General features: G+C 57.4%; 110 protein-coding genes, 1 tRNA gene and 1 other RNA gene (1 of these 112 only partly in view). 41 read left to right on the top strand and 71 right to left on the bottom strand.

The annotated features are described in order from the left end of the window. The 4 genes from EDC26_RS05175 to EDC26_RS05160 all read left to right on the top strand — a co-directional run. Positions 1-68, top strand: the 3' end of a protein-coding gene (locus EDC26_RS05175; RefSeq protein WP_132580222.1) for a DUF2569 family protein. It extends 505 nt beyond the left edge of the window; the window shows 68 of its 573 coding nt (coding positions 506-573); the start codon falls outside the window, past its left edge; its stop codon occupies positions 66-68. Positions 69-482: 414 nt separating this feature from the next. Further along, positions 483-1,619: a Fic family protein gene (locus EDC26_RS05170; RefSeq protein ID WP_132580221.1), complete on the top strand. Its 1,137-nt coding sequence runs from the start codon at positions 483-485 to the stop codon at positions 1,617-1,619. A 927-nt stretch (positions 1,620-2,546) separates the two neighbouring features. After that, entirely contained in the window at positions 2,547-3,089 is a 543-nt protein-coding gene (locus EDC26_RS05165) for a toxin-antitoxin system HicB family antitoxin (protein ID WP_132580220.1), read from the top strand. A 13-nt stretch (positions 3,090-3,102) separates the two neighbouring features. Continuing rightward, positions 3,103-3,366: a hypothetical protein gene (locus EDC26_RS05160; RefSeq protein WP_132580219.1), complete on the top strand. Its 264-nt coding sequence runs from the start codon at positions 3,103-3,105 to the stop codon at positions 3,364-3,366. A 133-nt stretch (positions 3,367-3,499) separates the two neighbouring features. Here EDC26_RS05160 and EDC26_RS05155 read toward each other — a convergent pair whose 3' ends face one another. Both EDC26_RS05155 and EDC26_RS05150 read right to left on the bottom strand, forming a co-directional pair. Further along, a complete protein-coding gene (locus EDC26_RS05155; RefSeq protein WP_132580218.1) occupies positions 3,500-3,772 on the bottom strand; it encodes a BrnA antitoxin family protein in 273 nt (90 codons plus the stop codon). Continuing rightward, positions 3,756-4,025 (bottom strand): BrnT family toxin, encoded by a 270-nt coding sequence (locus EDC26_RS05150; protein WP_132580217.1) that lies wholly within the window; start codon positions 4,023-4,025, stop codon positions 3,756-3,758. Before EDC26_RS05150 ends, EDC26_RS05155 begins: the two co-directional genes overlap by 17 nt. A gap of 1,004 nt (positions 4,026-5,029) precedes the next feature. On the opposite strand from EDC26_RS05150, the gene EDC26_RS05145 reads away from it, so the two are divergent. Together EDC26_RS05145 and EDC26_RS05140 are read left to right on the top strand one after the other, a co-directional pair. Continuing rightward, positions 5,030-5,422: a hypothetical protein gene (locus EDC26_RS05145; RefSeq protein WP_132580216.1), complete on the top strand. Its 393-nt coding sequence runs from the start codon at positions 5,030-5,032 to the stop codon at positions 5,420-5,422. A 99-nt stretch (positions 5,423-5,521) separates the two neighbouring features. After that, positions 5,522-5,737: a hypothetical protein gene (locus tag EDC26_RS05140; RefSeq protein WP_132580215.1), complete on the top strand. Its 216-nt coding sequence runs from the start codon at positions 5,522-5,524 to the stop codon at positions 5,735-5,737. Here the strand turns inward: EDC26_RS05140 and EDC26_RS05135 are convergent. Genes EDC26_RS05135 through EDC26_RS05110 form a run of 5 tightly spaced genes read right to left on the bottom strand, consistent with a single transcriptional unit; the run spans position 5,734 to position 11,181 of the window. Continuing rightward, positions 5,734-8,235 (bottom strand): glycoside hydrolase family 73 protein, encoded by a 2,502-nt coding sequence (locus EDC26_RS05135; protein WP_132580214.1) that lies wholly within the window; start codon positions 8,233-8,235, stop codon positions 5,734-5,736. The two genes, EDC26_RS05140 and EDC26_RS05135, sit on opposite strands and share 4 nt — an antisense overlap. Then, positions 8,236-9,639 carry a hypothetical protein gene (locus EDC26_RS05130; RefSeq protein ID WP_132580213.1) on the bottom strand — a complete coding sequence of 468 codons (1,404 nt, stop codon included), beginning with the start codon at positions 9,637-9,639 and terminating at the stop codon, positions 8,236-8,238. It abuts the gene before it with no gap. A gap of 39 nt (positions 9,640-9,678) precedes the next feature. Then, complete coding sequence (locus EDC26_RS05125) at positions 9,679-9,975, bottom strand: hypothetical protein (protein ID WP_132580212.1); 297 nt, start codon at positions 9,973-9,975, stop codon at positions 9,679-9,681. Positions 9,976-9,984: 9 nt separating this feature from the next. Beyond that, entirely contained in the window at positions 9,985-10,962 is a 978-nt protein-coding gene (locus EDC26_RS20080) for a hypothetical protein (protein ID WP_165930915.1), read from the bottom strand. 30 nt (positions 10,963-10,992) lie between these two features. After that, entirely contained in the window at positions 10,993-11,181 is a 189-nt protein-coding gene (locus EDC26_RS05110; protein ID WP_132580210.1) for an Arc family DNA-binding protein, read from the bottom strand. Between the two features lie 112 nt (positions 11,182-11,293). Between EDC26_RS05110 and EDC26_RS05105 the strand changes: the two genes are divergently transcribed. Next, positions 11,294-11,557: an Arc family DNA-binding protein gene (locus EDC26_RS05105; RefSeq protein ID WP_132580209.1), complete on the top strand. Its 264-nt coding sequence runs from the start codon at positions 11,294-11,296 to the stop codon at positions 11,555-11,557. A gap of 436 nt (positions 11,558-11,993) precedes the next feature. Here EDC26_RS05105 and EDC26_RS20075 read toward each other — a convergent pair whose 3' ends face one another. The 13 genes from EDC26_RS20075 to EDC26_RS05035 form a co-directional block, all read right to left on the bottom strand. Further along, positions 11,994-12,776: a hypothetical protein gene (locus EDC26_RS20075; RefSeq protein ID WP_165930914.1), complete on the bottom strand. Its 783-nt coding sequence runs from the start codon at positions 12,774-12,776 to the stop codon at positions 11,994-11,996. 51 nt (positions 12,777-12,827) lie between these two features. Next, the gene (locus tag EDC26_RS05095) at positions 12,828-13,157 is read right to left on the bottom strand and encodes a hypothetical protein (RefSeq protein WP_132580207.1); all 330 of its coding nucleotides are present in this window, start codon (positions 13,155-13,157) and stop codon (positions 12,828-12,830) included. After that, on the bottom strand, positions 13,154-13,591 hold the full coding sequence (locus EDC26_RS05090; RefSeq protein WP_132580206.1) for a hypothetical protein: 438 nt from the start codon (positions 13,589-13,591) through the stop codon (positions 13,154-13,156). Before EDC26_RS05090 ends, EDC26_RS05095 begins: the two co-directional genes overlap by 4 nt. Positions 13,592-14,175: 584 nt before the next feature. Beyond that, positions 14,176-14,433, bottom strand: a complete 258-nt coding sequence (locus EDC26_RS05080) for a helix-turn-helix domain-containing protein (RefSeq protein WP_132580204.1) — start codon at positions 14,431-14,433, stop codon at positions 14,176-14,178. Continuing rightward, on the bottom strand, positions 14,430-15,113 hold the full coding sequence (locus EDC26_RS05075) for a Rha family transcriptional regulator (RefSeq protein WP_132580203.1): 684 nt from the start codon (positions 15,111-15,113) through the stop codon (positions 14,430-14,432). The genes EDC26_RS05080 and EDC26_RS05075 overlap by 4 nt, the downstream gene beginning before the upstream one ends. A 2-nt stretch (positions 15,114-15,115) precedes the next feature. Next, complete coding sequence (locus EDC26_RS20545; protein WP_132580202.1) at positions 15,116-15,337, bottom strand: helix-turn-helix transcriptional regulator; 222 nt, start codon at positions 15,335-15,337, stop codon at positions 15,116-15,118. A 95-nt stretch (positions 15,338-15,432) separates the two neighbouring features. Continuing rightward, positions 15,433-16,005: a hypothetical protein gene (locus EDC26_RS05065; RefSeq protein WP_132580201.1), complete on the bottom strand. Its 573-nt coding sequence runs from the start codon at positions 16,003-16,005 to the stop codon at positions 15,433-15,435. A 99-nt stretch (positions 16,006-16,104) separates the two neighbouring features. Beyond that, positions 16,105-16,401, bottom strand: coding sequence for a hypothetical protein (locus EDC26_RS05060; protein ID WP_132580200.1), 297 nt, complete (start codon positions 16,399-16,401; stop codon positions 16,105-16,107). Between the two features lie 2 nt (positions 16,402-16,403). Then, positions 16,404-16,871 (bottom strand): hypothetical protein, encoded by a 468-nt coding sequence (locus EDC26_RS05055; protein ID WP_132580199.1) that lies wholly within the window; start codon positions 16,869-16,871, stop codon positions 16,404-16,406. Then, positions 16,868-17,578 carry a hypothetical protein gene (locus tag EDC26_RS05050; RefSeq protein ID WP_132580198.1) on the bottom strand — a complete coding sequence of 237 codons (711 nt, stop codon included), beginning with the start codon at positions 17,576-17,578 and terminating at the stop codon, positions 16,868-16,870. The genes EDC26_RS05055 and EDC26_RS05050 overlap by 4 nt, the downstream gene beginning before the upstream one ends. Positions 17,579-17,659: 81 nt before the next feature. Then, positions 17,660-17,884, bottom strand: coding sequence for a hypothetical protein (locus EDC26_RS05045; RefSeq protein ID WP_132580197.1), 225 nt, complete (start codon positions 17,882-17,884; stop codon positions 17,660-17,662). 268 nt (positions 17,885-18,152) lie between these two features. Then, complete coding sequence (locus EDC26_RS05040; RefSeq protein ID WP_132580196.1) at positions 18,153-19,382, bottom strand: tyrosine-type recombinase/integrase; 1,230 nt, start codon at positions 19,380-19,382, stop codon at positions 18,153-18,155. Between the two features lie 562 nt (positions 19,383-19,944). Next, complete coding sequence (locus EDC26_RS05035; protein WP_132580195.1) at positions 19,945-20,928, bottom strand: tripartite tricarboxylate transporter substrate binding protein BugE; 984 nt, start codon at positions 20,926-20,928, stop codon at positions 19,945-19,947. 150 nt (positions 20,929-21,078) lie between these two features. On the opposite strand from EDC26_RS05035, the gene EDC26_RS05030 reads away from it, so the two are divergent. The 4 genes from EDC26_RS05030 to EDC26_RS05015 all read left to right on the top strand — a co-directional run bounded on the left by EDC26_RS05030 (position 21,079) and on the right by EDC26_RS05015 (position 25,089). After that, positions 21,079-21,975 carry an AEC family transporter gene (locus tag EDC26_RS05030; RefSeq protein ID WP_132580194.1) on the top strand — a complete coding sequence of 299 codons (897 nt, stop codon included), beginning with the start codon at positions 21,079-21,081 and terminating at the stop codon, positions 21,973-21,975. Positions 21,976-21,991: 16 nt separating this feature from the next. Beyond that, the gene (gene tsaE, locus EDC26_RS05025; protein WP_132580193.1) at positions 21,992-22,546 is read left to right on the top strand and encodes a tRNA (adenosine(37)-N6)-threonylcarbamoyltransferase complex ATPase subunit type 1 TsaE; all 555 of its coding nucleotides are present in this window, start codon (positions 21,992-21,994) and stop codon (positions 22,544-22,546) included. Next, a complete protein-coding gene (locus tag EDC26_RS05020; protein WP_243700790.1) occupies positions 22,510-23,841 on the top strand; it encodes an N-acetylmuramoyl-L-alanine amidase in 1,332 nt (443 codons plus the stop codon). The genes tsaE and EDC26_RS05020 overlap by 37 nt, the downstream gene beginning before the upstream one ends. A 186-nt stretch (positions 23,842-24,027) precedes the next feature. After that, on the top strand, positions 24,028-25,089 hold the full coding sequence (locus tag EDC26_RS05015) for an AI-2E family transporter (protein ID WP_132580191.1): 1,062 nt from the start codon (positions 24,028-24,030) through the stop codon (positions 25,087-25,089). A 58-nt stretch (positions 25,090-25,147) separates the two neighbouring features. On the opposite strand, the gene EDC26_RS05010 is transcribed toward EDC26_RS05015, so the two are convergent. Beyond that, positions 25,148-25,780, bottom strand: coding sequence for a VTT domain-containing protein (locus EDC26_RS05010; protein WP_132580190.1), 633 nt, complete (start codon positions 25,778-25,780; stop codon positions 25,148-25,150). A 152-nt stretch (positions 25,781-25,932) separates the two neighbouring features. Here EDC26_RS05010 and mutL point away from each other — a divergent pair, with 152 nt between their 5' ends. After that, on the top strand, positions 25,933-27,789 hold the full coding sequence (gene mutL, locus EDC26_RS05005; protein ID WP_132580189.1) for a DNA mismatch repair endonuclease MutL: 1,857 nt from the start codon (positions 25,933-25,935) through the stop codon (positions 27,787-27,789). Continuing rightward, the gene (miaA, locus tag EDC26_RS05000; protein ID WP_132580188.1) at positions 27,786-28,721 is read left to right on the top strand and encodes a tRNA (adenosine(37)-N6)-dimethylallyltransferase MiaA; all 936 of its coding nucleotides are present in this window, start codon (positions 27,786-27,788) and stop codon (positions 28,719-28,721) included. The genes mutL and miaA overlap by 4 nt, the downstream gene beginning before the upstream one ends. 478 nt (positions 28,722-29,199) lie before the next feature. Here miaA and purM read toward each other — a convergent pair whose 3' ends face one another. Next, positions 29,200-30,249, bottom strand: coding sequence for a phosphoribosylformylglycinamidine cyclo-ligase (gene purM, locus EDC26_RS04995; protein ID WP_132580187.1), 1,050 nt, complete (start codon positions 30,247-30,249; stop codon positions 29,200-29,202). 64 nt (positions 30,250-30,313) lie between these two features. Between purM and hda the strand changes: the two genes are divergently transcribed. From hda to folK, 4 genes are read left to right on the top strand one after another with little or no spacing between them, the layout of a single operon-like run. Next, positions 30,314-31,018, top strand: a complete 705-nt coding sequence (gene hda, locus EDC26_RS04990) for a DnaA regulatory inactivator Hda (protein ID WP_132580186.1) — start codon at positions 30,314-30,316, stop codon at positions 31,016-31,018. Next, positions 31,015-31,716 (top strand): HAD family hydrolase, encoded by a 702-nt coding sequence (locus tag EDC26_RS04985; RefSeq protein WP_132580185.1) that lies wholly within the window; start codon positions 31,015-31,017, stop codon positions 31,714-31,716. The genes hda and EDC26_RS04985 overlap by 4 nt, the downstream gene beginning before the upstream one ends. A 9-nt stretch (positions 31,717-31,725) precedes the next feature. After that, positions 31,726-33,090, top strand: coding sequence for a polynucleotide adenylyltransferase PcnB (pcnB, locus tag EDC26_RS04980; RefSeq protein WP_132580184.1), 1,365 nt, complete (start codon positions 31,726-31,728; stop codon positions 33,088-33,090). Next, positions 33,087-33,563 carry a 2-amino-4-hydroxy-6-hydroxymethyldihydropteridine diphosphokinase gene (folK, locus tag EDC26_RS04975; protein WP_132580183.1) on the top strand — a complete coding sequence of 159 codons (477 nt, stop codon included), beginning with the start codon at positions 33,087-33,089 and terminating at the stop codon, positions 33,561-33,563. Before pcnB ends, folK begins: the two co-directional genes overlap by 4 nt. A 50-nt stretch (positions 33,564-33,613) precedes the next feature. Here folK and EDC26_RS04970 read toward each other — a convergent pair whose 3' ends face one another. The 4 genes from EDC26_RS04970 to EDC26_RS04955 form a co-directional block, all read right to left on the bottom strand. Beyond that, positions 33,614-34,837 (bottom strand): CaiB/BaiF CoA transferase family protein, encoded by a 1,224-nt coding sequence (locus EDC26_RS04970; RefSeq protein WP_132580182.1) that lies wholly within the window; start codon positions 34,835-34,837, stop codon positions 33,614-33,616. Continuing rightward, a complete protein-coding gene (locus EDC26_RS04965) occupies positions 34,834-35,664 on the bottom strand; it encodes an HTD2 family dehydratase (protein WP_132580181.1) in 831 nt (276 codons plus the stop codon). Before EDC26_RS04965 ends, EDC26_RS04970 begins: the two co-directional genes overlap by 4 nt. A 136-nt stretch (positions 35,665-35,800) precedes the next feature. Next, positions 35,801-37,324 carry a fumarate hydratase gene (locus EDC26_RS04960; RefSeq protein ID WP_132580180.1) on the bottom strand — a complete coding sequence of 508 codons (1,524 nt, stop codon included), beginning with the start codon at positions 37,322-37,324 and terminating at the stop codon, positions 35,801-35,803. 25 nt (positions 37,325-37,349) lie between these two features. Further along, positions 37,350-38,117, bottom strand: a complete 768-nt coding sequence (locus EDC26_RS04955; protein WP_132580179.1) for a crotonase/enoyl-CoA hydratase family protein — start codon at positions 38,115-38,117, stop codon at positions 37,350-37,352. A 295-nt stretch (positions 38,118-38,412) separates the two neighbouring features. On the opposite strand from EDC26_RS04955, the gene glyQ reads away from it, so the two are divergent. The 7 genes from glyQ to EDC26_RS04920 are packed head-to-tail and all read left to right on the top strand — an operon-like array spanning position 38,413 to position 45,276. Then, on the top strand, positions 38,413-39,324 hold the full coding sequence (glyQ, locus tag EDC26_RS04950; protein ID WP_132580178.1) for a glycine--tRNA ligase subunit alpha: 912 nt from the start codon (positions 38,413-38,415) through the stop codon (positions 39,322-39,324). Then, positions 39,321-41,468 (top strand): glycine--tRNA ligase subunit beta, encoded by a 2,148-nt coding sequence (gene glyS, locus EDC26_RS04945; RefSeq protein ID WP_132580177.1) that lies wholly within the window; start codon positions 39,321-39,323, stop codon positions 41,466-41,468. Before glyQ ends, glyS begins: the two co-directional genes overlap by 4 nt. Then, positions 41,465-42,004: a D-glycero-beta-D-manno-heptose 1,7-bisphosphate 7-phosphatase gene (gene gmhB / locus EDC26_RS04940; protein ID WP_132580176.1), complete on the top strand. Its 540-nt coding sequence runs from the start codon at positions 41,465-41,467 to the stop codon at positions 42,002-42,004. Before glyS ends, gmhB begins: the two co-directional genes overlap by 4 nt. A 3-nt stretch (positions 42,005-42,007) precedes the next feature. Beyond that, positions 42,008-42,736, top strand: coding sequence for a lysophospholipid acyltransferase family protein (locus EDC26_RS04935; protein WP_132580175.1), 729 nt, complete (start codon positions 42,008-42,010; stop codon positions 42,734-42,736). Beyond that, positions 42,723-43,604 (top strand): M48 family metallopeptidase, encoded by an 882-nt coding sequence (locus EDC26_RS04930; protein WP_132580174.1) that lies wholly within the window; start codon positions 42,723-42,725, stop codon positions 43,602-43,604. Before EDC26_RS04935 ends, EDC26_RS04930 begins: the two co-directional genes overlap by 14 nt. A gap of 23 nt (positions 43,605-43,627) precedes the next feature. Further along, on the top strand, positions 43,628-44,023 hold the full coding sequence (gloA, locus tag EDC26_RS04925) for a lactoylglutathione lyase (RefSeq protein WP_132580173.1): 396 nt from the start codon (positions 43,628-43,630) through the stop codon (positions 44,021-44,023). A gap of 23 nt (positions 44,024-44,046) precedes the next feature. Next, positions 44,047-45,276, top strand: coding sequence for a nucleoside recognition domain-containing protein (locus EDC26_RS04920; RefSeq protein WP_132580172.1), 1,230 nt, complete (start codon positions 44,047-44,049; stop codon positions 45,274-45,276). A 474-nt stretch (positions 45,277-45,750) separates the two neighbouring features. On the opposite strand, the gene rsmA is transcribed toward EDC26_RS04920, so the two are convergent. Genes rsmA through EDC26_RS04905 form a run of 3 tightly spaced genes read right to left on the bottom strand, consistent with a single transcriptional unit; the run spans position 45,751 to position 50,460 of the window. Then, positions 45,751-46,539, bottom strand: coding sequence for a 16S rRNA (adenine(1518)-N(6)/adenine(1519)-N(6))-dimethyltransferase RsmA (gene rsmA / locus EDC26_RS04915; protein WP_132580171.1), 789 nt, complete (start codon positions 46,537-46,539; stop codon positions 45,751-45,753). A 7-nt stretch (positions 46,540-46,546) separates the two neighbouring features. Next, entirely contained in the window at positions 46,547-48,085 is a 1,539-nt protein-coding gene (locus tag EDC26_RS04910) for a peptidylprolyl isomerase (RefSeq protein WP_132580170.1), read from the bottom strand. Next, positions 48,085-50,460, bottom strand: coding sequence for an LPS-assembly protein LptD (locus EDC26_RS04905; RefSeq protein ID WP_425012298.1), 2,376 nt, complete (start codon positions 50,458-50,460; stop codon positions 48,085-48,087). Before EDC26_RS04905 ends, EDC26_RS04910 begins: the two co-directional genes overlap by 1 nt. Before the next feature lie 139 nt (positions 50,461-50,599). Between EDC26_RS04905 and EDC26_RS04900 the strand changes: the two genes are divergently transcribed. From EDC26_RS04900 to EDC26_RS04890, 3 genes are all read left to right on the top strand, one after another. After that, positions 50,600-51,652, top strand: a complete 1,053-nt coding sequence (locus tag EDC26_RS04900) for an aminoglycoside phosphotransferase family protein (protein ID WP_132580169.1) — start codon at positions 50,600-50,602, stop codon at positions 51,650-51,652. Beyond that, the gene (gene murU, locus EDC26_RS04895; RefSeq protein WP_132580168.1) at positions 51,652-52,365 is read left to right on the top strand and encodes an N-acetylmuramate alpha-1-phosphate uridylyltransferase MurU; all 714 of its coding nucleotides are present in this window, start codon (positions 51,652-51,654) and stop codon (positions 52,363-52,365) included. Before EDC26_RS04900 ends, murU begins: the two co-directional genes overlap by 1 nt. Before the next feature lie 360 nt (positions 52,366-52,725). After that, the gene (locus EDC26_RS04890) at positions 52,726-53,436 is read left to right on the top strand and encodes a DUF6776 family protein (protein WP_132580167.1); all 711 of its coding nucleotides are present in this window, start codon (positions 52,726-52,728) and stop codon (positions 53,434-53,436) included. Between the two features lie 22 nt (positions 53,437-53,458). On the opposite strand, the gene EDC26_RS04885 is transcribed toward EDC26_RS04890, so the two are convergent. Genes EDC26_RS04885 through EDC26_RS04870 form a run of 4 tightly spaced genes read right to left on the bottom strand, consistent with a single transcriptional unit; the run spans position 53,459 to position 56,893 of the window. After that, entirely contained in the window at positions 53,459-53,896 is a 438-nt protein-coding gene (locus EDC26_RS04885) for a nuclear transport factor 2 family protein (protein ID WP_132580166.1), read from the bottom strand. A gap of 2 nt (positions 53,897-53,898) precedes the next feature. Continuing rightward, positions 53,899-55,182 (bottom strand): aromatic ring-hydroxylating dioxygenase subunit alpha, encoded by a 1,284-nt coding sequence (locus tag EDC26_RS04880; RefSeq protein ID WP_132580165.1) that lies wholly within the window; start codon positions 55,180-55,182, stop codon positions 53,899-53,901. A 53-nt stretch (positions 55,183-55,235) separates the two neighbouring features. After that, the gene (locus tag EDC26_RS04875; RefSeq protein ID WP_132580164.1) at positions 55,236-55,727 is read right to left on the bottom strand and encodes an aromatic-ring-hydroxylating dioxygenase subunit beta; all 492 of its coding nucleotides are present in this window, start codon (positions 55,725-55,727) and stop codon (positions 55,236-55,238) included. A 47-nt stretch (positions 55,728-55,774) separates the two neighbouring features. After that, complete coding sequence (locus EDC26_RS04870) at positions 55,775-56,893, bottom strand: cupin domain-containing protein (RefSeq protein ID WP_132580163.1); 1,119 nt, start codon at positions 56,891-56,893, stop codon at positions 55,775-55,777. A 196-nt stretch (positions 56,894-57,089) separates the two neighbouring features. Here EDC26_RS04870 and EDC26_RS04865 point away from each other — a divergent pair, with 196 nt between their 5' ends. The 6 genes from EDC26_RS04865 to EDC26_RS04840 all read left to right on the top strand — a co-directional run bounded on the left by EDC26_RS04865 (position 57,090) and on the right by EDC26_RS04840 (position 62,582). Then, positions 57,090-57,851 carry a GntR family transcriptional regulator gene (locus EDC26_RS04865; RefSeq protein WP_132580162.1) on the top strand — a complete coding sequence of 254 codons (762 nt, stop codon included), beginning with the start codon at positions 57,090-57,092 and terminating at the stop codon, positions 57,849-57,851. A 188-nt stretch (positions 57,852-58,039) separates the two neighbouring features. After that, complete coding sequence (locus EDC26_RS04860) at positions 58,040-59,242, top strand: ABC transporter substrate-binding protein (RefSeq protein WP_132580161.1); 1,203 nt, start codon at positions 58,040-58,042, stop codon at positions 59,240-59,242. A 95-nt stretch (positions 59,243-59,337) separates the two neighbouring features. Continuing rightward, on the top strand, positions 59,338-60,201 hold the full coding sequence (locus EDC26_RS04855; protein WP_132580160.1) for a branched-chain amino acid ABC transporter permease: 864 nt from the start codon (positions 59,338-59,340) through the stop codon (positions 60,199-60,201). 1 nt (position 60,202) lies between these two features. Further along, a complete protein-coding gene (locus EDC26_RS04850) occupies positions 60,203-61,147 on the top strand; it encodes a branched-chain amino acid ABC transporter permease (RefSeq protein ID WP_132580159.1) in 945 nt (314 codons plus the stop codon). Next, positions 61,144-61,887 (top strand): ABC transporter ATP-binding protein, encoded by a 744-nt coding sequence (locus EDC26_RS04845; protein WP_132580158.1) that lies wholly within the window; start codon positions 61,144-61,146, stop codon positions 61,885-61,887. Before EDC26_RS04850 ends, EDC26_RS04845 begins: the two co-directional genes overlap by 4 nt. Next, on the top strand, positions 61,887-62,582 hold the full coding sequence (locus EDC26_RS04840) for an ABC transporter ATP-binding protein (protein ID WP_132580157.1): 696 nt from the start codon (positions 61,887-61,889) through the stop codon (positions 62,580-62,582). Before EDC26_RS04845 ends, EDC26_RS04840 begins: the two co-directional genes overlap by 1 nt. Positions 62,583-62,695: 113 nt before the next feature. Here the strand turns inward: EDC26_RS04840 and dapA are convergent, their stop codons facing one another. The 7 genes from dapA to EDC26_RS04805 form a co-directional block, all read right to left on the bottom strand. Further along, positions 62,696-63,595, bottom strand: coding sequence for a 4-hydroxy-tetrahydrodipicolinate synthase (dapA, locus tag EDC26_RS04835; RefSeq protein ID WP_132580156.1), 900 nt, complete (start codon positions 63,593-63,595; stop codon positions 62,696-62,698). 57 nt (positions 63,596-63,652) lie between these two features. Continuing rightward, positions 63,653-64,867 (bottom strand): aromatic ring-hydroxylating dioxygenase subunit alpha, encoded by a 1,215-nt coding sequence (locus EDC26_RS04830; protein WP_243700789.1) that lies wholly within the window; start codon positions 64,865-64,867, stop codon positions 63,653-63,655. A gap of 41 nt (positions 64,868-64,908) precedes the next feature. Next, positions 64,909-65,430 carry an aromatic-ring-hydroxylating dioxygenase subunit beta gene (locus tag EDC26_RS04825; RefSeq protein ID WP_425012293.1) on the bottom strand — a complete coding sequence of 174 codons (522 nt, stop codon included), beginning with the start codon at positions 65,428-65,430 and terminating at the stop codon, positions 64,909-64,911. A gap of 1 nt (position 65,431) precedes the next feature. Continuing rightward, complete coding sequence (locus EDC26_RS04820) at positions 65,432-66,541, bottom strand: cupin domain-containing protein (RefSeq protein ID WP_132580154.1); 1,110 nt, start codon at positions 66,539-66,541, stop codon at positions 65,432-65,434. 53 nt (positions 66,542-66,594) lie between these two features. Continuing rightward, the gene (locus tag EDC26_RS04815; protein WP_132580153.1) at positions 66,595-67,596 is read right to left on the bottom strand and encodes an ornithine cyclodeaminase family protein; all 1,002 of its coding nucleotides are present in this window, start codon (positions 67,594-67,596) and stop codon (positions 66,595-66,597) included. 15 nt (positions 67,597-67,611) lie between these two features. After that, positions 67,612-68,472 (bottom strand): fumarylacetoacetate hydrolase family protein, encoded by an 861-nt coding sequence (locus tag EDC26_RS04810; RefSeq protein WP_132580152.1) that lies wholly within the window; start codon positions 68,470-68,472, stop codon positions 67,612-67,614. Positions 68,473-68,597: 125 nt separating this feature from the next. Beyond that, complete coding sequence (locus EDC26_RS04805) at positions 68,598-68,918, bottom strand: non-heme iron oxygenase ferredoxin subunit (protein ID WP_132580151.1); 321 nt, start codon at positions 68,916-68,918, stop codon at positions 68,598-68,600. Positions 68,919-69,117: 199 nt separating this feature from the next. Between EDC26_RS04805 and EDC26_RS04800 the strand changes: the two genes are divergently transcribed. Next, a complete protein-coding gene (locus tag EDC26_RS04800) occupies positions 69,118-70,443 on the top strand; it encodes an NAD(P)/FAD-dependent oxidoreductase (protein WP_132580150.1) in 1,326 nt (441 codons plus the stop codon). A gap of 43 nt (positions 70,444-70,486) precedes the next feature. On the opposite strand, the gene EDC26_RS04795 is transcribed toward EDC26_RS04800, so the two are convergent. From EDC26_RS04795 to EDC26_RS04775, 5 genes are all read right to left on the bottom strand, one after another. Next, on the bottom strand, positions 70,487-71,428 hold the full coding sequence (locus EDC26_RS04795; RefSeq protein ID WP_132580149.1) for a LysR family transcriptional regulator: 942 nt from the start codon (positions 71,426-71,428) through the stop codon (positions 70,487-70,489). A gap of 300 nt (positions 71,429-71,728) precedes the next feature. Further along, positions 71,729-72,457: a glutamine ABC transporter ATP-binding protein GlnQ gene (gene glnQ, locus EDC26_RS04790; protein ID WP_132580148.1), complete on the bottom strand. Its 729-nt coding sequence runs from the start codon at positions 72,455-72,457 to the stop codon at positions 71,729-71,731. Next, the gene (locus EDC26_RS04785; RefSeq protein ID WP_341802605.1) at positions 72,454-73,233 is read right to left on the bottom strand and encodes an ABC transporter permease subunit; all 780 of its coding nucleotides are present in this window, start codon (positions 73,231-73,233) and stop codon (positions 72,454-72,456) included. The genes glnQ and EDC26_RS04785 overlap by 4 nt, the downstream gene beginning before the upstream one ends. Positions 73,234-73,402: 169 nt before the next feature. Beyond that, on the bottom strand, positions 73,403-74,164 hold the full coding sequence (glnH, locus tag EDC26_RS04780; protein ID WP_132580147.1) for a glutamine ABC transporter substrate-binding protein GlnH: 762 nt from the start codon (positions 74,162-74,164) through the stop codon (positions 73,403-73,405). Positions 74,165-74,446: 282 nt separating this feature from the next. Beyond that, a tRNA-Lys gene (locus EDC26_RS04775) sits at positions 74,447-74,522 on the bottom strand. A 58-nt stretch (positions 74,523-74,580) separates the two neighbouring features. Between EDC26_RS04775 and EDC26_RS04770 the strand changes: the two genes are divergently transcribed. Further along, complete coding sequence (locus EDC26_RS04770; RefSeq protein ID WP_243700788.1) at positions 74,581-75,375, top strand: metallophosphoesterase; 795 nt, start codon at positions 74,581-74,583, stop codon at positions 75,373-75,375. 161 nt (positions 75,376-75,536) lie between these two features. Here EDC26_RS04770 and EDC26_RS04765 read toward each other — a convergent pair whose 3' ends face one another. From EDC26_RS04765 to mnmC, 5 genes are all read right to left on the bottom strand, one after another. Continuing rightward, positions 75,537-75,944: a c-type cytochrome gene (locus EDC26_RS04765; RefSeq protein ID WP_132580146.1), complete on the bottom strand. Its 408-nt coding sequence runs from the start codon at positions 75,942-75,944 to the stop codon at positions 75,537-75,539. Then, positions 75,941-76,522 carry a ferritin-like domain-containing protein gene (locus EDC26_RS04760; RefSeq protein ID WP_132580145.1) on the bottom strand — a complete coding sequence of 194 codons (582 nt, stop codon included), beginning with the start codon at positions 76,520-76,522 and terminating at the stop codon, positions 75,941-75,943. The genes EDC26_RS04765 and EDC26_RS04760 overlap by 4 nt, the downstream gene beginning before the upstream one ends. 48 nt (positions 76,523-76,570) lie before the next feature. Beyond that, the gene (locus tag EDC26_RS04755) at positions 76,571-77,263 is read right to left on the bottom strand and encodes an RNA polymerase sigma factor (RefSeq protein ID WP_132580144.1); all 693 of its coding nucleotides are present in this window, start codon (positions 77,261-77,263) and stop codon (positions 76,571-76,573) included. A gap of 244 nt (positions 77,264-77,507) precedes the next feature. Continuing rightward, positions 77,508-79,721, bottom strand: a complete 2,214-nt coding sequence (locus tag EDC26_RS04750) for a glycoside hydrolase family 31 protein (protein WP_132580143.1) — start codon at positions 79,719-79,721, stop codon at positions 77,508-77,510. A gap of 140 nt (positions 79,722-79,861) precedes the next feature. After that, positions 79,862-81,727 (bottom strand): bifunctional tRNA (5-methylaminomethyl-2-thiouridine)(34)-methyltransferase MnmC2/FAD-dependent 5-carboxymethylaminomethyl-2-thiouridine(34) oxidoreductase MnmC1, encoded by a 1,866-nt coding sequence (mnmC, locus tag EDC26_RS04745; RefSeq protein ID WP_132580142.1) that lies wholly within the window; start codon positions 81,725-81,727, stop codon positions 79,862-79,864. 147 nt (positions 81,728-81,874) lie between these two features. Here mnmC and EDC26_RS04740 point away from each other — a divergent pair, with 147 nt between their 5' ends. The 3 genes from EDC26_RS04740 (at position 81,875) to EDC26_RS04730 (ending at position 84,485) form a co-directional block, all read left to right on the top strand. Further along, on the top strand, positions 81,875-82,720 hold the full coding sequence (locus EDC26_RS04740) for an inositol monophosphatase family protein (protein ID WP_132580141.1): 846 nt from the start codon (positions 81,875-81,877) through the stop codon (positions 82,718-82,720). 114 nt (positions 82,721-82,834) lie between these two features. After that, positions 82,835-84,034, top strand: a complete 1,200-nt coding sequence (locus tag EDC26_RS04735; RefSeq protein WP_132580140.1) for a M20 aminoacylase family protein — start codon at positions 82,835-82,837, stop codon at positions 84,032-84,034. Between the two features lie 46 nt (positions 84,035-84,080). Then, a complete protein-coding gene (locus tag EDC26_RS04730) occupies positions 84,081-84,485 on the top strand; it encodes an acyl-CoA thioesterase (RefSeq protein WP_165930913.1) in 405 nt (134 codons plus the stop codon). On the opposite strand, the gene secA is transcribed toward EDC26_RS04730, so the two are convergent. Together secA and EDC26_RS04720 are read right to left on the bottom strand one after the other, a co-directional pair. After that, positions 84,482-87,226: a preprotein translocase subunit SecA gene (gene secA, locus EDC26_RS04725; RefSeq protein WP_132580139.1), complete on the bottom strand. Its 2,745-nt coding sequence runs from the start codon at positions 87,224-87,226 to the stop codon at positions 84,482-84,484. The genes EDC26_RS04730 and secA overlap by 4 nt on opposite strands. A gap of 104 nt (positions 87,227-87,330) precedes the next feature. After that, entirely contained in the window at positions 87,331-88,290 is a 960-nt protein-coding gene (locus EDC26_RS04720) for a M23 family metallopeptidase (protein ID WP_132580709.1), read from the bottom strand. A gap of 157 nt (positions 88,291-88,447) precedes the next feature. Here EDC26_RS04720 and EDC26_RS04715 point away from each other — a divergent pair, with 157 nt between their 5' ends. Continuing rightward, on the top strand, positions 88,448-88,816 hold the full coding sequence (locus EDC26_RS04715) for a DciA family protein (RefSeq protein WP_243700786.1): 369 nt from the start codon (positions 88,448-88,450) through the stop codon (positions 88,814-88,816). A gap of 27 nt (positions 88,817-88,843) precedes the next feature. On the opposite strand, the gene lpxC is transcribed toward EDC26_RS04715, so the two are convergent. The 16 genes from lpxC to rnpB form a co-directional block, all read right to left on the bottom strand. Further along, the gene (lpxC, locus tag EDC26_RS04710; protein WP_132580703.1) at positions 88,844-89,767 is read right to left on the bottom strand and encodes a UDP-3-O-acyl-N-acetylglucosamine deacetylase; all 924 of its coding nucleotides are present in this window, start codon (positions 89,765-89,767) and stop codon (positions 88,844-88,846) included. 337 nt (positions 89,768-90,104) lie between these two features. After that, entirely contained in the window at positions 90,105-91,271 is a 1,167-nt protein-coding gene (gene ftsZ / locus EDC26_RS04705) for a cell division protein FtsZ (protein WP_132580138.1), read from the bottom strand. Positions 91,272-91,445: 174 nt separating this feature from the next. After that, on the bottom strand, positions 91,446-92,672 hold the full coding sequence (gene ftsA / locus EDC26_RS04700; RefSeq protein WP_132580137.1) for a cell division protein FtsA: 1,227 nt from the start codon (positions 92,670-92,672) through the stop codon (positions 91,446-91,448). Between the two features lie 8 nt (positions 92,673-92,680). Then, a complete protein-coding gene (locus EDC26_RS04695) occupies positions 92,681-93,472 on the bottom strand; it encodes a cell division protein FtsQ/DivIB (protein WP_132580136.1) in 792 nt (263 codons plus the stop codon). Between the two features lie 2 nt (positions 93,473-93,474). Then, the gene (locus tag EDC26_RS04690; RefSeq protein WP_132580135.1) at positions 93,475-94,443 is read right to left on the bottom strand and encodes a D-alanine--D-alanine ligase; all 969 of its coding nucleotides are present in this window, start codon (positions 94,441-94,443) and stop codon (positions 93,475-93,477) included. Continuing rightward, positions 94,440-95,846 (bottom strand): UDP-N-acetylmuramate--L-alanine ligase, encoded by a 1,407-nt coding sequence (murC, locus tag EDC26_RS04685; RefSeq protein WP_132580134.1) that lies wholly within the window; start codon positions 95,844-95,846, stop codon positions 94,440-94,442. The genes EDC26_RS04690 and murC overlap by 4 nt, the downstream gene beginning before the upstream one ends. Further along, a complete protein-coding gene (murG, locus tag EDC26_RS04680) occupies positions 95,843-96,916 on the bottom strand; it encodes an undecaprenyldiphospho-muramoylpentapeptide beta-N-acetylglucosaminyltransferase (protein WP_132580133.1) in 1,074 nt (357 codons plus the stop codon). The genes murC and murG overlap by 4 nt, the downstream gene beginning before the upstream one ends. Further along, entirely contained in the window at positions 96,913-98,106 is a 1,194-nt protein-coding gene (ftsW, locus tag EDC26_RS04675) for a putative lipid II flippase FtsW (protein WP_132580132.1), read from the bottom strand. The genes murG and ftsW overlap by 4 nt, the downstream gene beginning before the upstream one ends. Next, positions 98,103-99,632, bottom strand: coding sequence for a UDP-N-acetylmuramoyl-L-alanine--D-glutamate ligase (gene murD / locus EDC26_RS04670; protein WP_132580131.1), 1,530 nt, complete (start codon positions 99,630-99,632; stop codon positions 98,103-98,105). The genes ftsW and murD overlap by 4 nt, the downstream gene beginning before the upstream one ends. Beyond that, entirely contained in the window at positions 99,629-100,801 is a 1,173-nt protein-coding gene (gene mraY, locus EDC26_RS04665; protein WP_132580130.1) for a phospho-N-acetylmuramoyl-pentapeptide-transferase, read from the bottom strand. The genes murD and mraY overlap by 4 nt, the downstream gene beginning before the upstream one ends. Beyond that, a complete protein-coding gene (gene murF, locus EDC26_RS04660) occupies positions 100,791-103,583 on the bottom strand; it encodes a bifunctional UDP-N-acetylmuramoyl-L-alanyl-D-glutamate--2,6-diaminopimelate ligase MurE/UDP-N-acetylmuramoyl-tripeptide--D-alanyl-D-alanine ligase MurF (protein ID WP_132580129.1) in 2,793 nt (930 codons plus the stop codon). Before murF ends, mraY begins: the two co-directional genes overlap by 11 nt. After that, on the bottom strand, positions 103,580-105,313 hold the full coding sequence (locus EDC26_RS04655; RefSeq protein ID WP_132580128.1) for a peptidoglycan D,D-transpeptidase FtsI family protein: 1,734 nt from the start codon (positions 105,311-105,313) through the stop codon (positions 103,580-103,582). Before EDC26_RS04655 ends, murF begins: the two co-directional genes overlap by 4 nt. Continuing rightward, on the bottom strand, positions 105,310-105,627 hold the full coding sequence (gene ftsL, locus EDC26_RS04650; protein WP_132580127.1) for a cell division protein FtsL: 318 nt from the start codon (positions 105,625-105,627) through the stop codon (positions 105,310-105,312). The genes EDC26_RS04655 and ftsL overlap by 4 nt, the downstream gene beginning before the upstream one ends. Further along, positions 105,627-106,697 carry a 16S rRNA (cytosine(1402)-N(4))-methyltransferase RsmH gene (rsmH, locus tag EDC26_RS04645; protein WP_132580126.1) on the bottom strand — a complete coding sequence of 357 codons (1,071 nt, stop codon included), beginning with the start codon at positions 106,695-106,697 and terminating at the stop codon, positions 105,627-105,629. Before rsmH ends, ftsL begins: the two co-directional genes overlap by 1 nt. A 7-nt stretch (positions 106,698-106,704) precedes the next feature. Continuing rightward, positions 106,705-107,133 carry a division/cell wall cluster transcriptional repressor MraZ gene (mraZ, locus tag EDC26_RS04640; RefSeq protein ID WP_132580701.1) on the bottom strand — a complete coding sequence of 143 codons (429 nt, stop codon included), beginning with the start codon at positions 107,131-107,133 and terminating at the stop codon, positions 106,705-106,707. A gap of 410 nt (positions 107,134-107,543) precedes the next feature. Further along, positions 107,544-107,954: RNase P RNA component class A (rnpB, locus tag EDC26_RS04635), an RNA gene on the bottom strand. A 104-nt stretch (positions 107,955-108,058) separates the two neighbouring features. Here rnpB and EDC26_RS04630 point away from each other — a divergent pair. Further along, positions 108,059-109,858 carry an ATP-binding cassette domain-containing protein gene (locus EDC26_RS04630; RefSeq protein WP_132580125.1) on the top strand — a complete coding sequence of 600 codons (1,800 nt, stop codon included), beginning with the start codon at positions 108,059-108,061 and terminating at the stop codon, positions 109,856-109,858. Positions 109,859-109,873: 15 nt separating this feature from the next. On the opposite strand, the gene pyrC is transcribed toward EDC26_RS04630, so the two are convergent. Both pyrC and EDC26_RS04620 read right to left on the bottom strand, forming a co-directional pair. Then, on the bottom strand, positions 109,874-110,941 hold the full coding sequence (pyrC, locus tag EDC26_RS04625) for a dihydroorotase (protein WP_132580124.1): 1,068 nt from the start codon (positions 110,939-110,941) through the stop codon (positions 109,874-109,876). Between the two features lie 30 nt (positions 110,942-110,971). Then, a complete protein-coding gene (locus tag EDC26_RS04620) occupies positions 110,972-112,171 on the bottom strand; it encodes a M20 aminoacylase family protein (RefSeq protein ID WP_132580123.1) in 1,200 nt (399 codons plus the stop codon). Positions 112,172-112,329: 158 nt separating this feature from the next. Here EDC26_RS04620 and EDC26_RS04615 point away from each other — a divergent pair, with 158 nt between their 5' ends. Continuing rightward, complete coding sequence (locus EDC26_RS04615) at positions 112,330-112,605, top strand: SWIB/MDM2 domain-containing protein (protein ID WP_132580122.1); 276 nt, start codon at positions 112,330-112,332, stop codon at positions 112,603-112,605. A 185-nt stretch (positions 112,606-112,790) separates the two neighbouring features. Here EDC26_RS04615 and EDC26_RS04610 read toward each other — a convergent pair whose 3' ends face one another. Beyond that, positions 112,791-113,156: a DUF4870 family protein gene (locus EDC26_RS04610; protein WP_132580121.1), complete on the bottom strand. Its 366-nt coding sequence runs from the start codon at positions 113,154-113,156 to the stop codon at positions 112,791-112,793. Between the last annotated feature and the right edge of the window lie 337 nt (positions 113,157-113,493).

The following is a 113,493-nucleotide window of genomic DNA, read 5'->3' as shown; positions in this document are numbered from 1 at the left end:
TGACGTCAAGGCGTGTCAGGAACACCTATGGCGCAAGCGCCTCCGGGAGAGAAGGGGTGTTTGGATAAACGGAATCGGCATGTGACGGGCGCCCTCAGCAGAGGGCGAACTATGGCTTGAATACTGCATGGCTAAACGGTATAGAAAAATTAATATCTAAAAATACCCCCAAAGCAGCGTCGCTAGATGGGTTTTGGCGTAAGTATCAATCCAGTTTGCACCTTTAATGGAAATCCCTGCCAGAGAACCGTTGTATATCAAATCTCTTCTTATTTGATGTACAACGGTTCTTGCCATCATTCGATTGAAGACAACGCCAGTTGTTCCTCAAGTTTGGTCGGATTTGAGAGACAACCAGATTTGTGTTGAACAGATGAGATGCAAGCTATTTTGTTAATCAAAATTAAGCGTTTCTTGATAACAACGTGGTTTGACGTTAAAATTTCCTGTAATTTTCAATACAAACAACGGCGGTGATAACTATGCGGGCTACAGTCTCTGGACTCGACATCGACGATGCTGTGAGCTACCACTACGGCAAATTCCCCCCAGAATCTATTGACTACGCGGTGCTAGTGCCACAACTAGTGAGTGCCACTGAAGCTTTGGCTCGGTACGACCAAATGCTGAAGAATATGCACAACAGCGAGATCCTGCTGGCTCCACTGCGAAATCAGGAAGCGGTGATCTCGTCGAGAATGGAAGGCACGGTCAGTACGATGGATGAGATATTGAAGTACGAGGCTGACTTCGAATCCGAAGTAGTTGATGCACCCAATGCAAGATCAGAAGTTATTGAGACCTTTCTGTATCAACGGGCGCTGAAGGGTTCTCAACAGGCAATTGAATCTGGACAGCCTCTAAGCCAGCAACTGATCAGGATGGCCCACCAGACATTGCTGTCATTCGGCCGAGGCGCCGCCAAGTCTCCAGGACAGTTTAAGACTGAGCAAAACTACCTTGCCGACCGCGTGAAAAAAAACATTCTTTTTATTCCAATTAACCCAGAACAACTACAAGACGGCATGGATTTGTTGTTCAACTATATTGAGAATAGCTCAGATGTGCCGTTGATCAAGGCGGCGCTGTCCCATGTCGAGTTTGAGGCGCTCCACCCGTTCAAAGACGGAAACGGTCGTATAGGACGTATGATCATCACCCTTCTTCTGTGGAGATCGAAAGTAATATCCGCACCGCATTTCTATATCAGTGGCTTTATGGAAGAGCATAAAGACGAGTACATCGATAAGATGAGAGGCGTGTCAAAAAATGGCGACTGGACGGGTTGGTGCGCTTTTTTTCTTGAAGCGGTCGAGAAGCAAGCCTATCGAAACCTCGAAATTTCTGAGAACATCCGATCCTTGTACGAAACGATGAAACAAAAGTTCAGTGAGGCCCTTGCCTCAAAATGGAGCGTAACCGCGCTTGACTTCGTTTTTACGAATCCAGTTTTCCGAAATAGCCGATTTACTCGTGCCAGTGGAATACCTCAGGCTACCGCGGCTCGGTTTACCCGAGTGCTAGTTGAAAGAGGGCTTCTGAATGTTATTGAGGAGCCTGCCGGACGACGGCCAGCATTGTATGGTTTCGAGCCATTAATAAAACTGGTTCGCGTATGAGGTGGCACCCCTGAGCGATTACCACCGCCTTTCTTGCGCTACCTTGTCGGCCCGCGCCCCGCCGGCCAATTTATAGGGCTTATCGCGGGAGGCCGCCTGCCTGCATTGAATGTCTTTGAGCGCCATGTGGAGGTACTTCCTACAAGCACGCCATTAGATACCCCTCAATATACCCCCACAAATATAATGTCATTGACTATCCATTCATGCAGACCGTTTCAGACGATAAAAACCCGCTATGCCAATAAACATGCGGGTTTCGTATAAGGTTGCAGATGTCCGTATATTGATATCTGGCGTCTCCAGCAGACGGCGAACCATGGCTTGAATACGGTATGGATAAACGGTATAGAAAAATCGTATTTTATAAATACCGTCAAAAGTACCGTCATAAAACCGCCGCTGGAGTACTTTCCCATATTCGCCGAAAGGTTGCTACTTTTGCCCTATGGCGTTACAAACGCATACAGCCATCCCCTTGGCTACCCAAGGGACTGCTAATTAAGCGACAGGCTGCGTTTTGACGTGGGTTTGGATGGAAACAAATAAGAAAGTCAGTGTTGTTAGTTAATTCCAAGAAGAAACTTGAAGATTCTGGAGCAATTATGTTAATCTGCGGAACCATGACACTATATATGGTGTCATAGATGAATGCCATTGAGACTATCATGAGAGACTGGCGTATGCGTATTTCGTCTCTGCGATGCGAGGAGGTTTGTGCGGGGCTTGCTCATCTAGGCTTTGAAATAAAAAATGGCAAATGTCCTGGCCATAAGGTTGTGAGCCATAGCGCCCTTCGAGGATTTATAGGCACCAATTTTAATTGCGGACATGGCCGCAATGACGTGGTAAAGATCGCATATATTAAGAAACTGTTAAGAGTTTTGAGCGAGAACCAGCCAGAACTGGAACAACGGGAGAATAGTCATGAGTAACTTTGACTCAGGCGCATACACAATATCAGTTAAGCGAGTCAGCCAAGATGGCGAGCTATGCTTTCATGCCGCCGTCGCTGAAATTCCTGATATTTCGTCTTATGCAGAGACGTCGACTGAAGCATACGAAGAAGTGATTGAAGCATTAGAAATTTTGCACGAAACCGCAGAATCTCAAGGTAAGGAGTTTCCCGCCCCTTTTGCCTCCATCGGACCGGCACCGTATAGCGGGCGGGTCACGTTGCGCATGAGCAAAAGTATACATGCCGAGGTCGCGAGATGCGCTGAAGAAGACGCAGTAAGCTTGAACCAGTGGATCATTGAGGCAATCTCGTTGCGAAGAGGATTCTATATCGGTGTCGCGGCGGCTGCACCAAAATACATGAACCTCATTACATCGTTGTTTCCCATGATTCAACAAGTGGCGACTACCGTGAATGAAATGCATTTGATTAAGAATGAGCTCTTTTTAACATCATCAATTCAAAAAGAACCGATATATCGTCAATTGCCTTTCGTACCGCTTGTTAATTAGCTAAGGACAAATTATGGCAGAAGCTAGTCAATATACATTCTCTCTCAAAGAAGTGGGCAACACAATGCTTAAAAAAGAGGGAATCAAAACCGGGAAATGGACAATCGGGGTTGGGTTGGGCATCCAAGTCGGAAACATAAATACTCCGCAAAAAAAGGAGGCAAGACCATCGGCCACTGTTATTGTTGAAAATATAGTTCTTTCGCGTATTGAAGATGAAACGTCACTTCCACCTGAGATGAGCGCTCTCATAATAGACGCCACAAAATTGGAATAAACGCTTAATTTCCCTACCCGCTTCGGCAGGTTTTCTTTGCCATCCAGCCCCTTCCGCGAGGGGATTTTATGTGTAAATCAACCCATAGCCCGTCCTGCGACTGGCTGTAATAGGGTCAGAATTAGCGACCCTCTCACGCTCGATGAGTCCGCAACCAATCCCGCAGCGCATGATTCATTCGCGTCTGCCACCCTTCGCCCCCTGACTTGAACGCTTCGATGATATCCGCGTCATACCGCACCGTCAGCGCCACCTTGGGCGATTCGCTGCGGGGGCGCCCGACTCGCTTTAATTGCTTGAACTCGGCTTGGCTCAATTCGTAAGTATCTGGGTCAGCGGCAATGCCGGCGTTGATCGCCGCGTCTTCTGCCTGAGTAGGCATTATCAATTTACGTTTGCTCGACATAATCTCGAACCTCTCTACTGTTCGCCTTGCGTAGGCTGATGACATGCATATGGTTATTTCGCTGCGTGAACACCACACAATACAACCGGCCATCAATCACGCCGTATCCAATTTCCCGCAGCTCACCGTAGTCTCGACGTGTGTCCGGCTTGGCCAACACCTCTGTCCAGTCCAGCTCATTGGCTAGTCCAAGCGAGACACCGTGCTTTGTTTGATTGGCTTTGTCTTTGGCCGGGTCAAAGGTTATTTCCATATAGTTATTGTAGTTACATTAATAATATAAGCAAGGCATTTCCGTGATTACATAATTAAGCTAACCAAATCATCGACACAGGCGTCCCGAATCGGGACAGGTGTACCAAAACAGGACTAGTCCGAAACTCGGACAGGTGAACGAATCTCGGACTAGCCTACCTGGCTATTTTCAGATTTGAACCAACTTGCGACAGTGACAGTTGCGACACTTGCGACACTTGCGACAGTCGGGGGACGGAAAATACGCTAAAAACGTTCAGGGCAATGTAAACAAAAAACGAATGGGCCAGGTAATGGCACGAGGCGTTAGGGCACGCAGTGAACTGCCAAATAGCACCCAATAACGACCATTACAAATTGCTTTTCCGCAGTCAAGTGCTTTCGTTTAATTCTATCGATTATCCGATAATTCTACCCAAGCATTTTGTGTTTAACCTTCGCCGGGGAAACAAACATTAAAGCTACCCCAGAAGGGTGCGGGTTCAGAAAATCGCTCTGTGCAGCACCGGCATGCATCGCTTGTATCAAAAAAGCCTCCAGAGCGGCTTTTAAACCAGAAAATTAACTATTCGGCGCCGGCGACTCCCACCGCCCCAACGTTACCCATTTACCCCCTACAAAGATAGCGGTCTTCCTCAAAACATCGTTTTTATCAACAGTCCCAAATCAGGTACTGCTAGGGTGATCCAACTTTGGGACTGCTTGAGCATGTCTTTCGGCGTAGGAGGGACGGCGGCAGCTGCCGGGGTGGGCGGCGGTATTTGCCGGGGCGGCACCTGCTGCCGGGGTTTGATCGGGTGCCCCTCTCCGCATGTGCTCGGAACGCATAAAAAATCCGCCACAAAAATCCGGAGAGCTATAATTTGAAACCAACCAAGGCATGGGAGTCAGAAGGTGGAAAATGCTAACTGATCAGAGGTTGGGGAACAACCCCGAAAGGCTTGCGAGAATATAAAAGGGGCGTACGAAAAGAGATAAGCCGTTCTGGTAAGGATTTGGGCAATGAAAACACTTGCATTCCTCTTGCTGTTGCTCCTGTCTTTCTCGGCAGCAGCCTTTGAAAAAAGTTGCTGGGTGTTGACGAAATTAAAGGGCGTAGGAACCTACCAGTCCCACGACTACAAGCTTGAAACGGACGGATTCAGCCATTCCATCACTCTCATATTTGGAGGGAGCGGGGCCATCGCCAGTGGAGATAGCATAGGACTATCTCAAAGCGATGACTATGCGGCCGCAGGAGCAGCAAGCAATGCAAATTTTTCTGTGGCCGAGACTTATCTCGTTAACCCCATGTCCAGTACTGTGCTGTATACCAAGTCAACCTTTGGTTATGGAGCTTTTATAGGCATGACTGGCACCAAAATGTTCACCGGAAAAGCGACCAAGTGTAGATAGAGAAGTGTGGGCGACACAAATTACCTCGCTTCCAACTGGAAACCGAACAGAAGCAGGTACCCCGAAATTGCCTGAAGCTGGTAATCACAAGGAGAAGCCATGTCCAAGATCATGGACGTATTCGACGATGCAGTAATAAGAGCAAGTGGTATGAATCGCAAAGAAGAAGCCCTGAGGCGTGGCGACCTAAGCGAACAGTACGATGATGATGGCAGTGTATTGCTCAAAATCATCGCCTGGGTCATATTCGCGGCCTTTGGCTTGTATATGTTGGTGGAAGGTATTCAGACTGCTTTTCTCTCAATTTTTCATTAGTTCCCAGCAGGTGTTCCCATCGGAACCGAGCCCAACAGACCACCAGAATAACCTTGCGATAACCGGGTTGGGTTCGCCAACATGTTCAGCAGCCTTGGCTCCGTAGCCGCCCGAGCCGCACCGTAACTAGCGCCTGGGACGGCTAGTACACCCGCGAGTAGTGGCCAATTTCCTGACATCGTCGCGTAGATTCCGCTCGATAGCAAGCCACTTCCAAGAAGCGTCGAACCCGTGCCCGATGGATTGGTAAACACCCGCGAACCTGTCTTAATATTCGCAGCGACATTAGCCAAGTTATTTAGCGTGCCCATTGTTTCCGCGTCCCCGATGCGCCCGAATAAAGTTTGTTTGGCTTCGGGAGAGAGCTTGTTCCAGTTGGTTAAAAATGTCTGCGTAGAAAAAACATCACCCAAGTCGTTTTGATTTCCAGGGGTAGCCCGTCCCATTCGACTGATGACGGTCGCAGCCAAGTCTTTGCGGTTCTCCTTCGGGATAGCCGAAACAACACGCTTCAGGATCGTATCGCCCTCATTGGTGCCGGCCATGGCCGCCTGGAAGATCTTTTCAGGCGAATCCTTGCCCATGACGCTTGAGAGCCCTTCCAGGCGCCCCATCTGGCCATGCGTAAACTGATTGGCCCATTGCCAAGCTGCCGCCGCGTCTGGCCCCGCTTTGGTCGCCGCATCGCCTAAATCATTGGATAGCGCCGAGTAAAGAGCAGACCATTTGTCGCGTGGTACATCCGATGCGAAATTCGTATTGTCGATTTCGTTGCCTACTAGCGTGCGTAATTTCTTGATCGATTCGTATGGCAAGGTTGAACCAGGACTTAACGCAAGATCAGAGCCTAGCGCGCCCTCGATGCCCTGAATGCGGCCGTTTTTAAACATCTGCGATAAGGCCGGTGCGCCGTTAATGTCGGCATTTAATGCGGTCAGAGCATCTTTGGTTCTGTCTACAGTAATCGGCGTGGCTTTGGGCATAAAGCTATCCAGACTATCATAGAGATTACGCTGTAAATCCTTTACACCAGATTTAAATCCGAGCAACCCGCTAGATACCGATTCGCCTGCATTGACCGCCCCCGCGTTGCCGGACAGTCTCGCAGCAAGATCATTTACCGAATTAGAAATTTCATCGGCCTGGTCGATCGCCTTTCGTTGCATGACGCCGGCACCACCCGGAACGCGAGACAGCAAACCCTCTAACGCCTGAGCGCGTGGCATCTGTGCAGCCTGTCCAATGGTAGGCGTCGTACCTGCCTGGTTGAACGCCTGAATATTCGCCTGCATAGTTTCGGGGCTGGTCCCACGCAACAGACCCCTTACCACTGCGCCACCCGATGCACGAAGCGCGGCCGGTGAGAAACCCCCGGCAAGCCTTGCTGTCTCCTGCAATAGCGGATCAGCGCCCTTCTGCTCGGCAATATCGCCCGCGCCCGCGCCAATCCCTGCTGAAATCGTCTGCATCGTCGGTGCCGCACTCAAGATATCTGCAACGCCTTTACCAACAGCGCCCGTTAAGCCAGAACCAATCATTTCAGCCGCTTTCGCAATACCAGCCGTTGGAACCATGGCGCCAACAACCTTTTGGGCAAATTGTTCCGTAGGGCGGTTCGGCTTAGGCAAGCCGATGGCGTCCAGGGCAGGCGTAATATTCGCTTTGGGTATGTTCGTGCCCGCGTACTGATTGGGCACTCCAGTTAGGCCATTCCAGACCATCTCTGGTATTGCAGTAATACCTTGGATGGCGCCGCGTGCGGTTAGGCCAACCTGTCGAGCGACGGAATCGGTAAGGCTGTTGTCTTGCTTCGGTTGTGTTGGGTATTGATTTAAAAACTGGTTATGAGCGTCATTGATTAATTCTTTTGGTACCTGGGGAGAAACAACGTCATTGAAGTATTGTTCCTGCGCCGCAGCCTTATCCTCGGGCGACAAAGCCTTATATTCAGGTTTAGCAATAACATCCTTCCACGCGGTGGCGTTCACAGACGCGGGCCGATTTGCGCTTGACGGGAAGATCGAGCCCAGCGTGTCGGCTTGTGCAGCGGGAACCAACAGATTCGAAATCCTATCCATGATCCTTGGTTGTTTTGCAACGGTTATAGCGGCACCCGTCAGCTTGTTTACATAGTCGGGATCTTCGGCATACCCACCTTGTTTGAGCGCCGTTGCAAAGGCCGAGGCATTTCGACCCGCCATGAGAGCCGCGGGGTATTTCCTTGCAATCAGATCAGCATAATGATTACCAAAGTCCTGCGGAGAATCGAACCGGCGATAACTGTCGTTGGAGCCCGTCATATTGTCTACCGCACTTACACCGCCGCCCGACACATCCTTGATATTGCCGAGGTTGTTTGTTCCGGGGATAACAGAGTTTCCCCAGCCGGTTTCAAGACCCCATTGCCCTAACACGATACGAGGGTCTACCCCAAGACGTTGACCAACCTGCGCCGCCACGGGGCCGTACTGCGTAACGAAATCTAATGGATTAGCCATTTATCCACCCCAAAGAGTCGAAAAATTGCTTTTACCGGAACTAAACAAAGGGTTTTTATCCGCCCAAGATTGAAGACTCGTCTGAAAATCATTCCCCTGCGCGTCTCGAGCATCAAGCCGTCCATATTGGGCCTGCCATTTACGCGCCATCGTGCCGACATCCTGCTGGCGTTTAAGTACTTTGGTCTGGTAATCAATGAGCTTCTTGCGACCCTCATCGGTTTGCGCAAGGTTCGGAGTGGATGCAACTAAGAAATTTCTGTCCGCATCGGACATCGATCCCGGCATACCACTGCCTGTTCCCGTGCTTCGCAACTGCAAAGCAAGCTGATTGCCAATCGCCATAGCCGCTTCTTTGTCCGGCAACTTTGGATCGAAATCATGCCACCCAAGAGAGTTAGCCAGCTTTCCAGCCTGAACCCCAACATTTGATAAGCTGCCGCCCTGATAGCCATCCAAAAGCGAACCCAGGCGCTGGTAACTGGCAATCTGACCGGAGGCGTTTTGCGCCGCGGTTTGGACTGAGTTGTACTGTGCGGCAGCGCCTTTTGCAATAGACTGCGCATACGCGGCATCGGCGGGGCTTTGCTGCACTCCAAAACCACCGGAAGCACCATTGCCACCCAAAGAGACAGGTGGGATAGGAGAGCGGAGCCTATCGACAGCTTGGTCTTGGGGCAGCATGACCGAGCCGCCGCCCGCTGTGGGCACCGACACGACGGTGTGCCGAGCTTTTGCCGCCTCTTGTGCGTCTGTCTGACTACCTTGAATAGCGGCATTGGCCGTCGCGTAGCCCGGTACGGCTTGCGCGTTGCCATCGACCATTGTGATCCCTTTGTCAACCGCCGGGTAATACTTAACCTGGCCGGTCATTGGGTCTTTGTAGTAGCTGCCGCTCTTTTGCTCCACGCCGTCTGTAGCGTATTTATACTGGTTGAACAGGTCTGGGCCACCCAAAGCTTTGATCATCGTTACGTCATTAAGATCCAGAGGAAACGAATTTGCATGCGACGTGATGCCTGTCAATGGCAATGTGCTATTCATCGCAGGCGATGCGCCACTGGACAATAACCCCCCACCCACAGCCACGGGAGAAGCTACAGCGCTAGCGGCCGGAGTTGCACCGCCAAATCGTGACGTAAGAAAGTTCTGCAGGGCCCTGGATTTAGAAACGTTTTGCATAGCCTGTGCTGCCATTGCCTCACGGTATCTTTGCATCATGCCAAGTTGTTGCGTTTTCATCTGCGCGTCCTGAAACCCAGCAATGCCGTTACCCAAGGCAGGCGCAAAGGCGCCATAACTTCCCCTGCTGCCAGAAAGCAGCCCCGCGCCCATACCCAAAAGCCCTTGACGCAAGGCGTCGCCTTGAGGCGTTTGTGCAGACAGTGTGTCAAGTAGTCCCATTTTGTGCTCCAAATAATTGCGAGAAGTCCATGATCGTCCCTAGTTTGTTTGCCGCTCAGGCGGGTTTTGCAGCTGCATTTGTTGCTGCATCTGCAAGATTTGCTGTTGAAGCTGCTGCATCGGATCGGGCTGCGCTTGTTGTGGCTGCCCGTACTGTTGTTGGTATGGCGCAAGCTTTGAATTGACCCAGTTCTGATAGAGCTGCGCATAATTGCTCAGAGGAGCCTGGGCGGCAGGCTGCCTTGCACCAAATGAGCTGAATCCTAGATTGGAACTTATGGGGGCCTGACCGAAAGATTGGGCTTGGTAAGGGGAGTAATTTAAAAGCCCGTTCATGATGATTCCTTACAAGATGCCAGCCATTAAGGATGCTGGCACTATGCCAATGCCACTTAACCCAAGACCATCGCCTGCTAATCCCCCAAGGCTCCCAAGATTTCCAAGCAACCCTGCCGCACTCGATGCCATACCCAGGCCCGTTGCCAGCGGATTCGATTGATTCGGATTAGGCGCAGTAGCGGTGTTCGTCCCGCCCGCGCCCATAATCGAGCCAATCGCGTTTTGCATGGTCGAGAGGCTCTGATAGGGGGCTTGTTTCTGCGCCAGCCAATTCTGATAGGCCTGCGTCAATTCGTTTTGCTGTTGCTGCTGTTGCGTGGCGCCGATACCCAAGAGCGCGCTGGCGTTCGCATAGCCCGCCTGATTAAGCCCTGGAATCATCCCCGCCGCCGCCAGTCGTTGTTGAACGCCCGTTTGCGCGGCTTGGGTTTGTCGATTCAGATTGGCTTCCTGCAACTGCTGCTGATTGGTGTAATCGGCCATGCGCGCATTGTTGGAGATATTGCCCAGATCAGTCGTGAGTTGATGTTGGTTGTTCGACTGCGCGTTTTGCCACGCCGAGCCGCCAAAAGCTCCGGCCCGTGCAAAAGTGGCGTCGGTCGTCGGAGCCACCGTGTTGTTGTAGTTGCGCGTCACATCACCCGAGGCCGCATCAATCGACTGTTGAAGGTACGGGTTATTCATGCCCATCATCGGATTAGTGCCTGGCGTGTAGCCATTGCCGCTCAGTATCCTCGAAAGTGCCGATTGCGCTCCATTGACGGCCGTCTGTCCCTGATTGGCATTTTGCGTCGTCATATCAAAGCCAGCCTGCTGCGTCGGGTTAAACCCGGCTATTTGCTGGCCTGAGTAGGCTTGGTAGGGCGTCATCGCCACCGACAAGGCTTGACCCATGTACGGATCGAGAAACCCTTGTACAGCCGGGTTGGGCTCGCTCTTTGTCGTTTGCGTTATTGTGCTGGGGCTATCGTTTCCGCCGGCCATAGTTCTTTCCTTAAAACTCGATACACTTCGTTAACGTTGGGCCTGGCGATCACCAAAAACTCGCGCAGCTTGTGAGCAAGGTTGCTGTGCCGCCATAACATCCTGAAGGATCGTAATTAGCTGCCGATTCATCGAGCGGTTATTCATTTTGGCGTAATGCCGAAACCATTCATGAATATCCCGCGGCATACGAGCCATCGTTTTGACTTCCTTATCCACGCTTAACACCTCTACAAATTGCCTTTAAATTGAAGGCATATGTTTATTATATATTGCTTTCAATTTGAAGGCATTATGAAAGTGTGGCTAATTCGCCCATACAATCCGATTCATGGCTATTCAAGACGATTACATCAAAACCGCCCTGCGACTTCCGCGCGATCTGCACGCCCGTTTGCTCAAATCATCGGAGCAAACGGGCAAGTCTATGAACGCCGAGATAATCGCTCGCCTTGATGTCAGCTTGGATGGGGAAAGGGAATCACAAAAAAAGGTGATAGATAGCCTGTTAGCCAAACATAATCACCTGCAAAAAACAGTGGAAAACATACAGGCGTCCATAGAGCTTTTAACCAAACAGAGCAAACAAAAATAAATTGCATCGATTAAAACAACCAAGGTCGTTCTGACTTCTAGTACCGAATCGGTACAGGTGTACCAAAACAGCCCTAGTACCATATTGGTACGCCCTGTACCGAAATCGCCATCTACTAGTGCCGAATAGGTACATTAAACCGTGGACAATGATGCAACATTGCACTTTTGCTCGGCGGCCTACGTGAAAGTTGGATTTCCTGCCGTCTGCGCATTGTCTCAACCTTGCATGCCGGCGACATCTGTAGCGGAAATCTCAGGTTTTGTCAGGTTTTCTGTGTCACGCAACGTCACGCGGAGTCACAGAAACGCCGCCACCACATCAAAGCCTATCGAGTAGCGCGGCCTGTTCTCTCATGGCGGCGTTCAAGTCCTTGACAGCCTGGCGCAGCTCTCGCCACGCGCCCCCTTTGTACGCGTTGCGAGATGACGCAGCCTTACCTTCCGGCGTCTTGGCTCCCGTGGAGCGTGTCCAGGGTTGCCATTGCCGGATCTTCTCGGCTTGCCGCTTGCGGCGCTCGGGTGTCCAGCCGTTGCGGTATGGTGTTTGCATGGCCGTGCTCCAAAAGTTCGTTTTGCTCTATAACGTTTTCTGCTGCGGGCGTGGGGGCGGAAGCGGCATTTTGCCCAACGCCATTATTGACCTGCTGATGCCCGTTCGAAATATTGGCCTGCTTGGTAATCACCACCTGGTGCGGGTACTTCAACTCGGTCAAGGCCTGAATGGTGGCACGGCATTGCGCTTGGGCTTTGAGCCCCATCGTCATGTACGTCTGGAGTTGTTTCAACTGTTCCTGTTTGCCTGAACGTTGCATGAGATTCATAAATACCTGTTGTAAAGCATGCGCCTGCCCTACAAGCATGGCCTCCATGCTGGACATGTCACCAGCCTGTACTTTATTGATGCTGTCTCTAACCTGAAACGCCATTTCGTTAATTGGAACATCCGGAAGAATCCCCCGCGTGAAAGGTTCGGCGGCTATGGCGCTGGCATATTCAGCGATGTATAGAATATTTGCCGTTTGCCGAGCACGGGGCGTACCATCATCTTTAATGGTTATGTTTGCTTTGGGCTTTTTAGTTGCCATCATTACCTCCCGCGGTTTGGCATTCGTGTTTGATGTGAGTTTCACTGCGGCCATGGTGCAGGCATTCTCCGTCTTGCCAATACCCTGCTTAGGCGCTCTGTAATACTTGCCCGCTATCAATGCATCCATCATGCAATATCCTCTTGTTTAACTATATATGCCTGCGAAGTCACGACACGTACGTCAATGAATTGGTACGCTCGGGCCTGGAAGCTCATACGCAACAATCAAATTAAAACCGAGCTCGAACAACTCACGTGCTCGAGCTTCGTCGTAGATATCGCCAAAATGGAGTAATAACGAGTTAAAGCTCTCTACGATTAATTCCTCCCGATCATCCAATTTGCCATCCATTAACCAAACGCTAGCCACGCTGGCCCCAGCCGTCACAAACCCGGTGCGGATCGGGATGTCTTTGCCAAATGCATCCTCGCCACAAAGAATCCACAGATAAGCATTTTTCACAAGACCCTCGTAAGGACTGTTCGGCACTTCGTAGGGGCTATTCGTCATTTCGCATCCGCATTAATCGCCAATTGCCTCTGACCAGCAATAGCGGCAGGAGAAGGCTTGCCCGATGCCTCAGTCCCCTGTTCCGGGAAATCCTCGCAAAATTCGTCGGCCATTTCCGCCGTCGCCCAGGCGTAGGTCTGTTCATAGGTCAGGTCGGCGTGCCTGGAGTCTGAATATGTCGCCAGCCAGTCGGCCAGATGGTCGATACGGTCGCGCAGCAGGCACAGGCGCCGCGTCAAGGTGGCGATGGTCTTTTGGGCCTGCGGATCGCTCGTTTGAACCAGTCCGAACTTTTCCGCCATATAGCGAAGGTGGACGGGGTGGATAGTTATGCTGCCAATGTTGTCGCTGCTGTCTTGTTCTAACACGATGAGGCCGTCGCCGATGCCATCCTCTATCAGCTCGATTTTCAGGTCTGAGAAGCTGTCTTTCATATTCGGTTGTCCTTTAATGTGTGGTTTGAATTGCGTGTATAGATGGCTTATCTAGATGGTGTCCGTGTGGCGGTACAGAGGAAGCGCCTAAAACGGGCCGGATAGTACCGCCACACGGTACAGTGGGCCGACTCTCTATACCGTGTGGCGGTACTATAGGAGCCCTCTCTGTACCGTGTGGCGGGATAAGGGATGCGTTTTTAAGGGGAATGCCTTTTCGGTATGCGCCACGTTCAAACGCACCAGACGCCCCCGGGTCATAACCCTGGATCCTGTCGAGGGCTTGCCACGTCACGGCGTACCAACTGGCTTTGTTGGGCCGATGGCCTTTCACCGTCTCGAAAATGAATCCCGCCTCGATCAGTTCACGCTTTGCCTTGGTAATCATGTCGGCGCTTTTCCAGCCCCGTGTAGCCAAATACACGCGGGAGGCGAGTAGCCGCCCGTTGTTATCTCGGACGAACTGCCGGGCAAATTCCATCAGCAACGCCTTGGCTGGATGGCTTAAACGGGTGTAAGCGGGACTATCGAGCACAGCCCAGGGGATGGCCGAAAAGCCGCCCGCATCGCGCCCTGAGTCGCGCTTACTGCGTCCGTTGGCCATGCGCTTCTGCCAACGAGTACAACGCGATGCCGTGATGGCGATATCCTTCCGTATCCCAAATGCTTACCCGTTGGGTTTGGATGTCGTACCCCATCCGCCGCAGCTCCAAAACGCGGGTCGGACATTGATAGCAGCCCAAGCGGCGAAGTTCATACGAGGTATGGGGGCGCAGCGCCAGCGCTTCCAGTATCCGGGCACGCTGGCTGCCGGCGCTAGTGGAACGAGAATTGATCGTCATAGTGCACTCCCCAGGGCAGGCACTTGAAGCGTGGCTAAAGCCTGCTTAGCGCGGGCGTAACCGTCTCGATGGTCGGATGCGCCATTTATCGCCCTGGCCGCCATGAACTGCGCCGCCACCAGAAGGGATTTATGCGGTACCGGCAAATGCTGCCGTTCGCCCGGGCCGATGCCGACTGTCTTATTGATCAGCTTATTGACGTTGATATGCACCAGGCGCTCATTGCTGGAATGGGCGGCCAACTCATGAAAGCCATCATGCAGCGCCTTGTAGGTGGGCAGGTACTCGGTTTGGGTAATATCGATGCCTTGGCGGGCTTCACGGAAGGCTTTGACGAGATTCACCTTCAACTCGCGCACTCGCTTGGTATTGCGGCTGTAGCTCAAGAGCAGGTAGGCTTGATCTTCCGTCAGTAAGGCGTAGCGTTCTGGATTGCCGCCCCCTTGCTGGCGTTTACCAAGTGAGTTTTCAAATCTCAGTTGGTCGAACTCCCGAAAATCCGCAGCATAATCGCGTACCAGGTTGAATACGCTTTTATGCTGTAAGCCGAGATGCTGAGCTATTAGCCGGCTATCAACGCGAGGCTCGCTATTTCCGGCCAAGGTGATAGACTGTGAACCATTCGCGCTCAAACGAATACCGGCCCTGCTGACGATGTTGGTGGGGTTTTTCTTTTGCATGGTTATTCCCCTCCATGAGCGCGTTGCCAAGCTTGAGGGTCAGCCATCCAAATGCGAACGTCTGATAGACGCCAGCGGGTGCACCGTGACGACAAACGTATGGGCTGGGGAAATTTGCCTTCGCTGCTGAGCTTCCAAGGCCAGCTACGCGATGCGCTAAGAAGTTGCGCTACTTCTCGGTCGGTAACCAACCGATCATCGTTTTGTGTGGTTTGGTGAGGCATGTTGTACCTTCATGTGAGTGAACATGAACGTACCTTGGGCGTGAGAAAATCTTTCACAAAATAATTCACGCTGCTACCTACAAATTACCCGTGATTTATTTCGGATGCGGTTTTCTCACGAAGTCGCAAACCCATTTGTCCCATACGGGCATCGCGTCCGTATGCTCACACTGTTTAAAGGCACTGCGAGAAACAGTCGCCCACCTGTCGCGGCGAAACTTGAAGTAGACTTGCCGCAGAGCTTCCGCCGGGTCAGTCGCGAAGCCGTCGCTCTCCTTCGCTTCAAGAAACGACGCCCAAGGATCGCGCTTAGCAAGCACACCGCAAGCCCATTCCACCCCATGTAACGAGTCATCGGGTTTTACAAGGCGTTCAACCTCAACTACCAGAGCCCCCTTATTTAAGTACGTCCATTTCGATTTGCGCCCGCGCTTCTTGGGTTCCGGGTAAATCTCACGCGCTAACGCGAGCGATAATTCGTAGAACATGGCAGTGCCAGCTTTGATACCGTAGTGCTGACAAAGCAACAGCAGCTTGACTTGATCTTCCTCTGCGTATTCTTCCAGGAGGTCGCCCAGGCTTCCATCATTTCGAAGCGCCGCAGCGAGAGATAGCGGTTTGCGCTTCTCTTCGCTCTGGAAATGCAGGTTATGAATTTTTTTTGTCATAGTCGCGCTACCTTCGTCACGCCCTTCAAAATCAGGTGCCGCGCCAGCCGGGGAAGGTGCCCGGTTTTCGTTCCGTCGAGCTAGGCGCGGCGTAAGGGGTTAAGTTGTAGCTACGCCAGCAGACCAAGCGTTCGCAGCCCGGTAACCGTCTTTTATGCCCACAGGTTGGTTTTGAGGACACCGCAAAGTAGACTCGACTTCATCCATGATGTCGCGGCGATATTCAATAATGTCCTCGGCGCGTTTGAGCAACGCGAAGTGATCGAATTTCAGTTCGACGCAATCGTTTATTGCGAGCATGGCGGCTCTAACACACGCGAGCGCTTGATTCAGGGCGTCGCTGGTACCGAATACCGCAGCAAGGGAAGGGTCGATAGCCAGTTTTTCGGAAGTCATGATTATGCCTCCTCAGGAACATAGTGCCCGGTTTCGGCCATGTACTGCCTTTGCGCCGAAAGCCGATTTCTCAACTCAGAAAAAACCCTATCCCATACGTTCCGTAGGTATGCCATTGAGACACCGTGCGGATCAATCTCGACGCATAGTTCGCAATCGTCTGTAAGGTCGCTCGACATCGCAATACCCGGGTTTGTAAACTCGCCATTAAGTCGGCTTCGCTCCGTGCTTCTCCGCTTGCGCTCATCCACGCGCGCCCGCTGCAATGCGGCTGACGTGTGCCAAAACATATCCTCTTTGTTTGCGCAGAGGTCGTAATCAATCAGCAAGGCCGGTTTGATCCTGATTACTACAGCGATGGGCTCTTGCATGCCGCATTCGATGCCTATTGAGATCGCGTCGTCGACGCATGCCCCACCAATTTGCGGATATGCATTTACTGCCGCCTGTGTTTGGAGTTCGATATTCATGCCGCCATCCCATCTAGGTGATAGGTAGAAACTGCATGCTCAATAAGTCTCTTAATCTGCAAAAGAGCTCGATCCTTATGTTCAACAAAATTCTTAGCATTAAAAATGCGGATATCCAGCATGGGCTTAGAGCCGCAGCTCATGCTGACAGCAAGCCCCCTTCCCACCCCATCGGGTTTCGTAAACTGTCTCTCGTATTTTTCAGCATCATTTATAAGATCAAAGGCGACAGCGTTGTAGATATACTCGAGATCATGGTACAGGGCGTTCTCAATCTGGTAGCAAATATGACCATGATCGTAATCAATATCAATCGATAGTTTCGGCAATGCCAAAAACCGCAGGTGATCAGCAAACGCCTGTTGCAACTCAGGGACAGCAGCAGGATCAAACCGCTTGCAGACTCTAATGGCGAACTTATGGCCGAGCCAATAATTTTTCTCTTCGTGGTACGTTCCGAGTACGGGGTTTAGCCTTATCGAACCGTTGGCGTGCTGACAGTTCTCCAGCAACCATTTGCGCTCCGAATACCATGTCATGCAATGAATCTCGGACTCCATGACGGACCGCGAAACACCCAGCCAGTCAGCTAGGCGCATACTGTGTATGTTGAGCTTTTTACGCCTCGATCCCGAATTGAAAACCTCTGGGAGCGGGCGCCCCGCTATATCGCTACGCGCGACTACGGTAAGATCGGTGACAGCCATAATTGAACCTCTCGAATAGGTTGGTTGTGGTCAGGGGTGCTTGGTGCTCTAACACCTTGCGCCCCGCTTTGCCTGAAACCGTCAGGCGTCGGATTTCTTGCCAGCCTTGGGCGGCAATACATACGTGTCATGCAGGCGCTTGACCTCCAGCCCCATGCCTAGAAACTTCGGCACCCAGTCCGGTATGGGTGAATCCAGTGTCATCCAGCGGCTGGGCGTCGATTTGTTGACCCCGGCCATGCGGCAGAAGTCGGACTGCTTCCAGTCCAGTGCCTTGAGCGCAATTGAAAATTCTTCAGGGCTCATGCGTTCCCTCGGTTGGTGTTCGTGGTCTCGCGCACGGGCGAGAATGAGATTAAATAATAAACCTTATAATCCCCATATGCAAACATATCTATTAATTTAATACGCATTAATTGACATAAAACCCGTTATGAGAATTAGCCCAGTGCATAAGTTTTTTACGCATATCGGGAAACGCAGGCGCCGCAAGGCTTTGCGAAGAAGTGGGTACTTGGTCAAAAACTAGCCACTTTTATTTTTGGTCTGCATAAAGAGTTATCCACAGGCACGGCTAAGCCGTCTTGGCCGGCGCAAGCGGCACCACATTCGAGCCTGCCTTGCTATAGAGGTAATCGGCCCACCATTGCAGCATCGTGGCGCGTTCGTCCAGGCGCTTGGAATGGTCATAGGCGCGCCTGACCTGATTCTTGTCGATGTGACTGAGCTGGCGCTCGATCGCATCCGGGTTAAAGCCGTGTTCATTCAGGATGGTGCTGGCCAGGCTTCTAAAACCGTGCGTGCTTTGCTCATCCCCATAGCCAATGGCGGCCAGCGCCTTATTGATCGTGTTCTCGCTGATCGGCGTATGGCGCTTCTGCCCTTCAAACATCAATTCACGTTCGCCCGTGTGTTGCTCCAGCTCTCGCAGCAGCTCCACGGCTTGGCGGCTCAGTGGGATGATGTGCGGAATGCCCGAGGCTTTCAGGGTCTTGCTCCCCTTGCGATGGGCAGACGGAATGCGCCATAGACCCGCCTCCCAATCGATTTCTGCCCAGGTGGCTTGGCGCAGCTCATTACTTCGCATGAAGCACAGCATCACCAGTTTGGTGGCAATCCGGGTCTGAGGCAGGCCGCCGTAGGTATCGATCAGCCTCATGAACTTGCCCAGCTCCTTTTCATCCATGTGTCGATGGTGGGCTACCGGAGGCGCTGGCTTCAGAAAGTCCCGTAGGCCCGCCGCGGCGTTCGTCTGGGCTCGGCCGGAAACCACGGCATACATGAACACCTTGCCGATTTGCGCCAAGGCCTTGTAGCAGGATTCCCCCAGACCCTTGGCCTCCATCTTACGGATAACGTCCAGTACCTCCAGGGGCGGGATAGCCGCAATGGGCTTGCTGCCTATTTCGGGATAGATGTGATTGTCAAAGAAACCCATCACCCGCTGGGCATGGTCTGCGGACCAGCCCGACACCTGCGACTGATACCACTCTTGCGCAATCACCTTGAAACTGGTCTCTTGCGACTGTTGATCAGCATGTTTCTTGGCTTTCTTCAAAGCCATAGGATCCGCGCCACCTTCCAGCAAACCCTGAGCAGTCTGATGACGAGCACGCGCTTGCGTCAGACTCACCGCCGGGTACACACCATAAGCGACGGTTTTGCGCTTGCCCTGGTAGCGATAGTCCCAACGCCAATACTTGCCGGCGGCCTTCACCTCAAGATACAGGCCCGTGCCATCGCGCAGCGCGTAGGGCTTTTCTCTGGGCTTGGCCTGTTTGACTTGGATATCGGTAAGGGCCATGACGGTATTTTTCCTGACGGTACGTGAAGATACCGCCAAAAGTACCGCCTAAATACCGTCGCTGTCAATCCATTCATGCAGACACTCACAGACAACAAAAAACCCGCCATGCCAATAAGCATGCGGGTTTCGTATAGGGCTGCAGATGTCTGTATATTGATAGTTGGCGTCTCCAGCAGGAATCGAACCTGCAATCTTCCCTTCGTACCACTACGATTTTCATCGCCCTTTCGGTTTGTGGTCTGGACTCTATCTTAACCATGGCCGTAGCCGCAGGTTGCGCCTGTCGAGTCTCTACACGTTCCTGCACAGTGCAGGCTTCGCTCGGTATTGCCTCGTTTGCACAGGGGGTTCACCGATGTTAAGCGCATTCACGCTGGACCTTTCGGCGCCAGGTGCCCAAATGTTCAGGAGGGGAAAGTTATATCCATTTAACTATGGAGACAATCAGCGTTTAGGGAGTATAGCAAGGCCCGCATGCGTGCTAGCCAAAACCGCAGTTAGTGCCAAACCGCAGCGGGCGCCAGAACACTGACGCCCGCTGCAATGACCGCGCCACTATTTACTTCAGGCTGATATGCCCTTTGGCGACGACATCTTTGGCCCAATCGTATTGCTCTTTGATTTCCTTGGCGAACTCGGCCGGGGTATTGCCCGACGGTTTCGCGCCTTGCTTCTCAAGCGCATCGATTACTTTGGGGTCTTTCAGGGCCATCACGGCGGCATCGTGCAGTTTGTTGATGATTTCGACCGGGGTGCCTTTAGGTGCAAGCAAACCATACCAGGCGGGCTGGTTCAACTGAGGGTAGCCCACTTCGGCCAAAGTCGGCACGTCTTTAAGAGCGCTCAGGCGTTCAGGCCATGCGATAGCCATGGCACGCAGATGGCCTGCCAGGATTTGCGGCATCGACGAGGGCATGTTGTCGAACAGGATTTCAATCTGGCCGCCCACCGCGTCGGTAACCGCCGGGCCTGAACCTTTATAGGGCACATGCACGATATCGGTGCCGGTGGCCATCTTGAAGGCCTCGCCGAACAAGTGCAGGACGCCGCAGGTGCCCGAGCTGCCAAACGAATATTTGCCTGGGTTTTTCTTCAGGACAGCGACAAACTCCTTGAAATCCTTCGCCGGGAATTTGGGATTGACTTCGATCACGTTAGGTACGTTGGCGAAATTGGTGATAGGCAGGAAGTCGGTAAGGGGGTTGTAGGTCAGGTCATGCGGACGGCAGGCCGCGTTGACCGCCATGGTGGAAACCGTGGCGATGGATAATGTATATCCATCGGGCTTGGCTCTTGCGGCTTCGGCCGCGCCAATGGCCCCACCCGCACCGCCCCGGTTTTCCACTACCAGGGTCTGTCCCATCAGTTGGCTCATGCGCTGCGTGACGATACGCGCAACGATGTCGGTGGAGCCGCCCGGCGCAAAGGGCACGATGACCCGTATGGCATGCTCTGGGTAGGCGGCGGCCTGCGCCGCAGGCGCTGCTAAGACCGAGCCGGCGGCAAGCGCCAGCACCAAAAGCTTATTGGAAAATAAAGCCATGAAATTCCCTCCTGAAGGCCCATATAATCATTAATAATCTTTTAGGGCGCGCGGTAACGCCACGCGCCCTAAAAATCAAGTCAGGCAGGATAACATGATTGACTCCCGCCGAAACGCCGCATTTACCCCTAGAAGCTACCTTCCGGCACTATGTCCGTCATCCCACTTGTACTGCCCGATTTCCTGCTTATAGCCCTGGGCTGGGTTTTGCTTCACAAGCTGAATTTCTCACGAGAATTCTTCAATGGAGCGGAGCAACTCGTTTATTTTGTGCTGTTTCCAGCACTGCTGTTCCATTCGCTTACCCAAACACCTCTCAGTTTAGGCAACGCTTCTTTATTGTTCCAGGCAACCATGGCGGTTATGGGTTTTGGGATCGCCATGGCCTGGCTGGCTGTGCCCTTGTTCAGGCCCGACCCGCTGGCCCATGCCTCGGCCACGCAATGCGCATTTCGCTTCAACACCTTCATCGGCCTGTCGCTCGCCGGCGGCTTTGGGGGCGCGGCCGGCCAGACCATCATGGCGGTCATGGTGGGCTTTGCCGTGCCGCTCAGCAATATGGCCGCCGTGCATGCGCTGGCTCGGCAAAATGGCGGCAAGATATTCAAAGAGATCATGCGCAATCCGTTTATCATTGCCACGGTACTGGGCCTGCTGGCCAACTTTTTAAGTGTGCCCATACCCAAGCCCATTGACGCGACCCTGGGCAGGCTGGGTGCCTGCGCAATTGCCATCGGGCTGATGTGCGTGGGGGCGACGCTTTCACTTTCAGGCGGCCGCGGCGCCGAAAAATTGATGGGCTGGATGATTGCGGTACGGCTTCTTTTTACCCCGCTTGCGGCAATTTTTATCGGCTGGGCACTCCATATGCCCCCTTTGGAGCGGCAGATAGTGTTGTTATTTGGTGCTCTGCCCACGGCGTCTTCCGCCCATGTCCTGGCGGCCAGAATGGGCGGCAATGGCCGTCTGGTTGCGGTGATCATGTCTTTGGGCACGCTGTTATCGGCCATGACCATCCCGTTCTGGCTCATGATAGGCTCTTATTGAAGCTCATCCTGGCATTATGCAAAAAAAACACATCTTAAAAACAATTAATCGCTATTTGGCCGATGAAGACGCCACAATCGCGTTGGCCAAAGAACTTGCCCCCATGCTGTGCGGCACTCATCCCAAGCTCGGGGCCGGGCATACGGGAGGAAGAATTCATCTAAAAGGAGACCTTGGCGCGGGTAAAACCAGCTTTGCCCGAGCGCTGTTGCGAGCCGCCGGCATCACCGGCCGAATAAAAAGTCCTAGCTATGCGCTACTTGAAAGCTATAATCTTTCTAACTTATACTTCTATCACCTTGATTTCTATAGATTTAGAGATTCACGCGAATGGGTAGACGCCGGGTTTCGAGAGATTTTGCAAAAAGAAGCGGTTGTTTTAATTGAATGGCCTGAGCAAGCCGGGGCATTGTTGCCGCCTCCGGATCTCGAAATAAGCCTCAGTTACATGGAAAACGGACGATTAGCCTGCCTGACCGCATATAGCACCAGAGGACAATTATGGCTGACAACACTCCCCTCTCCTGCGGAGGAATGTCCCCAAAAGGACAATCCCGCCGCCGCCTTATAGCGACCGCCACAACCCTGCTTGTCTTGCCCGTTATCCCGCGCCTGGCGATGGCAGGAACCATACTGGCCGTACGCACCTGGCCCGCCGACGAATACACGCGGGTGACGCTCGAAATGGATACCGAGCTGAAAGCCGAGCATTTCACGCTTGAAAACCCGAACCGGCTGGTGGTTGACATCCAGGGCCTGTCGATGAATCACGCGATCAGCGATCTGGTTTCCAAGGTACGGCCCAACGACCCCTACATTTCATCAGTGCGAGTCGCGCAAAATCGGCCCGACGTGATCCGACTGGTATTTGATCTGAAGCAGGCCATTGCGCCGCAAGTCTTCACGCTCAAGCCCATAGGCGAGTATAAATACCGCCTGGTTCTGGATCTGTATCCCAAAGTCGCGCAAGACCCGCTGATGGCCATTATTGACAACGGCAACAATAAAGACCCGCTGGCCGACGTATTGGAGAGCCTGGCGCAGAATTCACCCGACCAGGCCCCCATCCCGTCTGTTCAGGGCCAGCAACTGCCGCCCGAGCGTGCCAAAAAGGGGACCAATACGCCCCCTCCTCCACCGCTGGCGAGCGGCCCGGAGTCGAACCGCCCAATTCTGATCGCTTTGGACCCCGGCCACGGCGGTGAGGACCCGGGAGCCACCGGGCGCGCAGGCACTCACGAAAAAAATATTGTGCTGCTCATCGCGAAACGCCTGAAAAAACTCATTGATGCGCAACCCAATATGCGCGCCTATCTGACGCGTGACAACGACTACTTTGTGCCGCTGCACGTGCGTGTGCAGAAGTCGCGCCGCGTCAAGGCGGACCTGTTCGTCTCCATACATGCCGATGCCTGGATCAAGCCCAGCGCACGCGGCTCGTCGGTGTTTGCCTTGTCGCAGCACGGCGCATCGAGCAGCGCGGCGCGCTGGATGGCGCAACGCGAAAACGATGCCGATCTGATCGGCGGGGTCAACCTGGGTTCTCACAACAAGCAGGTTGCGCAAGTGCTGCTCGACTTATCGACGGGTGCGCAAATCAACGATGCCATACGAGCGGGCGATCATGTGTTGAATCAATTGAAGCAAATCAACACCTTGCATAGCAAACAGGTCGAACGCGCCGGGTTTGCCGTACTTAAAGCCCCAGATATTCCATCCATACTGGTCGAGACGGCGTTCATCAGCAACCCCGAAGAAGAGCGCATGCTGCGCAGCCCTGCCCACCAGGATCGCATCGCCCAAGCCATCCTCGGCGGCATTAACAACTACTTTGCGTCCAACCCGCCATTGGCCCGGCGCGCCTGATTTCCAACGCCGCCGGTTCTGGAGGGCACCGCGGCCCAAACGAGTCTTCTGCTTTGCAGGAGGCTCGTTTCAATTTTCGCCGCACAGGCGGCGGATCGCATAGAATTGTGCCTCTGCGGCATCATTTATAGGCATTGCGGATCCTATCGCACCTGCGCTCCGAGTGCCTTGTTACCTGGATACCGGATGGACAATTCCAATCTTTATTTTCGTACCTTCCTGCTGTTGCTGGCGACGGTTACCGCTGCATTCATCTGGGTCTTGCTGCCTTATTACGCCGCCATCTTCTGGGGCGTGATCCTGGCCATCGTCTTTACGCCAATGCACAAACGGCTGCTGGCCAGGCTGCCCAAGCGCCCCAACCTCGCGGCCCTCTTTACGGTAACGATCATCGTGCTGATCGTGATCATTCCGCTGATCCTGGTCAGCGGCCTGCTTGTGCAGGAGGGCGCGGCCATCTACAAACAAGTCAGCTCCGGGCAACTGAATCTGGGCGCCAATTTCGAACAGATCATCAACGCGCTGCCGACATCGGTGCACGATACGCTCGATCGCCTGGGGGTAGGCGACATTCTCAGCCTGCGCGACAAACTGTCCGCCGGCGCGATGGCGGGCAGCAAGTTCCTGGCGTCACAGGCCGTCAGCTTTGGCCAACACACTTTCGAGTTCATGCTGGGCTTAGGGATTATGCTTTACCTGCTGTTTTTCCTGCTGCGCGACGGCTCCGACTTGGCCCGCAAAAGCAAGCAATTAATACCGCTTAGCGAAGACCATCAGCAACATTTATTTCGCAAATTCGCCACGGTCGTACGAGCGACTGTCAAAGGCAATATTGTGGTGGCCGCCACGCAAGGCGCACTGGGCGGCCTGATCTTTTGGTTTCTGGGCATACAGGGCGCTCTATTCTGGGGTGTGCTGATGGCCTTCCTGTCCCTGCTACCCGCTATCGGCGCGGCCCTGATCTGGGTGCCGGTCGCCATTTATTTCCTGGTGACAGGCGCCATCTGGCAGGGAGTCGTCCTGACCCTTTTCTGCGTCGTGGTCATCGGCTTGGTCGATAACGCGCTACGGCCGATGCTGGTGGGCAAGGACACCAAAATGCCCGATTACGTCATACTGATCTCAACGCTGGGCGGCATGGCGACATTCGGACTAAATGGTTTTGTCATCGGCCCGCTCTTTGCTGCGCTGTTCATTTCCTGCTGGGACCTGTTTCCCGCTGCGATCCGATTGAACCAGGAGGAATAGGCCCCAAAACGCCGGCGGCTGATGCGCTGTTTCGCTAATTCGATTAGCCAAACACACACTAGGCCTTTCTTTTAAACAGCTTCCATAATGCGCCCAAGACCACCGGCACGATTGCGGCACCCACGCCTATCAGTACGATGGTGTTCAGGTGCTCTTTGATGATGGGGACGTTGCCAAAAAAATAGCCTAGCGTCACCAGGCCGGCCACCCAAAGCACCGCACCCGAAACGTTGAACAACTGAAAACGCAGGAAATTCATGCTGCCCACGCCGGCTACAAAGGGGGCAAACGTCCGGAAAACCGGCAGGAAACGCGACAGAACGATGGTTTTTCCTCCGTGCCGCTCATAAAAAGCGTGCGTCTTGATGAGTGCATTGTGATCCAGAAACTTGAAATCACTGGAAAAGACGCGCGGGCCGATATAACGCCCTATTGCGTAGTTCACGGTATTGCCCAACACGGCGGCTGCGATCAATAAAACGGTCAGCAACACCGGATCCATCAGGCCCGAGGCACCAAAGGCGCCACCGATGAACAGCAAGGAGTCGCCCGGCAAGAACGGAAAAACGACCAGACCGGTCTCGCTGAAGATAATCAAGAATAAAACCAGGTAAATCCAGGCGCCGTATAGGGCGACCCACGTCCCAAGAAATTGATCAATATGAAAAATCATGTTTAAAAAATCAGGCATATCGGCACGACCACATAAAAGAGATATCGCAATATAGCTTACTCGCGCCCACAGCTTGCGCGACTTTTGCATTCATGGGGCTAAAATTGCCTGGAGCGAGCCGCGCCGACTCGCTCACTCCATGCACGCCCCCGCCCATACGGAAGCCCTCGATGCTCGAACACCGCGCCATTGCGACCCTCCCAGACCTGTTGATCAGCCAGATTGCCGCGGGCGAAGTCATTGAGCGCCCGGCATCGGTGTTAAAAGAAATTCTCGAAAACTCGATCGATGCCGGAGCTCAATCCATCGACATACGCCTTGAAGGCGGCGGTATACGCCGGGTGGCCGTCACCGACGATGGTCAAGGCATCGAGCACACCGAGCTTGACCTGGCGCTTACCCGCCATGCAACCAGCAAAATCCAGACCCTGGCGGAACTCGAGTCGGTAGCCTCACTGGGTTTTCGCGGCGAGGCGCTGGCATCGATTGCGGCCGTGGCACAGCTGACGCTAACCTCGCGCAGGCCTGACGCCGATCACGCCTGGCAGCTGTCCCGCGGCGCACACACCCCCACCCCCGCTTCGGGCCCGCAGGGCACAACGGTCGACATACGTCAATTATTCGATGAGGTGCCTGCCCGCCGCAAATTTCTGCGCTCCGAGGCCACCGAATATGGCCACTGCGTCGATGCGCTCGAGCGCATTGCCTTGGCTCACCCTCAGGTAAGCTTCCGGCTATTCCACAACGACAAGGCGCAGCGCCACTGGCGCGCGACGAGCATGCCCCAGCGCATACGCGATGTGCTGGGCGCCGATTTTTCTGAACAGGCTCTGGATGTCGATGTGGAACAAGGGCTGATCGCCTTGCGCGGCATGATTACGCGCGCCACCTATGCACGCGCACGCGCCGACCAGCAATACCTGTACGTCAACGGGCGCTACGTGAAAGACCGCACCGTTTCGCACGCCGTGCGCCAGGCCTACAGCGACGTGTTGCACGGCGATCGCCAGCCGGCCTATGTCTTGTTCCTGGCCGTGGACCCCTCCACCGTGGACGTCAACGTGCATCCGGCCAAGCAGGAAGTGCGATTCCGCGAAAGCGGCGCAATACACCGCTATGTGACTCAGACACTCGCTCAAACGCTGGCGCAAATGGGCGGACAAAGCGTTGCGGGTCCGGCCACTGATATGGCCGAATCGCCGCAATCAGGCGGCGCCGGGGCCGATGACGAATCAGGCAGAATTTCGGCCGGTGCTCCAGGCTTCACGCATAGCCCGGATGCCAGGCGCACTTACATACCGCCGACCAGGCAAGCCAGCATGCCTTTGCGCGACTCAGCCGGGACAGGGGCCGACTGGCAGACGCTGTACCGTCCGCTTGCCGACATGGCGGCCGGCCCGGCAACCGCAAGCCTCGATGCCCGGTCTGCCGCCGGGCCGGAGGAATTTCCGTTAGGCATGGCGCTAGGCCAACTGCATGGCATCTATATCCTGGCCCAGAACCGCCACGGACTCGTGCTGGTGGACATGCACGCCGCACACGAGCGCGTCGTCTACGAACAATTGAAGAACGCCATGGATGCTCGTGAGCTGCCCCGGCAAGACCTGCTGGTGCCGGTCGTGTTCAACGTGACGGAAAAGGAAATTGGCCTGGCCGAAGAATATGAAACGACTCTGACCGGGCTTGGGTTGGTGATTCGACCCGCCGGCCCTACTTCCCTGGCGGTGCGGGCCGTTCCAGCCCTGCTCGCCAGCGGCGATATCGAATCGCTGGCACGCAATGTTTTGCGCGATCTTGCCAGTGTGGGCAGTTCGCCGCGCCTGACCGAGCAACGCAACGAACTGCTCTCGACCATGGCGTGCCACGGCTCGGTGCGCGCCAATCGGCGCCTGTCGATCGAAGAGATGAATGCGCTGCTGCGCAAAATGGAACGCACCGAACGCGCCGACCAGTGCAACCACGGGCGGCCGACCTGGGTCCAGTGGCAACTGGGCGAGCTCGACAAGCTTTTCATGCGCGGCCAGTGAAAACGGCCATCGTATGCCTGGCGGGCCCCACCGCAGCCGGCAAAAGCGCGGCCACCCTGGCGCTCGCGGCCCGCTGGCCGATCGAGGTGATCAACGTCGATTCGGCCACGATTTATCGCGGCATGGATATCGGCACAGCCAAACCTTCTGCCTCCGAGCGGCAGCAGGTGCCGCAGCACCTGCTGGATATACGCGATCCGGCCGAAAGCTATTCGGCGGCCGAATTCAGCCAAGACGCACGGCAGCTGATTGCCACAATCTTGCAGCGCGGCCGGATCCCGTTGCTTTGCGGCGGCACCATGCTGTATTACAAAGCCCTGCGCGAAGGTTTGAATGAATTGCCCCCGGCCGATTCCGCTATTCGCGCCGCCATCGACGCCGAGGCACAGCAATCGGGATGGCCCGCACAACATCGGAAGCTGGCCGAATTCGACCCCGCAACCGCGCAGCGGCTGGCCCCCAACGACAGCCAACGCATTCAGCGCGCCATCGAAGTCTACCGGATCACCGGCCAGCCCATGTCGACATTGCTGGCTGCGGAACGCACCCAGGCTGACAGCGATTACGACTACGTCACCGTCAGCCTGGAACCCTCGGACCGGCTCGCCCTGCATGCCCGTATCGCGCAGCGCTACGGACAAATGCTCGAACGCGGCTTACTCGCCGAAGTGAAAACGCTGCATGACCGCGGCGATCTGCATACGGGGCTGCCTTCGATGCGCTGCGTGGGATACCGACAGATCTGGGACTATCTGGACGGCAAAACGGACCTGGACGACGCCATAACGCAAGCCATCGCCGCAACCCGGCAACTGGCTAAACGCCAGCTTACGTGGCTGCGCGCCCAACCGCAGCGGCAAGTCATCGACTGTCTGGCGCCCGACGCCGCAAAGCAAGTGCTGGACGCGGTTTCACGCATCTGGGCGCTCTAGGGCATTTTCGGCTGAAGTGTTTACGGAACTGAACGCGTTTCGTGTCGCTGTTTTTTTTGAGCCGTTTGGGGGGGAATTCTATTGAGACGCCGCAGGGCAAGGGGTGCGGGGGCGGCGGGCAACGTGATAGAGGCAGGCTGCGGGCCAGTGAGTTCCGGGCATACCACGACGCGAGCCGTCTAGGGAGGCTGGGCGGGGCCGGCGTAAGGCGTGCTCCGGATGCTGACGTAGGGAAGGCGGGGGCTGTCGGCGGGCCATGTTTGAGCGCAGCCGCGACAGCGGCGTAGCGAGTTTGGCCCGACGCCCGCCTGGACGAGGCAGATCCGGATCAAGCACGCCGTGCCGGCCCCGCCCAGCCTCCCTAGACGGCGTCTTCAAATATCCAAACGTCTAGCCAAATACCAAAACATCCCGTGCTGGATACCGGTTGACCAAAAATGCTCTATCTAGTGTGCTATTTGATTAGCCAAACAGCACACTAAATCACCACCGTTTGCGCCGCGCCCGCCGCCTGTTCAATGATTTCACCCAGACGATAGACCTGCTCTCCCAGTGCGGCCAGGCTTGCCGCTACCGCATCGGCCCGCGCGGCCGGCACGACAATGACCATGCCAATCCCGCAGTTGAATACGCGGTGCATTTCGGTGTCGGCGACGCCGCCCTTTTTCTGCAGCCAGGAAAACAGCTCGGGCATGTTCCAGGCGTCGCGATGCAGTTGCGCCGCAAGGCCGGGCTGCAAAATGCGCGGCACATTATCCAGCAAGCCACCGCCCGTAATGTGCGCCAGCCCCTTGATGGCTGCGCCATGCTCGTTCAAAGCCGCCAGCAGGGATTTAACGTAAATGCGGGTGGGTTCCATGACCACATCGCCCAACGGCCGGCCGCCCAGATCCTGGTCAGGTTTGGCATTGGCATGGCTGAGAATTTTGCGAAGCAATGAAAACCCGTTGGAGTGCGCGCCGCTGGAAGCCAGGCCCAGCACTGCATCGCCCACAACGATAGACTTGCCGTCGATGATGCGCGATTTTTCTACCGCCCCCACCGCAAAGCCCGCCAGGTCGTATTCGCCATCCGGGTACATGCCCGGCATTTCGGCGGTCTCGCCGCCAATCAGGGCGCAGCCGGCCTGCTCGCAACCGTTGGCAATGCCTCCCACGACGCTGGCCGCGGTATCGACCGATAACTTGCCGCACGCAAAGTAATCCAGGAAGAACAAGGGTTCGGCGCCCTGCACCAGAATATCGTTCACGCTCATGGCGACCAGATCGATCCCCACGGTATTGTGACGATTCCACTCGAAAGCCAACCGCAGCTTCGTCCCTACCCCGTCGGTGCCCGAGACCAGCACCGGTTCTTTAAGACGCTTGGGCACCTCGAATAGAGCCCCAAACCCGCCAATGCCGGCCATTACCCCCGCGCGCATGGTTTTAGCCGCCAGGGGCTTGATTCGATCCACCAGCGCATCGCCCGCATCGATGTCGACCCCTGCGTCGCGGTAAGTCAATGAGCCTGATTGTTTGTTTATCATGAGGAATGCCGTGGGATGTGCAAAAATTGCATATTAGATTAAAACCGAAAGCCAATTTTACGATATGACCCGGCAATTGCTGCTCGATCTGCTGCCCGCCCCCCAGGCCACGCTGGATAATTTCGTGGCCGGCGCCAATGGCGCAGCCATGGATGCCCTGGGAAATCTGCCCCCGGGCCGCGCCATTTACCTATGGGGCGCCCCCGGCACAGGGCGCACCCATCTGCTCAAAGCACTCAGCGCAGAACCCGATTCTCTGTATTTCCAGGCGGCAGACGCCGCCGATACGTTAAAATCAGTCGCGATGGCAGAGACGATCACATTCAAGCTGATCGCGTTAGACGATGTCGGGCTATTCAATAAAGCGGCGCAAGCCGCTCTATTCGCCCTATACAACCGCTGGCGCGAAATGGCGACAACCGGGCAGGCGTTTGCCATGCTGCTTGCCGGCGACAGGGCGCCGCTGGCCATGTCGCTGCGTGAAGATCTGCGCACCCGCCTGGGGTGGGACTTGGTGTTCCGTCTCGAGCCTCTATCCGATCCGGACCGCATCGCCGCCCTGAACAAGCGTGCCCACGAACGCGGCCTGGCCCTATCGCCCGATATCATCAAGTGGCTGCTGGGTCATTACGCCCGCGACATGGGCAGGCTTGGCGCGCTGCTCGACGCGCTGGACCGCTACTCGCTTGAGACGCATCGCGCCATCACGCTACCGTTGCTGCGCGACCTGCTGGCGCTTGACGCCACGACCGAATCAAACCACTTATGACTCACCCCAAACGTCTTGCCTTATTTGATCTTGACCACACGCTGCTTCCTCTGGATAGCGATTTTCAATGGGCGGATTTTCTCGCCCGCACGGGCCGCGCGGGGGACCCCCTGGAAGCGCAGCGCCGCAATGAAGATTTGATGCAACGCTACAACGCCGGTACCCTCACGGCCGAAGAAGCGGGCGAATTCATGCTCGGGCTGCTCACGCGCGTCAACGGCGCCGAGTTGGCGCAATGGCACGAGCACTACATGTGCGAAGTCATACGGCCCAATATCCTGCCCGTGGCGCAAGACCTCGTGCAGCAACACCTGGTGCAGGGCGATTTGTGCGCCCTCGTCACCGCCACCAATCACTTCGTCACCGCTCCCATTGCCCGGGCATTCGGCATTCCGCATTTGATTGCCACCAATGCCGAATACCAGAACGGGTATTACACTGGACGCATCAGCGGCACGCCCAGCTTTCGGGAAGGCAAGCTTATTCGCGTCAAAACGTGGCTGGCCGACTTGGGACACACACTGGGCGACTTCGAGCAATCCTGGTTTTACAGCGACTCTCCCAACGACATTCCCCTGCTCGATGCGGTCACCCACCCCATCGCCACCAACCCCAGTCCCGCCTTGCGGCGTGTCGCGCAAGAACGCGGCTGGCAGGTTCTTGAGCTTTTTGCTCACATGCAAGACAAAAAATCCTAAACTACAGCCATGCTCACTGAAACAATAAAAAACTTTGTCAGCCGACTATTTACCACCCAGCCGTCCGGTCCGCAGCGGCTGACACGCGACAAGCACGGGATCGATCGGCGCAACGTTTCGCGCCACGCCATCAAGGTGTGCGAGGTTCTGCATCAGCAGGGGTTCGACGCCTATATTGTGGGCGGAGCCGTGCGCGACCTGATCGTGGGCCTGGAGCCCAAGGATTTCGACGTCGCAACCAACGCTACGCCCAACCAGATCCGCCCATTGTTTCGCCGCGCCCGCATCATAGGCCGCCGCTTTCAATTGGTGCATGTGGTTTTCGGCCAGGAAATCATCGAGACCTCTACGTTTCGCGCCCCGGCCGCGGCCGACCAGGAGGCCGATGAAGACGGCCGCCTATTGCGCGACAACACCTTCGGCACGCATGAAGAAGATGCCGTGCGGCGTGACTTCACGATGAACGCGCTGTATTACGATCCCATCAAGGAAGAAGTCATCGATTTCCAGCATGGCGTCGCCGACTTGAAAAAGCGCATTGTGCGCATGATGGGCGACCCTGAAACACGCTACCGGGAAGACCCGGTGCGCATGCTGCGCGCCATGCGATTTGCCGCCAAACTGAACGCCACTCTCGATCCGGCTACGCTGGCGCCAATCAAGAGGCTGGCGCCTCTGATCGAAAACGTACCCGCCTCGCGCCTGTTCGATGAAATGCTCAAGCTGCTGACTTGCGGCCACGCCATGGATTGCCTGCGGCAATTGCGCGCGGTCGGGTTGCACCAGGGGCTGCTGCCGCTCATCGACCTGATCTTCCAGGAAACAGGCGGCGAACAATTTATTGAGCTGGCCCTGGAACGCACCGACGCCCGCATCCGGGCCGGCAAGACCATCAGCCCCAGTTTCCTGTTTGCTGCCCTGCTCTGGAAACTGGTGGACAAACGCTGGCAAGCCATCGTCGCCCAAGGCGAACACCCCGTTGCCGCGCTGATGCAGGCGGCCGACTCGGTGCTCGAAGAGCAAACACGCAAGCTTGCCATACAGCGGCGCTTTCAGGCCGATATGCGCGATATTTGGTTCATGCAACCGCGCTTCGAACGCGCCACGGGAAAAAGCATCTGGCGTATGCTGGAGCAGCCGCGTTTTCGCGCAGCCGTTGATTTCCTGCAATTGCGCGCCGAAGCCCACGAGGTCGATAGCGTTCAGGCGCAATGGTGGATGGATCTGGCCAATGCGGACGACGGCGACCGCGCCGCCATCATCGAGACCTATATCCAGCAAAGCAAAAACACGACCGCAGCCAATCCGTCGCGACGCCGCAAACCGCGCCCACGACGCCGTCCGGCCAACGCGGCGGGCCCGGCTCCCGAATGATTTTGGCTTACATAGGCCTGGGCGCCAACCTGGGCGATGCGCAGGCGACGGTGCTGCAGGCGGCCTCTGAGCTGTCGCAAACTCCCGGCGTCAGCCAATTGAAGCTATCGAAGCTGTACCGAACCGCTCCCATCGACGCCGGCGGCCCCCACTACATCAACGCGGTAGCGGCGATCCAAACCAACCTCACCGCGCAAGCACTGCTGGCTGTTTTACAAAATATCGAACACGGGCATGGGCGCCTGCGCCCCTACCGCAACGCGCCGCGCACCCTGGATCTGGACTTGTTATTGTACGGAAGCAGCACCATCGACCAGGCCGATCTGACCGTTCCGCACCCCAGAATGCACCAGCGCGCCTTCGTGCTCAAACCCCTAAGCGATCTGGCGGCCGACTTGCAATTGCCGCAGGGTTCATTAAAGGATTTGCTGGCGGCCTGTTCGGATCAGGCCATCGAGCGCCTGCCCGACTGACGTTTCCGCGCGCCGAAACAGCCGATCGCTTCGTTTCCCAATGACGGTTTCTAAATGACGCCTTCTTGCGCCAACCTGGCCACATCGCCGTCGGAATAACCCAGCTCACGCAGAATCGCTTCAGAGTGTTCGCCCAAAGCCGGCACGCCATCCATACGGGCGGCAAACGCCGAGTTGGTGGCCGGCGGTATCAAGGCCGGCAAAGGCCCGGCCGGAGAATCGACTTCGCGCCAGCGCTCACGCGCCGCGAGTTGCGGATGATTCCAGACGTCGCCCATGGTATTGACGCTGGCATTGGCAATCTGCGCATCGTCCAGGCGAGCCAGCACCTGGTCGCGGCTCAAGGCGCCAAAGACCTCCATGATCAAAACACGCAAGGCATCGCGATGCTCGACTCGGGCCGGGTTCGAAGAAAAACGGGCATCTTGCGCCAATTCGGGCCGCGCGAGCACCTTCTGGCAAAAAGCCACCCACTCGCGCTCATTTTGCAGGCCCAGCATAATCTGCGACCCATCGCCCACCGGAAACGGTCCGTACGGATAGATCGTGGCATGAGCCGCACCCGAGCGTTGGGGCGCAGCGGCGCCGTCAAACGCGTAATACATGGGAAACCCCATCCATTCGACCATGCTCTCGAGCATGGTCACATCAAGGTGGCTGCCGCAGCCCGTGCGGCCGCGCAGCAAAAGCGCCGACAAAATGCTGCTATAGGCGTACATGCCCGCCGCAATATCCGAGATCGAGCAACCCGCCTTTGCCGGCTCGTCGGCAGAGCCCGTTACCGACAGGAAACCGCTTTCGCTCTGGATCAGCAAGTCATAGGCTTTTTTGTACTGATACGGGCCGCCCTCGCCATAACCGGAAATATCGCACACAATCAGGCGCGGATAGCGTGCCTGCAAGGCCTCGAAAGACAAGCCCAGACGGGCGGCCGCACCCGGGGCCAGATTTTGCACCAGCACATCGGCGCAGCCCAGCAAGCGCTCCAGCACCTCCTGGGCCGACGTGTTTTTCAAGTCCAGAGTCAGGCTTTCCTTGGACCGGTTGGTCCACACGAAATGCGACGACAGGCCATGAACCCGTGCATCGTAGCCGCGGGCAAAATCGCCAACCTGCGGCCGCTCGATCTTGATCACCCTGGCCCCCATATCGGCCAACTGGCGGGTGCAAAACGGCGCCGCAATCGCGTGTTCCAGGCTAATGACGGTAATGCCGTCCAGCGGCCGCAGCGCCGCGGCGCCCGAAGAATGCGTGTTTTTTTCAGCGTGTGTCATGCCACGAACCTCACTTCGGCCTGATGAGCCAGTGTTCCGTCCTGCTCGGCCCATAAACGGGCGCAGCCGGTGCCGGTCAACGCACCGGCAACCTGGAACGCCCGTGGCGCGATGAGCGGGCGCAAACCCCGATACGATAAAGAGGTCACCACACGATCAGGGTTGGCCCGGCTAAAGGCCCGGCACATCAATGTGGCGATCAAGGGGCCATGCACAACCAGACCTGGATAGCCCTCTACCTGCGTTACATAAGGATAATCGTAGTGAATGCGATGACCATTGAAAGTGACGGCCGAATAGCGAAACAGCATGGTGGAAGTGGGAATGACATTTTCCGTCCATGCCGCCTGCGGGGCCGGATCGGACCCTTCAAGCCTGGGCGGGCTGGGTTCGCGATACACCACATCCTGCTCTTCGGAAATGCATAGCAGGCCATCCTGAAAATACTCGTGCTTGATCGTCACAAACAATAACTTTCCGCTGCGGCCTGTTTTTTCCTCGACGGCAACAATGGTCGAGACACGGCTGGCCTCGACACCGACGCGCAAAACGCGGAGGAACTGGAGGCGCCCGCCCGCCCACATGCGATTACGGTTATCGGCGGGCGGCGCAAACCCGCCGCGCCGGGGGTGACCGTCTTCACCCAATTCATTATAGGGATACCCCTTGACGAACAAGCCCCATTGCCAGAGCAGCGGCAAGGCGTCGCCTTGTTTGGGCGCCTGGGTATCCAGGCTAAGCGCCATTTTTTCGATATGCCCGATATCGATACGGTCAGCGCAAGTTTCGGTGCGCCCAATCCAGGAGGCGGAGTCCATCGCAGTCATCTCGTCATGTTCCGATAATTAAGCGTTCAGGTTACAAGCTTGCCTGCTTATCGAATATTTTTGAATTCGCCTTTTTACAAGGCAGGGTTCGATAAAAGCAAACCATCCGTCATGTAGCGGCGGCGGTGATCCCCCATCAGACGCGCGTAATGGGAATGGCGGCGATCCGCGCCTGCCATTCTTTGGGGCCTGTCTCGTGGACCGAGGAACCCGTGGCGTCGACAGCCACCGTTACCGGCATGTCCTTGACGTCGAACTCATAAATGGCCTCCATGCCCAGATCCTCGAAGCCCACCACCCTCGCGCCGCGTATGGCGCGAGCGACCAAATAGGCAGCGCCCCCTACCGCCATCAGATACGCCGAGCCATGCCTGCGTATCGCATCGATGGCCACCGGCCCGCGCTCGGCCTTGCCTATCATGGCGATAAGGCCGGTTTGAGCCAGCATCATCTCGGTGAACGCGTCCATGCGCGTGGAAGTGGTGGGGCCGGCGGGACCGACGACCTCTTCGCGCACCGGGTCGACCGGGCCAACGTAATAAATCGCGCGATTGCGAAAATCGACCGGCAACGGCTCACCGCGGCCGAGCATTTCCTGTATCCGCTTGTGGGCTGCATCGCGGCCTGTCAGCATCTTGCCCGACAGCAACAGCGTCTGGCCGGCCTTCCAGCCGGCAACCTGCTCGCGGGTCAGGGTATTCAGATCGACTTGCAAGGACTTGTTGTAGTCGGGAGCCCAGTGCACATCGGGCCAGTCCGACAGCGACGGCGGGGTCAATTGGGCAGGTCCTGAACCGTCAAGCTCGAAATGCACGTGGCGGGTGGCGGCACAATTGGGGATCATGGCGACCGGCTTGGAGGCCGCATGCGTGGGAAAGGTCTTGATTTTCACGTCCAGGACGGTCGTCAACCCACCCAGGCCCTGCGCGCCAATTCCCAAGGCATTGACCTTTTCGTATAGATCGATACGCAGCGCTTCGAGCTTGTTTTCCGGACCGCGTTGCAGCAGTTCATACATATCGATGTCGTCCATCAGCGACTGCTTGGCCATTAGCATGGCTTTTTCGGCTGTGCCACCCACGCCTATGCCCAGCATGCCCGGCGGACACCACCCCGCCCCCATCGAGGGCACTGTTTTCAACACCCAATCGACGATCGAATCGCTGGGGTTGAGCATGGCAAATTTGGATTTGTTCTCGGAGCCGCCGCCTTTGGCCGCCACCTGCACATCGAACCGGCTGCCGGCAACCAGCTCGACATTCACAATACAGGGCGTGTTGTCGCGCGTGTTCTTGCGTGCGAACAAAGGATCGTCAAGCATCGAGGCGCGCAACGGATTATCGGGATTGGTGTAGCCTTGACGCACGCCCTCATCGCACACCTCCTGCAGGCTGCGCTGCGTATCAAGGCGCACATTCATGCCTATTTTCAGGAATACGTTTACGACACCGGTATCCTGGCAAATGGGGCGATGCCCCTCGGCGCACAAGCGCGAGTTGGTCAATATCTGTGCAATCGCATCTTTGGCCGCAGGGCTTTGCTCTCGCTCATAGGCGCGCGCCAGATGCCTGATGTAGTCGGCCGGGTGATAAAAACTAATGAACTGCACCGCGTCCGCAATGGACTGGATTAAATCGTTTTCTCGGATCGTAATAGCCATAAGACTTAACTTATAAGTTGAAAACTCATTTTCCCTGCCAGACGGGCTTGCGTTTTTCCGCAAACGCCGTGGCGCCTTCTTTGGCATCGGCGGACGTGAAAATATGCGCTACCCGAGGGCGCTGCAAATCGAACATATCGGCCTGGCGCCAGTCTTTGGACTCGGTAACGATTCTTTTTGCCGTCTGCACGGCAAGCGGCCCGTTTTCGACGATGACCCGCGCCAGAGTCAGCGCCGCCTCGAGGGCCTGGCCGGGGTCGGCCAAGCGGTTCACCAGCCCATGGTCATAAGCCCGTTGCGCCGGCAGCATTTCACCGGTCAGAATCACCTCCATGGCAACATGATGCGGTATGCGCCGCGGCAAACGAAGCATCCCGCCCGAACCTGGAACCAGACCGCGCTTGACCTCGGGCAAGCCGAAATTGGCCGTGCTGGAGGCGACGATCAAGTCGCAGGCCAGCGCGATTTCGCAACCGCCCGCCAGCGCATACCCTTCGACCGCCGCAATGATGGGCTTTTTGGGAGGGCGCTCGCACAGCCCGGCGAAGCCACGGCCATCGATCAAAGGCCGCTGGCCAGTGCTGGCGAAGGCCTTTAAATCCATGCCCGACGAAAACGTATTGCCGGCCCCGGTCAAAATGCCCAGGACAATGCCCTCATCGTCATCGAGCTGATCGAACGCCGCGGCCAGCAGGACAGCGGTGTCGTAGTTGATGGCGTTACGTGCCTCGGGACGATTGATGGTAATAATCTGAATTCGATCAACCACTTCCACTTTAACCAAGCCAGACATACAAGACCCTCGCAAATGACGGCGCGAAATACGCAGACGTTAAAATAATTGATAGCTTATTCCATTTAAATCAATTGCGGGCTGATTGGGATGGCAGCCACAAGGGCTGCCACTACATGAGCTGCGAATACGTTTCTGTAGCGGCACCCCTTGTGGGTGCCATTCGTCCGGTAATCCATAGCGGTAGCCACATTTTTGCAGCGGTAGCCCTTGCGGCCGCCATCAATCGTCCCCCAATAACGGAACCAGTTAAAATCGTAGCATTTTGCGGCTTCCCGCCTTACCGGCTTTGTTCATGCTCACTTTTCAACAAATTATTCTGACGCTCCAGCATTACTGGGATAAACAGGGCTGCACTCTTTTGCAGCCCTACGATATGGAAGTGGGCGCGGGCACCTCGCACACGGCCACTTTTCTACGTTCGATCGGGCCTGAGCCCTGGCGCGCCGCTTACGTCCAGCCTTCGCGCCGCCCCAAAGACGGCCGCTATGGCGAAAACCCCAACCGGCTGCAGCACTACTATCAGTTCCAGGTTGTACTCAAACCCGCTCCTCCCGAAATTCTCGACCTGTACATCGGCTCGCTCGAAGCGTTGGGCATCGATCCCAAGGTGCACGATATTCGTTTCGTCGAAGACGACTGGGAAAACCCTACCCTGGGCGCGTGGGGGCTGGGCTGGGAAGTCTGGCTAAACGGCATGGAGGTCACCCAATTTACTTACTTCCAGCAAGTAGGAGGACTCGACTGCACGCCCACCACCGGCGAGATCACCTACGGGCTGGAGCGCCTTGCCATGTATTTGCAGGATGTCGAAAGCGTCTACGACCTGGTCTGGACCGAAGGCGCCAATGGCCGGCGCGTGCTGTACCGCGATGTCTTCCACCAGAACGAAGTGGAGCAATCCACCTATAACTTCGAACACGCCTCGACCCGCATGCTGTTTGCGCATTTTGGCGACTACGAAGCCGAAGCCCACCGCCTGATCGAGGTGCCGCTGGCGCTACCCGCCTACGAGGCCACTTTGAAAGCAGCGCATACCTTCAACATGCTCGACGCACGCGGAGCCATCAGCGTGACCGAACGCGCCGCCTACATAGGCCGCATCCGCAACCTGTCGCGCGCCGTCGCGCAGGCTTACTACGATTCCCGCGAAAAACTGGGCTTCCCCATGCTCGACCACGATCTCAAGCAAGGGGCAACGGTATGACGTCGACCACTCACATCACTCAGGCCTTGCTGGTAGAACTCTTGACCGAGGAGCTGCCTCCGAAGGCGCTGCAGGCGCTTGGCGCCGCCTTTGCGCAAGGCATACGCAACACGCTCGACAAGCAACATCTTCTGGAGCCCGATTGCACGATCGACCTATTCGCTACCCCGCGCCGCCTGGCCTTGCGGCTTGGCGCTGTGCGCATGCAAGCTCCCAGGCAAACCTATACCGAAAAACTCATGCCGGCAAAAATCGGCCTCGACAGCAAGGGGGAACTCACTGCGGCGCTGGCCAAGAAGCTTGCCGGAAAAGGGCTGTCGCAACTGACCGCGGCCGATCTCATCCACGAATCGGACGGCAAGCAGGACTACCTTTACGCCAAAGGCGTGGCCGACGGCGCGCTGCTTGCCGACGGTCTGCAAGAAGCGCTTGACTACGCCATTGCCAACCTGCCCATCCCCAAGGTCATGCACTACCAATTGGCCGATGGCATCACCAGCGTCAAATTCGTGCGCCCGGCTCATGGCCTGATCGCGCTGTGGGGCGATACGGTGATTCCGGTCAGCATACTGGGCCTGCCCGCCGGGCGGGAAACCCGCGGCCATCGATTCATGGCCAACCGGCCCATCACCATCAAAACGCCCCACACCTACGAGCAACAGCTCGATATCGAAGGCCGCGTCATCGCTTCGTTTACGGTGCGCAAAGACTCCATTGCCACGCAACTGCATGCACACGCGAAGCGGCTGGGCGCAACGCTCGGCGACGATCCGGCCGTTGCCGCCTTGCTCGACGAAGTGACTGCGCTGGTCGAGCACCCCACGGTCTATGTGGGCGAATTCGACGAGCAATTTCTGGCCGTACCGCAAGAATGCCTGATCCTGACCATGCGTCTGAATCAAAAATATTTTCCCTTGTTCGACCCCGACACGGGCAAGCTCACGCATCGATTCCTGATCGTCAGCAATATGCAGGTGGCTGACCCCAGCCATATCATTCTGGGAAATCAGCGCGTCGTGCGCCCGCGCCTGGCCGACGCACAATTCTTTTTCAACACCGACCGCAAAGCGCCGCTGGCGTCGCGCGTGGCAGCGCTGGCCGGCATCGTGTATCACAACAAGCTGGGTTCCCAGCTCGAGCGGGTCGAACGCGTGCGGCAGATTGCGCGCTATCTGGCCGAGCGCCTGGGTGTCCAGACGCAAAATGCCGATCGCGCGGCGCTTTTGGCCAAAGCCGATCTGGGCACGAACATGGTGGCCGAGTTCCCCGAGCTGCAAGGCATCATGGGCGCCTATTACGCCGCCGCCGATGGCGAAGCCCAGGACGTGGTGCATGCCTTGAGCGAGCAATATCGCATTCGCCTTGACGCTGCGGTGAACGACGCAACCCTGACAGCGGCTTTGCTGTTCATTGCCGAACGCGCCGAAACGCTTATCGGCATCTGGGGCATAGGGCTGGTTCCTACGGGCGAACGCGATCCGTACGGCCTGCGCCGCGCCGCGCTGGGCCTGATCAGCGCCTTCGAGCAACTGCAGGCGGGCGGCTATTTGCCCATCGAACCCACTCTGCGTCTGACCCTGTCCGATCTGCTGGCCTTCACGACCGGCACCTTCGGCGCGCATCCCATCGCGGCCGACACCGCGGCGAGCGTGCAACACTTTGTCTACGAGCGCTACCGCCACCAACTTGCCGGTGATTACGAACGCAATGTGATCGACGCCGTGCTCAGCCTGGAGCCCCCACTGCAACAGGTGGTCGCCCGTATCCAGGCCTGCGCCGATTTTGCACAATACCCCGAGGCTGCCAGCCTCGCAGCGGCCAACAAGCGCATTGCCAATCTGCTTAAAAAGGCCGACGACCACATCGGTCAGATCAATCACGAGCAACTCAAGGAACCCGCCGAACGGGCACTGGCGCAAACCGTCATCAAGCTCAAGCCGCAGGCCGAGGCCCAGCTGGCACAGGGCGATTTTGCGGCCAGCCTGGCCACCATGGCCCAGGCCCGAGGCGCGGTCGACACGTTTTTTGCCGACATCATGGTCATGGCCGACGATCCCGCCGTACGCGCCAATCGTCTGGCCCTTCTGGCCGACCTGCACAACGTCATGAATCAGGTCGCCGATATTTCAAGGTTAGCCCAGTGAAACTTGCCATACTCGACCGCGACGGCGTGATCAATCACGACAGCGACGCGTTTATAAAAAGTCCGGACGAGTGGGTCGCGCTGCCTGGCAGCCTGGAGGCCATCGCGCGCCTGTCGCGCGCGGGCTGGCGGGTGGTCATTGCCAGCAACCAATCGGGCATTGCACGCGGCCTGTTCAGCATGGAAACGCTAAATGCTATCCACGCCAAGCTCAGAAAAGAGCTGGCACAGGCCGGGGGCAGCATCGACGCCATCTTCACCTGCCCACACGGACCCGGCGACGACTGCTCGTGCCGCAAGCCCCGCGCCGGCATGCTTCTGGACATAGGCCGGCGCTACGACATCGACCTGCAAAACGTGCCCGCGGTGGGCGACTCCTTGCGCGACCTGCAGGCTGCGAGCGAAGCGGGCTGCGCTCCGTGGCTGGTAATGACCGGCAACGGCCAGAAAACCTGGGACAAAGGCGATCTGCCAGCCGGCACTCAAGTGGGCGAAAGCCTCGCCGCCATCGTTGATGTCTGGCTGCAAGAGGCCTGAGGCATGCCTGTATTACGCGCGACGCTATACCTGATTTTTTTAACGATTACCGTTATTCCCTACGCCTTTGCCTGCGTTTTATGGGCGCCTCTGCCCTGGCGCTGGCGCTACCGCCTGACTGCAGGCTGGCCCCGGCTTGCCATCTGGGGCGCTCGCGTCATATTAGGGATACGCTGGCGAATCAAAGGGGCCGAAAATTTTCCAGACGGGCCGGCCATCATTCTGTCCAAACATCAATCTGCCTGGGAAACCTTGTTTTTCCCCGCTTATATGCCGCGCGAAGTCTGCTTTGTATATAAAAAAGAATTACATCGGGTGCCCTTCTTCGGCTGGGGCCTGGCGCTATTGAACATGATTCCGATCGACCGGTCGAAGGGGCGCGACGCGTTCGAGCAAGTGGTCAGCGAGGGCCAGAAGCGCATTAATGAAGGCCGTTGGCCTCTTTTATTTCCCGAAGGCACCCGCATTGCCCCCGGCAAAACCGGCCGCTACAAACTGGGCGGCGCCTTATTGGCGACCCGCACCGGCACAGGCGTTATTCCTATCGCCCACAACGCCGGCGAGTGCTGGCCACGCAATGCCTTCATCAAGAAACCAGGTCTGGTTACACTGTCGGTCGGGCCGATGATCGAAAGCAAAGGCCTGACGGCCGATGTCCTGAACAAAAAAGTTCAGGAATGGATTGAAAATGAAATGCGCCAATTGAATCCGGAACGCTATGAGTCTCTCTGAACAGCTGGAACTGTTTTCCGAAGTTCCCGCTGCACTTGTTATCCCCAGCAAGCTGCCTGTCCCCACCAAACCGGCGGCCGACATCGCCGTTGTACCCACCGTCCGGCCACCCTCCCTGGCGGCCGGTACGCGCTGGCGCGAGGTACGCACCGGCACCCAGACGATCGGTTTCGTCCTGCAACGCTCGCGGCGCAAAAGCATAGGCCTGACCATCAACGACGATGGCTTGCTGATCACCGCGCCAAGCTGGGTTGGCCTGGGCCAGATTGACGAGGTAGTGATCGAGAAATCGCGATGGATACTCGACAAGCTAAGCGTCAGCCAGGCGCGCAAGGCGCAAATGGCCATGGCGCACACACGCTGGCAGGACGGCGGCGACATTCCCTACCTGGGCAACCGGATCATCCTGAGGCTGGGTGAAACCCAAGGCCCCACCCGGTTTCTGGGCTCCGCCTTCGCCCCTGTCGACGGCGATACGCTGCGACTGGCCTTGCCTGTTACGGCCGAACATGGCCGCATACGCGATATCGTGCACGCCTGGCTGCAGCACCAGGCGCAAGCCTGGTTCGACCAGCGCCTGCAGCACTTTCTGTCCGTCAGCCAATTGCAGATCAAGCGCTGGCGGCTATCGTCGGCGGCCACCCGCTGGGGCTCATGCAACAGCGACGGCAATATTATGCTGAACTGGCGCCTGATCCACTTTGAACGCGATATCATCGACTATGTGGTGGTTCACGAAATCGCTCATCTGCGGGAAATGAATCACAGCAAGAATTTCTGGCGCGAAGTGGGCCGGATACTTCCCGGATTCGAGCGTGCGCGCAATATCCTGCGCCAACAAGATCCCGCCTGCCTGCCATTGATATAACCCTTAGCCCCGAGGAATACCTGATGCGACTACTCCACACCATGCTTCGAGTCGGCAACCTGCAAGAGTCCATCGCGTTTTATACCGAAGTGCTGGGCATGCACCTGCTGCGGCGCAGAGAATATCCGGAGGGCAAATTTACACTGGCATTTGTAGGCTTCCAGGACGAGGCCGACGGCGCCGTAATAGAACTCACCCACAACTGGGATACGACCGCCTACGACCTGGGCAATGGCTACGGCCATATCGCCATCGAAGTCGAAGACGCCTATCAAGCCTGTGCCGCCATCAAGGCGCGTGGCGGCAAAGTCACACGCGAGGCGGGCCCCATGAAGCACGGCCAGACCGTTATCGCTTTTGTGGAAGACCCCGACGGCTACAAAATAGAATTGATCCAGCATAAATCACAGGCGGCCTAGTTCGAAGAACCGGGCGCCCGTCCATGTTAAACACGCTTTGGTTCGGCTTCTTTATTATCGCCAGCCTGTCGGGCCTGTACCACTGGCTGTTCCTGCACGATCCCGAAATTTTCTCGCGCCTGGTGCTCAGCCTGTTCGACATGGCCAAGCTGTCGGTCGACCTGATGATCCTGCTGTTTGGCACACTGACATTATGGCTAGGCTTCCTGCGCATCGCTGAACAGGCAGGCCTGATCGAAAGACTGGCCAGGCTGCTCGCGCCGCTGTTTCGCCGCCTCATGCCTGAAGTCCCCGAAGGGCACCCCGCACTGGGCCTGATTACACTGAATTTTGCCGCCAACGCCTTGGGGCTGGACAACGCGGCAACACCCATCGGCTTGCGCGCCATGCGCGAATTGCAAACGCTCAACCCCACGCCCGAAACCGCTACCAACGCGCAAATCCTTTTCCTGGTGCTCAACTCCTCATCGCTCACCTTGCTGCCCGTCACCATTTTCATGTACCGGGCGCAACAAGGCGCGGCCGACCCCACGCTGGTTTTCCTGCCCATACTGCTCGCCACGACCGCCTCCTCCCTAACGGGCCTGCTGACAGTCGCCTTCATGCAAAAGCTCAAACTGCACGACCCGGTCGTACTCGCCTGGCTGGGTGGGCTGATACTCGCCCTGGGCAGCTTCATGGCGCTGCTGGGCACCTTATCGGCAACCGCAATCAGCTCGTTGTCTTCACTTTTGGGCAATCTAACGCTGTTTGGCGTCATCATTTTCTTCTTGGCGGCCGGCTTCCACAAAAAGGTGCCCGTCTACGAATCTTTCATCGAAGGCGCCAAACAGGGTTTCGAAATATCCAAAGACCTGCTCCCCTATCTGGTCGCCATGCTTTGCGCCGTCGGCGTATTGCGCGCATCGGGCGCACTCGACGCCTTGCTCGACGTCATCCGCTGGGGAACACACGCGGCAGGCCTGGATGCGCGTTTCATCGACGCCCTGCCCACCGCGCTCGTCAAACCATTTTCAGGCAGCGCCGCACGGGCGATGCTGATTGAAACCATGCAGCACTTTGGAGTGGACAGCTTTCCCGCCCTGCTCGCGGCCACCGTGCAGGGCAGCACCGAAACCACGTTTTACGTGCTCGCCGTATATTTTGGCGCCGTAGGCGTACAGCGTGCACGCCATACCGTGGGCTGCGCACTGGCTGCAGACCTGGCGGGCGTGCTCGCCTCGATCGCCGTATGTTATTGGTTTTTCGGATAACGCCAGGCCAGGCCCCTACGAAATCTACCCGTCGCTAACGTAGCGGCAGCCCTTGTGGCTGCCATCGGCGTTCTAAAAATATCGCGACAGTCATCAACGATTTTGGCAGCCACAAGGGCTGCCACTACATGAGCGACACGAGCGTCGTGGCCAGTTAAGGTGGGGCGGGCGACTTGGGCACGCCGCGCGCAGGGCCGGCTTCGGGGATGCAAGGCGTGCGCTGTTTGAGTGGGACGCCTGCGAATAGCCCGGGGGGCTATTCGCCCCACGAGTTCGCACGCCGCCCCGAAGCCGGCCCTGCGCGCGGGAAGTCATGGCGCAGCCATGACCGTGCCCGTCGGAGCCCGAACCGCCTTGACTGGCCACGATGCGGGGCTAGAAGGTTCTAGGCAAGATAAGATTAATGCGAGAGGATGAATGCCACCCACAAGGGGTGGCGCTACGGGTGGCGCTACGGGTGGCGCTACAGGGCCGCTACACTCGCAACACGCCCGCCGCCAGCAGGCTATCCGTCAGCGCCGCGAACTGCTCGACCGACAACTCCTCAGCCCGTGCGGTGCCTGCAATGCCCAGGCCGCTCCAATCCACCAGCGGCGCCCAATCGCCCAGCCCCTTGCGCAACATCTTGCGCCGCTGCGCAAAAGCGCGAGCCACCACCTGCGAAAGCGCCGCCTGGTTCTTCACCAGAATCTGCGCGAGCGGCAACGGCGTCATCCGCACCACCGCCGACACCACCTTCGGGGGCGGATCGAACGACTCGGGCTGCACGTCAAACAACTTGACCATCCGATAACGCGACTGCAGCATCACCGACAAGCGCCCGTAGTCGCCCGAAGCAGGCTTGGCCACCATCCGGTCAACCACCTCACGCTGCAACATGAAATGCTGGTCCCGCACACGCTCGGCGTACTCGATCAAATGAAAAAGCAAAGGACTCGAAATGTTGTAGGGCAAATTGCCGACAATGCGCAAACGCTCACCCAAAACGCCAAAATCAAAGGTAAGCGCATCGTTCTGCACCACCGTCAACCGCTCTTCCGCGTGCTGGCGGCGCAGACGCGCGGCCAGATCCCGATCAATTTCAATCACCGTCAAATGATCGAGCGCACGCATCAACGGCTGCGTCAACGCCGACAACCCAGGGCCGATCTCAACCATCACATCGTCGGGCCTGGGCGCAATCGCGCGCACAATCGCCTCGATCGCCGCCTCATCGACCAGGAAATGCTGGCCGAAACGCTTGCGCGCCTGGTGCGTCGCCATCGCCAGCCTAACGGTTGGGCTGGCGATTGGACTTCGGATCGAGCCGGTTATCGATATAGGCCTGACCGCGCAACTGATTGATCCAGTCTTCGAAAGCCGGGCCGGCCCGGCGCTGGAACAGAATCTGACGCGCCTGCACGCGTTTGTATTCCCCAGCCATATCCTTGGTGCGCCGCCCTTCCACCTCGATCAAGTGCCAGCCAAACGGTGACCGGACCGGCTCACTGAGCTGGCCCGGCTGCAAGGCATTCATGGCTTGCTCGAAGGCCGGTACGGTTTCGCCCGGACTCAGCCAGCCCAGATCCCCGCCCAAAGGCGCCGTTGCGTCCTGAGAATAGCGCTTGGCCATATCTTCGAATTTTTCGCCATGTTCAATCCGCTGGCGAATCTGTTCCAAACGAGTACGGGCCTGCTCATCGGTCATAACCTTGGTTACCTTGATGAGAATATGACGCGCATGGGTCTGCGTGACCATCATCGGGCCCTTTTGCAAGACGGGCTGAGCCGGAGCCAACGGCTCTTGCGGCGCAGGTGCGGGCGCCTGAGCCCGTGCACGCGACGCCGGCACACGACGCTGCTGATAACCGCGTGCCAGCACCTTCAGGATGTGAAAGCCGTTGCCGCTTTGAATAATGCCGCTGATCTGGCCCGCCTTCAGGTTGTGGGTGGCCTTGATGAACAAATCAGGCCAGCCTTGCACCGGGCGCACGCCCATATCGCCGCCTTTAAGCGCCTGCGCATCGTCGGATGACGAGGCTGCCAGGCTGGCAAAATTGGTGCCGCGGCGCAACTTGGCGTAGATCCCTTCAGCCTTCTTGCGCAATGCCTGGACCTGTTCCGGGGTCGACCCTTCAGGCACCGCTACCAGAATTTCCGCCAGGCCCATCAACTCGGGCCCAAAAGACTCCGTCGCAGGCTGGGGTGCACGCTGCGGTGCTGGCGCTGGGGGTGGTGGAGGCGCAGCAGCCTGCACCTCTTCTGCGCCGGGCCGGCTTTGAGCTTTCAGGAAGGCTTCCACATCCGCATCGGAAATGACGATCTTGCTATCGACCTCATGCTGGCGCAACTGATCCAGAAGCACCTCCTGGCGCAACGATTTCAGATAGACGTCCCAGGGCGTGGTTTTTTGCACTTCCTGACGCAGGCGATCGACGCTGATCTTGTTGCGCCCCGCCACGGTTTCAACGGCCTTTTGCAGCTGCGCATCGCTGACACTCAGCTTCAGACGCGCTGCCTCCTGGTTTTCCAGTTTCTCGGTAATCATGCGCTGCAACACCTGCTTTTGCAGCGTCGCCTGGTCGGGCACGGCAATTCTCTGCTGCTTTAGCTGCGCAGCGGCGGCCTGGGCCTCGGCATTCACCTGCCCCAGCGTAATCACCTCTTTATTGACAACGGCCGCGATGCCGTCGACGAACTGCTCGGCCTGAGGCGCCTTGGCCTGCGTGGCATGCTGCGCCTTCGCATGATGCGCCTTCGGTTGAGCGGCCCAGGCCGGCCCTGAGAACAGCCCGAGAACCGGGATCAACACAAACACGAGACGACGCATTATTCATACCTCTCAAAGGTGGTTTTGTCCGGTATAGGCGGCGAGACCGACTCATAACCTGTAATTGTTTTGCTCAGAAGGCTCATAGGATCGGTACCCAAGGAACCCAAACCGGTTAATTCTAATTGGAAAAACATAGCCGTATTGGCCTGTGCCGCGGAAACCGCGTAACGCTGGAACACCATCCGCGCCACCCAGCAGCAGTCGCCCTTGTATTCCAGGCCGATAATCGATTGGGTCGTACGCTTGTCATGCAGAGAATAATCGATCCGGCCCATGGCATAAATCTTGCTCGTAATAGGCCACTGACCTGAAACCGTAACCTGTTCGGTACTGTTGTTGACGTAAGTCGGAGACACCTGCTGCAACAGCGGATTAATAATGATGGTGTTGGGGTCACGCGTGTAGCGATAGGACACCGAAAGGTTGGCCAGGCGTTTGGGTTGCCACTTGAAGCTCGCCGACATCTGATTGCGCTGATTGGAGTATGGGTCGTACAGCGCATCGAAACGCACATTCAGTTTATCGGTCAGCGCCGCGCCAGCGCCAAACAAATAATCGGATTTGGTGTTGGTCCGGGGGATTTCGCCCGGCAAGGTGACAAGCTGATCCTGGAAATAAATACGCTGCGCCGCCTGCAGCGTCAAGCGCTCGAACCCCGTTTCCTCGTCCAGCCAGCGCGAAGTCAGGCCCAGCGTAAGCTGATTGGCATTGGCGATGCGATCCCATCCGCCGCTGTAAATGTTTTCGTCGAAAGCCTGCGAAAAATTGAAGACGGACAAAGCCGTATCAAAAACAGGCAATTGCGACTGATTCCGATAGGGCACGCGCAAGTAGTACATCCGCGGTTCCAGTGTTTGAATCGCGTCGTGGCCAAACAACGTGGTCTTGCGTTCGAAAGTCATGCCCGAGTCCACCGACATAATGGGCAAAACGCGCGACTCCGAACTCGGGTAACCGGGGTTGGTGTTATACCATTGCGTGTTGTATTGGCTCAGGTGCACGCCAACTTTAGGCGTCACATACCAGCCCGCATGCACAATCGGATATGAAACCGTGTTGTATGACGTAAATCGTGTGCCGTCGGGGAGAATATGCCGCCCGTAATAAGGCGAAAACGCCGCGATATTGCCCTGATACACGGGCGACACGAACTTGGTGGCGTAGTTGTCGGACTGCACGTCAAACCCGCCCCAGTTGTAGCGCGCGCCCAATACATGAAGTTCGGGCAGCTTGTTATAGGGTGGGGCGGTGTAGCCGGCGGTGGAGTCCTGCAGCGTCTGGTAAGTATAGGCCTGCAGGTACGAACTCCAGTACTTGTAGCCGCTCCAATTCAGCTGAGCCACACTGGGTAGCGTATTGGTGGTGGCATCATTCAGGCCAAACGTGGAGAAGTCGCGGAAGTAGTTATCGTCAGACACGCGCCGGATATCGTACATGGCGCTGAACCCGCCCCCCAGGACCTGATTATGCTGCGCAATATACATCCAGCGCGGCGTGCTGGTCAGCGCGTCTTTGGGCAAATAGGTGCCTGTGACCTGTCCGTTATAGCCCGCCCCCAGATAGCGAAATTCGCCCCCCAGTTGCATACCCCGCTTGCTCATGTATTTGGGCGTAAGCGTGGCATCGTAATTAGGCGCCAGGTTGAAATAATACGGCAGGGAGAACTCAAAGCCGCTATTGCTCGAGGTGCCGTAGGTCGGGATCAGAAAGCCCGATTTGCGCTCTTTTTTGATGGGAAACGTGAAATAAGGCGACGCCAGTATGGGCGCTCCCTTGAAATACAGCACGCCGTTATACGCCACCCCTTCGTTTGCGGCCGAATCCAGATCCACCGTCGTGGCTTTGATATACCAAGCCGGGTCGGGACACGGGCAACCCGAATACGTCGCCTTGGTCAGGCGCATTTTACTTTGACTCAAAATATCGGCATGGGTCGCCGTGCCCGCACCGCCCCCGGCACCCAGCCAGAAGTTGGGGTCATTGACCTCGCCGGTTTTGCTGTTGACGTTGTAGTCCAGCGACGGCCCGCGCACAATGCTCGCATCGCGCATGATTAGGCCGTTGCCCACCACGTGCACCTGCCCTGTGGATCGCTGATAATCGATCTCGTCGCCCTTGACCACCGAATCAATGCGCCGCACTTCGGCCCCGCCCGTCAGCGTAACCTTGCCGTTGGGCTCGGACTCCACCTTGTCGCCGACCAGAAACACCGACATCTGGTCTTCGTTCAGGTTCTTGTGCAATTGCAGATTGGGCGCAATATTCAGTTCGGACAAGGCGACGGGATCGGCCGATGCGGAACCGGCCTGCTGGGCCTGCGCCACCGGCACGGTCGCTGCAACAAAGAAAAGTAACCACCAAACCAAACGCACGGGCCTATTGTCCCCAAAAAACTGATATTGCTCGTAAATCGGCCGCCCCGAAACGATTGGCGACCCGGTATTATAGAGAAGCTAAGGTATCCATGGTTAAAGCACGGCCACGGACTGAAAACCGCTCCGACCCATCATTATGGAATTGATTTTGAACTCTAGTCCAGATTTCCGACTCGCCGCGCTGCAACGCTGGCTCAAAAGCATCGCCCACACTCATGGTCTTGATCCCGACAGCCTGGAACCCGCATCGAGCGATGCCAGTTTCCGACGCTATTTTCGTCTGAAAGGAAAGGGGGGCACCGTGATTGTCATGGATGCCCCCCCGGCACAAGAAGACTGCCAACCATTTCTGCACGCAGGCCAATTGCTTAAAGAAGCAGGCCTGAACGTGCCCACCATCTTAGCGCAAGATCTCAGCCAAGGATTTTTACTGCTGTCCGATTTGGGTAAGCAAACGTACTACCAGGCGATTCAATCGGGCCTGGACGACGGACGCCTGCAACAGCTTTACCGTGAAGCCATCAACGCCCTGGTGCGCCTGCAAAACGCGCGAACCACGGGCCTTCCTGCCTACGACCAGGAACGCCTGGCGGCCGAACTGACCCTCTTCCCGCATTGGTACGCACAGCAACACTGTCAGGCTCAGTTAAGCGACAAAGAACAGGCTATGCTGCAAAAAACCTTTACCCTGCTGGTCCAGGACAACACGCAACAGCCCATCGTACTGGTCCATCGCGATTTCCACTCGCCCAATCTCATGCTGTGCGATCGCCCGGAATATGGCCCCAATCCAGGGGTTATCGACTATCAGGACGCCCTGGCCGGGCCTCTGACCTACGATCTGGCTTCACTGGTGATGGATGCGCGCACTACATGGGAAGAGCCGCAGCAACTGGATTGGGCAATACGCTATTGGGAAGCCGCCAAAGCGGCAGGGCTGCCCATCACAGCGGACTTTGCCCAATTCCATCGTGCCTACGAATGGATGAGCCTGCAGCGCAACCTGCGCATATTGGGCGTTTTTGCACGGCTTTCGCATCGCGACGGCAAAAACCACTATCTGCAACATATGCCGCGAGTCAATGCCTACGTGCGGCAGGTGGCGCACCGCTATGGGGTGTTTCACCCGCTGCTGCGCCTGCTCGATAAACTCGATGGCCGCCAGGCCACCACGGGATACTCGTTCTAATGCGGGCCATGATTCTGGCGGCGGGCCGCGGCGAACGGATGCGCCCGCTTACCGACACCACCCCCAAACCCTTGCTGCAAGCGGGCGGCAAACCCTTGGTCGTCTGGCACATCGAACGCCTGGTCAAGGCCGGGATAAACGAGATCATCATCAACCACGCGTGGCTGGGCCACCTGATCGAAGCCGCCTTGCAAGATGGGCGGCGCTGGGGCGCACGCATAAGCTATTCCTCAGAACCCCAAGCGCTCGAAACAGCCGGCGGCATTGCCCGTGCGCTGGACTTTTTCCGGGACGAAGCCTTTCTGGTCATCAACGGCGATATCTGGTGCGACTGGGATCCCGTCGAAGCACTGCAACAAGGGGCGCTCCTTGCGCACACAAAAAAACTGGCGTGGCTGCTTCTTACCGCAAATCCGGAACATCATGCGTCGGGAGATTTTTTACTGTCGCCCTCCCATGAAGTGCTCGATAATCCCGCGCCCGGACACGCCGGCGCGCTTACGTTCACCGGCATAGGCGTATATCGTCCCGCCTTGTTCCGGGACATCGAAAAATCCCGCGCTGCGCGCCTGGCCCCGCTACTGCGACAGGCCATGCAAACGCACCAGGTAACAGGCCGCCAATACACGGGCATCTGGGTCGATGTCGGCACGCCCGCCCGCTTGAGTGCGCTCGATCGCCAACTGGGTGGGCTGGCGAGCCCGGCCGGCTAGGTGTCAAGATCATGCAAGGTACACTTAGGGGTTGCACGCGCAGCTGCCAACCTTTGCAGATTCCGTATTGATGCCAGGGTTTTGGCACCCACAAGGGGTGCCGCTACATCAATCACGGCTAAGTATTCGTAGTGGCACCCCTTGTGGGTGCCATAGACTGTTTGCCATGGATTTACATAGCAACAATTTTGTGGCGCCCCCTTGTGGGTGCCACACACCGTTCGCAGATGTATCGAAATCCAGCAAAGGGCAAAAAAAGCCGCCATTGCGTGTGCGGCTTTTTTTTCAGATTAAAATTTAAAGATTTTTCAGCTGTAGTTTGTCACATATCTTCAGCGCGCAACACAGGATATTTCCACCATGGCCAGTTTCGGTTCCTCAAAACGCAGCGTATTCAAACCTACCGCGTATGGCAACTCCCGCCGTCCGCGCCGCATACCCCGCTGGCTGGTACTGATGCTGACAGGAGTCGTGCTGGGCTCAGGGGGGCTGCTGTTTCTGCAGAAAAACTATGGGCCGCCGCGGCTGACGATAGAGCAATCGGAACAACTGCACAACGACATCAACAGCACCAATCTGGACAAGCAGCGCCTGCAATCGCAACTCAACCAGCAAACGCACGATCTGACCGAAGCCAAAGCGAGCCTTGCCACCCAGACGGTCCAGCTCAAACAGGCGCAAGAACAGGCAGCTAAAAGCGATAGCGCCCTGCAACTGTTTGCCGATGCCATGCCGCCCGACCCGCGAGGCACCTCGCCGGGCATACGGTCGGCCACCTTTAAAAATAATGCCGGACAGCTCGACTACCAAGTCCTGGTCATGCAAGACGACAACAAGAAAGCCACTCGCTATCAAGGCGATATGGAACTCACCGTGGCCGGCCGCTATCCCAACGGTAAAACCAATACGATCAAACTGCCGCTAATAAGCATCGACCTGCAGCAATACACGTTTGTGCGCGGTAGCGCCCCCCTGCCCGATAACTTCACCGCACGCGTGGTGACCATTCGCATTACCGACCAGAACAGCAAACACATCAGCGCTACCCGTACGCTGCATGTGCTGCGTTAAAAAGCACCTCACACTGCCGGCACTATTCCGGCGGCAGCTGCCTATGGCTACTCTTTTCCAGAATTCGCCAGCCATGCTCGGTTTCAATTAATTCGTCGCAACAATCGCGTATTGCCACCAAGTGAAGCCCAGTCTGTTCCGGTGACGCACCGTCATCATAAGCAGTCAAGTAGAAAAAAACCCGCGCATGCCGTGCGCCAGATTGTTCGAACAGGCTCACACGTATATTGCTTACGACGTGGCACGTAGTGCGGGTGGCTGAACGCGCATTAAGCGCCGCCAGGACGGCGTCAGGCCCCAGTAATCTCTGACCCTGACGCAGCCAAACTCCGTCAGGAGCCATCAGCGCAGCCAAATCCAAATAACGCCGCGTATCCAGGAAATGAAAGAACGACAATGTAACGTCCGAACAATCCCATTGCACGGAACCTTCAGAGGAATCTGGCCGAATTTTTTCCATAATTAAAGCCCCATTGCATCACGGTAGAACTCATAAAAGGCTCTGATTAAAACCTCGCTGACCATATAGTCGGCCGGTTTGGTATCGCGCCCACCCATCTCAACTACGCCAAAGCCCTCAGGATAACCCGCAACACCCGTCTGTACTTGCTTGAGCATTTCGCTATCGTCCATGGAAACAAAACCCGCTGGCCCGAGCAAATTGGCGTGCTTCAACCGCAGGCGAGTCATTTCCTCATCATCGTCTTCGTAACCATAATAGGTAAACACGAGTTCGTGCGCCGTGGGCCCGCGTGGAATAACATGGCGCGTCTTCAACGAATTGGCTTGGATGCCAAATTGCGCCGCGGGAAATATCCACGCCCCACCCACTCGTCCGCGATTGAATTCCACTCGCGGGGTAACTGTTTCCAGATCATGCAATATCAGGTCGCCCCGAAAACGCGTCATCTCAGCGGTCGCCTGGGTGACCTTCTTTCCCTCGTTATGCGACACCATGACACTGTGCGCGCCTCCACCAGTGGGAATGCACTCGGATTTGGAATCAGCACGCCATAACCCAAAAGTAATATAAAAGGTGTGCAGCAAAGTAGCATGATACGGATCTTTCAGATTCTCCAGATACATTTTCCAGTTACTGGGAATCAATTGGCGCGAATATCCGAGCAATTTCAGCTTTTTGCCTGGAAGCATGTGATCGATTTCAGCCAGCACCTGTTCACCGCAATACGTCTCGAACGGCTTGGTCTCCTCGGAAAAGGTGGCCCAGATAGAGCCTCCGCGATTCACGCTGCGCAACTTGCGAATATTGTGCTGTTTAATATCGAAGTCTCGCGGCATTCCTCCTTTTCCCATGACACCGCGCCGGAATGGAATCCCTTGCAAATTGCCGTCCAGGCTGTAATTCCACTGATGGTAGGGGCAGGTAAAGTCCTTTACCTTGCCAGTATTCTGCCAACAGATCTGCGCGCCACGGTGCGCGCACCGATTCTCCAGAACAACTATCTCGCCCTGCTCGTTGCGCACCATGATTACCGGCTTTTCACCGATCCAATTACGCTTGTAGCTGCCAACCTCAGGTACCTCACATTCGAGGCCTACGTAATTCCAGGTTTTGCCTGCGAAGAATAAATCCATTTCTTTCCGGTAGATCGCCGGATCCGTATACACCCAATTAGGAATGCGCGTAATGCCCTCCTTGGGCCAGCGCCGTTCAATAGGCACTGGCGACTCACCCTGTGCCGGATCAATTTGTGCTTCACACAGTACGTTATCGCTGAGGCTCATATAAGTGTCCTTGATGCTGTTCCTTGAAATCCATGCCCATGCCTGGCGCTGCCTTACACGGGAATAATCAACGAATTCCGAATACGGTAGTTGTCATACACACAATCCCGGCGCTTGAGCAATAATTTTCCGTCCACGCGGCAAAGTACGTCCAGATACCGTCCAACCATATTCACGACAGGCTCCTGATCGGAAATCGATTCCACGATTGCGAAATTGGACTGGGCGCGGATTTCGCTGCCTTGCACGTCATTGACCCGCACGCAACTGATGAAATGGCGCAACGAGCGAGGCTCGTACATCGTTGTCTCTTTCAGGGCGGTAATCCGGTCGCGCAGCATGTTCTTGTTCATGCAATAAATTAGGCCCAGCGGAAGCCCTGCATCGTAATTTTCCCGGGGAATAACCCGATAGTGGCAGTCTTCGGCAAAAAAACCGATCCAGCCATCCAAATCCGCATCATCCAGAGATGATGCACAATCTTCATAAAAATCCCGCAGCTCGGTGCGCAAACCCTGCGGCATCGGATCAAGTTTTGCATCCATTTATTCCATTCTCCGGATTGTGCTGATAATGCAATTTGCCACTCGCTTCACGCCGCAGCGACGAACTGAGCCCGATTGCTCTCAAAGCCACCCTGGCTGCCCAGGGTGATAATCGGCTCCTGCATGCGCTCCTGCCAGATCAGCGACTCCATCGCAATTTGCAGGGGATGATCCTGAATCGTAAGCGCCGAGGTCGACTCGTTTTTTGAATGATGCGAGTGCATTGCCCAGCCCGGCGCCGACAGAATCAGGTCGCCCGCCTTCCACTCCAGACGCTCGGCGCCAACCTGGCTATAGCCACAGCCGCGCAAGTAATAATTAATGGCCGACGAACTGTGCCGATGCGGCACATGATGATTATTTGGCGGGGAACAGGAAATCGTGGCAAAAAAACTGTGCGTGGTACCTATACGCCTCTCGGTTGCCGGGTTGTACAGCACAAAAAGGCGCCGACCGTTATAGCCTTTGGCGAATTCCTCGACGCTAGGCAGATAGGTCGAGACCTTGGCCCAGGGCCAGTGCAGCGATTTTGATTCGATCACATCCACATCGATCAGCCATTCGTAGCCAAGAAGCCAGGCGCCATCTTCCGTGATTTGCTCACGCGTGGCGAGATCGCGCGCACGCGCCGCTGATGCGTGATCGACTTGCGCGCGCTTCGTGTTGGCATCGGCGGGCGGCATAATGCCTTCGAATTCCTCGACATAATGGACTTCAAGCTTTTCCAACAAAGGCGCATTCGAATACGACAAGCGCACCCATATTTGATCGCCCGTGTTTTCGTAACTGTGGATTTGCATTGACGGAGTGTTCCAGACATCCCATTTTTCAACGTGTGTAGCACGCCCATTGACAGTCGCCACGCCTGAGCCACAGACACAGATTTCGACCATCGTTGAGTTCTTGCGCAGGTTGAACGTTTTTTCCCCCGGCTTGAGCACATTGATGGTGACATCAATGCCTGGGGCCAGCCCGAGGCCTGGCGCGACCGCTTCGGGGTGGACGATCAGGGACGCGCGACGGCCGTTGATCGGCCTGGGCAGATCGGCCAAATGCTCAATTTCCGCGGCTATCGCCTCTTTGGGCACCACAATCGATGGCCACATGTTTTGCGCACGGGGCGCCGCGCCGCTTACATCTACGAAATTCGATTTGCCGTTGCTCATTTCACCTACCTTCAAAATCTAGTCGCCGTTGTATTGCATGCAATATAATGTTTTTAATACCAAATTCTCGTATTATATTTAATTATTGCATGCAATTTTTCCGAATATCAAGCTGTTTCTGATGCTGGACAAGAAACGGCCTGCATGCAATCATGAATAAACATAGCCCGTTTCGCGGCGAATACATGAGGAAAGCATGGCGGCACAAACTGACCGAGTGGTATCAGAACTCAGGGCGATGATGGTTTCCGGCGAACTGCAGCCCGGCGAGCGCATTATCGAATTGCAGTTCGCCGCAAGGTTGAACGTATCGCGCACTCCCTTGCGGCTGGCGTTGGCCGAACTAGAGAAAGAAGGCTTGCTGGAGCGGCTAGCCTCACGCGGTTTCCGAGTCCGCGCATTTTCGGTAGACGACATTGCCGATGCCGTCGATGTGCGTGGGGTTCTGGAGGGCATGGCTGCACGCCTGATCGCCGAACGCGGCGCATCGGACACCTGGATGCTGCAAATGCGCGCCGTTGTGGACGAAGGCAGAAATCTGCTTGAACAGGCTATCAAAAACCCCCAAGCCACGGTCAACGCGCTCGCCTGGGGCAAGATCAACGGTCGTTTCCATCAACTTCTCGTTGACGAAACCCACAATCGCGCCTTGATAGCCGCCCTGCAAAACAACAATAAAACGCCATTGGCCGGGCCCGCGGCGCTAATGCTGCCAATGGTCCCATCACCGCTCGAAACCTCGTTCGTTTTAAGGGCCCAGTCCGACCACGAGGATCTTCTGCGGGCAATCATCTGCCGAGAAGCCTCACGCGCAGAAAACATCATGCGCGAACATGCTTATCGCAGCCGCGAAAACAAACGCCAGCTAATCAACGAGCTGCGCCATGCACATCATAGCGATGCAAGTGCTACAGAGTCGCCGCGGCTAGGCTTTAATCTAACGACCGCGTCATACTAATTAATGATTGCACAGCGTTTCCAATGGGAATCACGAATACCGACGTGTCCGACGTAAACGGTCGGGAATAACTGTTGTTCCCGCCATTGACTGTCGCTGTGTCAACCGGCGCTCTAGAATTCATTGAAGATTAATGTTATTGACTGGATTGCAATCATCATCAAAAACTAACTTATAACGGAGACACTATGCCAAACCAGAACCCGAAGGTTATTCCGTCACGCCGCAAATTCATTGTCGAGGCGAGTGCTATCGGCGCCACGGCTTTATTGGGTGGCATCGTATCGCCAGCCCTGGCGCAATCCAAGCCCGCATTGCGCATTGGCTTGCTCAACTCGTTTTCGGGCGTATTTGCCGCCCTTGGAAACGACAATCTTAACGGCATGAATCTGTACTTTGATGAAATCGGCGGCTCGATTGCCGGGCGCAAAATCCAGATCCTCAAGGAAGATGACGAAATCAAGCCACAGGTCGGTTTGCAGAAGCTGAGAAAGCTGGTCGAAAGTGATAAATGCGACATCATCACCGGCATTCAATCAAGTGGCGTGGCCATGGCCGCAGTTGCCTATTTGCGCCAAAGCGGGGCGTTCATGCTGTGCTCCGGCGCTGGCGCGACCTCCCTGTCAATGGTCGATACAAAGCTTCCTTATTTCTTTCGTTGCTCCATCAACACCATCGCCATACACCGGACGTTCGGTGATTGGTACTACAAGAACGTAGCCAAAGAGGCCTTGCTGACGGCCTCCGACTTTGTGGGAGGCCGCGACACGCTGGCCGAATTCAAGTCCGGCTTCGCGCCCCTGGGAGGAAAGGTCGTCAGTGATATCTATCCCCCTTTGGGCAATAACGACTTCAGTCCGTACCTGGCCACAATCCGCAAGGACGCGCCGCCGGGGACGTTCAATTTTTACGCCGGAACCGACGCGGTACGTTTCGTCAAGCAATACGCCGAATACGGCCTAAAGAAAATATCGAAACTGACCGGATCGGGCTTCATGCTGGAAAGCGACACACTGCCGGCGCAGGGCGCAAGCGCTCTCGGAGCACTAAGCTCGCTGCACTATGCCGAGACCCTGGATAACGCCGCCAACAAGAAATTTGTCGCCGATTATCGTGCCAAATACAAAAAATACCCTAGCGTATACAGTGAATACGGGTATGTAGCTGCGCAGATATTGCACGGCGCCATCGAGGCCGTGCATGGAGATACGCACGACAAAGATGCCTTGCGAAAAGCCATGCTGGCACTACGCCTGCAAGCGCCTCGCGGACCGTTCCACTTCAGCCCAACAACGCAAAGCCCTATTCAGAACGTCTACATTCGGGAAGTGGTGGAATTAAATGGCCGCTTCACCAACAAAGTTCTCTACACCTACCCCAATGTGGTCTGAACCGAAACGTTATCCATCTTGCGCACAGGCGATACATGCGGCTGAAATCCGGTAACGAGTTTTAGCCGCCCACTGCACTGATTGACCGGAACGGCATGGATTTCATCCTCACTCAATTCATAAATGGTCTGTCATTCGGCATATTGCTGTTCATGATGGCGGCAGGGCTGTCGCTGATTTTCGGGCTCATGAACGTAATCAATGTAGCCCACGGCTCTTTTTTCATGTTGGGGGCGTTTACCGCCTACTCCATCATTCAATGGTCGGGAAATTTTTGGCTAGCCCTAGGCATCGGCTGGGTGCCCAGCGTGGTGGCCGCCGTCTTGATGGAGCGTTTTTTCATGCGCCGCCTATACAGTCGCGGACACCTTGACCAAGTATTGCTGACCTTTGGCTTCATTTTTATTTTTTCCGACATTACCCGCTATATATGGGGCCCAGACATACTCAATATCTCACCGCCCGGGACATTGGACGGCGTCCTCGACATTGCCGGTGCCTATGTGCCAAAGTACCGGTTTTTCTTGATTGCCTTCGGTGGCGTCATGGCGGCAGCGCTATGGTGGTTTCTGGAACGCAGCCGCATCGGAGCCATGGTGCGAGCCGGCGTTGACGACGCTGCGACCGCCGCCGGCATCGGCATCAATGTGCCGGTTCTTTTTGCCTGCATTTTTGCCTTGGGCGCCGCGCTGGCGGCCATTGGCGGCATTGTGGCCAGCCCTATCCTGGGCGTCTACCTGGGCATAGACGTGGAAATCCTGATACCGGCATTCATTGTGATCGTAATCGGTGGAATGGGCAGTTTGCGTGGCGCCTTCGTATCAAGCCTGTTCCTGGGCCTAGTCGAGACATTTGGAAAAGCCTATTTCCCCAGCCTCTCTCTTTTCTTTATCTACTTGCTAATGATCGTAATGCTATTGACCCGGCCGCACGGGCTATACGGAATAGCCAAGGCATGAAATGAAGCCCTCTACGCAAGTTATCGGACTGATCGTGCTTTGCGCTGCCCTGGCCTCGGCCCCGTTTGCCGGAGAATACGTATTGGGGATTATTGCCGAAATACTCATCTTCGCCATTTTTGCCATGAGCCTAGGCCTGCTCATCGGCTACACCGGGCTGTTATCGTTTGGGCATGCCGCCTTTTTCGGTATTTCAAGCTATGCCGTCATTACCCTGGGAGTTCATTTGGGGCTTTCCGGCTGGTGGGGGTTGGCGGCAGGTGTGACAATTTCCGCCATCACGGCCGCCATCATCGGCGCTTTTTGTATCCGCGTGAATGGCATAGCCTTCCTGATGCTCACTATGGCGTTTGCGCAATTGCTGTATTCAGTCTCGTTAAAGTGGCGCAGCGTAACCGGCGGCACCGATGGCCTAGTGGGGTTTGAGCGCCCCAGCCTGTTCTCCCTAAGTCTTAACGATCCAATCGCCATCTATGGCGTGATCGCCACGGGATTCATTCTGGTGCTGATATTCTTGTGGTGTCTGGTGCGCTCCCCACTGGGCTCGATATTCATCGGCATCCGAGACAACGAACAGCGAATGCAGGCCATCGGCTATCCAGTGCAACGATTCAAGTTGATTGCGTTCACGATTGCCGGCGCGCTGGCCGGCTTTGGCGGTGCTCTATATGCCTTCTTCAATGCCTACATTTCATCCGAGACGCTCCACTGGACCTTGTCCGGCGACGCGATCATCATGGTCGTGCTGGGCGGCAGCGCTACAGTTATTGGCCCGGCTCTGGGCGCAGCGATTTTCCTACTTCTGAAAAACATCCTGAGCTCTCATACCGAGTACTGGCAATTCTGGATCGGCGCCATTTTTATTTTCTCGGTGATGTTCCTGCGCGAAGGCGCATGGGGATTCATCATGAAGCGGATACAGGCCATCATAGAGAAACGCCGATGAAATTGCTGCAAACAGAAAATCTGTGCAAAGCGTTCGGCAGCCTGGTTGTTACCCAGGATGTCAATCTCACGGTCGATCGAGGCGAGCGCCATGTGGTGATCGGCCCTAACGGCGCTGGCAAAACCAGCCTGGTGCATCAGATTACCGGGCAGCTCATACCTACTTCCGGTCGAGTGCTCTTCAAGGGCCGCGACATTACCGGCATGCGCCCGGAACACATCTGCCAAATGGGTATAAGCAGAACTTTCCAGAAAAACAATTTATTCCGCAGTCTGAACGCACGCGAAAACGTGCGGCTGGCGGTGCAGGCAAAACAAGGCGGCTGGTACCAGGCACTGCGCGGTGTGGGCATCCGAACGGCGCAATATGAACGTGCCGAGCAGATACTGGAACAAACCCGGCTGACCAGCCGGCTGGATCACCCTGTGTCCAGCCTGTCTTACGGCGAACAGCGCCAGTTGGAGGTTGCCATTGCCCTGGCGGCGGAACCTCAACTGCTGCTTCTGGACGAGCCAACTTCGGGCATGTCTCCGGCCGAAACAGAGCATATGATCGCCCTGGTACGCGAACTGCCCAAAGACTTGGCGATCCTGATGATCGAACACGACATGAAGGTGGTCTTTTCGCTGGCCAACCACATTACCGTACTCTATTACGGCGAGGTGCTTGCCTGCGGAAAGCCGCAAGACATCCAGGGCAATTGCAAGGTGCGCGAAGTATATCTGGGAGGCAAACACTAGTGCTGGACATCGATCACGTTAATGCCTACTACAGCGACAGCCACGTCTTGCACGATGTATCGCTGCACGTGGAAAAAGGCCAGGTCACCACGCTGCTTGGCCGCAACGGGGCCGGCAAAACAACAACGTTGCTGACCATTATGGGCTATCTTGCTCCGCGCGATGGCCGAGTCAGCTACGAGGGGCAAGATATCAGCGGCATGGCGCCGCATCGCATTTCACACCTGGGCATTGGCTTCGTGCCGCAAGAACGCGGCGTGTTCCCCAGCCTTACCGTCGAAGAAAACCTGACCGTCGCGGCGCGCCCCGGCCGCACCCATCGATGGAGCCTGGCAACCATCTATGAACTTTTCCCGCGCTTGCAGGAACGCCGCAACAACCTGGGCTTCCAGCTCTCGGGCGGCGAGCAGCAAATGGTGTCGATCGCACGCGCACTCATGCTTAACCCCTCACTCATACTACTGGACGAACCCTCTGAAGGGTTGGCCCCGCTGATTGTCCAGGAAATCGTAAACATCGTCGCTCTGTTAAAAGCCGAGGGGCTTGGAATATTATTGATTGAGCAAAATCTGGGGGTGGCGCTCGAACTGAGCGACACGCATTACATCCTGGACAAAGGTGCCGTCTGCTTTACCGGCACTAGTGATGCCTTGCGCAATAACGAAAAGATACTCGGCGCACATCTGAGTGTCTGAAGGTGCTGTTCTGGTTTGGTACCAAGGGGCGGCATTGGTTTTTGGCATGGTGGGTGGGTTCTTAAGGCGGTGTCGGGCGCCGACTCAAGAAACCGGATAAAACCGCGCGTTACCTAAATCAGGCCGGCGCCTTGCAGAACAGCATCCAGGCGTTTCTCCAGCTCGGGCGATGCCGCCACCATTGGCAGGCGATGCTCGTTGCGCGACAAGATTCCCAGCCTCTTCATCATGTATTTCATAGGAATGGGATTGGTATCGTAAAACACCGCCTGGTTCAGGTTGAACAAGTCGAAATGCAGCTTACGCGCCGCGAGCATATTACCCTTGAGCGTCTCGTTGGCCAGTTCCGCGACCTTGCCGGGCACGATATTGGCCACTGCATTCATTGTCCCTTGGGCGCCCAATGCCATCATCGGAAAAGTAAACTCTTCGAGCCCCACAAAAATGCGAAATTCGGAGCCCAGCGCAGCGATCATGTGCGATACAAAGCCAAAGTCGTTGACCGCATGCTTAATGCCCACGAAATTCGGCACCCGATCGGCAATCCGTTTCAGAGTATCCAGTTCAACAGACACGGCTGTTCGACCGGGAATGTGATAAATCATCAAGGGCAAGTCGCTGCGCGCGCCGATATCGGCATAAAACTCGACCAAGCCGCGTTGCGGCGGACGGATGTAATAAGGGGTCACCACCAGCAAGGCATCCGCACCCGCTCGCATGGCAAACTCGGTCAGGGCGACCGTTTCGGCATGCGATTGCGAACCAGTGGCCGCGACCACCGGAATACGCTTGCCAATGACATCGACAGCACACTTGACAAGCTGGTTGCGTTCGTCGATTGTCAAGGTGGAGGGCTCGGAGGAAGTGCCGTTCACGACAATGCCGTGGGTTCCGTTTTCTACCTGGAACTCAAGCAGTCCGGCATAGGCATCGAAATCGACATGGCCGTCACGGAAAGGGGTGGCTATCGGCGGGTACGAGCCCACCAGAAAATCGGGTTTTAAGGAAATCATGGTCTTAAGCGGCAAATTCAAGGGTTGAGTCGGAAATCGACAGCATCACGGGTATGTTCATAAGCCCATGGCCTGGCGATAATGGTGATAAAAAGCACGGATCAGCACTTCAGTCACCATGTGATCCTGCTTGCCTATCTCGCGTCCGCCCATTTCAACGACGGCGCTATGGCCGTCGTTATGGTGGGCGCCATTTTGCGATTCGGACAACACCTCGCCGTCTTCCATCGCGACATACCCGGCCGGGCCATACAAGTTGGCGTGCCGCACGCGCAAGCGCGCCATGGCTGGGTCATCATCTTCGTAACCGAAAAACGTCCAGGCCAGCTCGAACGAATCAACGCCCTTTGGGATCACGTGACGCATGCCCAGTGTATTGGCCTGCTGATGCATGATCACGCTTGGAAAATGCGTCACTGCCACCACCTTTCCGTCTTCGAACTCGGGACGCGGCGTGACGGTATCCACATCGTGTAGCAGCAGGCTGTCCTTGGCTCGAGTCAGCTCGGGATTCGCGTCGCCCGCTTTGCGTCCGACGTTGCGCGACACCATAATGCTATGCCCTGAAATTTCGGGCAGCGTCTCGGACTGGGTGTCCGCCCGCCAAAGCCCAAAAGTGATCAGGAAGGAATGCAGCAATGTCGCGTGATAAGGGTCTTTGAGGTTTTCAAAGTACAGTTTCCAGTTGCTGGGAATGCGTTGCCGGCTGTAGCCTAGCAGCTTGAGCTTGCGTCCTGAAAACAGTCGCCGCATATTGGCCAGCACCTGCGATCCGCTATATTCTTCAAACGACGGACCATCGAGCCGAAAGCTGGCCCAGATGGATCCCCCTTCAACATGGACCCGCAATGGTGTCAGGCCATGATCGACATTGTCGAAATCGGCCGGCATGCCGCCTTTCTTGAGCACACCACGCTTTAGTGGAACCCCTTGCAACGTCCCGTCCAGGGCGAAGTTCCATTGGTGATATGGACAGGTAAACGACTCTTCCCGGCCCTTGTTTTTCCAACACAGTCGTGCACCGCGATGCGCACAACGATTTTCCCATACGTGAACCCGACCGCCTTCGCCGCGTACCACCACCACCTGACGCTCGCCGATCCAGCTACGCTTGTAAGATCCGATCTGCGGAATTTCACAATCCAGCGCCACATAATTCCAACTGGGTCCGTAAAAGAACAGATCAAGTTCGCGCTGATAAACATCCGGATCGGTATAGACCCAGAACGGCACGCGGGTCCAGCCTTCTTTCGGCCAAATCCTGTCAGACATTTCAGCGCCAAGGCTTTTGCCCATTATGGTTCTCCTTGTAGTCAGACCGGCACGATCAGCGAGCGCCTGACATGGTGATTGTCGTACACCGCGAGATGCTGTCTGAACTTGAATGCGCCACCCTCGCGAACAATAACGTCGATGTACTGTCCGACCAGAAACACCGAAGGGTCTTGATCAGACATGGCTTCAGTAACCATGAAGTTGACGCGCACATGAATATCGTCGCCATCCAGAGCCGTAATCCGCAAGCCACTTAGAAAATGGCGCCAATGCCGCGGTACATAGACCTGGGTCTGGCGCAGGGCCGTAACACGATCCCGCACCATTGCAACGCCATCGCAATAAATCGTTGCCTGAGGCAGGCCCTCATCATAGTTTTCGCGCGACACCACCTGGTAAACACAATCGTCGACAAAATAAGAGGGAAACCGCTCGATCTGATCGTCATCCAAGTAGTCGGCCACTTCATCATAGAAATCGCGCAACAGGCCTGCGAGGGCGCGGATTTCGTCATTCGCGGGCAATTCGGCAACTATTGGGGCAACTCGGTCCTGACTCATCTCAGGCTACCTTTATATAACTGCCCAGATTGGTCTGAATACCTTCGTTGGAGCCCAACTTGACAATGGGCTCCTTAAGAGTTTCCTGCCACAAGAGCGATTCCATCGCAATGTGCAAAGGGTGATCCTGCACCGTCAAAGCCATGAAGCCCTGTTCCCGAGAGGCGTGGTTGTGCACCGACCATCCAGGAGCCGAAAAATGCAGGTCGCCTTCCTGCCACTGGACTTTCTCGCCGTTGACGACGCTCTTGCCATGACCCCACATTATGTAATTAATGGCAGCTGAAGTGTGACGGTGTGGCCTGTCGACTTTGCCTGGAGGCAATTTGGCGATTGTGGCAAAGAAACTGTGCGATGTTCCGATCCGGCGCTCGGTAGCCGGGTTATACAACACATAGAGATGGCGTCCTGTGTAGCCGATGTCCCGGGTATAGACGGTTTCCAGGTAAGGCTGGACATCCTTCCACGGCCACAACAATGCCTTCGATTTCACGGTATCAATATCGACCAGCCATTCGTAACCAAGCAATTGTGCGCCGTCGCCGCCGATGGGAATCGGCTTGGCCGCATCCCGGGCGCTACGCGGTGGTGTACTGCCGGCGGCGTCAACCGGCATGGGCACCGAGGCGACAATAGATGGGTTTTCATCCACGTAATGCACTTGAAGCTGCTCCAGCAAGGGCGCGTTACTGTAGGACAGGCGCACAAACAGATCTCGGCCGCTATTGCGATAAATCTGGGGCTCCATCGAAGGCACATTCCAGGTATCGAACTTCTCGACACTGAAGCGGCTGGCCCCGATCTGCACCTGCCCCATGCCGCCAATGCACATTTCAACCAGGCTGGAATTTCGCATGACGGGTTCGGTGTGCTCTCCGGGCTTGAGCACCTGGATATGCACATCGATGCCGGGCGCATAAGCGGGAACCGGACCTGTGTTCATGGGATGATTGACCGCCGAGGCTCGCCGCCCGTTGGCCGGACGGTCGATACTAGCCAGATTTTCGATCTCGGCATCGATCGCTGCCTTGGACAGAACCACAGTAGGCCAGAACGTCTGGGGGCGAGCCGCAACGCCGCTGATATTGACAAGACCAACCTGTTTCTCCATTTTCGTCTCCTCACAAATCCGTTCAACTCAGAAACCCATTTAAGCACCCGCCGCTAATTTGACTTCCAGCGCAACGACACCCGGCCTTCACTAAGCTTCAGCGATTGCCCCAGACCGCTTTGGCGGGCGCGCTCATAGGCCGGAATCGCCACGGACAAATCGGACACCCCCATACCCATGGACTTGAACAAACTGACATCACATCCCGCCGGAGGCTTTATTCCTTTGGCAATAATGTTTCCCAATGAATAGACTTGGTCCCATCCACCCTGCTTGTTCTGATCGAAATGTTCGATAAGCTCGCGCGACCCTTTCCTGGCGTTTTCTATATCGTCGACAGCGATGAATCCGACACGCTCGAACACATCCTGGTGGAGTTCGGCATTGGCCGGCAAGATGGCCCCTACGGCATTAAGGTGGGCGCCCGGCGCCAACAGGCCGGCCGACAGAAAGGGATCACGGGCCCGCGTGATAACAGTCACCAAACTGGCAGCGTCGGTGGCTGCCGCCAGCGTGGGCGATTCGATGACCTCGACGGCGAAACTCTCGCGTATCTGATCGGCGAACGCATGCCTGTGCCCGGAATCCGGACTCCACACACGGATGCGCTTCAAGGGCCGCACGGCGTTGACTGCGGCAACCTGTGCCAAAGCCTGCCTGCCAGACCCAATAATGGCCATATCGTCCGCCGTACCAGGTGCAATCCAGCGGGTTCCCAGGCCCGTCATGGCCGACGTGCGCAACTGGCCCAGCGCGTTCGCTTCCATGATCGCCAACAACTGGCCCTGTGCCGCATCGAAAAGCACATATACCGCCTTGGCGCCACGCTTGGTGTTGATCCAGTTCTTGTATCCGCAGTAGCCGCTGGCCGGCAGCGCCGACCCCAACGAATGCATAGACGAGCCATCATCGAAGCCGCCCAGCGCCTTGGGGACGTTGAGGCCTTCGCCGCGGCCAAGCGAACGCAAGCCCGATTCGAGCGCATTGATCGCCTCGTCAAGCGCCACCTGCTCCGAGATATCCTGCTCACTTAGCCAGATTGCTTCTTGTGTCATATAGATTCCTATTCGTCAACACTCGTCGATTACCGAATTGCGAAGTACACCCACGCCGGAAATCTCGACCTCGAAGACATCACCGGATTTAAGAAACAATGGGGGTTTGCGTGAAAGCCCGACTCCGGCCGGCGTACCGGTCGAGATCACGTCGCCGGGCTCCAATTCGGTAAAAGTCGATACATAAGCAATTAATTCGGGCACCGAGAAAATCATGTGCGCCACTGTATCGCTTTGTACTTGGGCCCCATTCAAGCGGCCAATCACGGTCATGTCTTCAAGAGGGCCGGCTTCGTCCGGGCTTACCAGCCAGGGGCCAAAAGCGCCGCTGGCGGGAAAATTCTTGCCCGGCGTGGCTTGATTCGAGTGACGCTGCCAGTCGCGCACCGAATTCTCCGCAAGGCATGAGTAGCCCGCCACGTAGTCCAGAGCAGCCGCAACAGGAATCCGCCGCCCTGCGCGGCCGATAACAACCGCCAATTCGGCTTCGTAGTCGAACTTTTCGGATTCCACCGGCCGCACCACAGGCTGCCCCGCCCCCACCAGCGAACTGGGAAACCGCGCGAACACGGACGGATGAGACGGCACGGCCATGCCGACTTCCTGAGCATGCAGATGATAATTCAGCCCTATGCACAAGATTTTCCCAGGATCGGCCACCGGTGCCAATAACTCAACGTCGGCCAACGCGACGGACGGGGCCTGCCCGGCTGCCGCCAGACGCCGGGATAATCCCTGCATCCCTTCCGCCAAAAGCCCTTGACGCAATGTCGTAACCCCTGGCCACGCCAGTTCGACTATATCTGTGCCGACAACGGCTCCAAATGACGAACGAGCCGCCGAGCGGCGCCGATCTATATAACTGACCAACCTCATGGACACTCCTCTCCTGCGGCGAACACGCACGGTTGCCACCTTTTGCCATCAAGACAAGTTTGACTTCGCGGTGCGCGGTACGCAAGGCAAACTCGGGAACAGGAATTGTTCCCACAACGAACAAACTACTCGGCGAGACCAAGCCGTACGCTACCGTCCTGCACCTCGACCGGATAGACACGGATATCGACGGTTACGGGCGCGCACAAAGCCTTACCCGACCGAACATCGAACCGGCCCTGATGCAAGGGGCATTCAATTTCGTAGTCTTCAAGGTAGCCCTCGCATAACCGAGCCTGCCCGTGCGTGCAGATATTGCTCGTGGCAAAAATCTCTTCCCCGACACGATATATGGCAACATCGTGCCCCTCTACAATAACGCTCGCCGGCTCATCTTCGCCGATAGCGTTCTTCAGCAAGCCCGTCTCCACCCATCGCTGAACCATCTGTCTGTCCCCTGCCTTCTTTTTGCTCGCGCAACAAACTCTGTGCCACGCCCATAGCGATATGGTCATAATCAAACAAGCGCCCCGACACGGCAAGCCGCCGACCGGAACAGGTGTTTTTCCAATAGCCGTCCCGCCGGCAATATGTTGTCCGCTACACTGCTCGTCAGTTCAGGCAGGAAAGCCCCGCGAGAAAACCATGCACACTCCCGAACCAACCACTCTGTCAAACGATGCTCGCATCGTGATTATCGGCGCAGGACAGGCCGGAGGCTGGGCCGCCCACACCCTGCGCGATGAAAAATTCGCAGGTACCATCACGCTGATCGGCGAAGAACCCTGGCCACCCCACGAGCGGCCTCCCTTATCGAAAGCCGTGCTGGCAGGCGTCGCACCACCCGAGAGCACGCATCTGTTTCCGTTGACCGAATGGGCGGCGCTGGATATCGACTGGCGTGGCCACCACAAGGTTCTTGCGATCGACCGCGCGGCCCGCACGGTCGATCTGGACGATGGCAACAGCGTGGGCTGGGATCGGCTTATTCTATGCACCGGCGGGCGCGCCCGGACTTTAACGATCCCAGGGCTGGAAGAGGCAAGCACCACTTTGCGGACAATCGACGACTCAATCCAACTGCACCATCGATTGCGGCCTGCCAGCCGGCTTCTGATCGTGGGTGGAGGCTGGATCGGGCTGGAGGTGGCCGCGACAGCGCGGCAGCTCGGTGTCGACGTTACCGTGATAGAAACCGCCCCGCAACTGTGCGCCCGGTCATTGCCGGCTGAAGCAGCGCAACTGCTAGCCTCGCTGCACAAACAAAACGGAGTGCATATTCTGCTTGGCGGGGGTCTTTGCGATGCAAAAAAAAATGCAGATGGATCGATTACAGCCCAGCTTTCAATCACTAACCAGCAAAAGCCGACACGCAAGCGAACTGAATCTGTTGTCAACTCCTCTGCCGGACACGCAGTGACGGAACAAATTACCGCAGACGTGATAGTCGCGGGTATCGGCATGATACCCAATGACGAACTTGCCCGGTCGGCAGGAGTTGCCTGTGCCAACGGTGTTCTGGTCGACCAGTACTGCCGCACATCGGATCCGTCGATCTTCGCGGCAGGTGATGTGGCGATTAATTCCGGCGGCCGAGCTACAAAGCCCTTTCGTCTGGAATCCTGGCAAAATGCCCAGCAACAAGGTATTGCCGCCGCCCGCTGCGCCTTGGGAGCCGGCACACCTTACGAACCCATGCCCTGGTTCTGGTCGGATCAATTTGGCGTGAATGTGCAGATTCTGGGCACGACAAACGACGCGGACCAATGGATTGTACGTGGAAGCCCCCAGTGCATTACTTCCGAAACCAGCGTCATTTTCTTTTATCTTCGCGGCGGGATACTGCGCGGCGTAATCGGCTTTAACGCCGGACGCGATATCCGCACGGCACGCCGATTGATCGAACAATCGACCGTGCTCGACACAGACGCACTGGCCAACCCTTCAGTGTCGCTGAAAACACTAGCCTGACGCGCACCCCTTGTTGCGCAGGTGGCGGCCGAGCCATGGTCGATCAATTCAAATCGGCAAAACAGTCTTTCAGAAACTCGACCATGTGGGCCAAACGACGCGACGAATCAGAACGCTGCAGCAGCACCGCATAAATAGCCCGATTATCAGGAACAAATTCGGCGAGAACTTCAACCAGCGCACCGGTACGCAAATCTTCCTCGATTCTCCATCGGGCACCCATCATGATGCCCAACCCAGCTATCGCCGCATGGTGTACAAGTTCACTGCTGTCAGTACGAAGATTGCCTTTTACTGCCACCTGATCGAGCGCACTTCCGTGCTTTATGGGCCACTGATTATTCAAAATCGATCCGCGCGAAACGAGGCAATTGTGGCGAGACAGATCTTCCGGTGTTTTCGGTATGCCGTGTTCGGCCAGGTAATCGGGAGACGCGCAGAAGACACGATGGTATGGCGCCAGCTTGATGGCGATCAATCCAGGATCAACCTCTATAGCGATACGCACTGCCACGTCGATACGTTGCTCGAAAAGATCCAATTTTTCGATCGAGAAATTAACCTCCAGCGATAAGGAAGGGTACTGTTTAAGAAAATCAGGCAATCGCGGTGCGATACAAAACGTACCGAGCAGCAAAGGTGCAGTGATCCGCAAATGCCCCGTAGGCTGAAAATGCAAATCAGACATTTCCGCCGCCGACTGGTCGAGTTCCGAAAGAGCGCGCACAGCATGCTCATATAACAACTGCCCCGCGTTGGTAACAACCAGGCGCCGTGTATTGCGATTGAGCAAGCGCTGATTAAGCCGCGTCTCCAGCGAAGCAATGCGTTTGCTAACCATCGCGGGCGTCACGTTGATACGCCGGGCCACCTCTGAAAAGCTGCCAATCTCGACCGTACGGACAAACAGGCGTAACGAGGTCAAGTCTTCAAAGGGAGACGAGAGATCCTGCTGCAGATCGGAAAATTGATTCGCAAGCGTCATGAGTGAGGTATTCCCGAAACATGGCTTATGTACTGATGCTGCCATCCGCGCACATCAGACGCCATGCGATCTGTTGTTGTGCTTCTTGCTGCTGATGCCTAGCACACCATAAATAAGATTCGACCCTGTATCTTATAACATTGTGTACAGCCAGACAGCGCATCAAGCGTGGGGGCGCAAAGCACCCACCTCCGTGGCGGTGCTCTATATTCGAATGCGAAAATAGGCATCGATCCGCGGCAATACATGTTTGTGGGCAGCGGCGCTCCCTTGCGCGATAACGCCACCCGCACACAGACGCTAGCCCACGTGCTGCAGGAAGTCCTTCAAACGCTGGCTGGGCGGCCGGCTTAATAGCTCGGCCGGCGGGCCATCTTCGGCAATCTTGCCCTGATCGATAAAAATCAAACGGCTACCGACCTTGCGGGCGAACTCCATTTCGTGCGTCACCACGATCATGGTCATGCCTTCCTCGGCCAGATCCTGCATGACTTTGAGCACCTCATGGCGCAGTTCCGGGTCGAGCGCCGAAGTGGGCTCGTCGAACAGCATGAGATTGGGCCGTATCGCCAGAGCTCGGGCAATGGCCACACGCTGCTGCTGGCCGCCCGAAAGTTCGCCCGGGTAATGGCCAACCCGTTCGGCCAGACCCACCTTGCCCAGCAACGCCACCGCCTCGGCGCGCGCCTGCTTACGCCCGGTGCCACGCGTGTGGATCGGCCCGAACATCACATTTTCCAGTGCCGTCAATTGCGGAAACAAATTGAACTGCTGAAACACCATGCCCGCTTCACGGCGCAACTCGCGTACCTGTGCCTTGCTGCCGCGCACGCTCAGGCCATTGACGACAATGTCGCCGCCCTGAATGGTTTCGAGCACATTGATACAGCGCAAAAGCGTCGATTTGCCCGAACCCGACGGGCCCACCACAACCACCACCTCGCCTTTGCCGATCGACAGGTCGATCCCGTTGAGCACCGTACTGGTGCCGAAACGCTTCACCACATTTTTAAATTCGACCATGCTCATACGATACGAGTCCTGTGTTCAACATACTTGAGGACCAGCGCAATGAATCCGGTCAGAATCAGATAAATCACCGCGACCGCCCCCCATATTTCCACCGACCGGAAATTGCTGGCAATAATCTCCTGGCCCTGGCGCGTCAGTTCGGCCACGCCGATCACGATGAACAGCGACGAGTCTTTAAGACTGATAATGCACTGATTGCCCATGGTGGGGATCATACGGCGCAAAGCGACCGGGCCGATGATGTAAAGCAGTATTTTATAGAATGGCAAACCCATGGCCTGCCCCGCCTCTTCCAGCCCCCTGGGCACCGACAGCAGGCCTCCACGGACAATCTCGGCAATATAAGCGCCCGAATTGATCATCAGGGTAAAAATTGCCGCGAGGACGCCGTCGATACGCCAGCCGAAAATAAGCGGCAACGCGAAATAGATAAACATGACCTGCACAACGATAGGCGTGCCGCGAATCACAAGAATATACACTTGCGCCAGAAACGACAAAGCGACCGGCACATACGCAAAAAACCGCACGATCAGCGCCAACAGGATGAGCGCCTTGAGCAGCCACCACCCCCAATCGGGCACGCTCTGAAAGTAATGCGCAGCCAGCCACGAAGAGAGCGAGGCCAGGATATACACCAGCACCACGGTAGCCACGGCTATCGCCGCCGTTCTCCAGGTGACCAGCACCTTCACATAGGTTGTGGTCACACCGGCCAGAAACCCGATCAGCGTGCCGCCCAACAAGCCCAGCACTGTGATCTGTATGGTCATCTTTGTGCCATCCCACAGGCTGGGTAATGCATTCCAAATAGCAGACCAGTCAAAAGTCACGTTGTTTGCCTTATAAGAATCGCCGCGACGACAAACCTGTAGCGGCGGTCAAACGAGAAACGGCGACCAACACAAAGCCTTGATCGCCGTCACAGACTAAAACACGGTCTTACGATTTGGATGGCGCTTTGCCAAACCATTTTTCGTACAGTGCATCGTACTGGCCATTGGCCTTGATTTCTTTGAGGGCCTTATTGACCACCGGCACCAGCTTGCTGTCTTTGGGAAAGCCTATGCCGTAATAATCGCCGCTCTTGAGCGCACCCACCACCTTGACTTTGCCCTGGCCGCCGGTTTTGGCGTAATACTGAACGTTGGGCGTGTCATGCACCACCGCATCGACCCGGCCGGTGGCCAGTTCCAGGAACGCATTGTCAATGTTCGGAAACAGCTTCAGCTTGGCCTCGGGCACATTTTTCTTCAGGTAATCCACCGTCGCGGTGCCGATTTTGACAGCCACTGTCTTGCCGGCCAAATCCTTGGCGGTCTTGATCGTGTTGTTATTGCTGCCAACCAGGATCGCCAAGCCACTTTCATAGTATGGATCGGAAAAATCAATGACCTTTTTACGATCATCGCGTATCGTAATGCCCGCCAGAGCCGCATCGATGTTGCGCGTTTGCAGGCCGGGGATAATGCCGTTGAAGTCCATGGGCTGCAGGCGATATTTAAGGCCCGCCTGTTTGGCAATGGCCGCCCACAGCTCAATATCGAAACCCGTATACGTTTCACCCTGCTTGAATTCGAATGGAACAAACGCCGTATCGGTCGCCACCACGAGCTCTTTATTCTGGGCGATCGCGTTGCCGGCAGGCAAAGCCATGACCAGCGCAAGACCCGCCAGCGCTACTTTAATTTTGTGTGTAAACATGCAAATACTCCTTGGTTGAGGGCAACATGATCGCATAAGAATGTGCCAGTTTTCAGGCCACTTGTGGTGCCTGCGTCTACTTGGCGAAAAAGGGGCCGATACTGCCCCGTTTTCCCGAGCGGGTCAGCATAACGCTAATTGTCAGGAAAAACAAAGTTTTACCGAACCCAACAAAAAACCCGCAAGAAGCGTGGCGCGCTGCGGGTTTTGTGATTTTGCGGGGAATACCGGGATTGCAAATCCGCCTTCTGGGCAAGCCAGCAAGCCGCATTTACCATAAAATGGTGGGTCGGCCGGGATTCGAACCCGGGACCAACGGATTAAAAGTCCGGTGCTCTACCAGCTGAGCTACCGACCCAACAAAGACCGAGATTATGATGAGTATTCGTTTTACTGTCAAATTGGTTGAATATTAAATGAGTAAACCTACCCCACTGCGGCTGAATATTCTTTCCGATCTGCACCTGAGCCGAGGTGGCTTGCCCTTGCCCGACACCTCGGCCGATGTGATCGTCCTGGCCGGGGATATCGCCCGCCCGAAAGAAGCCGTGGATTGGGCCCTGGGCTTTACCAAACCTGTCCTCTACATCGCGGGCAACCATGAGTTTTACGGAAGCGGTATCCGCGACACGCTGCAGGATCTCAGGCAGCGCTGTGCGGGCACCCACGTTCATTTCATGGACAAGGATGAGGTAGTCATGGGTGGAGTGCGCTTTCTGGGCGCCACCCTATGGACCGACTTCAGGCTCTACGGCGACGGCCCGCAACGCGATCAGGCATGCCGCGAAGCGGTAGCCATGCTGAGAGACTTCAGCCGGATACGCTCCGATGCGCACGCTGATCAGTATTTCAGCCCGCTCGAATCAGAAACGCTGTTTAATGGTTACCGCGACTGGTTGGCCGCCAAACTCGACGAACCCTACGAGGGCCCGACCGTGGTCATTACCCACCATGCACCGTCGGCCGGCAGCATCCATCCGCGATTCGAGGGCTCGCGCCTGAACAACTGCTTTGTGTCACGGCTGGAACCCCTGATGGGATCCGATCGCGCCGTTTTGTGGATACACGGGCATACGCATGACAGTTTCGACTACGTCGTCAATGGCACGCGGGTCATTTGCAATCCGCGCGGCTATGTCAAAGACGGCGTCAACGAAAACGCCCTCTTCAATCCGCGGCTGCTTGTAACCGTCGAGCCAGCGGTTATTTAACGCTCGCGCAAAGATTGCGGCTATAAGAAGATGGCAGCCACAAGGGCTGCCGCTACATTCGCTACGGGTACGTTTTGTAGCGGCACCCCTTGTGGGTGCCATTTCTACAACGGCAGCCACTCTTTTTCATACAGTGGCAGCCGTTCCGACTGCCACCAAAGCTATTTAACACCCGCACAAACCGGCGAAGCATCCGCCTGCTTCAAATAGGCGATCAGATCGGCCCGCTCTTGCGGATCGGGTATGCCAGCGTAGCCCATGAATGTGCCGGGCACGTCGGCCATCGGGTTTTTAAGGAACAGGTTCAAGGTTTGCTCGTTCCAGACGATTTTTGAATTTTTCATCGCACTGGAATAATCAAATCCTTTGACGCTGCCCGCCTTGCGCCCAAAGAGGCCGCAATGACGAGGGCCGACGCGGTCATACGCCAAGGCATGGCAGGCCAGACAACGCGAATAGACGGCTTCTCCCCGCGTTGTATCGCCCACCAGCGCAGCCGACCAGGCCTGCGACCATAGTCCTAGCCCTAAAGCACAGGCAAGCAGATTGACCCGCCACGCCCCGCTCATACCATGAAGGCCGACGGAACCGGCGGCTCGCCCAAGGCGTTGCGCAGTATGGCCCAGTGCATGGCTTCATCGCCCAGAATGCTGGCGGCCGCCTTGGCCAAATCGCGATTACCCAATATCGGCACCGCGCCAAGGTAAGCACTTACCGCGCCCTTTTCCAGCATCGCGGCGAAACGCAACACATCGGCCTGGCTTTTCAGCTTGTCCGTCGGGAAGGTATATTTGGCCTTGGCGAGGACAGGTTTGCCGCCAAGCTTGGCAACGGTTTTGGAGAGCAGATCGGCATGCTCTTTATGCTGCCCTTGAAAGGTCACCGCAAGATCCAGAGTGGGCTTTTGCAGCAGGCCGCTTTCAGCGCCCAATTGATAAGCGGCAATGGCTTCGTACTCGGCTCCCAACGCCGCATTCAGAATGCGCACGTCCGACGAGGCGTCACCTTTGCTTTTACCCTTGGCCAACGCCTCGCGCCCGGCAAGCATCGCAATAGCGGTGCCCGACAACACAAGGCCCGATCGGCCCAAAAAAGCCCGACGCGAGCCTGGCTGCGCGGGGGTGTCAAGATAGTCAAGAAATGACATGGTAATACTCCCTCTTATGGCCGCCTGAGAAAGTCAGACGGCATCAATTCACAAGGCATCTATACGAGCCAGCACCCCGGCCACAATGCGATCGCAACGCTCGCCGGCAAAGGCAAACGCATCTTCGATGCCGTGCCCAATATCTTTCGCCAACGCCTTGCGCAATAGCGCCCTGGCCCTGAAATAACGCGTCCGCACGGTTGCCGGCAGAATATCCAGGCATTGCGCGGCTTCTTCAACCGTCATTTCCTCGACTGCCCGCAACACAAAAACCGTGCGAAAGACGTCGGGCAGCAAATCAATTTTGGCTTCAATCAGACGCCTGGTTTCGACGCGCGCCATGGCTTGCTCCGGTTGGCTGGGAATAAATTCATTAGTTTGCGTTTGTTGCAAATCGCCTCTGAGTTCCAGATCATCTTCGAACTCCAATACGGCATGCAGCCGGTTATTCTTGTGCAGGCGTTTGTTCGATTCGTTGACCACGATACGAACCAGCCAGGTCGACAAGGCGGAGTCTCCGCGAAATCGCCCCATGGCGCGATAAGCCGAAAAGAACGCTTCCTGAACCGCTTCCTCGGCGTCGGCGTCGTTACGCAATACGCTGCGCGCAACGCGGAACAGCCGCTGATTATGGCGACGCATCAGTGCGGTCAGGGCTTGCCTGTCACCCTGCGCAATCTGCCGCGCGATCTCGGCATCGGGCGAGTCTTGCCCGGAAGTCTTTACGATGGACAGCGGCATGGTTAATCCTTGTAAAAGGCGTAATTACCCCATTAGAGACGCTTTAAATGGCGTACGTTCCCGATAGGGGGAATATGTGTTGTGAGGAACGTAATAGGTCGAGAATAGACAAAAATGGCACCCACAAGGGGTGCCGCTACGACAGCATAATGGCGAAAATGGCAGCCACGAGGGCTGCCGCTACAAAAACCTGCCAGTGAATAATGTAGCGGCACCCCTTGTGGGTGCCACCTCCGCCCCAGCCTTATCGCGCGCGCGAAATTCGTACTTCGGCGCCCCGGCGCTTGACTTCCAGCCCTTCGGACGGAAGAATGCGCAAGCCCTCCAGGCCTTTGATATAGCTCGACCCCTGCATTTGCATGACGCGTATCTTGTTGCGCATGACCACAGGGCTGTGTTCGGGCATGCCGAACATCCAGACTTCGTCCAGAATTCGGGCCGAGTTGAACTCGCCCGTACTCTGAGCCGTAGGCCCCAGGCACAGCATATGGCCTTCGCGCCCAAAAATCGGCAAAGTATCCAGACCGGCCTCGACCGTCCAGGTGGTGCCGCCTTCATAACGCCAGCCGGTGTTCAGGTCCCACCACGCATCGCCCTTGGGTAAATAAACCTTGATGTCGCGGCCCTCGTGCAGGGCCGGCGCCACCAGCAGAGCGGGCCCAAACAGGTATTGCGTATCCCAGGCATGGGCCAGCGTATCGGCCGGAAATGCCAGCGCCATGGATCGCTGCACCGGCAAGCCCGTGCGCACCGAATCTTCAATAATGCCCAGCACATAGGGAATCAGGCGATAGCGCCATTGCAACCAATGCTGCACCAGCTCGCGGGTTCGTGCATCAAACGCCTGCGGGAGCAAGGCCGGCACACCCTGAAAGCTGAAATTGGCCGAAAACACGTTGGTGGCAAGCCAGCGTATGTAAAGCTCTGGAGTCATGGACGCGACAGGATGCCCGGCCGACCCCAGGCCATGCATCTGAACGGGAACGCCACTGGCACCCAGCGACAAGGCGCAGCGCAAGGTGTGCTCAAGCCCCGCCCAGGTGTTGGGCACCCGAGGGCCCATCTGCCACGGAAACCGCTGCAAGGCCGGGAAAAGATCGGTACTGCAGACAACGCCTTCCTGAGGCGTTTTGTGGCCGGCCACGGCGTCAAACAGGGCACGCCTGGCAAGTAGCGGATAGAGCGTGCGCAATGTGGCGCCCGATTCTCCCCCACGTGCGGTGATACCATCCGGAATATCGAGCTGGGCATCGCAATCGGGGGCGCCCAGGCCCTCATCGACAAGTTGACGCTGACGCTCAGACCACGCTTTATATACGTCTTTGTGGGTCAGATCAAGCAAACCGAAACGCCGCCCCGCCGTCATGGCGTTGCCCGCGAACCGGTGCGCGCTGCCGTCGGCATCGTTGGTCAGAAGCCAGCCGCGATCTTCCCATTCATTAAAGAGCGCAGTGTCGGCCAGCACACCCGGAAATGTTGGAGCCGCCACCTGCATATTGAGCGCCTGAAAGCGCGTCAGCATGGTGCGCGCAGCCGGGACTCGCCGGGTATCCCATTCGAACACAGCCTTGTCAGCCTGAAACCCGCAGACTGCGGGAGCGGCCAGGCGCACCACGTCCAGCCCTAGGCCATCGGCCCTGAACTGTTCCACTGTTTCAAGCACCGAATCTATGGACAGGCCGGGGGCCTGGTCCAGCCATACTCCCATCGGCCACAAGCCCGGCTGCCCTGCACGCCCGGTAAGCGCCGAGTACTGATTCAGGATTTCCACGGGCTCGCCCACGAAGAGAAACACGTCGAAAATCCGGTCTTGCAAAGATACGGCATACGTGTCCGGATCCGTGGCCGCCAGATCATGCTCGACACGCCCAAGCGTATTGACGTACAAGCCCCAGCCTGCCGGGCTCCACACCAAAGGCAGCGCACGAGCTTGCGGCTGATCGGAAACCAGGTGCTCGCCGCGCCGGTCCAGGTCGTTGGATGTTTCTCCCAATCCGTACAAGGCCTCGTCGCAATCGAGCTCCAGGCCCAGCCGCCACGTACAGACATCGCCGGCGACCCTGCGCCCCAAAGCCGCGCAGAACTCGCTGCGCAACACGCAGTGTTCGCCGCGATACAGCGCGAACTGAAAGGGATCCGTATCGATTTCAAGGACAATGTCGCCTTGCGTCAGCCGCCACCCCTGCGGATCGGGCGGCGCTACGGAGCTTACGACCAGCTCGCCCGCAGGCTCTTGCCGAGCCAGCAACATTTCGGCATGCGCCCGGCTACGGGCGCCTGGTTTGTCGTCAAGCAGCACCTTGGACTCGGCGCAGCGCAGGCGATAGACGCCCGGCGCATGGGCTTCAACCTGAAGCAGCAGGTCGTCGATCGAAAAATCCGCACGTGTGGATTTCACCGTTCGGAATTTCAGGCTGGTAAGTTGCGTCACGTGAGCAGGGTCAGACTTGGGCGGCACAGCGCAATCCTCGGGCTCTCGCCCAAAAAGCATTCAAAAGGTGATATTTTGACGGAATTACGCTATAAAATAAAATCGTGCACATTTAAGCCTGTTTCAAACACAGTCAAACCTCACTCGCCGTAGCCATCAAACAATCATTAACGTGGGGCAATTGCCCGCAATAAATCACGTTCCAGAGGGCTTGGTTCGCCACTCAACCGCGCGGCAATGACATCCCCCGCCAGGGCCGACCAGGTCAGGCCCCGTGACCCGTAAGCGCAAGCCAGCCATAGCCCGGGAACCTGTGCAACCGGCCCGATCAGGGGCAAACGCCCCGTCGCCACCGCCCTCCAACCGGCCCAACCCTGCGATTCGTGCAGCCAGTATCTCACGTCTGCCACCGGGACGCATAACAGGACACTCAACTTATCGATCACGGCCTCATGGCCCTGACGGGTGACCTCGCTGCGAACGGCATCGGCGACGTAGGTACCGCCAGCCACACTGACCCCATCCACCTCCGGCAGGCAATACCCCTGTGCGGCCTGGATCAGATCGCGACGCAGAGACGGCGGAAGGGCAAAATAACTGACCTGCCCCGCCAACGCCTGCATACCGGCCAAGCCCGGCAAATGATCGGCATAAGGCGTTGTCGCCAGCAACTCTTTCGCGGCAAGCGCATTGGCCACGACAACGGTAGAGGCGCGCGCCAATTCACGGCCGCCGATATCCCGCAAGCACCAGCTCGACTCTGCAAACTCCAGGCTATTCACGTGGACGGCCCGGCAGGTGACGCCCGGCGTCTCGAGCAGGGAGCGAAGCAAGGGTTCGGGACGTACCCATAGGCCGTCGGCGAAAAAGACTCCACCCTCCGATCTCGCAAGCCCCAGCCGCCTGGACACATCGGCTGCGTCCACCCACGCCACCCAGCTTTCAGGAAAAGACAGCCTGGCCAGGGTGATCTGGCGCTCGCGCGCCCCCTGGGCGTCGGCCGCCGCCTCAAGCGTCCCACAACGCACCGGGCGCGCCGCTTCAGGCAACTCCTGCCATCGCTGCAAAGCGCGAAAAACGCCTGCCCGCGACAGCCTGGCCCGGATATCGTCATCGCGCGAGATCAAAGGCGTCAGCGCCGCCGCTTTATGGCCTTTGTGGCTTGCCTCCAGGCCCCGCTCGAATGCGGCATCGAACACGGTTACGGCATAGCCTTTAAGGGCCAGGCTGTGCGCAATCCCGGCTCCCGCCAAGCCTCCCCCTACAACCGCCACCGCCCCCTGCGGCCGAGCCGGAACGGCGTCACGGCGCACGCACGCACGCAACGTCGCCACCGTCATCTCGCGCTTATCGCCGAATCCCGGCGCCTTCGACACCAGGAAGCCGGCTTCCGCCAGGGCTCGCCGCACACTGCCGGCACAACACCAGCTCGCGGCAGTTGCCCCTGTACGCGCCATGCGAACCAGTTGCCCAAACAACCTGGGCGACCACATTTCAGGATTCTTTTGCGGCGCAAACCCATCCAGAAAGTAGGCATCCACATGAGCGTCAATCTGCCGCGCAAGCTTTTCTACCCGGCCGAAAGCCAAAGTCAGGGTCAGGTCGGCGTTTTCAAACTCAAGCCTATGCAGGCCGGGCAGCAAAACAGGCCACGCCGCCAGCAATTGCGTGGCCAGCGGCCGGAAAAGGGCGGGAAGCCGCGGCAACAGCACCAGCGCCATATCCTCTTTCGAAAAAGGATGCGCCTCGAAAGACACGACATGCAAATGCTTTGAACGCTGCGGGTCCGAGCGCCACGCCTGCCACAGGGCAAGAAAATTATGCCCGAGGCCAAAACCCGTTTCGCATACGGTAAAGGAAGTTCGGCCCTGCCAGCGAGCCGGCAATTGGTTGCCCCTTAGAAATACGTGCTCGGCCTGCGCCAGGGCGCCCATTCGCGCATGATAAACATCGCCGTAGCGCGCACTTATCGGCGTACCGGCCTCATCAAAGGCCACGCCTGCCGCAATCAGGGGCTCAAAGGAAATTGCCATACACCACACTTACACACATAAACCACATTCATAAACCACATTCACGTCCGGCTCATACAGCACGGCCACGGCACATACAACAACAACACGCCACCCGGAATGTTGCGTAAACTAACACTTATTCACGTACGCACTTTCCCGGATAGCATGTCTCAAACGCGCATCAACCTCAGCCAGTCGCTTAACGCTGCCGTCACTGCCGCGCACGCTGCTGCCGCAATTCTCCAATCCTACTCCCATGACCGCTCCTCGCTGATTATCGACAAGAAAGCCCGAAACGATCTGGTTTCACAGGCAGACCGGGAAGCGGAACGCGTTATTATCGACTTGTTACAGGTGCAAACGCCCGAATTCGGCATTGTGGCGGAAGAATCCGGCGGCAATACGGCCGGCCTGGCCACCTGGTATATAGATCCCCTGGACGGCACTACCAATTTCCTGCACGGGATTCCGCAATATGCGGTATCCATTGCCCTGATTGCACACGCCGGAACCGTCCTGGAAGACCAACCGCTGGCGCTCGATACACCCGTCGTCGGCGTGGTTTACGACCCCAGCCGGGAAGAAATTTTCACCGCGGTGCACGGCGCGGGCTCATGGCTAAACGGACACCGCATTGCCTGCTCGCCCACCCGCGAACTGAGCGAATCTGTCGTCGGCACGGGCTTCCCGTTCCGCGATTTCTCATTCTCGGACCAATACATGCCAACCCTGGATTACGCGATCAATCATACGCGCGGCGTCCGCCGGCTGGGCGCCGCCGCGCTCGACCTGGCCTGGACGGCCTGCGGACGCTACGACGGCTACTGGGAAATGGGCCTGGCTTCCTGGGATGTCGCCGCCGGAACGGTGCTGGTGCGCGAGGCGGGCGGCATAGCCGAAGACATACACCATATCGACCCGTGGCCCATCAAAGGCTACATTTATGCAGGCAACCCCCACGTAGCGCCGGCGATCGACGCCATGATTCAGCCCCACCTCAAGCCGCGCTAAGCGGCCGCATTGCGCGGGCGCGGCATATCGCCGCCGCCGGGTATCAATAATTTGATGATACACGGCCAACGGGGTACAGTTTGTACCTGCAATACCACAGGACACACCCATATCATGAACTTAGTCGAACCCATTGTTGCGTGGCAATCAGAGATCTCGGCCATCCGCCGCGATATTCACGCTCATCCTGAACTCGCCTACGAAGAAGTCCGCACTGCGGACGTCGTCGCTCAAAAGCTCGAATCCTGGGGTATCCCGATTCATCGCGGCATGGGTATCACAGGCGTTGTGGGCACCATACACGGCAAAACGCAAAACGGCCGCGCGATCGGCTTGCGTGCCGACATGGACGCCCTGCCCATGCAAGAACTCAATACGTTCGACCACGCAAGCAAAAACAAAGGGAAAATGCATGCGTGCGGGCACGACGGACATACCGCCATGCTGCTGGCGGCGGCCCGCTACCTGGCCGGCCACCGTAATTTCGACGGCACTGTTCATGTTATTTTCCAGCCTGCCGAAGAGGGCTTCAGCGGCGCCAAAAAAATGATCGACGACGGCCTTTTCACAAAATGCCCGATGGATGCGGTATTCGGCATGCACAACTGGCCCGGCATGGCGGTAGGCACCTTCGGAGTCATTCCAGGGCCCATGATGGGGTCGAGCAACACATTCGAAATCACGCTGGAAGGCAAGGGTGCGCACGCGGCCATGCCGCACCTGGGCATCGACCCGGTCATGGCCGCCGTACAGCTGGCGCTATCGCTTCAAACCATCATCTCGCGCGACCTCGACCCGCTCGACCCAGCCGTACTGAGCATTACACAAATCCACTCCGGGTCGGCCGACAACGTCATCCCCAATTTCGCCACGATGCGCGGCACCGTACGCACTTTTTCCGACAAGGCGCTCGATCTCATCGAAAAGCGCATGACCGAAATCACGCACCTGGGCAGCCAGGCCATGAACTGCAAGGCAGAATTCGCTTTCCATCGCAAGTACCCGGCTACCGTCAACCACCCGAAAGAAACCGCATTCTGCGCCGAGGTGCTCAAAACCATAGTCGGCGAGCACGGCGTAAATCAGTCCGTACGGCCCTCAATGGGCTCCGAAGATTTCGCTTTCATGTTGCAAGAAAAGCCCGGCTGCTACGTCTGGATCGGCAACGGCGAGGGCGACCACCGCAACCCGGGCCACGGCCTGGGGCCATGCACGCTGCACAACGGCAGCTACGATTTCAACGACGATCTTATTCCGCTGGGCGCCAGCTATTGGGTACAGCTGGCGCAACGCTGGCTGGCCAGCGCAGCGTAACGCAATTTCCCAGGGCCGCAGGGCCCAATCCACGACAGGAGCTACCTTGAGCACCACACCGCCCACCACTTTGCCGGCTCATCCGCGGCACGCCATATTGCGCGTCGTTCCCATGCCTGCCGACGCCAATGTGCACGGCGATGTATTCGGCGGCTGGATCATGTCGCAGGTGGATATTGCCGGCTCGATTCCCGCCGCGCGACGGGCAGCCGGCCGGGTGGCAACCATTGCGGTCAACGCATTTACGTTCAAACAGCCGGTTTTTGTCGGCGACCTGCTAAGCATTTACGCAGACATCATCAAAGTCGGCACCACCTCGGTGACGGTCGCCGTCGAGGTGTACGCCGAGCGCCAGCGGCTGGAGTTCGAAATTGTCAAAGTAACCGAAGCCACCCTGACCTACGTGGCGACCGACGAGCAGCGCAGGCGCCGCCCCCTGCCACCCGCTTAAGCCAACTTGCCGTGGCAGTGCTTGTATTTTTTTCCGCTACCGCACGGGCATGGGTCGTTGCGGCCAACCTTTGGCACGACATTGGCAACCGTCGCATTGAACTGCGACACCGCATTGTCGATGCCGGGGTCTTCACCGCTTAAGGCCGCGTCGTAATCGGAATGATGGTAAGTCACGTTTTCAAGATGGGCCGGCGCCGCTTCTGCTTCAACCTGTTCGGCCGACTGGATCTTGACCGTCATCAGCACTTTGATGGTTTCATTGCGGATGCGGTCCAGCATGGCGGAAAACAGCTCGAACGCCTCGCGCTTGTATTCCTGCTTGGGATCTTTCTGTGCATAACCGCGCAAGTGTATCCCCTGGCGCAGATGATCGAGCGAGGACAAATGCCCGCGCCAATGCGTATCGATCGCCTGCAGCAGCATGGATCGCTCGAATGGCGCCCAGTTCTCGCGGCCCACAAGCTCGACCTTGGCCCCATACAGGCGCCGCGCCTCCGCCAGCACCCGCTCGAGCAAATCTTCGTTGCTTAGAGTGGTCTCTTTTTCGAGCATCTCCACCAGAGGCATCTCAATTTGCCACTCGGCTTCCAGGACGACCTGCAGCGCCGGCACGTCCCACTGCTCTTCCATGCTTTCTTCGGGGATGTATATCTGGAACTGCTTGGTGATTTCGGCATCGAGCAGGTTAAGAATGGTTTCGGACACATCGGCCGATTCCAGAACCTCGTTGCGCTGCGCGTACAAAACCTTGCGCTGGTCATTGGCGACGTCGTCGTACTCGAGCAATTGCTTGCGTATGTCAAAGTTGCGCGCCTCGACCTTGCGCTGCGCCGACTCGATCGAACGCGACACCATGCGCGCCTCGATGGGCTCGCCCTCGGGCAGGCGCAGGCGCTCCATAATGGATCGCACCCGATCGCCCGCAAAAATCCGCATGAGCGAATCATCGAGCGACAGATAAAAACGCGAAGAACCCGGATCGCCCTGGCGCCCGGCACGGCCGCGCAACTGGTTATCGATGCGCCGCGACTCGTGCCGCTCGGTACCGATGATGCGCAACCCTCCCGCCTTCTTGACCCGCTCGCTCGCGGGCGCCCATTCGGACTTGATGGTCTCGACACGTGCTTCTTTGTCACTCTCGCTCAAATTGGGGTCCGCACGCACCAGGTCAATCTGCTTTTCAATGCTTCCGCCCAGAACAATATCGGTGCCGCGGCCGGCCATATTGGTGGCGATGGTGATGTGCCCGGGCTTGCCTGCCTCGGCCACGATCTCGGCCTCGCGCGCATGCTGCTTCGCGTTCAAGACTTCATGAGGCATTTTGTCTTGCTTGAGCAGGCCCGACAGGAGTTCGGAGTTTTCGATGCTGGTCGTACCCACCAGCACCGGCTGGTTGCGCTCGTGGCAGTCTTTGATGTCAGCAAGAATAGCCTGATACTTTTCCTTGTCTGTCTTGAAGACCTGATCGTTCTGATCTTCGCGCACCATGGGGCGGTTGGTGGGAATGATGACCGTTTCCAGGCTATAGATTTCCTGGAACTCGTAGGCCTCGGTATCGGCCGTTCCTGTCATGCCCGACAACTTGTCGTACATGCGAAAGTAGTTCTGGAAGGTAATTGAAGCGAGCGTTTGATTTTCGTTCTGGATCTTGACGCCTTCCTTGGCTTCCACGGCCTGATGCAGGCCATCGGACCAACGGCGTCCTACCATCAGGCGTCCGGTAAACTCGTCGACAATGACAACCTCATCTTCCTGAACCACGTATTGCTGGTCCAAAAAGAACAAGTTATGCGCCCGCAACGCCACCATCAGGTGGTGCATCAAGGTGATATTGCGCGCGTCGTATAAAGATTCGCCTTCGGGCAACAGGCCTATACGCGACAGAATCCCTTCGGATTTCTCATGCCCGGCTTCCGACAAATAAACCTGCTGGCCCTTTTCGTCCACCCAGAAATCGCCTTCGGGTTCGGGCTCTTGCGCCTTGGGCTCGGCGGCCATGCGTGTGAGCATGGGCGGCACCACATTCATGCGAACATAAAGCTCGGTATTGTCTTCAGCCTGCCCCGAAATAATCAGCGGCGTACGCGCCTCGTCGATCAGAATCGAGTCGACCTCATCGACGATCGCATAGGAAAGCGGACGCTGGCGGCGATCTTCAGCGCGAAACTCCATGTTGTCGCGCAGATAATCGAAGCCGTATTCGTTATTCGTGCCGTACGTGATGTCGGCCATATAGGCCGCTCTTTTCTCTTCGTTTTCCTGCTGCGGCACGACCACGCCAACGGTCATACCCAAAAAGTTGTACAGACGCCCCATCCACTGAGCATCGCGACGGGCCAGGTAGTCGTTGACCGTCACGACATGCACGCCCGCCCCGGACAAGGCATTGAGGTACACCGCCAGGGTGGCCATCAGCGTTTTACCCTCGCCGGTGCGCATCTCGGAAATCTTGCCGTTGTGCAGCGCTATGGCACCCAGCATCTGCACATCGAAGTGCCGCATGCCAAAGACCCGTTTGCTGGCCTCGCGCACGACAGCGAAGGCCTCGGGCAGCAGGCTATCGAGCGAGGCTCCCGACTGGACGCGGCCACGGAATTCATCCGTTTTGGCGGCCAGTTGCTCATCGGACAGAGCCGCCACCTTGGGCTCCAGTGCGTTGATTCGCGTCACCTGGGCGCGATACTGCTTAAGCAACCGATCGTTGCGACTACCAATGAGCTTTTTTAGCAGAGAAACCATTCTTTTACCGTCAATGCCGACCCAAGCACGCTAAACGCGCGCAAAGCCCTTATGCATATTTTTATCAGGTTGGCGGAACAATCCGCAGGGAAAAACAAGACAGTTTAACGCACCTCAGGCAGAATGGCTTGCACGGGGCCCGAGGCATCGGCCACCAGATGGTTGGGCGCATCCGGCCGGGCCAAAAAGAGCTTGGGATCGAGCGGGTGGCCCACCATGCGCACTTCAAAATGCAAATGCGCGCCGGTAGAACGGCCAGTCGATCCGACCCGGGCGATAAGATCCCCCTTCTCAACCAGATCGCCAGCGTGCACGGTCAAGGCCGAAGCGTGGGCGTACCGCGTCACCAAACCGTTGCCATGATTGATTTCGACCATCTTTCCATAACCCGGAAAAGTCCCCGCCTCAGCCACCACTCCGCCCGAAGCCGCATAAATCGGGGCGCCTTTGGGGGCGGCAAAGTCCAGGCCTTCATGCATGGACTGGCGGCCGGTCACCGGATTGCGGCGCCAGCCAAACGACGAGCTCAGATACGGATAGTTGACGGGCATCAGCGTGGGCAGGCGGGCCTGGGCGCCGGATCGCTTTGTCAGCACCAGGTCCAGCATGGCCAGCCCGTCTTTCTGCCCGGCGAGCTGTTGCTGCATGAGATCAAGTTGCCGGCCCACCCCTTGCGCCGACAAGGAGTCGCTCTGGCCGCCATTAATATCGTCCATAACGGGTTCGGCCTGGTCGAGGCTGGCCTTGATCTCGGGGTCGGTATAGGACACGCCGGCCAGCCTGGCGATTCGTTTGCTGATCCCGCCCAGGGCAATGAGTTCGGCCTGAAGATCGCCCACTTTGCTCGCAAGCAGCGTCACGTTTTCACGGATATAGGCCGAATCGCGCCTGGCCTGGTTCTTGATGACACCCGCTTGCGCCGTGGGGACAAAAGTCGATGGGCCATAATGTGCCTGCCATTGCGCACCCGCCATTGCTGCGACCGTGAGCGCGACAAACACCAGGGCCGCCAAAATCGATACCCCAAGCGTTGTCACGTTGGAATCATCCGAACGACCATGCATAATGATAACTTTCACTCTGAAACCCTCTAAAAACACACTGCGCATGTTCCGCCCACCACGACCACAACCTCGAGATAGACCTGCGCCGGACAGCCTTTCTGCCATCAACTGGCTCAGTGGCGATCAACACGGTGCTGATGTTTTAACGACGGCTCGCATGCTGCTGTCAATAGAGCACGCGACCCAAAAAATATTGCCTCCTGCGCTGGCGCAGGTTTGCCGGGTAGCCCGTGTGGACCGCCAGCAGGTAACGCTGGCCGTTCCCAGTGCCGCCTATGCGGCCAGGCTTCGACAGTTAGCCCCCCGAATCGCTCAAATGCTGACGCAGGAAGGATGGAACCTTAACGAAATTAGCGTCAAGGTTCAAGCCGGGTTGTTACAAACCCGGACAAACGCGGCACCCGTCAAAGACGTGACAGCGCTGGATGAACGCGCCCTGAGCGCATTCGAAACCTTACAAAACAACCTCAGGCCTGGACCACTGGCGGACGCGGTAAAACGCCTGCTGGCCCATCATAGAAGCTGACGCCTTGCCTGCTGAACGCCAGGCTTGTCAGGCCAGCTTCCACTCGTTGGTAAAGGCCTTGGGCGCCGCGGCGCTGGACTCATAGGTAATCAGCTCCCAGGCATCTTCCTGGGCCAGCAACGCGCGCGCCAGCTGATTGTTGAGGCTATGACCCGATTTGCAGGCAACATAACGGGCCACCAGCGGCTTGCCGATCAAATACAGATCGCCGATGGCATCGAGAATTTTATGTTTGACGAACTCATCGTCGTAACGCAAGCCATCAGAGTTCAAGACCCGGAATTCGTCCATGACGATGGCATTATCCAGGCTGCCGCCGCGCGCCAGGCCCGCGGCGCGCAAAGCCTCTACTTCGTTCACAAAGCCGAAGGTGCGGGCCCGGGCAATCGTCTTGACGTAAGAGTCCGTAGCAAAATCAATTTCGGCGAAGTTGGCCGTTGAGTCGATCGCCGGATGACGGAAATCAATGGCAAACGACAAGGCGAACCCGTCGTAGGGCTCCAGACGGGCCCACTTCTGGTCTTTACCCTCGCCTTCGCGGACTTCCACGGTTTTCAACACCCGCAGGAACTGCTTGACGGCGTCCTGCTCCTGCAGCCCGGCCGAACGCAGCAAATACACAAAAGTGCCGGCGCTGCCATCCATAATAGGTACTTCTTCCGCCGTCAGGTCGACATGCAGATTGTCGATGCCCAACCCGGCCAGAGCCGACATCAGGTGCTCGACGGTGGACACCCGGACATTGCCCTGCTGCAACACCGATGCCATGCGTGTGTCGCCCACACGACTGGCCTGGGCCGGAAAATCGACCACCTCAGGCAGGTCGATGCGATGGAACACAATGCCCGTATTAGGCTGGGCCGGACGGAGCGTAATTTCGACCCGGAGCCCCGAGTGCAGGCCCACACCCTTGGTGCTGATTGATTTTTGTATAGTGCGCTGGCGTAGCATAATCAAAAGTTGACTTTAATATTACGTGGCAGTCCTATGACTGCGAATTAAATCCATTGTAACAAGGATGGATTTCAGTCCCTGAAATAGTTGTAAGACGTCACTACCGCACAGGACCTCAGGCGGCGGCAAAAAAGGGACAGCGGCGCACCCACCCCGGGGAAAGGGTAGATACGCCGCTTGATCCAGGCGGGCCCTGCGGCTCGCCTTAACCTATGTGAGGGCTCCGACGGTTCTGGCAGCCACAAGGGCTGCCACTACAATTAGCGACGGCCACGTTTTTGTAGCGGCACCCCTTGTGGGTGCCACCCGTGAGCGCCATTTCCGGCTCCCCCGCTCAGTCGGCTTGCTTGCGCAAAAAAGCGGGAATATCGAAGTGATCCATGCCCGCGGTTTCCAGCGCCCGTACTTGCGTAGCCGCCGAACCACGTGGGTTACGACGGATAACGGCTGGCACGTCCTGATCGCCATACGCCCCAAACAGAGGGGCATCGTCCGTGCCCGTACGACGCGACTCGTTCGCATTGGGCACCAGTTGCGGACGCTGCATGGCGCGGCCCAGACCGGTAGCCACGACCGTCACCCGCAGGTTCTCACCCATCGACTCGTCGTAGGCCGTCCCGAAAATAACGGTCGCATCTTCGGCCGCGTAACTGCGGATCGTATCCATGATTTCGCGCGTTTCGCGCATTTTCAGGGTACGGCTGGCGGTAATATTGACAAGCATGCCACGAGCTCCGTGCAAATCGACGCCTTCGAGCAGAGGGCATGCAATGGCGCGTTCGGCGGCCACACGGGCGCGATCGGTCCCTGCGGCAATGGATGTCCCCATCATCGCCTGGCCTTGCTCGCCCATAATGGTCTTGACGTCTTCAAAGTCGACGTTCACATTGCCTTCGACATTGATGATTTCCGCAATGCCGGCGCACGCATTGTGCAATACGTCATCGGCCGATTTGAAGCAATCTTCCTGGGTAGCGTCCTCATCCATCAACTCATACAGGTTCTCATTGAGCACCACGATCAGCGAATGCACGTGTTTGGTCAGTTCGGCAATGCCGTCCTCGGCCATTTTCATGCGTTTGCTGCCTTCGAAGCAAAACGGCTTGGTCACCACGCCCACCGTCAAAATACCCAGCTCCTTGGCCACTTCCGCTACGACAGGACCGGCGCCGGTGCCCGTGCCGCCGCCCATGCCGGCGGTAATAAACACCATATTGGCGCCGGTCAGGGCCGCGCGAATTTCTTCACGCGCCGTCTCGGCGGCCGCCCGCCCCTGATCAGGCTTGGCGCCCGCGCCAAGGCCGGTGCGCCCCAGGCGGATCTGCACGGGCGCCTGACTGGCAACCAAGGCCTGCGCATCGGTATTGGCGCAAATAAAATCGACACCGCTCACGCCCGAACGGATCATGTGGGCAACGGCATTACCGCCCGCTCCGCCCACCCCAACCACTTTGATAACGGTGCCGTTGGCATTGCTATCGAGCATTTCAAAATTCATCATGATTGACTCCCTCACATTTCAGAAAACGATAAAAGCGTAAACACTTCCCCGGTACTGCTACCGCTTGCCGGAAATCGCTTCAAAAGAGATGCCAGCGACAGGGCTCGCAGCAAATTTGAAACGCCTCCCGAAGACAGGGAAAAAACTCCCCGACTCTTAAGGCCGATCAAGGCCTTAATTCATAAACCATTCCTTCATGCGCGACAAAAGGCTTTTGAAATTGCCCTTTTGCTGCGCCACTTTGCGACCTCGCGCACGTTGCACCCTCGCCTCGGACAGCAAGCCCATGGCGGTTGAGAAACGTGGGTTGTGCATCACATCGGCCAGGCTGCCCTGATAGTTGGGCACCCCGATGCGCACCGGTTTCAAAAATACGTCCTCGGCCAGCTCGACGATCCCGGGCATCAACGCGGTGCCGCCCGTCAGGACGACGCCCGAGGCCAGCAAGTCTTCATAGCCCGACTCACGCACGATTTGCTGCACGAATGTGAAGAGTTCTTCGATCCGGGGCTCGATGACGGCACCCAGCGCCTGGCGTTTGACCTGCCGGTTGGGGCGATCGCCCAACCCCGGCACCTCGACATGCTCGTCGGCGTTGACCAGGACCTGCTTGGCAATCCCGAAGCGCAGCTTGATTTCTTCCGCATCGGGCGTGGGGGTGCGCAGCATGGCCGCTATGTCGCTGGTAATCTGATCGCCCGCGATAGGCACGACGGCCGTATGACGTATCGCGCCCCCGGTATAGATGGCAATATCCGTGGTGCCCCCGCCGACATCGACCAGCACCACTCCCAGTTCCTTTTCATCCGCGGTCAGGCATGCCAGGCTTGAAGCCAGCGGCTGCAAAATCAGGTCCTGAACCTCAAGGCCGCAACGGCGCACGCACTTGACGATATTCTGCGCCGCGCTGACAGCCCCCGTGACAATATGCACGCGAACCTCAAGACGCAAGCCGCTCATGCCGATCGGCTCGCGGATATCTTCCTGCGAATCCACAATGAACTCTTGCGTGAGCACATGCAAAACCTGCTGATCGGTGGGAATGTTTACCGCCTTGGCCGTTTCAATCACCCGGGCCACGTCGGCCGAGGTGACTTCCTTGTCTTTGACCGCAACCATGCCGCTGGAGTTGAAACTGGTGATGTGGCTGCCGGCGATGCCGGTATACACCTCGCGGATTTTGCAATCGGCCATCAGCTCGGCCTCTTCGAGCGCACGCTGAATCGAATTTACGGTCGACTCGATATTGACCACGACGCCCTTGCGCATCCCCTGGGATTCATGCTGTCCCAGGCCGAGCACTTCGAAGCGACCTTCGGGCAATATCTCGGCCACCACCGCCACTACCTTGCTGGTGCCGATATCGAGTGCAACGATCAGATCCTTGATGTCACGGGTCATAGTTTTTTCTATTTAGTAGGAGTATGGGAAACAGGAGCCAACGTAATCGCAAATCCGTTGGGGTAGCGTAAATCGGCACTGCGCAACGCGCGCCCTCCCAGCCGCTCGGTCAGTACCGGCCAGGTTTTTACAAAACGCTCGATGCGAGCGGCAAAGGGCAACGCACCCGAGCGGCCGTGAGGATCGGCCACATCGGCGGCCGGGTCGCGCCCCAAACTCAGTTGCACGCCATCGGACAGTTCTACATCCCAGGCATATCGAGGACTCAGCGTCACCTTGACAACACGCAGATTCAGCGGCGCAAACCAGCGCGCCAGTTCCGCATAACGCTGCACCACCAGGCGCTCGGACTGGTCGGGGCCATAAAAATGCGGCAAGTCGGAATCGTCGGGCAGTTCACCCTGGTTGGCGGTAAACGCTTCGCCCCAGGTATTGATCATCTGATTCTCGTTCCATAATGCCAAAGGTTGCTGCTCTTCTATCTGCACGCGCAGGGTATTGGGCCAGACCCGTCGAATCTGGGCGCGCCGCACCCACGGCACAGTTTCAATCAATTTGCGCGTGTCGTTCAGGCTCACGGTAAAGAAATTGCCACTCAACCGGCCGGCTATGGTTGCCCTCACACTCGTCGCCGAGACGTAATTCAGTGTGCCCGCCTGTATCGGTTCAATCTGGATTTGCGCAATCGCAAAGTACGGACGCTGCGTGACCCAGGCGACGAGCGCCACGATCAATGCCAATACCGCCAGCAGAGCCAGCGAATTGGCAATGAAGTTCGTAAGGCGGGCGTCGTTGAACACGATTACGTCGCCTCCTGCTTTGTAGGGCCGTCGGGAGGCGCTTGAACCTTGCACGAAGCACTGGCAAGAATCGCCACGCACAACTGGGCGTAGCTCATCCCCGCCGCCTTGGCGCCCATCGGCACCAGCGAGTGGCTCGTCATGCCGGGCGATGTATTCATCTCAAGCAGCCATGGCCGATTGTCCGCATCCAGCATGAAATCGGCACGCCCCCAGCCCTCGCATCCCAGCGCCGCAAAGGCCTGCTCGGACAGCGCCATGATTTCCCCGCTTAAAGCGGCATCAAGCCTGGCGGGGCAAATGTATTGCGTATCGTTGGACACATACTTGTGTTCGTAGTCGTAGTTGCCCGCAGGCGCCACAATTTCGATCACGGGCAAGGCCCGCGCATTCCTGCCTTTTCCAAGAATCGCGACCGTCAGTTCACGGCCGCGAATGAACTGCTCGGCTAAAACATCGGCATCGTACCTGGCGGCCTGGCGATAGGCGGCCAGCATCTCTTCACGCCGGCCCACCTTGGCCACTCCCAGCGTCGAACCTTCATGCGGCGGTTTGATAATGAGCGGCAAGCCCAGATTCTCCATGGCGCCCGCCAGGTCGGACTCACCCGTCAAAATTGCGAATTTCGGAGTCGGCAGCCCCTGTGCAATCCAGACCTTCTTGGTCATGATTTTGTCCATGGCCAGGCTGGACGCCAAAGGACCACTGCCGGTATAGGGCAGTCGCATCAGCTCCAGCGCCCCTTGCAAGGTGCCGTCTTCGCCATAGCGCCCATGCAGCGCGATGAAAACGCGATCAAAGCGGGCGTTCATGAGCTCGGCCAGGTCCTGCTTGCCCGTATCGAACAAATAGGCGTCAACGCCGACGCTTTTCAAGGCCGCATGGACGCCCTGGCCCGACATGAGGGACACCTCGCGCTCGGCCGAACAACCACCGTACAAGACCCCGACGCGGCCAAAATCTTCACTCATGCCAGCTCTCCTATTTGCGCGGGCACCTTGGCGATAGACCCAGCCCCCATGACAATCACCACATCGTCACGTTGCACAAAATTCAATATGGCTTGCGCCAGATCGGCGACATCCTCGATAAATAAAGGTTCTACCTTGCCGGCCACGCGCAAGGCGCGGCTCAAGGCACGCCCATCGGCGGCCACCAGAGGCGCCTCGCCGGCCGGATAGACATCCGTGAGCAACACGGCATCGGCCGAACTTAAAACCTGCACGAAATCTTCAAAGCAATCCCGCGTGCGGGTATAGCGATGGGGTTGAAACGCCAGAACGATCCGGCGGGCAGGCCAGGCGCCGCGCGCAGCCGCCAGCGTGGCCGCCATCTCGGCCGGGTGATGCCCATAGTCATCAACCAACGTGAAGGAGCCGCCGCCATGCCCATCGGAGACGGCAAAATCGCCCACCTGCGTAAAGCGACGGCCCACCCCATTGAAGGCGGCAAGCGCCTGGGCAATCGCCGCATCAGGAACGCTCAATTCGGTCGCCACCGCAATCGCCGCCAGAGCATTCAGAACGTTATGCCGGCCGGGCAAATTCAAAACGATCGACAGACCGGGCAAAATTCCCGCCGCCATGCGGCGCTCCACGTCAAAGTACATCTTCGTGCCCTCGGCGCGCACATGGGTGGCGCGCACCAGGGCATCGGCATTGGTGCCGTAAGTCGTGACCGGGCGCGAAACAAAGGGGATGATCTCGCGCACATTGGCGTCGTCGCTGCACAGGACCGCACTGCCGTAGAAAGGCAGCTTGTGTGTAAATTCGATAAAGGCGCTTTTGAGGCGGGCCACATCGTGACCATACGTATCCATGTGATCGGCGTCTATGTTCGTTACGATCGCCATGACCGGCAGCAAATTCAGGAACGACGCATCGGACTCGTCCGCTTCGACCACGATGTATTCGCCCTGGCCCAGGCGGGCATTGGCGCCCGCCGAGTTCAGACGCCCGCCGATTACAAATGTCGGATCCAGGTCGCCCGCCGCCAGCACGCTTGCCACCAGGCTGGTGGTGGTGGTCTTGCCATGCGTGCCCGCCACCGCAATGCCACGCTTCAAACGCATCAGCTCGGCCAACATCAGCGCGCGCGGAACCACCGGAATATGCGCCGCGCGCGCGGCCAGCACCTCGGGGTTGCCGGCCGTCACCGCTGTCGAAGTCACCAGCGCGCCCGCCCCCTGTATGTGCTCGGCCGCGTGGCCAATGCTCACTCGCGCGCCCAGGCTCGCCAGCCGGCGCGTGACTGCCGACTCCTGCATATCGGAACCGCTGACGGTGTACCCCAAATTCAGCAAAACCTCGGCGATCCCGCTCATGCCCGAGCCGCCGATGCCGACAAAATGGATATGTTGAATTCTATGTTTCATGCGGGCATCTCCAACGCCTGTTCGCACGCATCGGCTATCTGCTGTGTCGCGTTCAAGCGGGCATGCTCATGGGCATGCTGCGCCACCAAGGCCAGCTCCGTACGAGTACGTTCACGCATCCACTGCGCCAGCCAATCGGCGGAAAATTCTTTCTGATTTTTCAACCATGCTCCCTTGCAATCGCTCAGATAGCGCGCATTGGCCGTTTGATGATCATCGATCGCATTAAGCAACGGGATAAACAAGGCGGCGACACCCACGGCCGCCACTTCAGCGACCGTCATCGCCCCGGCGCGGCATATCAGCAGATCGGCGTTGGCCAGGGATCCGGCCATGTCGTCGATAAAGGCATGGCATTGGGCCGGCACACCGACTTGTTCATAGGCCGCGCGCACCTGGTTCAGATGCCGCTCTCCCGTCTGATGCACCACCACCGGGCGTTCATCGGGAGCCAGCTGCGCCAGCGCGAAGGGGATCACCTTGTTCAAGGTCTGAGAGCCCAGGCTGCCGCCCACCACCAACAGCCGCAACGGGCCCTGACGCGAACCGTACCGCTGCTCCGCGGCGGCCACCTCGGCCAGGCGCTGCCTGACCGGGTTACCCACCATAATGGCGTCGGGCAAAGCCCCCGGGAACCCCACCAGCACCTGGTTGGCGATTTTCGCCAACCAGCGATTGGCCGTTCCGGCGACCGCATTCTGCTCGTGGATGACCAGGGGAATGCGGCGCAAGGCCGCCATCAGGCCACCCGGAAACGCCACGTACCCGCCCATGCCCAGAACGACATCGGGACGTATTTTTTTCAGGCTACCCAAAGCCTGCCAGCACGCGCTGGCCAAAGTCAGCGGCAATTTAAGCAAGGCGGCAACGCCCTTGCCCCGCACTCCGCCGAAATACAAAGGCTCCAGCTCGATACCCTGCGCCGGAACCAGCCGGCCTTCCATATGCTGTGGATGGCCCAGCCACAATACTTGCCAGCCACGGGTCTTCATCTCCTGGGCTACGGCAAGCCCCGGCATGATGTGGCCACCTGTGCCGCCGGCCATAATAAGTAAAGTACGAGGTTTCATGTCCGCTTGCCTCGCATCATGTTGCGGTTTTCATAATCCACACGCAGCAACAACGCCACTGCACACAAATTCATGACGATGCCGGATCCGCCATAGCTGACCAGGGGCAACGTCAGGCCCTTGGTAGGCAACAGGCCCACACACACACCGACGTTGATGAAGGTTTGCACGCCAAACCACAAAGCCACCCCCTGGGCCACCAGGCCATTGAAAATTCGTTCCATCGCGATGGACTGGCGGCCGATATCGAAACCGCGCCACACCAGGAACACGAACAACCCAATCAGGCACATCAGGCCGACAAAACCCAGTTCTTCGCCAATGACGGCCACAATGAAATCGGTATGCGCCTCGGGTAAATAATGGAGCTTCTCGACACTGGCGCCCAGGCCTACGCCGAACCACTCGCCGCGCCCCAAGGCAATAAGCGAATGCGACAACTGATAAGCACTGCCGTAGGCATTGTCGGGATTCCAGGGATCGAGATAGGCAAACAGGCGCCCCCGGCGCCAGGGCGAGATCCAGATCAGGGCCAGAAAGCTGCCGAACAAAATCGCCAGCAGGCTCGAAAACAGCTTGCCATTGATGCCGCCCATAAACAAAATACCCACCGCGATCGCCACGATCACCATGAAGGCGCCCAGATCGGGCTCGAGCAGCAGCACAATGCCCACTGCGGCCAGAGCGAACGACATAGGCAAAAATCCGCGGAAAAAACTTTGCATGTGCTCTTGCTTGCGCACGGTGTAATCGGCCGCATACAACAGTATGGTTATCTTCATCAACTCCGATGGCTGGAAATTCAGAGGCCCCAGGGGCAGCCAGCGACGCGCGCCATTGACTTCGCGGCCCACGCCGGGCACCAGCACAATCAGCAGCAACACCAAACTGAGCAAAAACAGGGGCACGGCGAATTTTTGCCACACCTGCATGGGAATACCCATGACAAAGGCCGAGCACAACAGCCCGGCGCAAATGAACAAGCCATGGCGGCTTGCGAAATAAAACCGCCCATAGCTCTGATAACGATGGCCGTCGGCCAGCGCGATCGAGGCCGAATACACCATCAGCAGGCCGAACAACAATAAGGCGACGACCGTGATCACAATGGCCACATCGAAATTGGGCATCGTCGTACGCCCGGGACGCACGGCATTAACGCCTGAGGTGAGGCCCGAAAACACGCTCATGTCAGTTCTCCGTGAGCCAACGCCAATGCCTGCACTGCCTGGACAAACACCTGAGCGCGATGGCCGTAATTCCTGAACATATCCATGCTTGCGCAGGCGGGCGACAGCAACACGGCATCTCCGGCCTGTGCCAGCTCAAGGCCGCGCGTCACCGCCGCCTCCAGCGTATCGACATGTTCGAGCGCGACGCCACATTCGGCCAGGGCTTGCCCGATAACCGGACCATCCTGGCCAATCAGCAGGACAGCTCTGGCATGTTCCCGCACCACAGCGGCCAAAGGCGAAAAATCCTGTCCTTTTCCCAGGCCTCCGGCAATCAGCACCACTTTCTGGCCCAGACCTTCAAGCGCTGCCACCGTTGCACCCACATTGGTGCCCTTGCTGTCTTCAACGAAATCAACACCGGCTATGCTGCGCAAAAACTCGACCCGATGCGGCTCACCGCGATAATCGCGCAACGCCGGCAACACCGCCGCCCATCCCAGGCCCAGCGCACGCACCAGCGCCAGCGCCGCAAGCGCATTCAGGGCATTGTGAGTACCCTTTATCTGCAAGGCGTCTGTCGGCATAAGACGAGTCACGCGGCCCGCCTCCCGCGAGGGCTCGGCCTCGACCTTCCTGCGTTTTGGGCGGGCGAGCGGCTCATCAAAATCCATCGTATCGGCCGCTGCCAGCCAACGCACATCGTTGCCGCTCTCGAAACCCAGGTCGCCGCACAAAGTGGGCGCGCTGCGCCCGAACGTGCGTACCGACAGCCCCTTGATGTCGGGCACCATCGCCGCCACAACCGGGTCATCGCGATTGACAACGGCCACTTTCGCCATCGCCAGAAGACGGCCTTTGGCTGCCGCATAGGCCTTCATGGAACCATGCCAGTCCAGATGATCCTGGGTCACATTGAGCACCGCTGCCGCGTCGGGCGCGAGAGTTTGAGTGGATTCAAGCTGAAAGCTCGACAACTCGAGCACCCAGACATCAGGCAACTTGCCGCCGGCGCACGCGTCGCGCAAAGCCGTCAATGCCGCCGGACTGATATTGCCTGCGGCGCACGCGCTCAAACCGCCCGCCTCGCACAAACGGCGTGTCAGTGCAGTGACCGTTGTTTTGCCGTTGGTGCCGGTAATGGCCAGTACTTTGGGCTGATAGCCCTGAGAGGCCATATCCGAGAGTGCCCGGGCAAATAGTTCGATCTCGCCGATCACCTCGATCCGACGAGCCGACGCCATGGACAAAAAGGATCGCACCGGTTCATCCAGGGGCGACAGTCCAGGACTGATGACAATGCTTTGCACATCGCTCAAGGCGTCTTCGTTCAGGCTGTCCGGGCCAAAACGGCAGTCGGCGTCCCTTTCACCCAGCCCCGCATGCAGGGCATCCCAGGCGCCGGGCTGTTTGCGGGTATCGAGAATCCGCAAACGAGCGCCATGCTCGGCACACCAAAGGGCCGCAGCCGCACCGGTTTCTCCCAAGCCCAGAATCAGGATTAGGGAACCGGCGCGAATGGAAGGAAAAGACATTGTATTCATCGTAATTTCAGCGTTGCCAGACCGATAAGCACCAACATCATGCTGATAATCCAGAAACGAACCACCACCTGTGTTTCCTTCCAGCCGCCTACCTCGAAATGATGATGCAGGGGCGCCATGCGCAAGATGCGCCGCCCCTGCCCGTAGCGTTTTTTGGTGTACTTGAAGTACGCCACCTGGAGCATGACCGAGAGCGTTTCGGCCACAAACACGCCCCCCATAATGAAAAGGACAATTTCCTGGCGCACGATAACGGCGATCGTGCCCAACGCGCCGCCCAACGCCAGCGCCCCTACATCGCCCATGAACACCTGGGCGGGATAGGCGTTGAACCACAGGAACGCAAGGCCTGCTCCAGCGATAGCCGCGCACAGAACCATAAGCTCGGAGGCACCGGGAATGTAGGGGAACAGTAAATACCGAGAGTAGTCGACCCGCCCGACGACGTAGGCAAAAATCCCCAGCGCGCTACCCACCATGACCGTGGGCATAATAGCCAGGCCATCCAGGCCGTCGGTCAGGTTTACCGCGTTGCTCGCGCCCACGATCACACACCAGGTGAGCGCCACAAAGCCGAACACACCCAAGGGATAACTAACGCTTTTGAAAAACGGCACAATCAAGTCGGCGCGAGTGGGCAACGCCATGGTAAAGCCGCTGGTCACCCAGTCGCGAAACAAAGGCCACAATTCAGTATTGGCCGGAGCGGCAACGGCGAATGCCAGGTAAACCGCCGCCACAATGCCGATCAGGGCTTGCCAGAAAAATTTTTTGCGTGCCGACATACCTTCCGGGTCGTGGTTCACCACCTTCTTGTAATCATCCGCCCAGCCGATCCCGCCAAAGCCGAACGTCACCAGCAACACCACCCACACGAAACGGTTGGTCCAGTCGGCCCACAGCAAGGTGCTTACGCCGATCGAAATCAGTATCAGAACCCCGCCCATCGTCGGCGTGCCGGTTTTTTTCAAATGGGACTCAGGCCCATAACTGCGCACCGCCTGGCCAATTTTCATTTCGGTCAACTTGCGTATGACCCATGGGCCGGCCAGCAGTCCAATGAACAAAGCCGTGCCGCAAGCCAGGACCGCGCGAAACGTAATATATTCAAATACGCTGAAAGCGCGGATATGAGCATCGGATAGCCAGCGGGCTATTTCAAGTAGCATGGCGCGCCCCCTCTTCTTGTTGTTGTGTGAGCCGCGCCTGTAGCGCCTGCACGACTCTTTCCATACGGGTGCTGCGCGACCCTTTGACCAAAACATTTGCCGGGAGAAGCGTCATCAGATGGGCGACCAGGGCATCAATCGTGTCAAAGGCGCTGGCGTGGCTGCCAAACGCCTGGGCCGAGCTTTGCGCAGCTGGGCCAAAAGCCAGCAATTCATCAATACCTCGTTCATGCGCATAGGCGCCCACCTCGGTGTGCATGGCCGGGCCGTTGGCGCCTACCTCGGCCATATCGCCCAGCACCAGTATTCTCCTGCCCGAAAGCGCAGCCAGCACATCGATGGCGGCACGCACGGAATCCGGATTGGCGTTGTACGAGTCGTCGATCAGTTGATACCCGCCGGCCAGAGGATAAGACCGCATGCGGCCCGAAACCGGGTTGAACGCCGCTAGGCCCTGCACGATAGCCTCAAGCGGGGCTCCGGCTGCACTCGCACACGCGGCGGCGGCCAGGGCGTTGCGCAAGTTATGCACCCCGGGTGCAGCGAGCGTGACCGCCGCAACCCCGGCGGGCGTATGCAGCTGACATTGCGTGCCGCGAGGCTGCACATGAATCTGATCGGCATACACATCAAAATGCGAATCAAAACCGAACCGCAGGATTTTGCGCGAGCCCGACAGATCCACCCACACGTCGGTGTAGGAATCATCGCCTGGAAACACCGCAACGCCATCGGCCGGCAAAGCGCTCAGCACTGCGCCATTTTCGACGGCCACGGCATGAACCGAATGCATGAACTCCTGGTGTTCGCGTTGCGCATTGTTGACCAATCCAACGGTAGCCTGGGCCATTTCGGCCAAGCCGGCAATCTCGTGCGGATGATTCATTCCAAGCTCGAACACCGCCGCGCGATGGCCGGCACGCAAACGCAGCAAGGTAAGAGGCACGCCAATATCGTTGTTCAGATTGCCGGCGGTGGCCAACGCGGCCTCGGCGCCTACCCATGCCCGCAAGATGGATGCGATCATTTCCTTGGTGGTCGTTTTGCCGTTGCTGCCGGTGACCGCAATCGCCGGCAACTGAAAGAGCCGGCGCCACGCTGTACCGATCTTGATCAGGGCCGCACGCGTATCGCCCAGTTCAAACTGGGGCAAAGAGACAGCGGGATCGCGATGCGAAACCATGGCCGCGCACGCACCGGCCGACAGCGCTTGGGCCAAATGCCGATGGCCATCAAAAAATTCGCCCTTGAGCGCGACGAACAACTGACCCGCACCGATGCTGCGCGTATCGGTCGACAGGGTCAGGCCACGCTGCCAGCACAGCGCAAAGCGGGCCCACTCGCGGTCATCGAAGGGTTTGCGCTCTACGCCGGCTTCCTGATAGGTTTCATGACCTTTGCCTGCCAGTAAAACCACATCATTGGCGTTTGCCCCCCATATCGCGGCAAGAATCGCATGGGCGCGATCCAGTTCCACCCTTGGCCGAGCTGCCATGCCGGCAATAATTTGATCAACGATGGCCTGCGGATCTTCCGCACGCGGATTATCGCTGGTGAGGATGACTGTATCGGCCTGCGCGCCGGCAATCCCGCCCATGATCGGACGTTTGCCCGTGTCGCGGCTGCCGCCGCAGCCAAATACGCATATAAGGCGGCCGCCACGAACATTGGCCACCTCGCGCAAGGCTTGCAGTGCACGCGCCAGGGCATCGGGAGTATGCGCATAGTCCACTACCACCAAAGGCGTGGCAATCGATGTATCGCCCACGGGGTACGGCTCGATGATTTGCAAACGGCCTTCCACCGAGTGCAGTCCGGCCAGTGCACGCGCGATTCGCACCAGGTTCCAGCCCAATTCACGCAATACGCCGGCCACCAGCAACAAGTTGGAAATATTATGTTCGCCCACCAACCGGGTCACGATCTGGGCCGCGCCTTCAGGCGTCAGCAAATTGAAGATCAGGCCATACGTGCCGGTTTGAATATCCAGGGCCCGCAAGCCCGCGGTGCTATCGTGCCTCAAAGAATATCCCAGGCATTTGAGTTCCGGATGCAATCCGTTCAACTCGACCCCGGCTGGGTCGTCAAGATTAATGACGGCGGCCCGCAAGCCCGGCCACTTGAACAATGCAAATTTCGCGGCCTTGTAATTGGCCAAAGTCTTGTGATAATCGAGGTGGTCGCGCGTCAGGTTGGTGAACCCGGCAATTTCGATGCAAACCTGTTCCAAACGTCCTTGCTCGATCCCGATTGAAGAGGCCTCCAGCGCCGCCGCCGTGCCACCCGCATCGCGAATCGCCGCCAGGCTGCGATGCACGGTCAAAACATCGGGCGTGGTGAGCGCACCGCCCAGATTCGATCCATCGGGCAGCCTCACACCCAGTGTGCCAACGGTGCCGCAAGGAACCCCTTGAGCATTGAGCGCCGCCGCAATCCACTGGACTACCGTGGTCTTGCCGTTGGTCCCCGTTACGGCGATCACCGACAGCGCGCGCGACGGTTCGCCATACCAGGCGTGCGCAATGCCACCCAATAAGGCATGCAGGTTTTCCACCTCGAGTAGCGGAACCGTCACAGCCGACGCATCGTCGCCCGACTGCACGACGATCGCAGCAGCGCCGCGCCCAATGGCATCCTGCATATATAAGCGGCCATCGCTCGCCAAGCCCGGGCAGGCGAAAAACACGTCTCCCGCCGCGACCTGGCGCGAATCCAGGCAAAGATGCGCACCGCGTGCAACACGGTCCTGCAGCCAGGCGATGATGTTAGGCGTGCTGTTCATCGTCGCTGCTTCTCACGAGGGCCTTCGGCGACCAGCGAGGTCACGGGCGCATCGGGCTGAACCCCAAGGCGGCGCAAAGTGCTGCCCATCACGCTGGCAAACACGGGGCCGGCGACGACGCTGCCGTAATACCCGCCCGTATGCGGTTCATCGATCGAGACGGCCACGACGACACGGGGGTTGGACACGGGCCCAAACCCGACAAAGGACCCCCGATATTGCGTCTTGCTGTAATGGCCGTTGACAATCTGGCGCGCTGTTCCGCTCTTGCCGGCCACGCGATATCCCGGGACTTTTTGTTTGGCGCCCTCGGGGCCGGCGGCTGCTTCGAGCATCGCCCTGATCAGGCCCGCGACACGAGGCGAAAAAATCTGCACGCTGGTTGCCTTGCCCTCGCGCTTTAACAAAGTCAGCGAAACCATGTCGCCATTGCGGGCAAATACCGTATAAGCGTGGGCGATTTGCAGCAGGGAAACCGACAGGCCATAGCCATAAGCCATGGTGGCGCGCTCAATGGGGCGCCAGCGCTCCCATGGGCGTAAACGTCCGGAAGCCACCCCCGGGAAATTGGCCCGCGGCGCGCGGCCAAAACCCAGCTCGGTGAAGTTATTCCACATTTCCTGCGAGGTCATCAACTCGGAAATCATCGTCATCCCGATATTGCTGGAACGGCGCAAAATACCGGCCACATTCAGAACGCCGTTGGCGCTGACATCGGAGATTGTCGCACCCTGATACCGGTAATGGCCATTGCCGGTATTGAACATCGTGGAGGTCGTGATCCGCCCGGTATCCAGGGCCAGGGCGGCCGTAAACGGCTTCATGATGGACCCAGGCTCGAACGTATCGGTAATGACCCGATTGCGCAAAGCGGAACCCTTGCGGTCATCGCGATTGTTCGGATCGTAGGAAGGCAGATTGGCCAGCGCCAGGATTTCTCCGGTACGCACGTCGACGATAATCCCGGTGGCCGCCTTGGCCTTGTGATCGTCCATCGCCTTATTGAGCGCCGTGTACAGATCGAACTGCAAACCGGCGTCGATCGACAGGCTCAAGTCCTGGCCGTTGACCGGGGGCACCACCGCCTGCACGTCTTCTACCACGCGCCCGAGACGGTCCTTGATGACCCGGCGGCTTCCCGGGCGGCCCGACAGCTCGGAGTTGAAGGCCAGCTCGACCCCATCGATCCCCTTGTCTTCGATATTTGTAAAACCGACCAGGTGCGCGGCAATATCGCCCTCGGGATAGGAGCGCCGCATCTCGCCCTCCTGATGAAACCCGGGTACTTTCAAATGTGCCACTTTTTCGGCCACGTCCAGGGAAACCTGGCGTTTGATATACACAAAATTCTTGTCTTCGTTAGCCAGCCGGCTTTGTATGTCCTTGACCGACATATCAAGCAATTTACTCAATGCGTCAATCTGGGCCGGCGTGGCGTCTTTGGCGTCGTCGGGAATCGCCCATATCGCCTTGGCCGGCACGCTCGATGCCAGCACAACGACGCCGCTGCGGTCGAATATCTTGCCCCGTGTAGCCGGAAGAACCAACGTGCGCTCATAACGGCGTTCACCCTGCTGCTGCAGAAACTCGGTCGAGATGCCCTGCAAATAAAGAGCCTTGACCGCCAGCGCCACAAAACCCAGCATCAACAGTATCAGCACCAGGCGCGAGCGCCATAGGGGCATCTGCATATTGAGGACCGGGCTGTCGTAGAACCGGATGCGTTTCATGGGCGCGCTCCGGGAGCCTTGGCGCCGGCAGCCGACGCCACGGTGCCATCCGGGGCACCTTTGATGTAGATCGTCCGGTCCGAAGTCGGATTGACCATCTTCAGATCCTGGCGAGCGATACCGTCAATACGGGCGTTGCGCGCCAGTTCGGCGCGATCGAGCTGCAAACGGCGCCAGTCGGTATCCAAATCGCGAGCCTTGGTGGACAATCGATCCGACACCACAAACAATTGGCGCGACTGAAAGCGTGCAGTCACCAGCGAAATGGCCGAAAGCATCAACAAGGCGGCGACAACGGCGATCAGGCGAACCATTATTTCTTCCCCCGCCGGACATGCGCTGCCGGCTTGGGCGCCAGGCGAACTGCCTTTACAAAAGACGCGCCCTGATCGGGCGGCAAAGGAGTATGGGTGCGCTGGGCGACACGCAAAACAGCCGATCTGGCCCGGGCATTGCCTGCCACCTCATCCTCCGAAGGCAGGACCCGTCCGAGAGAATAAAGAATGGGCTGGGGCAGATCCTTCTCGAAAATCGGCAAACGGGCATGAACGGCGGCCGGATTTGCGGCGGCCGCAATGCACTGCTTCACCATGCGATCTTCAAGAGAATGAAAACTGATCACCGCAAGCCGCCCCTTTGGTGCCAGAACTCTTAGAACTGCCGCGAGGGTGAACGCGAGTTCTTCGAGTTCCTGATTGAGGTAAATCCGTAAAGCCTGAAAGGTACGAGTGGCCGGGTGTTTACCCTTTTCGCGCGTACGGACGACACTGGCGACGAGCTCGGCGAGGTCGAGCGTTGTGCGCAGCGGCCCGGATTCGCGGCGAGCAACAAGCGCCTTTGCAATCGGGAAAGCAAACCGTTCTTCGCCATATTTTGCTATGACCTCCTTTATTTCTTCCACACTGGCGTCTGCCAGCCATTGCGCAGCGGTCGGACCGCGGCTCGTATCCATTCGCATGTCGAGAGGACCTTCATGCATGAAGGAAAACCCGCGACTTGCGTCGTCAACCTGCGGGGACGAAATCCCCAAATCCAGCATTACCCCATCAACCTGCGCAATGCCTAAAGCCTCAAGCTGCTGCGCCATCGTTGCAAAACCGTCGTGGACGACCTGTACGCGTGAATCCTCAGCCCGCAATGCTTGAGCGTATGCAATAGCCTCCGGATCCTTGTCAAACACCACCAATCTTGCGTCGCTCGCCAGCTTTGACAATAACAGGCGGCTATGTCCGCCACGACCAAAAGTGCCATCTACAAAAACGCCGCTCAAGCGTGTCCGTGTATCGTCTTCTTCCTGTCCCGGCCATTTTTTTCCGCCAAAATGCGGGTCGATCAAGGCCTTGACCGTTGGTTCAAGCAACACGGGTCGGTGCAAAAACTCCATGACCCGCTCAGAACGAAAACTGAGCTAACGCATCCGGGATGCCCGCGGCCAAGTCTGCCGCTTCGCGACGGGCCCACTCGGCGGCATCCCATAATTCAAAATGGCTTCCCATTCCCAGCAACATGACTTCGCGTGTCAGGCCAACAGCGGCGCGCAGTTCGGGCGCGACCAATATGCGCCCGGCGCCATCCATATCGACATCTTGCGCATTGCCCAGCAGCAACCGCTGGAAGGGCCGTGCCGCCATGGGAAATGCGGCAATCTGTTCACGCTTTATTTCCCAAACCGATCGTGGGTAAACCAGCAAGCAGCCGTCGGGGTGGCGCGTCAGGGTCAAACGCCCTTCCACCTGCGACACGAGCGCGTCACGATGCCGGGTCGGAATAGAGACCCGACCCTTGACGTCTAACGTGAGTGCACTGCTGCCCTGAAACACCACTTTAACTCCACTTTTTTGCACTAAATCCTACTTTTCCCCACTCTACGGGAACAGTTGCAGCAGGTCAAGCAACTTTGTGAAGTTTTTTCAATGACAACAAGTACTTAGCGTCGATTTATGAAAACATCAATATTAAAATATGTAGATAAATCAAGAAACTGCAGGACTATCTAGATGTCGTTCATCAACTGAAAGCCAGGAAAAAGAATTTTTACTTTTGCAATTGCTAACACTCGAACCAATTTTGGCCTTCCGACGCGGCCGGGCGAGAGCAATGGCAGCCACAAGGGCTGCCGCTACATTAGCTACGGGTATGTTTTTGTAGCGGCACCCCTTGTGGGTGCCAAAACCAACCTTCCCACCCGCCCTGATGACGCGGGTGGAACATCACCATCAGCAGAAATAAAAGGCGGGACGGGTCTATAGGCCGGATTCTGTACACCAGGCAAGCCTGGCGGGCAATCATTCCTCTACGCACGACATTGCTGCCGTGCTCTAGCCATCTACCCGCATACTCGAACGAGCCGCCCTTCGGGCCCGAGGGCCTGTGTATGCCTATTTGATGTTGCTCCGGATAGAGGTTGCCGCGTTTCACCCTGCTGCGCCGCGCCCTGTCGCCAGGTCGCGCAACACGGAAGTAGCCGTGCCAGTGCATGCCAGGCATGCCCGCGCCGCAGACTCGTCTCTGTGGCCCTGTTCCTCAACGAACCGGCTTGCTCGCGCACGCCGGTTCGCCGGGCGGCCGTTAGCCGCTATCCTGCTCTGTGGAGTCCGGACCTTCCTCGGTGTCGAAACACCGCGATTGCCCAACCCGTCCCGCACCGGCATTGTATAGGACACCAGCTATCTTCACACGCCAGACGCGAATTCCCCAAACTGCGACAATAGCGTCTCTGGCCCGCGACTTTTTATTACTGGATATATGGCTGTTACCACCCTCGTCACCCTGACCAATGCTCAACTGGCCTATGGCCACCACCCTCTGCTCGATCACGCCGACTTTGCCGTGCAGCCAGGCGAACGCATCGGCCTGATCGGCCGCAACGGCGCAGGCAAATCGTCGCTGCTCAAAGTACTCGACGGCCGTATTGTGCCCGACGATGGCGAGGTGATGCGCTTAGGTGGCCTGAAAATCGCCACCGTCGAACAAGAGCCGGATCTCGACGACTCGCTAACGGTATTCGATATTCTATGCGGCGACTTCAACGAAAACGAAGACTGGCAGCGCCCTTCGCGAGCTCAAAATCTTATCGAACAACTGGGCCTGCCCACCGATGCACCTGTCGCAGGCCTCTCGGGAGGGATGCGCAAACGTGTGGCCCTGGCGCGCGCCTTGGCCGACGAACCCGATCTGCTGCTGCTCGACGAACCCACCAATCACCTGGACTTCGACGGCATCGCCTGGCTTGCCGCCTTACTGCTCAACGCACGCTGCAGCGCCATTATCATTACGCACGATCGACGCTTTCTGGATGAAGTGGCCACCCGCATTGTCGAACTCGATCGGGGCCAGCTGTTTAGTTTCCCCGGCAATTTTTCAGCCTGGCAACAACGCAAAGCTGAATGGCTCGAAGCCGAAAAGCAGCAAAATTCCAAATTCGACAAGGTGCTGGCCCAGGAAGAAGCGTGGATACGGCAAGGCGTGGAAGCCAGGCGCACCCGCAACGAAGGGCGGGTGCGCCGCCTTGAGCAGTTGCGCCGCGATCGCGCCGCTCGCCGCGAACGCGTGGGCAATGTCACGCTGGCTGTCGCCGAAGGTCAGCGCTCCGGCAAGCTGGTGGCTGAACTGGAGAACGTCAGCCATCAATACGGCGATCACGTCGTCATCCGCAATCTGTCGACCACGATTCTGCGCAAGGACCGCATCGGCCTCATCGGTCCCAATGGCGCGGGCAAAACCACGCTGTTGAAGATCATTCTGGGGCAACTGCAACCCAGCTCCGGACACGTGCGCCTGGGCACCAACCTGTCAGTGGGCTATTTCGATCAAATGCGCGCGCAGCTTGACGAAACAGCCACCTTGGCCGATACCATCAATCCGGGCAGCGAATGGATAGAAATCGGCAATCAGCGCAAGCACGTGATGAGCTATATGGAAGACTTCCTGTTTCCAGCCGCACGGGCTCGCTCCCCTGTGCAAAGCCTCTCGGGCGGCGAACGCGCGCGCCTGGTCCTGGCCCGGCTGTTCGCGAGGCCCACCAATGTGCTGGTCATGGACGAACCCACCAACGATCTCGACATCGAAACGCTGGAGCTGCTCGAAGAATTGCTGCAAGACTACCCTGGCACCGTGCTGCTCGTCAGCCACGACCGGGCCTTCCTGGACAATGTCATCACCCAGACCATCGCCGCCGAAGGCGACGGCAACTGGCAAGAATATGTAGGCGGCTATGATGAATGGCTAGCGCAACGGCCCACCGGCAAGGGCAAGCCGTCCGCAAAATCCGCAAAGACCGAAGCCGCGTCCGCAGAGCGCTCCAGGCCCGCCAAACAAAATAAAATCAAGGCTTGGGAATTGCGCGAGCTGGAAGAAATGCCCGAGGCCATTGCCCAGCTCGAGGCGCAGCAGGCATCGCTCGCGGCCCGGCTCGCCGACGGCGCGCTGTATCGCGACGCACCTGACGAAGCCGCCCGAATCAACGGGCAGCTGCAAACACTCGATAGCCAGTTGACTGAGCTCTTTACCCGTTGGGAAGCCCTGGAAGAAAAACGCAGCAGCTAAAGCGCCACGGGATCATCAGGCTTTTTCTACGACACGCCAGGCCAGCGACTCCCCTGCCGCTAACGGAACGACCGAAGCGTCGCCCAGGGCCAACTCGGCAGGAATGTCGTAGCGGCCGCGTTGCAACGTCAGAGTGCCCTGGTTGACGGGCAGACCATAAAACGCGGGCCCGTTCAGGCTTGCAAAGGCTTCGAGCCGATCCAGCCGGCCGGCCGCGTCAAACGCGGTAGCGTACAACTCCATGGCATGCAGGGCGGTGTAACAGCCGGCGCAGCCGCAGGCGTTCTCTTTCAGACCTTTGGAATGCGGGGCGCTGTCGGTGCCAAGAAAAAAACGCGGGCTATCGCTTGTGGCCGCCTCGACCAGCGCCTGCCGATGCGTCTCCCGTTTCAAAACGGGCAGGCAATACCAGTGTGGACGCATACCGCCCAAAAACAGTGCATTGCGGTTGTACAACAGGTGGTGAGCGGTAATCGTCGCGGCGATCGGCCCCTGGGCATCGCGCACGTAATGGGCGCCCTGGCGTGTGGTGATGTGTTCGAACACCACTTTAAGTTGCGGGAACGCCTGGCGCAGGGGAATCATGACGCGATCAATAAACACCGCTTCACGATCGAATAAATCAATGTCTTTGTCAGTCACTTCGCCATGCACCAGCAGAGGCATATCCCATTTCTGCATGGCTTCGAGCGCCGGGCGGCAGCGCCCCAGCAAATCGGTTACGCCGGCATCGGAATTGGTCGTTGCACCCGCGGGGTAAAGCTTTACGGCGTGTACGACACCCGAGGCGCGGGCCTTGGCAATTTCGTCCGCCGGCGTATTGTCGGTCAGGTATAAGGTCATGAGCGGCGTAAAGCGCCCGCCAGCCAGCCCGGCCCGCTCCAGCGCGGCGACGATGCGATCCCGATACGCCAGGGCCTGCTCGGTGGTCGTCACGGGCGGCTTGAGATTGGGCATGACGATGGCGCGGGCAAACTGGCGGGCAGAGTCGCCCACAACCGAGTCGAGGACCACGCCATCGCGCAAATGAAGATGCCAGTCGTCTGGACGGACGATCGTCAGGGTATTGGGAGCATTTTGCATTAAAGGACTTATCGAAACCGGAATGTGAAGTTATGCGGCGTCCGCGAGAGGCATGCTGCGCTCAACCAGGCGGGAGAACATGGCGCTGCCCACAGGGATAACGGCGTCATTGAAATCGAAGGCCGAACTATGCAGCACGCAGCCTTCCTGGGCGCCGCCCTGGCCAAGGCGAAAATAACAGCCCGGCCGCTCCTGCAACATGATGGAAAAATCTTCGGAACCCATCGATGGCGTCAAGTTGGGCACCACGTTTTCAGCGCCAAACAGCTCCGTAGCCACCTCGGCCACAAACGCCGCATGCTCCGGCGTATTCACCGTAGCGGGAAATAACCGATGGTATTTCATCTCGATCTTGGCCTGGAACGCCGCCGCAATGCCCGCCACCATTTCTTCCATGCGCTGTATCACCTGCTCCTGCACCTTGGGGCTGAAGGTGCGCACCGTCCCGACCATATGGGCGTCCTTGGGAATCACATTCATGGCCTGCAGATTGCCGGCGTTTACCGCCGCCACCGTCACCACGGCCGAATCGGGCGCCGGGACATTGCGCGACACAATGGTTTGCAACGCCGTAATAAGCTGAGCAGCAATCACGATGGGGTCGTTGGTCTGGTAGGCATGCGCGCCATGGCCACCACGCCCCTCGATATGGATTTCGAAATGATCGGCGGCCGCCATCATGGGGCCCGGATTAACCCCTATTACGCCTGCGGGCAAACCCGGCCAGTTATGCAGGGCATAGATGGCATCGCATGGAAAACGCTCGAACAAACCGTCATCGAGCATCGCTTTGGAGCCGCCCATACCCTCTTCCGCCGGCTGGAATATCAGCACGACCCTGCCGTCAAAATTGCGCGTCTCGGAAAGGTAGCGTGCCGCGCCAAGCAGCACTGTAGTGTGGCCGTCGTGCCCGCACGCATGCATGACACCGGATCGCGTCGAGGCGTAGCCATGCTTGCCTTGCTCCAATATGGGCAAGGCATCCATATCGGCACGCAGGCCAATGGATCGCCCGCGTGTATTGCTTCGTCCTTCCATGACTCCCACCACCCCGGTCTTGCCTACGCCCCGGTGAACGGCATAGCCCAGAGCCGTCAGAGCATGGGCGACCAGATCGGAGGTGCGATTTTCCTGAAAGCCCAGCTCCGGATGCGCGTGGATATCCTGCCGTATGGCCGTCAACTCGTCATGAAACAGCTTGATTGATTCAAATACATTTTTTGCATACATCTTGTAGCTCTCCGGAAAATCGATCTAACAATCCTGCCCTGGGAACACCCTATTTACCATTTTAGGAACTTTCTGCACAAATCGCTTTGTTTTTCCCGGCAACTCACGTTATGCTCAGGAAAACGTCTTTTTTAACCTATCCTGAGGAGTATTACTCTATGGCAACAGCCGCGAAACCCGCCGCCCGTAAACCCAACGCCGCGTTCATGAAGCCCCTCACCCCTAGCGCTGTACTGGCCGCCATTATCGGACCGGAAGCAGTGCCCCGTACCGAAGTCACCAAAAAAATCTGGGAATACATCAAAAAACACGATCTGCAAGACCCCGCCAACCGTCGCAATATCAATGCCGACGCCAAACTGCGGCCTTTGTTCGGCAAAGACCAGGTCTCGATGTTCGAGCTGACCAAGCTGGTTAGCGGCCACCTGAAATAAAGCGCTACGAAATTGGCACCCACAAGGGGTGCCGCTACAAAAGCATACCAGTCAATCATGTAGTGGCAGCCCTTGTGGCTGCCAAAAAACACCGGTAAACGGCCAAAAAATATTGGCAATCAGAACACCACCCATACAAAAACGCTGCCCAGATAGGCAGCGTTTTTTTACGGCCAAGGCGCCAACTATATAGCGGCTTCGGGCGTCTGCCCGGCAAACAGAGCCAGCCAGCCTTTAATCAGGCGATAGAGCAGCCATACGATGGCCACCAGGCCACTTATCCAGCCTATGAATATATGGGTCGCGATAGCGCTAAGAACCATCCACAGCAAACCCCACCAAAAGGTCTTGATCACCCAGTCGAAGTGACCGGCATATAGCGTGCCGACGGCATCGCTGCGCTTAAAGTAGGCCAGCACAATCGCCGCGACAACGGCTAACCCCAAAAAAGCGGCACCAATCAGGCCCAGCAGGAACAAACCGTAAATCACATGCGTAATCGTGCGCATATTAGGGCCAGAATTATCCTCTGGGAACATCGCCTCGGTCATACTAACCTCCGGTAAGGTTTGGGTGAACAGCAAACGGGTATTTTACCCGCTTTGACACCTGTGTACGCATACGGTTGATGTGCGGAGATGGCAGCCACAAGGGCTGCCGCTACAGGATTCACGGGCCCGTTTTTGTAGCGGCACCCCTTGTGGGTGCCATTTTTTTCGGCCGAAGAGTGCCGGCGCCAGGGCAGGCGCCGCGTTTAAGCGGGGGCGCAAAGGCAACGCCCCGGCAGGGATACCTGTCGGGGCGTTGGGAGATAAGAGCTTGACGATGACCTACTTTCACAGACGTACGTCCACTATCATCGGCGCAAAGGCGTTTCACGATCCTGTT

Origin of the sequence: Paralcaligenes ureilyticus (assembly GCF_004346225.1) — a bacterium.
GTDB lineage: Bacteria > Pseudomonadota > Gammaproteobacteria > Burkholderiales > Burkholderiaceae_B > Paralcaligenes > Paralcaligenes ureilyticus.
Note: the sequence above shows the minus strand (reverse complement) of the source record. Positions and strands in the feature narration are given on the sequence as shown.

Excerpts from the sequence above, each read along its gene's own strand:
- EDC26_RS05170 (WP_132580221.1), top strand. The coding sequence starts at position 483 with ATGCGGGCTACAGTCTCTGGACTCGACATCGACGATGCTGTGAGCTAC.
- EDC26_RS05165 (WP_132580220.1), top strand. The coding sequence starts at position 2,547 with ATGAGTAACTTTGACTCAGGCGCATACACAATATCAGTTAAGCGAGTC.
- EDC26_RS05160 (WP_132580219.1), top strand. The coding sequence starts at position 3,103 with ATGGCAGAAGCTAGTCAATATACATTCTCTCTCAAAGAAGTGGGCAAC.
- EDC26_RS05155 (WP_132580218.1), bottom strand. The coding sequence starts at position 3,772 with ATGTCGAGCAAACGTAAATTGATAATGCCTACTCAGGCAGAAGACGCG.
- EDC26_RS05150 (WP_132580217.1), bottom strand. The coding sequence starts at position 4,025 with ATGGAAATAACCTTTGACCCGGCCAAAGACAAAGCCAATCAAACAAAG.
- EDC26_RS05145 (WP_132580216.1), top strand. The coding sequence starts at position 5,030 with ATGAAAACACTTGCATTCCTCTTGCTGTTGCTCCTGTCTTTCTCGGCA.
- EDC26_RS05140 (WP_132580215.1), top strand. The coding sequence starts at position 5,522 with ATGTCCAAGATCATGGACGTATTCGACGATGCAGTAATAAGAGCAAGT.
- EDC26_RS05135 (WP_132580214.1), bottom strand. The coding sequence starts at position 8,235 with ATGGCTAATCCATTAGATTTCGTTACGCAGTACGGCCCCGTGGCGGCG.
- EDC26_RS05130 (WP_132580213.1), bottom strand. The coding sequence starts at position 9,639 with ATGGGACTACTTGACACACTGTCTGCACAAACGCCTCAAGGCGACGCC.
- EDC26_RS05125 (WP_132580212.1), bottom strand. The coding sequence starts at position 9,975 with ATGAACGGGCTTTTAAATTACTCCCCTTACCAAGCCCAATCTTTCGGT.
- EDC26_RS20080 (WP_165930915.1), bottom strand. The coding sequence starts at position 10,962 with ATGGCCGGCGGAAACGATAGCCCCAGCACAATAACGCAAACGACAAAG.
- EDC26_RS05105 (WP_132580209.1), top strand. The coding sequence starts at position 11,294 with ATGGCTATTCAAGACGATTACATCAAAACCGCCCTGCGACTTCCGCGC.
- EDC26_RS20075 (WP_165930914.1), bottom strand. The coding sequence starts at position 12,776 with ATGATGGATGCATTGATAGCGGGCAAGTATTACAGAGCGCCTAAGCAG.
- EDC26_RS05095 (WP_132580207.1), bottom strand. The coding sequence starts at position 13,157 with ATGACGAATAGCCCCTACGAAGTGCCGAACAGTCCTTACGAGGGTCTT.
- EDC26_RS05090 (WP_132580206.1), bottom strand. The coding sequence starts at position 13,591 with ATGAAAGACAGCTTCTCAGACCTGAAAATCGAGCTGATAGAGGATGGC.
- EDC26_RS05080 (WP_132580204.1), bottom strand. The coding sequence starts at position 14,433 with ATGACGATCAATTCTCGTTCCACTAGCGCCGGCAGCCAGCGTGCCCGG.
- EDC26_RS05075 (WP_132580203.1), bottom strand. The coding sequence starts at position 15,113 with ATGCAAAAGAAAAACCCCACCAACATCGTCAGCAGGGCCGGTATTCGT.
- EDC26_RS20545 (WP_132580202.1), bottom strand. The coding sequence starts at position 15,337 with ATGCCTCACCAAACCACACAAAACGATGATCGGTTGGTTACCGACCGA.
- EDC26_RS05065 (WP_132580201.1), bottom strand. The coding sequence starts at position 16,005 with ATGACAAAAAAAATTCATAACCTGCATTTCCAGAGCGAAGAGAAGCGC.
- EDC26_RS05060 (WP_132580200.1), bottom strand. The coding sequence starts at position 16,401 with ATGACTTCCGAAAAACTGGCTATCGACCCTTCCCTTGCTGCGGTATTC.
- EDC26_RS05055 (WP_132580199.1), bottom strand. The coding sequence starts at position 16,871 with ATGAATATCGAACTCCAAACACAGGCGGCAGTAAATGCATATCCGCAA.
- EDC26_RS05050 (WP_132580198.1), bottom strand. The coding sequence starts at position 17,578 with ATGGCTGTCACCGATCTTACCGTAGTCGCGCGTAGCGATATAGCGGGG.
- EDC26_RS05045 (WP_132580197.1), bottom strand. The coding sequence starts at position 17,884 with ATGAGCCCTGAAGAATTTTCAATTGCGCTCAAGGCACTGGACTGGAAG.
- EDC26_RS05040 (WP_132580196.1), bottom strand. The coding sequence starts at position 19,382 with ATGGCCCTTACCGATATCCAAGTCAAACAGGCCAAGCCCAGAGAAAAG.
- EDC26_RS05035 (WP_132580195.1), bottom strand. The coding sequence starts at position 20,928 with ATGGCTTTATTTTCCAATAAGCTTTTGGTGCTGGCGCTTGCCGCCGGC.
- EDC26_RS05030 (WP_132580194.1), top strand. The coding sequence starts at position 21,079 with ATGTCCGTCATCCCACTTGTACTGCCCGATTTCCTGCTTATAGCCCTG.
- tsaE (WP_132580193.1), top strand. The coding sequence starts at position 21,992 with ATGCAAAAAAAACACATCTTAAAAACAATTAATCGCTATTTGGCCGAT.
- EDC26_RS05020 (WP_243700790.1), top strand. The coding sequence starts at position 22,510 with ATGTCCCCAAAAGGACAATCCCGCCGCCGCCTTATAGCGACCGCCACA.
- EDC26_RS05015 (WP_132580191.1), top strand. The coding sequence starts at position 24,028 with ATGGACAATTCCAATCTTTATTTTCGTACCTTCCTGCTGTTGCTGGCG.
- EDC26_RS05010 (WP_132580190.1), bottom strand. The coding sequence starts at position 25,780 with ATGCCTGATTTTTTAAACATGATTTTTCATATTGATCAATTTCTTGGG.
- mutL (WP_132580189.1), top strand. The coding sequence starts at position 25,933 with ATGCTCGAACACCGCGCCATTGCGACCCTCCCAGACCTGTTGATCAGC.
- purM (WP_132580187.1), bottom strand. The coding sequence starts at position 30,249 with ATGATAAACAAACAATCAGGCTCATTGACTTACCGCGACGCAGGGGTC.
- hda (WP_132580186.1), top strand. The coding sequence starts at position 30,314 with ATGACCCGGCAATTGCTGCTCGATCTGCTGCCCGCCCCCCAGGCCACG.
- EDC26_RS04985 (WP_132580185.1), top strand. The coding sequence starts at position 31,015 with ATGACTCACCCCAAACGTCTTGCCTTATTTGATCTTGACCACACGCTG.
- pcnB (WP_132580184.1), top strand. The coding sequence starts at position 31,726 with ATGCTCACTGAAACAATAAAAAACTTTGTCAGCCGACTATTTACCACC.
- folK (WP_132580183.1), top strand. The coding sequence starts at position 33,087 with ATGATTTTGGCTTACATAGGCCTGGGCGCCAACCTGGGCGATGCGCAG.
- EDC26_RS04970 (WP_132580182.1), bottom strand. The coding sequence starts at position 34,837 with ATGACACACGCTGAAAAAAACACGCATTCTTCGGGCGCCGCGGCGCTG.
- EDC26_RS04965 (WP_132580181.1), bottom strand. The coding sequence starts at position 35,664 with ATGACTGCGATGGACTCCGCCTCCTGGATTGGGCGCACCGAAACTTGC.
- EDC26_RS04960 (WP_132580180.1), bottom strand. The coding sequence starts at position 37,324 with ATGGCTATTACGATCCGAGAAAACGATTTAATCCAGTCCATTGCGGAC.
- EDC26_RS04955 (WP_132580179.1), bottom strand. The coding sequence starts at position 38,117 with ATGTCTGGCTTGGTTAAAGTGGAAGTGGTTGATCGAATTCAGATTATT.
- glyQ (WP_132580178.1), top strand. The coding sequence starts at position 38,413 with ATGCTCACTTTTCAACAAATTATTCTGACGCTCCAGCATTACTGGGAT.
- glyS (WP_132580177.1), top strand. The coding sequence starts at position 39,321 with ATGACGTCGACCACTCACATCACTCAGGCCTTGCTGGTAGAACTCTTG.
- EDC26_RS04935 (WP_132580175.1), top strand. The coding sequence starts at position 42,008 with ATGCCTGTATTACGCGCGACGCTATACCTGATTTTTTTAACGATTACC.
- EDC26_RS04930 (WP_132580174.1), top strand. The coding sequence starts at position 42,723 with ATGAGTCTCTCTGAACAGCTGGAACTGTTTTCCGAAGTTCCCGCTGCA.
- gloA (WP_132580173.1), top strand. The coding sequence starts at position 43,628 with ATGCGACTACTCCACACCATGCTTCGAGTCGGCAACCTGCAAGAGTCC.
- EDC26_RS04920 (WP_132580172.1), top strand. The coding sequence starts at position 44,047 with ATGTTAAACACGCTTTGGTTCGGCTTCTTTATTATCGCCAGCCTGTCG.
- rsmA (WP_132580171.1), bottom strand. The coding sequence starts at position 46,539 with ATGGCGACGCACCAGGCGCGCAAGCGTTTCGGCCAGCATTTCCTGGTC.
- EDC26_RS04910 (WP_132580170.1), bottom strand. The coding sequence starts at position 48,085 with ATGCGTCGTCTCGTGTTTGTGTTGATCCCGGTTCTCGGGCTGTTCTCA.
- EDC26_RS04900 (WP_132580169.1), top strand. The coding sequence starts at position 50,600 with ATGGAATTGATTTTGAACTCTAGTCCAGATTTCCGACTCGCCGCGCTG.
- murU (WP_132580168.1), top strand. The coding sequence starts at position 51,652 with ATGCGGGCCATGATTCTGGCGGCGGGCCGCGGCGAACGGATGCGCCCG.
- EDC26_RS04890 (WP_132580167.1), top strand. The coding sequence starts at position 52,726 with ATGGCCAGTTTCGGTTCCTCAAAACGCAGCGTATTCAAACCTACCGCG.
- EDC26_RS04885 (WP_132580166.1), bottom strand. The coding sequence starts at position 53,896 with ATGGAAAAAATTCGGCCAGATTCCTCTGAAGGTTCCGTGCAATGGGAT.
- EDC26_RS04880 (WP_132580165.1), bottom strand. The coding sequence starts at position 55,182 with ATGAGCCTCAGCGATAACGTACTGTGTGAAGCACAAATTGATCCGGCA.
- EDC26_RS04875 (WP_132580164.1), bottom strand. The coding sequence starts at position 55,727 with ATGGATGCAAAACTTGATCCGATGCCGCAGGGTTTGCGCACCGAGCTG.
- EDC26_RS04870 (WP_132580163.1), bottom strand. The coding sequence starts at position 56,893 with ATGAGCAACGGCAAATCGAATTTCGTAGATGTAAGCGGCGCGGCGCCC.
- EDC26_RS04865 (WP_132580162.1), top strand. The coding sequence starts at position 57,090 with ATGGCGGCACAAACTGACCGAGTGGTATCAGAACTCAGGGCGATGATG.
- EDC26_RS04860 (WP_132580161.1), top strand. The coding sequence starts at position 58,040 with ATGCCAAACCAGAACCCGAAGGTTATTCCGTCACGCCGCAAATTCATT.
- EDC26_RS04855 (WP_132580160.1), top strand. The coding sequence starts at position 59,338 with ATGGATTTCATCCTCACTCAATTCATAAATGGTCTGTCATTCGGCATA.
- EDC26_RS04850 (WP_132580159.1), top strand. The coding sequence starts at position 60,203 with ATGAAGCCCTCTACGCAAGTTATCGGACTGATCGTGCTTTGCGCTGCC.
- EDC26_RS04845 (WP_132580158.1), top strand. The coding sequence starts at position 61,144 with ATGAAATTGCTGCAAACAGAAAATCTGTGCAAAGCGTTCGGCAGCCTG.
- dapA (WP_132580156.1), bottom strand. The coding sequence starts at position 63,595 with ATGATTTCCTTAAAACCCGATTTTCTGGTGGGCTCGTACCCGCCGATA.
- EDC26_RS04830 (WP_243700789.1), bottom strand. The coding sequence starts at position 64,867 with ATGTCTGACAGGATTTGGCCGAAAGAAGGCTGGACCCGCGTGCCGTTC.
- EDC26_RS04825 (WP_425012293.1), bottom strand. The coding sequence starts at position 65,430 with ATGAGTCAGGACCGAGTTGCCCCAATAGTTGCCGAATTGCCCGCGAAT.
- EDC26_RS04820 (WP_132580154.1), bottom strand. The coding sequence starts at position 66,541 with ATGGAGAAACAGGTTGGTCTTGTCAATATCAGCGGCGTTGCGGCTCGC.
- EDC26_RS04815 (WP_132580153.1), bottom strand. The coding sequence starts at position 67,596 with ATGACACAAGAAGCAATCTGGCTAAGTGAGCAGGATATCTCGGAGCAG.
- EDC26_RS04810 (WP_132580152.1), bottom strand. The coding sequence starts at position 68,472 with ATGAGGTTGGTCAGTTATATAGATCGGCGCCGCTCGGCGGCTCGTTCG.
- EDC26_RS04805 (WP_132580151.1), bottom strand. The coding sequence starts at position 68,918 with ATGGTTCAGCGATGGGTGGAGACGGGCTTGCTGAAGAACGCTATCGGC.
- EDC26_RS04800 (WP_132580150.1), top strand. The coding sequence starts at position 69,118 with ATGCACACTCCCGAACCAACCACTCTGTCAAACGATGCTCGCATCGTG.
- EDC26_RS04795 (WP_132580149.1), bottom strand. The coding sequence starts at position 71,428 with ATGACGCTTGCGAATCAATTTTCCGATCTGCAGCAGGATCTCTCGTCT.
- glnQ (WP_132580148.1), bottom strand. The coding sequence starts at position 72,457 with ATGAGCATGGTCGAATTTAAAAATGTGGTGAAGCGTTTCGGCACCAGT.
- EDC26_RS04785 (WP_341802605.1), bottom strand. The coding sequence starts at position 73,233 with ATGACCATACAGATCACAGTGCTGGGCTTGTTGGGCGGCACGCTGATC.
- glnH (WP_132580147.1), bottom strand. The coding sequence starts at position 74,164 with ATGTTTACACACAAAATTAAAGTAGCGCTGGCGGGTCTTGCGCTGGTC.
- EDC26_RS04770 (WP_243700788.1), top strand. The coding sequence starts at position 74,581 with ATGAGTAAACCTACCCCACTGCGGCTGAATATTCTTTCCGATCTGCAC.
- EDC26_RS04765 (WP_132580146.1), bottom strand. The coding sequence starts at position 75,944 with ATGAGCGGGGCGTGGCGGGTCAATCTGCTTGCCTGTGCTTTAGGGCTA.
- EDC26_RS04760 (WP_132580145.1), bottom strand. The coding sequence starts at position 76,522 with ATGTCATTTCTTGACTATCTTGACACCCCCGCGCAGCCAGGCTCGCGT.
- EDC26_RS04755 (WP_132580144.1), bottom strand. The coding sequence starts at position 77,263 with ATGCCGCTGTCCATCGTAAAGACTTCCGGGCAAGACTCGCCCGATGCC.
- mnmC (WP_132580142.1), bottom strand. The coding sequence starts at position 81,727 with ATGGCAATTTCCTTTGAGCCCCTGATTGCGGCAGGCGTGGCCTTTGAT.
- EDC26_RS04740 (WP_132580141.1), top strand. The coding sequence starts at position 81,875 with ATGTCTCAAACGCGCATCAACCTCAGCCAGTCGCTTAACGCTGCCGTC.
- EDC26_RS04735 (WP_132580140.1), top strand. The coding sequence starts at position 82,835 with ATGAACTTAGTCGAACCCATTGTTGCGTGGCAATCAGAGATCTCGGCC.
- secA (WP_132580139.1), bottom strand. The coding sequence starts at position 87,226 with ATGGTTTCTCTGCTAAAAAAGCTCATTGGTAGTCGCAACGATCGGTTG.
- EDC26_RS04720 (WP_132580709.1), bottom strand. The coding sequence starts at position 88,290 with ATGCATGGTCGTTCGGATGATTCCAACGTGACAACGCTTGGGGTATCG.
- EDC26_RS04715 (WP_243700786.1), top strand. The coding sequence starts at position 88,448 with ATGCTGCTGTCAATAGAGCACGCGACCCAAAAAATATTGCCTCCTGCG.
- lpxC (WP_132580703.1), bottom strand. The coding sequence starts at position 89,767 with ATGCTACGCCAGCGCACTATACAAAAATCAATCAGCACCAAGGGTGTG.
- ftsZ (WP_132580138.1), bottom strand. The coding sequence starts at position 91,271 with ATGATGAATTTTGAAATGCTCGATAGCAATGCCAACGGCACCGTTATC.
- ftsA (WP_132580137.1), bottom strand. The coding sequence starts at position 92,672 with ATGACCCGTGACATCAAGGATCTGATCGTTGCACTCGATATCGGCACC.
- EDC26_RS04690 (WP_132580135.1), bottom strand. The coding sequence starts at position 94,443 with ATGAGTGAAGATTTTGGCCGCGTCGGGGTCTTGTACGGTGGTTGTTCG.
- murC (WP_132580134.1), bottom strand. The coding sequence starts at position 95,846 with ATGAAACATAGAATTCAACATATCCATTTTGTCGGCATCGGCGGCTCG.
- murG (WP_132580133.1), bottom strand. The coding sequence starts at position 96,916 with ATGAAACCTCGTACTTTACTTATTATGGCCGGCGGCACAGGTGGCCAC.
- ftsW (WP_132580132.1), bottom strand. The coding sequence starts at position 98,106 with ATGAGCGTGTTTTCGGGCCTCACCTCAGGCGTTAATGCCGTGCGTCCC.
- murD (WP_132580131.1), bottom strand. The coding sequence starts at position 99,632 with ATGAATACAATGTCTTTTCCTTCCATTCGCGCCGGTTCCCTAATCCTG.
- mraY (WP_132580130.1), bottom strand. The coding sequence starts at position 100,801 with ATGCTACTTGAAATAGCCCGCTGGCTATCCGATGCTCATATCCGCGCT.
- murF (WP_132580129.1), bottom strand. The coding sequence starts at position 103,583 with ATGAACAGCACGCCTAACATCATCGCCTGGCTGCAGGACCGTGTTGCA.
- EDC26_RS04655 (WP_132580128.1), bottom strand. The coding sequence starts at position 105,313 with ATGAAACGCATCCGGTTCTACGACAGCCCGGTCCTCAATATGCAGATG.
- ftsL (WP_132580127.1), bottom strand. The coding sequence starts at position 105,627 with ATGGTTCGCCTGATCGCCGTTGTCGCCGCCTTGTTGATGCTTTCGGCC.
- rsmH (WP_132580126.1), bottom strand. The coding sequence starts at position 106,697 with ATGGAGTTTTTGCACCGACCCGTGTTGCTTGAACCAACGGTCAAGGCC.
- EDC26_RS04630 (WP_132580125.1), top strand. The coding sequence starts at position 108,059 with ATGGCTGTTACCACCCTCGTCACCCTGACCAATGCTCAACTGGCCTAT.
- pyrC (WP_132580124.1), bottom strand. The coding sequence starts at position 110,941 with ATGCAAAATGCTCCCAATACCCTGACGATCGTCCGTCCAGACGACTGG.
- EDC26_RS04620 (WP_132580123.1), bottom strand. The coding sequence starts at position 112,171 with ATGTATGCAAAAAATGTATTTGAATCAATCAAGCTGTTTCATGACGAG.
- EDC26_RS04615 (WP_132580122.1), top strand. The coding sequence starts at position 112,330 with ATGGCAACAGCCGCGAAACCCGCCGCCCGTAAACCCAACGCCGCGTTC.
- EDC26_RS04610 (WP_132580121.1), bottom strand. The coding sequence starts at position 113,156 with ATGACCGAGGCGATGTTCCCAGAGGATAATTCTGGCCCTAATATGCGC.